The organism is Actinomyces sp. zg296, from assembly GCF_009829695.1.
Classification (GTDB): domain Bacteria; phylum Actinomycetota; class Actinomycetes; order Actinomycetales; family Actinomycetaceae; genus Actinomyces; species Actinomyces marmotae.
In genome coordinates, this window is the sequence record NZ_VWPG01000002.1 from 230,458 (window position 1) to 345,800 (window position 115,343).

The window sequence follows — 115,343 nt, forward strand, 5'->3', positions numbered from 1 at the left end:
CGACCACCAGGTGGGGCGCGCTTTGAGCTGAGAGCGCGACCGGAGGATCGAGTCGGGGGCGGCCGCGCGACTCGGCTAGGCTCTGGGGGTGAAGTTTCTCAACGGGCTGGCCCCGTCCTTCGACCTGACCTACGACGACGTCTTCATGGCGCCCTCGCGCTCCTCCGTGGGCTCGCGCATGGGCGTGGACCTCGCCACCGACGACGGAACCGGCACGACGATCCCGCTCGTCGTGGCCAATATGACGGCCGTCGCCGGCAAGCGCATGGCTGAGACCGTGGCCCGTCGCGGCGGGCTGACGATCATCCCTCAGGACATCCCCGTCGACGTCGTCATGGACACGGTCGCTCAGGTCAAAGCCTCCCACCTCGTCTACGACACCCCCGTCACCGTCAAGCCCCACCACACCTGCGGCTACGTTATGGGCCTGATCCCCAAGCGCTCCCACGGCGCCGCCATCGTCGTCGACCCGGGGACCGACCGGCCCGTGGGCATCGTGGACCTCTCCGACGCCTCGGGCGTGGATCGCTTCACCCAGGTGCGCGCCGTCATGTCCACCGAGCTCGTCACCCTGCCCGAGGGCATCGACGCCCGAGAGGCCTTCGACCGCCTCAAGGCCGCCCGCCGCCGCATGGCGCCCGTGGTTGACGCCGAGGGCCGCCTCGTCGGCGTCCTCACCCGCGCCGGCGCCGTGCGCTCCACGATCTACCGCCCCGCCGTCGACGCCGAGGGCCGCCTGCGCATCGGCGCCGCCATCGGCATGAACGGGGACCCCGCCGGGCGCGCCGTCGAGCTCGTCGAGGCCGGGGTGGACGTCATCGTCGTCGACACCGCCCACGGCCATCAGGACCGGATGCTCGACGCCGTCGCCTCCGTGCGATCCGCCCTGCCCGCAGGGGCGCCGATCGCCGCCGGGAACGTCGTGACCGCCGCCGGCGTGCGCGATCTCGCCGAGGCCGGCGCCTCCATCATCAAGGTCGGGGTCGGCCCGGGCGCCATGTGCACCACCCGCATGCAGACCGGTGTGGGCCGGCCCCAGTTCTCCGCCGTCCTGGAGTGCTCACAGGCCGCCCACGACCTCGGCGCCTCCGTCTGGGCCGACGGCGGCGTGCGCCACCCCCGCGACGTCGCCCTCGCGCTCGCGGCCGGGGCCTCCAACGTCATGATCGGCTCCTGGTTCGCCGGAACCCACGAGTCCCCGGGCGACGCCCAGATCGACGCCGATGGGCGCGCCTACAAGGAGTCCTTCGGCATGGCCTCCATGCGCGCGGTCCTTGGGCGCACCGAGGGGGAGAACGCCTTCGACCGGGCCCGCAAGGCCCTGTTTGAGGAGGGCATTAGCGGCGGGCGCATGTACATCGATCCGGCCCGCCCTGGCGTCGAGGACCTCATCGACCAGATCATCTCCGGCGTGCGCTCCTCCTTCACCTACGCGGGCGCCGCCTCTATCGCCGAGTTCCGCGAGCGGGCGATCGTCGGCCTTCAGTCCGCCTCCGGCTACCGTGAGGGCGCCCCCGTTCCCGTCTCCTGGTGAGCGCGCGGGCGGTTCTCACAGCGGAACCGCCCGCCGACCGGCGCGAAGCGCAGTGGATTGAGAACGTCGCGAATGCTCAGAGCGCTCGCCCGGCCCCGGCCTCCAGGGCCTGGAGGAGGTCCCAGGTGAGATCCGCGGCGTCCTCGATGCCCACGCTCAGGCGCAGGAGGCGGTCGGACAGCCCGTAGGCGGCCCGCCGCTCCGGCGGGACATCGGCGTGGGTCTGCGCGCTCGGGTTGGTCACGAGGGACTCCACGCCGCCGAGGGACTCGGCGAAGGTGAAGACCCTCAGCGCGGCGAGCATCGCCGCGATGTCCACGCCCTCGGCCACCTCGAAGGACACCATCCCGCTGCGTCCCGGGTAGAGCACCCGATCCACCAGGGGGCTCGGCTCAAGGGCCGCGACAACGGCCCGCGCGTTGGCCTCATGGCGGTCCATGCGCACCCCCAGCGTCTTCAGGCCCCGCAGCAGCAGGAAGCAGTCGAAGGGGGACAGCGTCGCGCCGGTCGTGTTGAGCCGGTACTGGACGCGCTCTCCCGCCGCCTCATCGGCGACGACGATCGCTCCGGCCATGACGTCGTTGTGTCCGCTCAAGTACTTCGTCGCCGAGTACAGGACGATGTCGGCGCCCAGTTCCAGCGGTCGGCACAGGTACGGGGTGAGGAAGGTGTTGTCGACGGCGAGCAGCGCCCCCGCGCTGTGGGCCAGCCGGGCCGCGGCGGCCAGGTCGATGAGCGCCATCATCGGATTGGTCGGCGATTCCACCAGGACGAGCGAGGCGGGCCGGTCCGGCCCCAGGGCCTCGCGCAGGCCCTCGTCCCCCAGGACGAAGTCGACCTCGTAGGCGCCCTCGGAGGCGAGTACCTCCAGGAGCCGGTAGCTGCCGCCGTAGAGGTCCTCCAGGGCTACGATCCTCGATCCCGCCGGCACCAGGGAGCGGATCGCCAGCTCGATCGCGGCCATCCCCGAGGACAGTGCGAAGCCGGCCGCGCCGCCGTCGAGCCGGGCCAGGGCGTCCTGGACGACGTCGCGGGTGGGGGAGGCGGTGCGCGTGTAGTCGTAGCCGGTGGACTCGCCCAGGCCGGGGTGCCCGAAGGCCGTGGACAGGTGGATCGGCGTCGTGATCGCGCCGGTGAGCGGGTCAGTGCGGGTGCCCGCCTGCGCGAGCAGCGTGCCGATCCGCAGGGAGGGGCCGGTCCCGCGGGGACAGGCGGTGGTGGCGTCCCACGTGGGGTGGCGGTGCACCGGCGAGGCGCGGACGGGGGAGCGGGGCGTGTCGGGGATTCTGGTGCGGTCGGTGCGGTCGGTGCTGGGGGTGCTGGTCATGGTGGGTCCTGGGGGGCGCTGGTGCGGGGGGCGGGGGTGAACGCGTCCGGCCCCGGCGGGCAGGAGCGGAGTCGACGAGCGCCGCGAGCAGAGACGACCTCGGACTCTGACCGTGATTGGGGTACAGCGACGGCTGGCGCTGTCAGCGCATCAGCATTCGACGCATGCCGTGAGCGTGCAGACGCTGGGCGCGGGGCATGATCATCGAGGTGGTCATGGGAGGGACGGTAGCGTCATCACCGGCCGGCCGGTCAAGCACCGCCCGGTATCTGGGCCGGGCCTGATCCGCGGCGACACCGCGCTATCCGCCGCATTCCATCACACAGTGTTCACACAGCGCGGTACTCTCGCCCTGGTCAGGGGCATTCAGGGGGGTCTTGGGCCGGCTCCCCGCCCCGTTCCATCGTTGAGTCCTCTCGCTCCGCAAAGGAGAAGCTTGTGCGATTCCCGCTCTCCGCGCGCCTGCGCACCGCCATGGGAGCCGCCACGCTCTCGCTGCTGCTCATCATCCCCCAGGCGCTCCTGGACCAGGCCTCTGGGGCGCCTGCCGCGCCTGCCGCGCCCCCAGCCCCCGCCGCGCCCGCCGCGCCCCCGATCCTCCAGCGGGCCGTCGATGAGGCGGCGGGCCAGGCGCAGGCCGGCACCGCCGAGCGGGTCCGGGTTGTCGTCATGCTCAAGGACCAGCCCTCCTCGCCGTCGTCGGCGGCGGAGTCGGCCAACCTCGCCGCGCAGGACCCCCTCATCGCCGCCTGGAGCGGTGCCTACGACCTGCAGGTCGATGACCGATTCGGCTACCTCATCAACGGCATGACCGCCACCATGCCCGCGGACAGGATCGCCGCGCTCGCCCTTGAGCCCGCCGTGGCCTCGGTGCGCAAGGAGCGCGTCTACTACCCGAGCGAGTACTCGGCGCGCGATGAGGAGGGCGTGCCCGCGGCCCTGGCCAGCCACGGCGCGGACGGCACCGGCACGGTCATTTCCATCGTCGACACCGGCGTGGACCCCTCCCACCCCGACCTGCGCCTCGATGACTGCGGCGCCGCCAAGATCAAGGAGGCCAACCCCTCCGGGGGGCGGTTCACCTGCAAGGTCCCCAACGGGTACAACTACGCCGACGAGTCCTTCGAGATCCGCGACCTCACCGGCTCCCAGCACGGCCAGCACGTGGCCGGCATCGCCGCCGCCAATGGCTCGCAGGGAAGCGAGCCGGACTTCGCCACCTCGGGGCGCATCGACGGCGTCGCCCCCAACGCCCAGCTGCTGGCCATGAAGGTCGTCTCCAATGATCCCGCCAAGGCGGGAAAGGCCCTTGACGGGGACATCATCGCCGCGATCGAGGACTCGGTGAAGATGGGCGCCGACGTCATCAATATCTCCCTGGGCGGCCCCAATGGCGTGCCGGACTCCTCCGACGGCGCCAGGGCGGCCATCGAACAGGCCCGCCAGGCGGGGGTCCTCACCGTCGCCGCCGCCGGCAACGACGGCCTCAACTTCTCCACCGCGCAGGGGCCGGATGACGCGCTGGGCCGCTTCGACGACGGGACCGTGGCCAGCCCCGGCGTCCAGGGATCGGCTCTTACCGTCGCCTCCCTGAACAACTCCCAGTTCACGATCCCCAGCGGGTCCCTCGGCGAGGGCGACTCCGCCATCCCCTTCGGCTACGCGCGGCTCGGCGGCGCCGCGCCGAGCACGGCGTCGCGGGTGGTCGATGCGGGGCTCGGGCGAGCCCAGGACTACGCGGCAGGGGCCGACCTCTCCGGCGCCATCGTGCTGGTCGAGCACGGGGAGAACCCCTTCACGGACAAGCTCGCCAACGCGCAGGCCCACGGGGCCGCGGGTGTTCTCCTCTTCAACCCCCGGGCGGGCCAGGGGCAGCCCATCAACCCGGCCGGCGCCGAGGCCTACCCCCTGTTCTCCGCGATCATCCCACCCGGCCGGGCGCAGGCGATCCGCCAGGCCCTCGCCGAGGACCCGGGCCAGAGGATCCGCTTCGACGGGCCGCCGACGTCGGCCCCCTACCCGGGAGGCATGGCCCCCTCGCCTTTCTCCTCCTGGGGCGCCACCCAGAACCTCGATTTCGAGCCGGATATCGCCGGCATCGGCGGCGGCGTCTACTCCACGGTCGGCTCCGCCGGCTACGCCACCATGGAGGGCACCTCGATGGCGGCGCCGAATGTCGCGGCCATGGGGGCGCTCCTGCTCCACGACCTGGCCGCGCGCTTCCCGCAGACCCAGGGCGCCGAGAGGATCGACCTGGCCAGGACCCTGCTGATGAACACGGCCCGGGTCCCCTCGGCGGCCGACGGCTCGCCGGCCGCTCCGCGCCAGGTGGGCGCCGGGATGGCGCGGATTGACAAGGCCCTGGCCTCGCCCGTCAGCGCCACCGTCGACGGCGCCCCGTCGGTGGCGCTGCGCGAGGTGAGCGCGCCCAGGGCCTTCACCGTCACCCTGACGAATCATTCCGGTGCCGACGCCTCCTACGCGCTGCCCGCCCAGGAGGTGCTCACGGAAGGCAACTCCGCTGGCGCGCAGACCACGGTGTCCGTGTCCGCCACTGAGAGCCTGACGCCGTCGAGCACCGAGGTGACCGTGCCCGCGGGCGGCACGGCCACCGTGGACCTCACCCTCGTCCCGGACACCGCCTCCTCCCACTTCATCGAGGGCTGGGTCCGCCTCACCTCCACCACCGGCGCGCCCGACCTCGTCGTCCCCTACATGGGATTCGTGGGCGACTGGAACGCCGAGCCCATCATCCAGCCCGAGGGCCAGGCCTGGGGCATCGCCGGTGGCGCCACGGATACCACCGGGCTCATCAGCAGGGTTGGCGCCTACACGGTGCCCGTCGCGGGGGCCGACGGCCAGCGCCGCGCGCTGTCGCCCAATGGCGACGGCAAGATGGACGCCGCCCTGCCCTCGCTCGTCATGATGCGCAACGCGCGGGACATCCACTACGAGGTCCTCGACTCGGCGGGCAACCGGGTCGTTGATCTGGGCGATGAGCAGAACGTCCAGCGCTTGACGGGCCGGTACTTCGCCGACCCCGCCTACAGCGGCAGCCTCGGCCACGTGGGAGCGGCCTTTGACGGCACCGCCTGGAACGCCCAGGCGGGCGCCTTCCAGGCGCTGCCCGACGGCCAGTACACCTACCGGGTCTCCGCGCGCCTCAGCGAGGACTACGGCTGGCAGAGCCTCGACCTCCCCCTGACGATCGACACCACCGCGCCCACCGTCACGATCCTGGGGAAGAGCGAGTCCTCGGTGCGCTTCACCGTGGAGGACTCCGGCTCCGGGATCATGGGCGAGCCCATGGTGGTCCTCGCTGACGGCACGACCGCGCCCGTGGCCGAGCAGGCGGACGGCTCCTGGACGGCCACGCTCGCCGGCACCACGCCGTACGTGACGATCAGCGCGATCGACGCCGGCTTCAACGTCACCGAGAAGCACGCGATCTACGCCTCCTCGGGGATGTTCGTCGCCGTCGATGGCCATCTGGGCGTCGCCAGCGTCATCCTCGGCGCCGACGAGACCCGAGACATCCCCATCACCGGCTTCGTCACCCCTGACATCACGCGGGTGACCGTCGACGGCGCCGACGCCCCCCTCACGGGCGGCGAGTTCGCCGCCACCCTGACCGGCGACCACCCCGCCGGCACGGTCATGGTGCGCGGCCACGGCGCTGACGGGGCCCTCATCAACGAGTTCGCCGTCGTCGTCATCCGCGACACGATCCCGCCCACCGTCACCCTCACCGGGGGCGTCGACGAGGCCGGGCAGGTGATCGCCAGCGCCGACGGCGCGATCAGCCTGACCGGCACCGTCTCGGACGACCGCGCCGAGCCGGCGGATATGACCCTGACCATCAACGGCCGGGGCGTGACGATCAAGGAGGACGGCACCTTCAGCCTCGCCACGACCCTCGACCCCTCCACGACCTCCCTCGGCATCGCGCTCAACGATGGCGCCAACACCTCCGCGCTCACCGTCCCGATCGCCGGCCGGGCGCGGGCGCCCGAGGCCGCCGCCATCACACTGACCAACGGCGAGTGCTACCGGAGCATGATCTGCGAGGCCTCCTCCAGCTCGCCCGATCGCGGAGCCGACGGCGCCTTCACCCTGCGCGGCACGACCAGCGGGGGCGTGGCGAGCCTCCAGTTCACACGCGGCTCGCGCGCGGGGGATGACGGCGGGATCGGTGAGAACGCGCCCATCGCGGTGACCGTGGCGGCGGACGGCTCCTTCACCGCGCCCGTGCCCGCGCCGTCGGGCCTCACCCAGTACCGGGTGGTGGGCCGCGATGCGGCGGGAACGATCCTCACCGAGGGCGTCGTCAGCCTGTACGTGGATGTCACGCCTCCGTCAGCCGACTTCACCGAGCCGCCTCTCCACGGCGGTGAGCTCTACACCAACCAGGACTCGGTGGCCTTCAAGGGCACCGTTTCCGATGACCAGTGGGGCTACAGCCTGCGCCTCAACAATGAGATCGCGGCGGGCTTCTTCCGCAGAGACAACCCCGGCGCGAACGTGAATAAGCGGGGCTTCTCCGAGTCCCTCGCCGTCAAGGACGGTGACACGCTGTACGTCGGGGCGGTGGACAGGCTGGGCAACTCGCTTGAGGCCCGCATCCCCGTTCATGTGGACAAGGAGGACCCCGGTGCTGCCCTCGACGCCAAGGACGGCGAGGTCATCCGCGACAAGCGCGAGCTGACGGCCACCGCCACCGACCCCCATATGGCTGGCCTGTCGGTGAGCGTGGACGGCAAGGCGGTGGACTCGGTGTCCACCTCCCGCGCCAAGCGGCGCACCGACGTCGAGGGCGTCCTCGCACCAGTGGGCCGCGCGGCGGCCGGCGACGGCGCGGCCGGCGGTGCTGGTGCCGGCGGCGCAGCCGAGAGCGGCGACGGCGGCGCGGTCCCTGGGGGACCGGGCGGGCTCGTTGCCGAGCAGACCGGCTCGGTGGACGCGGGTGCCCTCAGCATCGCCGTGCCCACGGCCGACATGGCGGCCGGGACTCACGTCATCACCATGACCGCCACGGATCTCGCCGGCAATACGACCACGCTGTCCAGGGCCGTGGTCGTGGATGCCGACGCCGTCATCAACGGGCCGGACTCGGCCACGGTGACCGTCGAGCCCGGGGGCCTTGCCGATCAGCCCGCCGTGGCCGCGAAGGTCCTCGCGCTCTACTCCGTGACCGACGACGGCTCGGCCACGGCCGCCGGTGACACTGCGCTGTCGCTGGCGCCGAGCACCGTGCTCGCGCCGGGGGGCAACACCGTGACCCTCGTGGCCACGGACGCCGCCGGCCGGATCGTGACCCGCCAGGTCGCCATCACGATCTGCTCCCCGGAGCGGCCCTCGCCCGGGGGCGACGGTGGGAGCGGCGGTGCGGGCGGCGGTGGGGGCGGCGGCTCCGCTGGGACGGATGGTGCGGCTGGCGGCTCCGGGAGCACTGGAGCGCGAGGGGCCGCGGAGGCTCCGCGCACCCAGGCTGGCCAGGCCGGCCAGGCCGGCCAGGACGCGCGTCCCAGCCAGGCCAACCGGCCCAGCCAGGACGCGCGGCCGACCCGGCCCAGCCAGCCCGGTGAGCTGCCCGCCGCGCCTCCCCGGCCGGGTCAGGAGGTCGATGCCGGGGGCCAGCCCTCCGGGCGCCCCCCGATGAACGCGGGTGCCATGGCCGGCACCGGCGCCAACGCGACGGCTGTGCTGGGCTTGGCGGCCGGGGCAATCCTCACCGGGGGCGCGGTTATGTGGCGCCGCCGTCGGAGCGCGGAGCCGTCGAACGCTGCCGCTGACTGAGCCTCGGGAGCGCTGAGCGCTCACGGAGCGGGTGTCGTGAGCGGAGATCCGCTCTCGCGTTGAGCGCCTTCAGGGTGAGGACGTCGAACTCCCTGATCAGTTGCTCCCCCAGCTCGGTCATTCCCTGGTCTTCATCCATCGCGGACCCGACGGCGCCGAGTGCCGCCTAGGACTCGGCGCTCAGAGTGAGGGCACTCTCACCTGGCTCGCCACCGCCGGTCCGGCCGTCCAGGCCTTGCGTCGGGGCGGTGTGCTCGTCGTCGATGAGCTCGATGTGAGCCTCCACCCCCATCTCGCCGCCGCGCTCATTGAGATGTTCCAGGAGCCGGATCTCAATACGACCGGCGCCCAGATCATCGCCACCACGCATGGCGCATCGCTGCTGGGTAACACGCCGACTCCCAGGCTCGAGGCCGCTGAGGCGTGGTTCTGCGAGAAGGATGATGACGGCTCCTCAATCATCTACTCGCTTGCTGATTTCACGGATCTTCGCCGGGCCAGCAACAAGAAGAATCGCCCGGTCCACGGCGTCGTCTCAGTCCCCTGCTTCGAGGTGTGGCTCACCGCGCACTACTGTCAGGTCCGCAACTACGAGGACCAGCATGACGCTCAGGACCACTACGCGCAGATCGCTCCGGTGCGCGGGGGTGAGGAGAAGTCCCTTCCCAAGGACTTCCCGTGGGATGCCGTGGCGGACGCGGCCCAACGATGCCGGCTCGCGGGCGCCCTTGAGCCGGGGCTGGACACGCAGGGTCCCTGTCCTTCAACGACCATGCCTCACCTCATGCGCGCCCTCGGCCTCCTCTGAGAGGAACCGGTTTCGCTCCTATTTTCGACCGGTCTCGCTCTTGATTTCGACCGGTCTCGGCGGGTGGGGTGGATCACAGGGGCGGGGCATGGGAGGGTGATCCCATGAAGGACGCGAAGGGGCGTCGGCGCACCGCGCCCAGTGCCCACCACGAGGCACCGGTCAAGCACGAGGTCCCCGGGGCGGGCGAGTCCCGCGCCTACTGGCTCGACGCCACCACCCTCGCCTGGCCCACGAGCCTCCTGCCCGCCGGCGTGCTCCCATCCGAGTTGGGGTCGAGCGCCCGCCCGCCGGTCTCCTTCGACCTCATCGCCAGCCCGCGCGGTGGCACCGCGGTCGTGGAGGGCCTGCTCACCCTCGGCGACGGCGCCCTCGTCGTTCCACTCGTCGTCGCCGGGATCATCGACGAGGTCCTTCCCGGGGCGCTCGCCACGCACCCGCCACTCGCCGGATATCTGGCTCTGAGCACGCAGGATGCCATCGCCGGGCCCCGATTGCCCGTCGACGCCGTGGAGGCGGCGCTTACCGGTCAACTGACGATCGTGCAGCGCACAGTGGACTCCGACGCCGTCGGCCACTGGATCACCGCTTGCACCGGCGTTCAGATCTGGCCGATCCTCGACCTCCTCCACGGCGGCGCCGCCAACCGCGACGGCTCCGCTCCCCTCGGCCCGACGTGGGGTGGCGACGGCCCTCGCCAGGAAGGGGAGGGCCCCGCCTTCGCCCTCTGGGCGCCTACCGCCGTCGAGGTCGCCCTGCTGAGCTGGGCCACCGGGGACCCCACCGGCTCGGTCCCCCTCGTCGACGGCGAGCCCCTGCGGTCCCCTGCCCGGCGCCTGTCGGACGGGCGCTGGGAGGTGCCCGCGAGCCCCCGCATCAGCACGGGGGATCAGTACCTGTGGGAGGTCCGGGTCTACGTCCCCGCCACCGGGCGCATCGAGACGAACCTCGTCACCGACCCGTACTCCACCGCCCTGACGATGGACTCGCGCCGCAGTGTCGCCGTCGACCTCGCCGATCCCGCGCTCGCCCCCGCCGCCTGGGCGAACCAGGCCGCCCCCGCCGCGGGAAGCGAGCTCGGGGGAGATGCCGCCCGGGCCATCTACGAACTCCACGTGCGTGACTTCTCCGCCGCGGACCCGACCTGCCCGGCCGAGTCGCGCGGGACCTACGCCGCCTTCACCGTTGACAGCGCGGGAACCCGCAGCCTGCGCGAGCTCTCCGAGGCCGGCATCGACACGCTCCACCTCATGCCGACCTTCGATATCGCCTCCATCCCGGAGGACCGGGCCGCCCAGGCCGTTCCCGACATCCCCGACGGCGCCCACCCGGCCTCGCGCCGCCCCCAGGCGGCGATCGCCGCCGTCGCCGACGACGACGCCTACAACTGGGGCTACGACCCCTACCACTGGGGCGTCCCCGAGGGCTCCTACGCGCGCGCCGGGCACCAGGATGGCGGGGCCCGGATCATCGAGATGCGAGAGATGATCGGCGCCCTGCACGCCATGGGCCTCCAGGTGGTGCTCGACCAGGTGTACAACCACACCGCGGCCAGCGGGCAGGACTCGCGCTCCGTGCTGGACCGGATCGTGCCCGGCTACTACCACCGCCTCGACGCCACCGGAGCCATCGAGGACTCCACGTGCGCGAACAACATCGCCACCGAGCGGTCCATGGCGGAGCGCCTCATGATCGACATGTGCGTGCGCTGGGCGCGCGACTACCGGGCGGATGGCTTCCGATTCGACCTCATGGGGCACCACTCCGCGGCCACGATGCGCGGCGTGCGCGAGGCCCTGCGCGCGGAGGCGTCCGAGGTGATCGGCCACGACCCCTTCCTCTACGGGGAGGGATGGAACTTCGGGGAGGTGCGGGACAACAGGCTCTTCGTCCAGGCCGTGCAGGGCCGCTTGACGGGTACCGGGATCGGCTGCTTCAACGACCGCCTGCGCGATGCCCTGCGCGGTGGGAGCGTCGCCGATCCGGAGCCGAGGGAGATCCAGGGGCTTGGGACGGGCTTGGCGCAGGCGCCCTCGCCCTTCGACACTCGTGGTGCGGATGTCCGGCAGGCGGATCTCGTCTGGCGCGGCGATCTCATCCGTATCGCCCTGGCGGGCAACCTGCGCGACGTGGCGCTGCACTCCGGCCATGGCCGCTGGGTGCGGGGCGACGAGCTGCGCTACGGCGCGGATCCGGCCGCATTCGCCTCCGAGCCCGTGGAGTCCATCAACTATGTGGACGCCCATGATGACGAGACTCTTTTCGACATCCTCGCCTACAAGCTCGACCCGGACGAGCCGATGGAGGCCCGCGCGCGCATGGCGGCGCTGTGCCTGGGCGTGGTCGCACTCGGGCAGTCGCCGGCGTTCTGGGCGGCCGGCGCGGAGATGCTGCGCTCGAAGTCCCTGGACCGCGATTCCTACAACTCCGGGGACCATTTCAACGCCCTCGACTGGTCATGCGCGGACAACGGTTGGGGACGGGGCCTGCCCCCTGCCGAGCGCAACTTCGACCGGTGGCTCATGCAATCCGTGCTCCTCACCCGCCCCGGGCTGCGGCCCACCGCCGAGCGCATCGCTGCGACCCGCGCCCAGTGCCTCGACTTCCTGCGCCTGCGGCGATCCACCCCGTTGCTGGCGCTGGGCAGCGCCGAACTCATCCGGGAGCGGGTCTCCTTCCCGGTCACAGGCGATCCTGGCGTCATCGTCATGGTGATCGACGACGGCGCCGGGCCCGCTGATCTCGACCCGACCCTCGACGGCGTCGCCGTGGTCATCAACGCGCGAGCCCAGGAATCAGTGGTGCGCCCGGGCTCCATGATGGGGCGCAGATTCCTCCTCAGTCCGATTCAGGCCGGGGGCGCGGACGGCGTCGTCAAGGGCACCGCCTTCAATCCGACCACGGGCGAGTTGCGCGTCCCAGCGCGCACGGTGGCGGTGCTCATCGAGCCCTGAGCGAGTCGGTGGGACTTCCTGCGCGCACCCGCTTATCCGCGGCGTCACCGCGTTACCAGGGGGCGCGGGCGAGTCTCGCGCGGGGATGACGTGGGGGATGAGAACGAAGGAATGCCGAGAAACAGCCCGGGCCCGTCTCGAAGAGACGGGCCCGGGCTCCGCACAGGAAGGTGAACGAATATGGGGAGCGTTAACTCAGCAGAGCCAGCCCCAGAAGTGAGCGCAACGGATGTGCCAGTAGTACGGGACTGCTTCGGTCTTGGCCTGGTCGAACTGGGAGTTCGCCTCAGCGGCCGAGGCGGCCGGGGCGACCGCGGTCAGAAGAGAAGCAGCGAGGAGTGCGCCTGCCAGGGTGCGACGACGAGTCACGATTGATCTCCTAGGTTGGGGTCAGGGAGCCTCTGTGTTGACTCCAGTCTTACGGGTTCATGGGACACCGCCATCGCCCCTAGGGTCAAGGGTTCTCATTCTTTTGTAGGACTGATTTGTCTCGGGAAGGTCTCAGGAGGATCCGAGGCAGGACCTAAGGGCAGGGTGAGTGTGAGGGTCCAGTGGTGGTCGGTGGTGGTGTGGGTGAGGGTTCCGTCGAGGGCTTGGGCGCGTTCGTGTAGTCCGATGAGTCCGAGTCCTGAGGTTAGGGCGGGGTGGGTGTGGCGGTGGTGGTCGGCGATGGGGTTGGTGGCTAGGAGGGTGGCTTGGTTGGGGGTGGCGCCGATGATGATGGTGCAGGGGGCGTCTTTGGCGGCGTATTTGGTCATGTTGGCGACGGTTTCGTCGAGGGCGCGGGTCAGGGTGGTGGTGATGGTGGGGGGGAGGTGGGTGAGTTCGCCGTCGGTGGTGATGGTGGCGTGTAGGCCGGCGTTGGCTAGGGTGGTGCGGGCGTTGGTCATGGCTTGGGTGAGGCTGGGGATGGGTGCGGTGGGGGTGGGGGTGTCCTGGCGTAGGAGGCGCAGCATGGTGCGCAGGTCGGTTACCGACCGATGACCCATCGCCGCGATCTCGTCCAGGAGCGCGGCGATGGGCGGCTCGTCCTGCGCCAGGGGGCGAGCGGCCTGGACCCGCATGACCATCTGGGTGTTGGCGCGGGCGAGGGTGTCGTGCAGGTCCCGCGCGATCGCGGTCCGCTGCGCTCCCAGGGCGGCGAGGCGCTCCGCCTCCATCCGCTCCGTCTGCGCGCGGAAGTAGAGCAGGGCCATTCCCACGCTCGCCGAGCCGCTGAGAAGGACCGGTGCCTGGAGGATCGCGTAGGCGCCGGCGCCACCGGCCTGCGCGCGGAGGGTGACGTCGACGCAGGAGGCCGCCAGGATGAGGCCCGTCTGCCGGAAGCGCCTGACGGGGACGAGGAGTGCGGGGCTGAGGAATCCCGCTGTCTCAAGTGGGGCCGCGATGAGCAGGTGGGGCGCGGCGGCGATCCCCGCGGCCAGGGTGATCGGGACTCCCCAGGGGAAGCGATCGATGAGAAGGAGGCAGGCGATCGCGAGAAGGCTCGTGGTGATCGCGAGGGCTTGGAGGTAGTTGAAGAAGGGGCCTGATTGCAGGAGTACGAACGTGATCGTGACGGTCAGTCGGAGGACTTCCCGGGTCCGGTGCTGATGCGGATCCAGCAGGTGTAGGAACCTCATGAGAAGCCGTTCGAGAGGCCCCTGCGATGCGCCTCCACGACGATCTCCAGCCTGCTCGCGACCTTCATCTTCCGCATGATCGCGGAGACGTGGGTCTTCACTGTGGTCTCGGCGACGTTGAGGCGGCGGGCGATCTGATAGTTGGACCGCGCCTGGCACAGGAGCTCGAGGACCTCCTTCTCCCGCTCGGAGAGGTCGAGTTCCTCGGCGGCGTTCGTCTTCGGGGGCTGGCCGGAGATGTAGCGGTCCAGGATCCTGCTTGTGGGGCCCGGCGAGAGCACCTTGCCGCCCTCGTGGATCGTGCGGATCGCGGTGATCAGCTCGGCCGGGGGCGTCGTCTTGAGGAGGAACCCGGAGGCTCCCGCGGCCAGCGCGCCGTCGAGGAAGGTGTCGTCGTCGAAGGTCGTCAGGATGAGCACGCTCGTGGCCGGCGAGATCTCCCGCACGCGCCGGGTGGCCGTCACCCCGTCGAGGACGGGCATCTGCACATCCATGAGGACCACGTCGACGGTGCGCTCGTGGACGATGCTCACCGCGTCCGCGCCGTTCTCCGCCATCGCCACCACCTCGATGCCGGGCGCGTCCCGCAGGGCGCTGGCGATGGCGTCACGCACGATCGGGTCGTCGTCGACGACGATGATGCGGATCTCACGGTCAGTGGCTGAGGGGGGCATGGCTCGTCTCCAGGGTAAGGGGGAGGGTGAGTGTGAGGGTCCAGTGGTGGTCGGTGGTGGTGTGGGTGAGGGTTCCGTCGAGGGCTTGGGCGCGTTCGTGTAGTCCGATGAGTCCGAGTCCTGAGGTTAGGGCGGGGTGGGTGTGGCGGTGGTGGTCGGCGATGGGGTTGGTGGCTAGGAGGGTGGCTTGGTTGGGGGTGGCGCCGATGATGATGGTGCAGGGGGCGTCTTTGGCGGCGTATTTGGTCATGTTGGCGACGGTTTCGTCGAGGGCGCGGGTCAGGGTGGTGGTGATGGTGGGGGGGAGGTGGGTGAGTTCGCCGTCGGTGGTGATGGTGGCGTGTAGGCCGGCGTTGGCCAGGGTGGTGCGGGCGTTGGTCATGGCTTGGGTGAGGCTGGGGATGGGTGCGGTGGGGGTGGGGGTGTCCTGGCGTAGGAGGCGCAGCATGGTGCGCAGGTCGGTTACCGACCGATGACCCATCGTCATGACGTCCTCCAAGGCGCTCGCCACGCGCTGACTGCGTGGGCGATGACCCAGCGCCTGCTGGGCGAGGAGCACCATCTGGGTGTTGGCGCGGGCGAGGGTGTCGTGCAGGTCCCGCGCGATCGTCATGCGCTGCGCGCCCAGAGCCGCCTCCCGGAGCCTCTTCTCCCGCGCCACCATCTCGCGGGAGTAGCGCAGGATGAAGCCGATATTGGATCCCGAGGCGATCAGGATCAGCTCAACCACGGGCAAGTCAGCCAGCGGGCTGCCGATCCTCAGCGCCGCCAGCCATCCGATGGGGAAGCAGAGGAAGAGCGAGGCCGCCTGACGAACCCTGCCGTCGACGACGAGCAGGGGGAACATGATGATGTCCGCCAGGAGCGCCGCCGTGAAGAATGACCTAGCCACGAGCGGGACGGTGACTGCTATCAGGACGCAGGTGACCGTCCAGGGGAATCGGCGGCACAGCACTGGCGCGGGCACCGACAGCAGTGAGAGCGTCGTGAACAGGTCCGCGCCATTCGCGCTGAGGTCGGCGCCGGCCAGAAGCGCCAGAAGGGCGGTGAGGATCCCGCGGACCGTCAACTGCAGCCGGGACGCCCGAGGCCGCACCCGCCACGAGGGGCGGGGCGCGGGAAGCGTCCCTAGGGATACGGATGCGGGGCTCACACGGCGAGGCTAGCCCACCTTCCTGGGTGAAAGGTGGAGTCGTCAGCATCCGCGGTGATGCGTCCGCGCCCCTTCGCAAGGGCTGCGCACTCCCGGGTGCCGGCCCTCGCCGTCGGCGGGGCGTGATCCGCCTTTGGGAGGAGCGGGATCGCGCGGAAGGCAGGATTCCGCGCCGCCGAGCGAGGAGCGATGATGGTCCCTGGCCGATGGCAGCGGGTGACCGCCCCGCCGGTCGGCATTCGCGGCCCGCGCCTATCGCGACCGCGAGTGAATGAGCCCTGAAACATATGATCGACTGGCGAGCGCCTGACGGCAACAGCCACGATGCGGCCCGAGAGGATTGAGTCCATGACCGCTGCCCTCGGCGCCTTCGCGACGCGCGATGGCCATGCCGCCGCGGTGAGCGCTCGGGGCATCAAGCAGTCCTTCCGCGGGCGGGAGATCCTCCGCGACGTCGACCTCGTGGCGGAGCCCGGGTCTTTCCACGGGCTGATCGGCCCGAGCGGAGCGGGCAAGACCGCGCTTCTGAAGGTCCTCTACGGCGCGCGGCGGGCCCAGGCCGGCGAGGTCTCCCTTCTCGGCCGCGCCCCCGGCGGCCGCGACCGCGCGCTCCTGGCGCGGGTCGGCGTGCAGGCCACGGCGTCGTCCTTCTTCTCGCATGCCACCGTGTGGGAGCACCTGAGCACGGTGGCGGCGCTCCTGGGGGCGTCTCAGGCCCGCGCCCACCAGTTCCTCGATCAGATGGGCCTGGGCAGGCTGCGTGACTGGCGCGTGGAGCTGCTCCCGGTGGGTGCCCGGCGAATGCTGGCCCTCGCCTCCGCGATGGTGCACCACCCGGAGGTCCTCTTCCTCGACGAGCCCATGGCCGATCTGGACCGCTCGGAGCGGGCCGATCTCCTGGATGCGCTGGATGAGGCCCGCGGCGAGGGGACCACCGTGATCTGCGCCGCCCGCCTGCTCGGAGAGTTGGGGACCCTGTGTGACTGCGTCTCCGTCCTCGATGATGGCCGAGTGGTCGCCGTCGGGCCGGCCTCCTCCTTCGTCGCCGACTCGAACCGGTCCCTGACGCCGCCGCTCGGGCGGGCCGCCATGGCTGCTCGGTCCCGGGGCCGCGTCACCGCGCTCGACCCGATGCCCGCCGTCCTGGGCAACAAGGAGGCGCTGGCATGAGTTCCTACAAGGCGCTGACCCGCTCCCTCGCCCGGACCTACCTGCGCGATCCCGTCGCTCTCATCTTCTCCCTCGTGCTGCCGCCCGTGCTGCTCGTCGGCCTCGCGCTCGCCGTGAGCGAGCAGACCGTGGCGGCCTCCGCTTCGATGCTCGACGTGATCGGGCCCGGCGTCGTGGCCTTCGGCGCGGCCTGCAACGGGATGCTCTCCGGCGCCCGCAGCGTGGCCGACTGGCGGGAATCGGGCCTGGGGACGCTCTTGCGCTGCGCGCCGGTGCGGGTGCCCACGCTGCTGTCCGCCGCGCTCAGCGTGGCGATCGCGGTGACCCTGGTGCAGGCGCTTATCCTCGCCGCCGTCGGACTCGGCATGGGCGCCGGGATGACTGCCACGGCATGGATCCCCCTCGCTTTGGTCCCGGCCGTCCTGGGGACCCTGCTGTTCTGCTCGATCGGCGTCGTCGTGGGGGTCCTGGTGCCATCGACCGCCGTGGCCACCGCCGTCGTTCTGGCGATCGTGGCTCCCATGACGGCCTTCTCGGCTGTGGCGGCGATGACCGACTCCCTCCCCGGGGTCCAGGCCCTTTCCACATTCCTTCCCACCACCTACCTGCTGGATGGGCTGCGCTGGCCGCTGACGAGCGTCGGCGATGCCACCCACGCCCTGTTCGGCTGGTCCATACTCGCCGCTGGCGGCGCTTCTCTCTTCGGGGTCGCCACGTGGTGCATGCGCTGGGAGTAAGCGGATTTGTGCGAGGGCCAAGCGCCCCGCCGAAACCACGCGCATGGTGAAGGCGCCTCCGCCCATCTCGGGCGGGGGCGCCTTCGCCTGTTCGCGCGGGGGGTGGTGGGGGTTCATGTCGTACCGAGCCCGCAGGAATTGCCTTCGCCTGTTCGCGCGGGGGGTGGTGGGCGGAGATCACCGATCGCTGATCACCGGTGACCCGCTGGTTGTGGGGTACTGGCGGGTGGCCGACGGTCCTCCGGTCGCCGGCTTGTCGGCTGCCGGGGGCCGACCACCGAGCCCGGGTCTTCCCAACGTCGCGCCTTCGCCCCCGGGATACCGTCTCACCTCGAAGAAACCGCCTCACCCCGGCGTTACGCGCTCATTCTCGTAATTTGAGGGCGCAACGCCGGGCCGAGGCGGTATCTGCGGGCCGAGGCGGTACCTGTGGGCCGAGGGCGCGTGAGAGCTCAGCGCAGGGGGACGATGCCGCCATTGGCGAGGATCCTCAGAAACCTCTCGGGTCGCATGAGGTCATCCCATGTCCATCGGATCACTTTGAGACCGGTGACGACCTCAATGCGATTCTCCCTCTGACGCTCGTCGAGCAGGGCCCGCTCGGAGGCCACGCCGCTGACCTCGCGCCGGTACTTGCCCGCGCCGTCGAACTCTCCGACGCGCCTCAGTTCCGGCCAGGCGAAATCCACGCGGGCGACGAATCTCCCATCGCGGTCGTAGTAGGAGACCTGCAGATCGGGAATGGGTAGGTGCTGCTCGATGACAACGGCACGGGACAGGCTCTCACCCACGGATTCTGAGCGCGCGTCACCGTGCTTGAGGCAGAGGCGCGCCCGTGAGTTGCCTTGGCGCCCTGGTTGGGTTTCAACGATGTCGAGCAGCTCCTCGGGCGTGGCGAGCCTTTCGCGCAGAACATGGTCGAGAGTGACGAGCCCGGATTGGAAGGAACGGTGGCGCATGAGGTCAACCGCGGTATGCGCCGGATCGGTCACCGGCAGGCCGTGCGCCACGACGATGGGGGTGTCCTCCGGGGCAGTGGACACATGCGCCAGTGGCGTGTTGTCCCCGTGGCGGCCACCGGGGAGAACGAACTGAAGGCGGTTCGGCAGGGGGCCGATCATGGGGATGCCTAGGACGACAGCGGCGGATTCGCGGGCGAGGACTCCGGTGCGCCGTCCGCGTGGCGCGTGCGCGTTGGCGAGGATCCTCACCAGGTGTCGTTTGGCGTTGGGCAGGGACTCCCATTCCTTTCGCGGCGTGTAGACGCCAGGCCGTAGGCGGTAGAGCTCCGCGCGCGGTCCCTGGCTGCGCCGGAAAAGGGTGGAATGGGGGCCGCCCGCAGGGTCCTCGTCCGCGAGGAGCAGGTGGACGGGGCTGGTCAGTGGTACTTGCGGGCCGGTGGTACTGGAGAGGATCGCGCTCATGGATACGACGGTCCCAGGAGAATCGCGCTCCTACCGGGCTCTCTCCACAGGGGCGAGCGAGGGATATGCCTCGGAGGCGGTGTGGTTCTCGGGACGGAGATACCGCCTCGCCCCCCAGATACCGTCTCACCTCGAAGATACCGCCTCGCCCCGGCGTTACGCGCTCATTCTCGTAGTTTGAGGGCGCAACGCCGGGCTGAGGCGGTATGTGTGGGCTGAGGCGGTACCTGCGGGCTGAGGCGGTATGTGTGGGTTGGGACGGTACGTGTGGGCTGAGGCGGTACCTGTGGGCTGAGAGGGCGAGCGTGGGCGGAGCCGACATGTGTTCGGGCCTTGTCCCAGAAGGTGCGCAGCCGCCCGCGGTCCACTCCCGCTCAGGCCCTCTGGCCCCGGTGGACGGCTTCAAGCATGAGGGTGGCGACGTCGGCGACGCGCACATCCGCCCCCTCGCTGGCGACGCCGTCGGAGAGCATCGTGGTGCAGAAGGGGCAGGCGGTGGCGATGACCTGCGCGCCCGTGCCGATGGCCTCGCGCGAGCGCTCCACAGCGATGCGCGTCCCGATGGACTCCTCCATGAATGCCCTCGCCCCGCCGCCGCCGCAGCAGAAGGCCTCCTCGCGGTGGCGGGGCATCTCGACGGCGGTCGCGCCCGTGGCCTCCAAGAGCTCGCGCGGCGGGGAGTACACGCGGTTGTGCCTCCCCAGGTAGCAGGCGTCGTGGTAGGTGACAGTAGGAGCGGTGCTGGGGGCGGCGTTGGGGGCGGAACTGGGGTCGATGGGTGAGGCGCCATTGCCCGGGGCGCCGCCGGCGCTGTCCGCGGCTCCGCTCCCAGGGTCTCCGCTCCCAGGCGTGGGCGGGGCCGGCCTCAGGCGCCCTTCGCGCACGAGCCGGTTGAGCAACTGGGTGTGGTGCAGGACCTCGTACTGGCCGCCGACCTGCGGGTACTCGCGGGCCAGGGTGTTGAAGCAATGCGCGCAGGTGACCACGATGCGCGTCGCCCCGGCCTCGCTGAGAGTCTCGACGTTCTGGGCGGCGAGCATCTGGAAGAGGATCTCGTTGCCGGCGCGGCGGGCGGGGTCACCGGTGCAGGACTCGGCGTCGCCGAGCACCGCGAAGCTCACCCCCGCGATGTGCAGGAGCTCGGCGACGGCGCGGGTGGTCTTCTTCGCGCGGTCCTCGAAGGCCCCGGCGCAGCCCACCCAGAAGAGGTAGTCGACGTCGGCCGCGGACTCCACGTCGTCCCCGATGACGGGCACGTCGAAGTCGAGCCCCTTGGCCCAGTCCATGCGCTTGCGGGCCGCCAGGCCCCAGGGGTTGCCCTTGGACTCGAGCTTGCGGAACATGCCGCCGAGTTCCTTGGGGAAGGCGGACTCCATGAGGACCTGCTGGCGACGCACGTCCACCACGTGGTCGAGGTGCTCGATGTCCACGGGGCACTGCTCCACGCAGGCGCCGCAGGTGGTGCAGGCCCACAGGACGTCGGCGGGGATGACGTCGCCCGCCAGGGGGGCGGGCCGGGTGGCGACGCCGCTCTCGGTGGGCGCGGCCTTGGCGGCCAGCAGCGCGCCGAGGACATCGCCGGTGTGGGCCGAGCCCGGGGCGAGCCCGGCGCTGCCGGTGGGGCTGGAGACGCCCCGGGCGGGCAGGGCGTCGTCGTCGACCTCCTCGGGGGCGACCCCGAGCTCGGCGGCGGCGCGCAGGTAGGGCGCGGCGGCGGCCGCGTGATCGCGCAGGGCCAGGGTGAAGAGCTTGGGGGACAGGGGCTTGCCGGTGTTCCAGGCGGGGCAGAGGTCCTGGCAGCGGCCGCACTCAGTGCAGGTGGAGAAGTCGAGCAGGCCCTTCCAGGTGAACTCCTCGATGCGTCCCACGCCCAGGCGCACCTCGGGGCCCTCGCCCTCGTCGGCGGCCTCCATGGCGGCGTCGAGGTCGTCCATCGTCTCCGCAGTGAGGGGGCGGCCGTCGGGCAGGGCGATCGGGGTGAGCGGCCCGAGGGCCTTGGAGCCGTCCACCTCGCGGCGCACGTAGATGTTAATGAAGGCGAGGAAGCGGTGCCAGGCCACGCCCATGGAGGGCTGGCGGCCGACGACGACGAACCACGTCATGGAGACCACCACCTTGATGGTGGCCACGATGGTGATCGCGGCGGCCAGGCCCGTGAACCCCAGGGGCTCGAGCGCGGGGCCGGCCCAGGCGGTGAGTGGGAATCGCGTCCAGGTGGCCAGGGCGCGCTCCGCGGCGTCGGGGGAGGCGGCCAGGCGGGCGTGCTCCAGCATCCGCAGCGCGAGGACGCAGGCGACGACGGCGGCGATGATCGCCTCCACGAAATGCGCCTGGCTGGTGGTGGAGCCGGCGAAGCGGGAGGTACGGGGGCGCGCGCCCCCCTCTGAGTCGGCGGCGTAGGGCGGTTCGGCCGCGCCGCGGCGGGTGAGGCGCCGGCGCACGGCCACGAGATGGATGATGCCGGCCAGGCTCAGCCAGGCGATGATGTCGACGACCCACCCCCACCAGGCGGCGTGCCCGAGGAGCGGCAGGGTGAAGGCCGCGCCGCCGAGCACCTGCCCGTACCCGGTGACGAGGGTGAGGAAGAGCAGCGGGAAGCTGATCATGACCAGCCAGTGGGCGGCCCGGATCCAGGGGCGTCTCCGGAAGGCCCGGTGGTTGAGCGCGGAGGAAAGGGAGAGCCAGGCGCGGCGACCGATGGGGCGCAGGCGCTCGCGGGGAACGGGGCGGCCGACCCGCAGTCGCCGAGCGATCGTCAGGCAGGCGCGGCCGAAGACGGTCACGCCGACGATGGTCGACACGAGCACGACGGCGGCGCAGACGGCCTGGAGAACCTCGAGCGATGTCACGGGCCCCAGCCTACGTGCGCGGCGGCTACCCACCCGTCATCAGGACCGGCTGGTGAGCCCGCCCATGACCGCGTAGGCGGCCTGCGGGCCGGCGACCGAGGCCGGATTGAGATGCATGGCCATCGCGTTCCACCCCGGCCCTTGGGGGAGGCTGCTGGCGTGAGCGCGCGCCGTCGGATCGGTGAGCAACTCGGGGCGGGGGCCGCCGCACTCAGCGGAGGTGATGGCCTCGTGGACGCGCCGCTCGGCGTCGGGCGGGGATGCGTCAGGACGGGGGAGACGGGGGCGCGTCCTTGAGGTGGAGCGGTTATGGCGCTCCGATTCGTCGTCGGTGATCAGGGATCAGCCGGCTCGCAGCCCACGGTTCCACGCCCTGCGACGCGCGGGAATGGGGGCTCTCTCAGGAGGTGAGGGGGTTGTGGCCGCGACCGCCGTACCAGGCGGCCGCCTTGCGCAGGGCGAGCTCGCGGGTCACGGCCAGCGCGGCCCCGGAGAGGGCGGCGAAGGCGACGACCTCCATGAGCCGGTACTCCAGGAGCTGGGACTCGTCGTTGGGGGTGGGCTTGCCGGTGACGGCCTTCCAGACGGTGCCCAGCGCCTTGTCGGCGACGAAGCCGGCGGCCAGGGTGGCGACGGCGGCGGTCGCCTTCCAGGCGAAGTCAACGGTGGTCTTGCCGGGCATGACGGGGCTCCTTTGGTCGGCGGGCGATGCGATAGGACGATCATGCCCCATCCGTGGTCCAGGGCCGTCGAACTTGCGCCCTCACCCCCGAGATACCGTCTCAGCCCGGCGTTGCGCCCTCATTCTCGCAGTTTGAGGGCGCAACGCCGGGCCGAGACGGTTTCTGTGGGCTGGGACGGTTTCTGTGGGCTGGGACGGTTTCTGTGGGCTGGGACGGTATCTGTGGGCTGGGACGGTATCTGTGGGCTGGGACGGTTTCTGTGGGCCGAGGGCGCGGCAAGACGTCCGGGGCGTAGCGGGACCGCATGACCTGCGCCCGGCTATGCTGGGGCCACTACGACAGGGGAGCGCCGAATCCCGCCGCCGATGGCGGGGGCGGGCGCTGAGAGTGCGGGGAACCGCAGACCCTCGAACCTGCTCCGGTTCGCACCGGCGAAGGAAGTCGAGTTCTCCCCGCGCGTCACCGGGCGCGTGGGCCCTCCAGGCACCTGACCAGGAGGCACCATGACCGTTACGACCACCCTGACCAGCCCCAGTTCACCGACCATCCCCAGCTCCCCGCGCCGCGCGGCTCCCGCGCCAGCCCTCACCCGCCGCGCCCTGCTTGCCGGCTCGGCGGCCGCCGCCCTCGCCCTGGCAGCCTGCGGCAAGAAGGACGGCGACGACGCCAAGTCGATCACCGTCCTCACCCACGACGACTTCAACCTCCCCGAGGACCTCCTCGCCGCCTTCCAGAAGGACTCCGGCCTGACGGTGTCCATCTCGAAGTCCGGCAGTGGTGGCGAGCTGGCCAACCAGCTCGTCCTGACCAAGGACGCGCCGCTGGGAGACGCCTTCTTCGGCATCGACAACTCGTTCATCTCCCGCTTGGTCGCGGGCGGCGTCGTCGATCCTGCCTCCACCCTCACCCTGCCCTCCGGCGCCGAGGACTACCGCGTCGACGGCGCCGCCGCCATCGCCCCCATCGACTTCGGCGAAGTCGCCCTCAACTACGACGTCGCCTACTTCGCCGATCACGGCCTCACCCCACCCGCCTCTTTCGAGGACCTCGCCAAGCCGGAGAACAAGGGGCTCGCCGTCCTCATCAACCCCTCCACCTCCACCACCGGCCTGTGCTTCCTGCTGGCCACCATCGCGCATTTCGGGGAGGACGGCTTCGCCGACTACTGGAAGCGGCTCGTGGTGAACGGGGCCAAGATCGTCGAGGGCTGGACCGCCGCTTACAGCGTCGACTTCTCCGCGGGCGAGGGCAAGGGCGCCTACCCGATCGTCCTGTCCTACTCCTCCTCGCCCGCCGCCACCGTCAGCGCCGATGGGACGACCTCGACCACCGCCTCCGTCCCGGCCACCGCCTTCCGGCAGGTCGAGTACGCGGGCGTCCTGTCCGGCGCCAAGAACCCCGCAGGCGCCAAGGCCTTCATCGAATGGCTCCTCACCAAGGACGTTCAGACGGCGATCCCCGACTCCATGTACATGTACCCCGTCAGCGCCGAGGCGACGCTCAGCCCCGCCATGACGACCTTCGGCGCCCTCTCGGCCTCCCCGCTCACCCTCGATGCCGCCAAGATCGCCGACAAGCGCGAGGCCTGGCTCGCCACCTGGACCGAGGCCGTCGGCCAGTGAGCGCTCTCGCCCCCCGGGGCCCCTCGCGCGCCCCGGGGGAGGTGATCGGTTGGGCGGCGGCGGTCGCGGTGCCGCTCGCCTTCCTCGGGGTGCTGTTCTTCTGGCCGGTCGCCACGCTTATGGGTCGCGGCCTCGCCCCCGACGGCGCCCTCGACCTGACCGGCTTCGCCGAGGTCCTCACGGCCCCGCGCACCTGGCGGATCCTCACCCAGACCCTCACCCAGGCGACGGCCGCCACCGCGATCTGCGTGGTCCTGGGCGTGCCCGGAGCGCTCGTCCTCTACCGGCGCTCCTTCCCGGGGCGCGACCTCCTGCGCGGGATCGTCATCGTGCCCTTTGTGCTGCCCAGTGTCGTCGTCGGCGTCGCCTTCCACGCGCTGGTCACCAAGGGCGGGCCGCTGGGAGGCCTCGGCCTAGACGGGACGCTCACCGCCGTCGTCGCCGCGCTGGTCTTCTTCAACTACGGGCTCGTCGTGCGCACCGTGGGCACCATGTGGTCCCGGCTCGACCCCCGCGCCGTCGAGGCCGCCCGCGCGCTCGGCGCCTCGCCGTGGCGGGCCTGGCGCACCGTCACCCTGCCGAGCCTGGCTCCCGCGATCGCGTCGGCCGCCTCGCTCACGTTCCTGTTCTGCGCCACCGCCTACGGGGTCGTGCTGGTCCTGGGTGGAGTGGGGATCGGCACCATCGAGACCGAGATCTACGTCCAGACCGCCCAGTACCTGAACCTGCGCGCGGCCGCCGTCCTGTCCGTCGTCCAGCTCCTCGTCATCGCCGCGGCCCTCTGGGGGTCCGAGCGCGCCCGCGCCGCCTCCGACGCCCGGCTCCGCCTGCGACTGGACGTGCCCGCCACCCCGCTGCGCCGCGCCGACGCCCCCGCGATCGCGCTCACCGCCGCCACCATCGGAGGGCTCCTGGCCGCCCCTGTGCTCGTGCTCGCGGTCCGCTCCCTGCGCCGGGGCGGACGGTGGACCCTGACGAACTACACGGACCTGGGCACGCGCGGCCAGGGCAATGCCCTGCTCGTCACCGTCTGGGAGGCCGCCGCCAACTCCTTGCACGTGGCCGTCGTGGCGGCCGCGATCGCGCTCGCGGTGGGCGGCGCGGTGAGCCTCGTGGTCTCGCGCGCCCCCCGCGGCCGCGCCCTGGCCCGCGCCGTCTCGCTCCTCGACGCCGCCTTCATGCTCCCGCTGGGCGTGTCCGCCGTGACTGTCGGCTTCGGCTTCCTCATCACCTTGGCCCCCACGGGCCTGACGGCGTCATGGTGGATCCTGCCGCTCGCCCAGGCGGTCGTGGCCGTGCCGCTCGTGGTGCGCACCCTCCTGCCGGCCCTGCGCGCCATCGATCCCCGGCAGCGCGAGGCCGCTGCCGCCCTCGGCGCCGGTCCAGGGCGTGCCCTGCTCACCGTCGATGGCCCTCACCTGGCGCGCGCCGGGGGTCTCGCCGCCGGATTCGCCCTGGCCACGAGTCTGGGGGAATTCGGGGCGACGTCGTTCCTCGCCCGCCCCGCCGAGCCGACCCTTCCTGTGGTGCTCTACCGCCTCATCGGCCGCCCCGGCGCGCAGAACCAGGGGATGGGCTTGGCCGCCGGTGTCATTCTGGCCGTCGGCACCGCCGCCCTCATGCTCGGCTGCGAGTGGCTGCAAAACCGCTGGGCGCGCCGCGAAGGCTCGCGCCTTGAGCCCGGTACCCCCACGACCAGCAGGGAGGCCTCATGAGGGACGGACTGAGCATCGATGGGCTGCGGGTGGTCTACCCCGGGGGCCGGGGCGCCGGGCCGGTGGTGGCCGTCGACGGCGTCGGCCTGGGGATCCCCTCAGGGCGGATCACCGCGCTCCTGGGGGCCTCCGGGTCGGGCAAGTCCTCGTTGCTGCGCGCCGTGGCGGGCCTGGAGCCCGTCGCGGCCGGCACCATCCGCTGGGACGGGCGCGACGTCGTCGCCACCCCGGTGCATAAGCGCGGATTCGGGCTCATGTTCCAGGAGGGCCAACTCTTCCCCTTCCGGGACGTCGCCGGGAACGTCGGCTACGGGTTGACGGGCATGACCCGGGCCCAGCGGGCCCGCCGCGTCGCTGAGATGCTTGAGCTCGTTGGCCTGCCCGGCTATGCGGCGCGGCCCATCACCACCCTGTCCGGCGGGCAGGCGCAGCGCGTCGCCCTGGCTCGCGCCCTCGCGCCCCGGCCCCGGCTCCTGCTGCTCGATGAGCCGCTGTCCGCGCTCGACCGCGCTCTGCGCGAGCAGCTCGCCGGTGACCTGCGCGCCATCCTCACCGAGCAGGGAACCACCGCCCTCTACGTCACCCACGACCAGGATGAGGCGATGACCGTCGCGGATGAGGTCGGCGTCATGGAGGCCGGCCGGCTCTCGCGCCTGGCCGCCCCTGAGGCGCTGTGGGCCGATCCGGGCAGCGCGGGCGTCGCGGCCTTCCTCGGCTTCAGCCCGATCCTCGTGCGCGAGGAGGCAGAGGCCCTGGGCTGGGGGAGTCTTCTCGACGCTGGCCGGCCGGGCGCGCGGGCGGGCGGCGGGGCCGGCGTCGGGCTGGCGCTCGCCCCGGGGGCGCTGAGCATCGTCGGCCCGCAGGAGGGCGCCCCGGGAGCCGATGGCACTGGGGGGCGCGGCTGCGCGGAGCTGCCGGGGGCGAGCGGGACGGTGCTCGCCAGGAGGGTGCGCCGGGGCGGGGTTGAGGTGGATGTCTCCCTCGATGTCCCTGGTGGGCGGGCCGTTGTCGCTGCTGGGGTGAGCGGGGGCGACGGGGCGGCGAACGGGGTCGGAGAGAGGGCCCGCCTGGGCCTGGATCCATCCCGCACCGCCATCATCGAGTTCTGATCGTGTCCTCCCGGTCGGGGTGTCGACTTGACGCGAGCGAATGCCCGACTGGTCACATCCCGGCCCGAACAGCGGCATTCCCCGACGCCCTCCCGATACGCTCCCTACGAGGGGCCTGATGGTGCGCGATCCCGGGCGGGGCCCCGTCGTCAATCGGCAGCACGATTCGCGCAGGAGGGAGGGGCTCAGGTGACGTTCCCCCTGGTGCGCGCGCATGACCTCTCTCGAGTGACGGGCCGCCACGCCGGGCCTCCCGCTCCGTGGCGCGGATCACAGTGCGGGCGCCGAGGCCGGTCATCTGTGATCAAAACGCAATCGGAGTATCCTCTGCCCCATCGGTCACGGGAGTATCACGAAGGAGGGCTGATCGGCGCCCCTGCACCCGGTCTTTCGGCGTATCGTCAGATGCCCGAGGGCCCTCCGATCCTCTCGTCTCGGCCCGGGCGTCCCGGTGGGTTCCCGTCCTCTCCGGCCCTCCGGGCGCATCCCGCGCCGCCCCCGGCGCCGGGATAACGGGGCCGGATCCCCACCCGCCATGACCTCCCGTCGGCTTCCCGAGCCGCCCTGACCGCCATCGGAAGGACCATCATGACAACCCGCGAGGACATCACCGCCAGACTGGCCCATACGGCCGGCCTGGAGCACACGCCGGCTGTGTCCGCCCTGACGGCCGAGGCCGTCACCTGGGCGGACGCGCTTGGCGCCGAGGTCCTCCAGGTCTCCTCCCGGGTCGCCCTCACCCGCGAGTACTTCCTGGGCAACGAGCAGTGGCGGGCCCTGGACCCGCTCAACTGGAGCCTCGCCCGGTTCTCCCAGCGGCCCGAGCTGTTCAGCTCCGAGGCGTTGCGCACTCTGACCTGGGACTGCACGTGGGCGGTGGCGGTCGCCGCGAGCAATCCCGCGGTCTCGGTGGAGCAACTGCGGCTCCTCACGCGCAAGGTCGAGGCCTTCCACTCCTCCCAGGGCGGCGCGATGCGGGGCATCTACGGGCAGCGCTCCAAGGTCGCCTCCCTCCTGGGCCACGAGGATGAGGCCGCCAAGGCCCTCGCGCAGTGGCGGAGCGCCGAGCCCGAGGAGGACCCGGCCCGCGACATCTACCAGCCCCTCCTCGAAATCGACTGGGCCACTCGCAACGAGGAGTGGGACCTCGCGGTGTCCACCGCCGCCCCGATCCTCAGCGGGGACGTGGGCATGAGGCCGATGCGCGAGACCGTCCGCGCCGCCTCCCTCCTGGCCCTCCTGGCCTCGGGCCGCCCGGCGGCGGCCTGGAACGCCCATCTGCATGCTTACCGGGCCCAGGAGTCCAGCCCGGGCAGCCTGCGCTCGATCGCCCTGCACTGGCAGTACCTCGCCCTGTCCGGCAAGCCCGACCGCGCGCTCACCCTCCTGCGCCGCCACCTCAGCTGGCTCCCGACGGCGGAGTCCGGCGAGGTCCTCCTGGCGGCCCTGCGCGGAGCGGCCCTCGTGCTGCGCGAGGCCGAGGCCGCTGGATGGGGCAACGAGATCCTCGGTGCCGACGCGCCGGTACAGGCCACCTGGTGCCCCGACCCGGGCATCCCGGCGGTCGTGCGCATCGCCCAGGCGCGCGTCGACATGGAGGCCTGGGCCCGCCGCCTGGCCGGCCTCTACGACCGCCGCAACGGCAACCGCACCGTCTCCGAGCAGCTCGATCGCGACCTGGCCCGTCCCGTCATCGGCGACGGCGGGATCGCCCTGCCCCCGGCCGACTCCGAGCATCCCAGCGCCGAGCCCCTCGACGAGCATCCGCCCCTGAGCGCCCGCGTCTCGCGCCTCGCCGGCCTGCTCGACCCCGACGACCAGCGCAGCCGTCGTGAGAACGACGCCTGGACCGCCACCTTCGCCAGCCAGTCCGGCGCGGCCGGTATTGACGCGGCCTCCCTCAAGGGGGAGGCGCGGGCCGCCGCGATGTCCCCCGCCACCCCACCCGACGGGCAGGCGAGCATCGGCGCGAAGGAGACCGGGGGTGCCATGGGCTCGGCCGGAACGGTGAGCGCCGCCGGTTCCGAGGGTGCTGCCGGTTCCGAGGGCGCCGCCAGCGCGCTCTCCGCCGCCTCCGCCCAGGTCGCGCCGTCGTCCGCGCCGTCGGCCGTCTCGGCGCAGATGCCCCAGGAGACGCCAGCATCCCAGCCGGGCCGGGAGAGCATCGCCGGGCCGACGGACATGACTCCCGCCACCCCCGTCAGGGGCCATGCCCGCATCCCCGCGGGCGGACCGGGCGGACCGGGCGGCGGCGTGCTCATGCCCGATTCTGTGCCGACCGCGCCCACCAGCGGTGATGCGCGCCCTCCCTCCATGACCGCTCACGTATTGGTCGAGGATGTTCCGACTGCTCCGCACCAGCCAGTGGCCGTCTCGGCGAGCCCGGCTGCTCCCACCAGCCCCGCGGCCCTCTCCCCTGAGGTGGCGCGCCCGGACGGAATCGCCGCCCTGGCCCCGGCCTTCAGCGGCCCGGTCCGCCGCTCGATCGTGCAGCGGGTCGCCAGCGAGTTCTTCACCGAGGAGATCGGCCCCGTCGAGGGGGCCGCCGATCGCGCCGGCGCTTCGTCCTACTCGGCCGCCTCGCCCGTCGCATACGGGTACGTGGCCGCGCCGCAGCCGGGCCTTGTCCCGCCCCCGCCGCCACCGGTCTCCCCGGCGCCCGCCCCGGCCCTGGCCACTCCCGCCATCCTGGCCGACGTCGCCGATTTCGCCGATTCGAGGACCCCGAGCACCCCGGCGGACGCCATGAGCCCCGAGCCCCTGGCCGCCGGTAGCGCCGGGACTCCGTCAGTTCCGAGGATCGTCTCCGCGCCCGCGGCCCAGTCCGCCCCGGTCCTGCGCTCCGCGCCCAGCGCCGCTCCCGCGCCGCCCGCCCCCGCGCCGCCCGCCCTGGTGGCGCCGTCGGGCCCCTCGGCTCCCTCGACCACCGCCTCCCCCGCGTCGATCTCAGACACGCTGGTGACTGGTCGGCTCCTGCCGCCCGCCCCCCCGGCGTCCCCGGCGCGTGGCCCGCTTCCCGCGCCGATCGCGGAGCCCGTCTCCGGCGCGGGCGGCGTCGGCAGCGCGCCCCACGCGCCGAGCGCCCCCGGCTCCCCGGTGGCCGCCAGTGCCCCGGGCACCCCTGGCGCCGCCGCGGCCCCGACCGCCCAGCCCGAGCAACTCGTGCCCGCCATCCCGTCCGGCGCGGGGAGCCGCCGCAAGCCCGAGCCGATGATGGAGGACATCCCCGCCCCCGACCTCGAGGGTCCCTACCCCGAGCTCGAGATCAAGCCTGTCATGCCCGTCTACGGTCCCAAGGACGCCGTCCTGCGCTACTCGCGCTCGCTGGCCAGGCTCGGCGCGGACCTGGATGGGTTCGTCGTCGCCGACCGCGTGGCCGCCGGCGGGGTCCTCGAGGCCGACTGGCCGGGTCCCGCCAACCTGCAGATCGAGACCGCCTTCCTGCGCGCCCACGCCAAGCGCCTCCTGCGCGACCACCAGGGCGCCATCCGTGAGCGCCACCGCATGCGCTCCTCCATCGGGGCGCGCGACGGCGAGCTCGGCTTCCTGCGCCTGGACATCCTCAGCCTGTGCGACGAGTTCGCGGCCGACGCCCAGGACACCCCCGAGGGCGAGAGCCTCGACGCCGTCCGCGCCGCCGCCCTGTCCGAACGCGCCCATCACTACCTGGAGGCCCTGTGGGGGCTCGTCCAGGACTCCCTGGAGCGCCTCGGCGCGCTGGAGCGCGCCGGCAAGCGCGACAGCGCCGTCCAGGGCACCGAGCACCGTCGCCTCGTCCAGATGGGCAACACCGCCGCCGATCTCGCCCGCGTCCTCTCAGCGCTGTCCGACCCCGATGGCGCCGATGCCGCCATCGCGCTCTTCGAGTGGATCCTCGATGCCGTCCCCGAGGGGTTCCACGGCGACCATCCCGCTGACGACCTCGACCTCCTGCGGGCCCGGCGCCTCAACGAGGCCGGCTTCCCGCATCGCGCCAGCGCGCTGGCCGACGCTGTCCTGCGCCGTCACGACCGCGCTCCCGTGCTCGCCGCCGTGAACGCCCGCACGATCCTCGCCGAGACCACCGCCGCCGATCACGCCACCAACGTCTCGCTGGAGCAGCGGCGCCAGGCGGCCGACGCCCTCACCGCCCTCAAGGCCCCCGTGAGCGGCCCACTGGCCACGGTCTCACTGGGCCGCGCCCTGGCGCGGGACGGCCGTACCGCCGAGGCCGTCGAGGCCTTCTCCACGGCCCTGTCAGAACTGGGCGCCGTCGACGCCACCGGCGTCGAGCTCTACATCCGGGGCCTGCTCGCCTCCGCGCAATCCGACATGGGGCAGAACCGGGGAGTCGTCGACAACGCCACCGCCGCCGCCCGGCTCCTCGTGCGCGACGGCCACGTGGGCAGGGCCATCGAGCAGCTGACCATCGCCGCGAGGGCCGCCGCCGACCTCGGCGACAACGCCACCGCCGCCGACCTGCATCGTCAGATCGCCGACCTCCATGGCACCGGCACCGAGGACGGCAAGCGCCACCGCTCCCGCTGCCTTCGCCAGGCCGCCCGCGCCATCGTCGACGCGCCCAGCCGGGACGAGGCCGTCGAGCATCTTGACGAGGCGCGCGTCCTCATGGAGGAGTCGCGCGAGTTGCTCGTGGAGTCCTTCTCCGGGAAGGATCGGGCCTGGGAGCGCGGCGCCTGGCACAACGCCTACGCGTTCATCCTGGGGCGCGCCGGCCATGACTCGGAGGTCGTTCCGTACTGCGAGGCCGCCGTCGAGGGATTCATGGCCAAGGACGACCGCCAGGCCGCGGCGGAGCCGCTGACCCGCATGATCCGCGCGCTCATCGAGCTCGATGAGCGCGATCAGGCGCGCCGCGCCTGCGACCGCCTCCGCGAGCTCCTGGCCGATCCGCGATGGGAGGGCAGTGACGCGCTGGCCTTCGTCGATGAGGTGGCCCCGGGGCTGGCCTAGTGGGTGACGCGGTCGCCGGCGGGGCGGGGGAGCGTGGGCAGGGCCACCGATGAGCGAGGCGGACACGGCGCGGACCGCATGACAGGGCCCGCGAACTGGAGGACCATGGTCCCTGTGGGGGTGTCGCCGCCCCCCACCGCGCACCGAGCACAGGGAGTTCTCATGGCCATCGCCACCTCGCACCGCTTCTCCTCCGACGATCTGCCCGTAGAGGCGGGCCGCTACCGGCTTGTCGCCTCGCCGTCATGCCCCTGGTCGCGCAGGGTCCTCATCGCCCGGCGCGTGCTGGGCCTGACCGAGGCCCTCCCGCTGTCCATGTGCTACGGCCGGGGGGAGGACGGCTTCTGGGAGCTCACCGGCCCCGATGGCGAGCCCGGTACCGATGCCGTCCTGGGCGCCCGCTCCCTGGCCGAGGTTTACGCCGCCACCCCCGGTTACACCCCGCCACCCACTGTCCCGGCCCTCGTGGACACCACCACCGGGCAGGTCGTGTCCGACGACTCCGGCACGCTCCTGTTCGACCTCGCCACAGCCTGGTGGGACCTGCGCGGGGCCGGCGCCCCCGACCTCTACCCCTTGAACCGCCGCAACTCCACTGACGCCTGGGACGAGTGGATCGGCAAGCACATCAACCGCGGCCACGGAGTCGCCACCCACTCCAAGGATGAGGCCAAGGCGGCCGCGGCCGCGCAGGGCGTGCTCGTGGCCTTCGACGTTGTCGACACGATGCTCGCGCGCGCCACCCGCATGCACCCCTCCCGCGAGGGCGGCATGACACTGGTGGATCTGCCGCCGCTGTCCTCGATCGTGTCCATCGGCCAGTTCCTGTGCGGCACCGAGCCCACCGGTTCCGACATCCGCCTGTTCACCACCGTCCAGGCCTACGAGTACGGCGGCCGCCAGTCCTACCCGGGCAGCGAGGCGCCCCAGATCAGCTTCTGGCCGGCCCTGTCGCGCTGGTTCCGCGCCCTGGAGCAGCGCCCCGGCTGGGTCAGCTCCGACGAGCGCGGCGCCCTGGGGCTGTAAGGCGAGGGGCGACCACTCTCCGGCAGCAGCGCTCATCGGGCAGGTCTTCACGGCCTGGCGCGACCGCGAAACAGCGCACCGGGAGGCTCGGTCGCGCGGAAAGCGCGCCGTCCGGTTCCCTCCGGGACGAGGACTGCACGCTCATCCGCGGATGATGCCGTCAAGATCCGCAGAATTTCAACGTTTCTCGTGCTGGGGCGTCAGTTGTGCATCTCTCCCATGTGCAAACGAGCCCGGCGTGCACATGGGAGAGATGCGCTGAGTGCGGGTTCTCATGGAAAAGCCTGGAATCATGCGGATCGTTCGTTGAACTGGGAGAGGTGAGCGTGCAAGGCGCCCTGCGATGCGGAGGTAGGGCGGCGGTCGTGGTGCGCCCAACCGTGTCCCGGCGCTCCTCCGCCCCCATCACTCATCTGCTCAGGACGGGGTTGTACAGCAGGCGGTTGGGGGTGGTCGGGCACTCGTCGCCCACCATCATGGGCGCGATGAGGCGGTCCGCCCGCAGGTCCTCCAGCCGCTCCACCACGCGCTCGCGCAGGCTCCACGGGTCGATCGTGTTGAGGTAGATCTTCGTGCCGCCCTCGAAGCCCGCCAGCGTGGAGACCCTCCACTTCAGTGTTACATGCCACGGCATGGGCTGATCGACGTCGATCGGCTTGTGGTGCCACTCCTCATTGCTCGGCACGTCCGCCCCTGTGGCGGCGTGCAGGGCGTGCAGGAGATCGGCTACGGCATCGACCTCCTCCCGGCTCATCCGCCACGGCTCGCAGATCGCCGACGTTGAGTACACCTCCAGCGTGGGGTAGCGGTGCCCGAAGCCCGCGAAGGCCACCGCGTGCTCATTCGACGCCACGAGCAGCCCCTGGTAGGCGGCGTAATCCACTGCCATCTCGTTGTACAGGTTCGGGTTGGCCCGCACTTTCTCCAGCTCCAACTGGGCGGAGACTCCGCGCTCATCGATGGCCACGAGCTGCTTGTGCAGGTGATCGAAGGAGGCGCCGGCAGGCCGCAGCCAGTTCTGGAAGACCGCCACGTAGCGCACCCACCGGTTCGTCTCGTACAGGTCGTGCGCCGCGGCAACCGCCAGTCGGATGTAGGCGCGGTGCTCGGTGACGCTGAGCGTTCCCGAGCCCGCCAGGCCGGCTGAGTCGACCGCGTCGTCGGTGAAGTGCCGGCGCCCCACGATGATGTCGTGCCCGCCGGCGAAGAAGGAGGCCAGGTAGGCGCGGCGCTCCGCGGGCCCCCAGGTCTCCCACACTGCGGGCTCCGTCCCGGAGGCGCGCAGTTTGGCGCGGGCGATGGATGCCGCGTGCTCGGCTCCGGCCGGATCGGCGAGATAGGCCTCCATGCGCTCGCGGGCGGCGTCGGGGATCTCGAAGCCGTGGTTGGCGCGCCAGTAGTCGAAGGAGACGATCTCGAAGAGGTTGGGGATGCGCCGGAACTCCGCCGTCGTCGTGGCCAACTCTGAGGCTGGGACGCCGTCGATCCGTTCGAAGCCCCCGCCGGCCCCGATGACGACGCGCGACTTCTCCGGCGGGGTCTCCAGGTAGCGGCCCGAGCAGAAGGCGCAGGCGCGCTCGCGCTCCCCGGGCGCCAGCGGATGGCGCTCGGCGACGGGATGGGCGATGGGCCGGTTCCCGCGCCCGGGCACGGTCCACACCTCCGTGCCGGTGAAGGGGCTGATCTGCTTGACAGTCCCGTCGGCCATGCGGGTGAGCGGCTCGGCTGCGGGGGAGTACGGCATGAGCATGGCCCCATTCTGACCCGTCCGTCCGCCCCCGGAGCGGGAACGATGAGGGGAAGCGGTCTGCCCGGCGGCTCCGGATGCTCAGCGGTTGCCGTCGGCTGTGGCCACGATGATCGTCAGGGCCGCCAGGCTGTCCGTCATGGCGCGCAGGGGCTCGCCCGGGGCGTTCTCGTCGGTGATCTCCTTGATCCGCCGGTATAACCCGCTCCAGCTCAGGCCCGTGCGCTCGCTGGGAAGCACCGCCCTGCCCAGGCCCAGCCCCTTGAGGATCGACAGTAGAACCTGATCGGCTGCCGTGGCGGGCCGATCCCCGGCGAGGACCGCGATGAGGCGGTCCACGATCCCGGCCCCCGGTTCGGGGGCGGGGCCGGCCGCCCCATGCTCGGCGGGCCCGGCCGCCCCATGCTCGGCGATGACGCCCTTCACGGAGCGCTCCCCGCGCCCGATGGCGGAGGAGAACCGAATGCCCTCCCCGGCGGGGAGTTGGGAGAGGACGTGGTCGAGGATGGGGTTGTTGGTCGGCGCGTTGTCGATGACGCGCATCATGGGATCCCGGCCCGGGGTGAGATCGAGTCTGCCAGCGAGGAGGAGGTCGGCGAGCACCGCGCCGCGCAGCCCGTAGATGCCGCGCAGGGCCCAGTCCCCGCAGCGCCCGCTGTTCCCGCTCAGGATCGAGAGCAGCTGTTCAGAGATCAGCATGCCCACACGTTATGACGAATTCCTCGGGGCCTCCTCATCCTCCCGACGGAATCTCAGGGCGCGCTCACCGCGCTCCACGCGCATCACTCAAGTCGCGGCGGCGGCGCTCCGAGTGCGGGCGCTGATGACGCCGACGGCGCTGCTGATCGAGGCGATCGCCTCCTTGATCGCGCCGGTGACCGGGGCCTGCTCCGCGATCTCCTTGATGCGCTGGGCGAGTCCGGAGCGGCGCAGGCCCGTGCGCTCAGCCCTCAGGATCCTCCAGGCCGCATCGGTGGACTGAAGTAGCGTCAGGAGCGCGCTGTCCTGGGCGTCCGGGGCGCGGGTCCCCGCGATCTCGCCGTAGAGCCGCTCCCGCAACTCGGCCTCCGGGCGGGGGTCGTGGGTGGGGAAGGCGGGAACGGCCGACGGCGCGGCGCCCGCTGGTGCCGCGGGCTCCACGGGCTCCGCGGGCTCCACGGCGGCGCCGGGCGTGGCGCCGGTGCTCTTGGTCAGGACTCCGGCCTTGACGAGGGAGGTCCCGGCGGCGTCGTGGGGGCGCAGGTCGTCCCAGGTGAGCGCGGAGGAGATGCGCTTGCCGTTCTTGGCCGACAGGACGGCCAGGGCGTCGTCGAGCACGGGATGGCCCGTGGGCGTGGCGTCCACGATGCGCATCCGTGGGCGGCGCGCGGTGCGGGCGGTGTCGGCCTCAATCCGGCCGGCCAGCATGAGGTCGGACAGGAGGGCCCCGCGCAGCATGAGGTCGTTGTCGCTCGACCAGCCTTCGGGCCTCCCCGAGTCCTCGGTGAGCAGTAGGAGCAGCGACTCGACGATCAGCACGGACTCAGGCTAGGGGCGGGCCATCGCGGCGTGCCTCGGCCGATCAGCCGATCCGTCCTCCTACCACCGGACGACGTGGGGCAACGCGGGTGGGGAGGGCGCGGGCGCGCACCGCTCGCTGAGGTGATGCGCGCCGCCCTTGAGTCCCTGGAGACCGAGGTCTGGGATAGCGCGGCCGGAGGCGCCTCCACGCCGGGAGCCCTGCGGCGGCGCGATGGCGTCGCAGCCGTGGGATCCGGGAACCACAGGCGCCGAGGCGCCCGGGCGCGGTCCGATTCTGTGGAGGAGCGCGCCCAAAGGGCCCTCGATGGGCTCACCCTCGGAGAGTGGGCATGGTGCCCGCGGGGCCAAGCGCCCCCGATCCCGAGGAGATCCCCATGAAAAACGCCCTTCTCACCCTCCACCGCGCCTGGGGCCTGGCCCATCCCGGCGCCGAGCACGCCCTGCTGACCGGGCCCATCGCCGCTGCCCTGGAGCGCGCCGAGGCCGCATCGCGCACCATCCCCGACGGTGGGGCGGACCCGGCGGGGGAGGCCGGCATGGCCACCGCCGAATACGCCATCGGCACTCTCGCCGCGGCCGCCTTCGCCGGGTTGCTGCTGGCGATCATGCGCTCAGGGAGCTTGAGGGGCGTGCTGCAGTCCCTCATCGAGTCGGCGCTGTCGGTCGGATGAGCGCCGCGCAGCCGCTGCCGCGCGCCCGCAGGCCGCCCGCGCCCCGGGGCGAGTCCGGCATGGCGACGGCGGAGCTCGCGGTCGCCATGCCCGCCGTCGTCATCGTCCTTCTCCTGGCCCTCTCTGCGCTCGCGGCGGGCGCCGCGCAGATGCGCATGACCGACGCCGCCCGCGTGGGCGCGCGCCAAGCGGCCATCGGCGCCGATCCGCTGGCTGGCGCGAGCGCCGTTGCCCCCACCGGGTCCTCCATAGCGGTGGGGGCCGCGGGGGACCTCACCTGCGTGAGCATCAGCCGCGCCGCTCCCGGGCCCCTCGGGCGCGCGGGGCTCACGTTGCGGGCGCGGGCCTGCGCCTTCACCGAGCCGGGCGGTGATGGGCCGTGAGGCGCGGCTGTGGCCGGAATCCCGGGGTGGGGCGGCTGGCCAGGCCGGGCCCGTCGAGGCGCTGGGGGAGGACCTTGACGGGTGAGCGGGGTGAGGGGACGGTCCTCATGGCTGGCGTCATCGAGGTGATCCTGGCGATCACCCTGGGCCTGAGCGGGCTCATGCGCGCGGAGGGGGCGGCCGGCCGGGCGCGGACCGCCGCTGATATGGCCGTGTTGGCCGGGGCGACCGCCCTGAACTCGATCGTCGCGCCGGGCGATCCCTGCGCCGCGGCGCAGCGCCTCGCCTCCGCCAATGGCGCGACTCTCGACTCCTGCCGGGTTGAGGGTGAGGACGTCATCGTCGGAGTCTCGGTGGATGTGACGGTCCTCGGGGTGCCCCGTCAGGCGCGCGCCCATGCCCGAGCCGGTCCCGTCGACGCCACCCTCGCCCCATAGCCCCGCCCTATAACCGAGACCGGTCGAAAACAGCCGCGAGACCGGTCGAAAACAGGACCGAGACCGGTTCTCGGGCCAGAGGAACGGCACACGGGTCGGACTACGAGCCGCGGCGTGAAGAATCCGCGGGTAGGGCCATGACCGCTGGTCAGACCGCTGCGTCGCGGCCCGACTCGGCGCCCTTGCGCGGGCCCTCAGTCGGAGACCAGCTCCCGGCCGGCGAACTGGGCGGCGTGCAGTCGGGCGTAGGCCCCACCGCGCTCCAGCAACTTGGCGTGACGGCCCTGCTCCACGATGTCGCCATGCTCCATAACGAGGATCGTGTCGGCGTCGCGGATCGTGGACAGGCGGTGCGCGATGACGAAGCTCGTCCGGCCCTCGCGCAGCCGGTTCATCGCCCGTTGGACCAGCAGCTCCGTGCGGGTGTCCACCGAGCTCGTGGCCTCATCGAGGATGAGGACAGCGGGGTTGGCGATGAAAGCGCGTGCGATCGTCAGCAACTGGCGCTCACCAGCGGAGATGTTCGCGGCGTCCTCCTCCAGGGGCGTGTCGTAGCCCTGCGGGAGGGCCTTGATGATGTGGTCGACGAAGCACGCCTCGGCGGCCGCCTCCACGTCCTCGTCCGATGCCCCGGGCCGCCCGTAGCGGATGTTCTCGCGGATCGTCCCCTCGAACAGCCACGGGTCCTGCAGCACCATCCCCGTCCGACGGCGCGCCTCATGGCGCGTCATCGACGCGATGTCCCGGCCGTCCAGGGTGATGCGGCCCCCGTCGAGCTCGTAGAAGCGCATGAGCAGGTTGACCAGGGTGGTCTTCCCGGCGCCCGTCGGCCCGACGATCGCCACGGTGTGGCCGGGCTCCACGCGCAGGGAGAGGTCTCGGATGAGCTCGGTGTCAGGCGAGTAGGAGAAGCGGGCGTGCTCCACCTCGATGACGCCGGCGTGGACCGCGCCCCCGACCGCGCCGTCGGGGCCCCGGTCCTCGCCGTCCGCCACGGCGTCCTCGGCCTGCCCGGCCTGCCCGGCCTCGGCGTCCGGGATCTCCTCCTCGGCGTCGAGCAGCTCGAAGATGCGCTCGGCCGAGGCTGTGCCGGACTGCACCGAGGTGGCCATCCCGCCGAGTTCGCCCAGCGGCTGGGAGAACTGCTGGGAATACTGGATGAAGGCCTGCACGCTGCCCAGGCTCAGCGACCCCGAGGCCACCATGATCCCGCCGACCACCGCGATCGCCACATAGGAGACATTCGAGATGACCAGCATGAGCGGCATCATGATGCCGGAGAGGAACTGCGCGCGCAGCGCCGATCGGTAGAGCGCGTCGTTCTCCTCGGCGAAAGCGTCCCGCACCGTCTGCGTGCGCCCATACACCCGCACGAGGGCGTGCCCGGAGAAGGACTCCTCCACGCGCGTGTTGATGCGGCCCGTGCGCGCCCACTGGTGGGTGAAGGCCTTCTGGGAGCGCGGCCCGATGATGCCGAACACCCCGCCCATGAGCGGGATGATGACGAGCGCCACCAGCGCCAGCTTCCAGGAGATCGACAACATCATCCCCATGACGCCGATCACCGTGAGGAGCGAGGTCAGCGCCCTGGACAGCGACTGCTGGAGGGTGTTGGTGACATTGTCGACGTCGTTGGTGACGCGGGAGAGCATCTCGCCGCGCTGCATCTGGTCGAAGTAGGACAGCGGAAGGCGGTGGATCTTGGTCTCCACCTGCTCGCGCAGCCGGAACATGGCGGTCACGGTGATGCGGTTGAGCAGGAGGCCCTGCAGCCACATCAGGAGAGCGGAGGCCACGTACAGCACGAGGACGGTGGCGAGGATCGTGCTGAGGCGGTCGAAGTCGATGCCCTGGCCCGGCCGCAGGTCCATCGCGGCGGCCATGTTCGCCATATCGGTTTCGCCCGCCGCGCGCAGGCCCTCGACCACCTCGGCCTTCGTGGCGCCCGGGGGCAGGCGCGAGGAGATGACGCCCTCGAAGATGACGTTCGTGGCGTTGCCCAGCACCTTGGGCGCGGCCACGGACAGGACGATCCCGGCGACGCTCGCCACCGTGATGATCGCCAGCGTCCCCTTGAAGGGTGACAGCAGGCCGATCATGCGGCGGAAGGAGGGCCAGAAGGCCTGTGCCCTGCCCGGGGGCGGGCCGGAGTGCCAGTCATCGGAGGAGGCCTGTGCCGCGGCGGCGAGCCTGAGGTCCTCCTCGCTCAACTCGTCGGCGCCCGTCGCGCGGGCGCGGTCTGCCCGCTCGTCGCTCTTGTCGCGGCTCATGCGGCCACCTCCTGTCCGAGCTGGGAGGAGACGATCTCCTGGTACACCTCACAGGTGGCCAGCAGTTCCTCATGGGTGCCGGTGCCGACGAGCCGTCCGCCGTCGAGCACGAGGATCTGATCGGCGTCGGTGACGGTGGTGATCCTCTGGGCGACAACGATCTTCGTGACCCCCGCCGTGGCGGGCGCGAGGGCCGCGCGCAGGCGGGCGTCAGTGGACACGTCGAGCGCGGAGAAGGAGTCGTCGAAGATGAGGATGTCCGGGCGCCGCACGAGGGCGCGGGCGATGGCCAGGCGCTGGCGCTGCCCGCCGGAGACGTTCGTGCCTCCCTGGGCGATGGACGCCTCCAGCCCGCCGTCCATCTCCTCCACGAAGTCGCGGGCCTGGGCGACCTCCAGGGCGGCCCACAGCTCGTCGTCGGTGGCCTCCTCGCGGCCGAGCCGCAGGTTTGTGGCGACCGTGCCGGCGAAGAGGAAGGGCTTCTGGGGGACCAGGCCGAGGGTGGCCCACAGGGCCTCGGGCTCAGCGCGGCGCACGTCCACGCCGCCCATGAGCACCGCCCCGTCGGTGGCGTCGACGAGCCGGGCCAGGAGCGCCACGAGCGTGGACTTGCCCGAGCCGGTGGAGCCGACGATCGCCGTCGTCGACCCGGGGGTGACGCGGAAGGAGACACCGGTGAGAACAGCCGCCTCGGCGCCGGGGTAGGCGAAGGTGACGTCGCGCAACTCCACGCCGCCGGGCTCCGGGAAGGCGGTGACGGCACCCTCCGCGACGGTCAGCGACGGGTCGACGGCCAGGACCTCACTGATGCGCTCGGCGCACACGGCCGCGCGCGGGATCATCATCGTCATGAAGGAGGCCAGGACGATCCCCATCAGGATCTGCATGAGGTAGGCCATGAAGGCGATGAGGGTGCCGACCTCCACCTCCCCCGAGCCCACGCTATGCCCGCCGTACCAGATGACGCCGACGATCGTGACATCCAGGACAAGCATGACCAGCGGGAACAGGGTGACGAAGAGGCGGCCCACGCGCTCGCCCACCCATGCCATGTCATGGTTGACGATGGCGAAGCGCTCGGTCTCGGCCCCCTCGCGCACGAAGGCGCGCACCACCCGGATGCCGGTGAGTTGCTCGCGCAGGACCCGGTTGATGCCGTCGAGCCGGTCCTGGTAGGAGCGGAAGAGCGGCACCATGCGCCGCACGATGAGGCCGACGATCACCAGCAGGACCGGCACGCTCACGGCGATGAGCCAGGCGAGCCCCGGGGCGCGCGTGACCGCCATGATGATGCCGCCCACCGCCATGATCGGCGCCATGACGAGCATGGTGCAGCCCATGAGGACGAGCATCTGGACCTGCTGGACATCATTGGTGTTGCGGGTGATGAGGGAGCCGGCGCCGAAGGAGGTGACCTCCCGCTCGGAGAAGGAGCCGACCCGGTGGAAGATCTTGGCGCGCAGGTCCCGCCCCAGGCCCATAGCTGATCGCGCCGCCAGGTAGGTGGCGAGCATGGTGCAGGCGCCCTGGGCGGCGCTCACGGCGAGCATGATTCCCCCGGTGCGCCAGATGAAGCCGGTGTCGCCGGCGGCCACGCCGCGATTGATGATGTCCGCGTTGAGGGTCGGCAAGTAGAGCGACGCCATGACCTGCGCGAACTCGAGGACCAGCACGCAGGTCAGGAGCCCGTAGTAGGGGCGCAAGTGCGTCCGCAGCAGTTGTATCAGCACGTGAGCGAGCCTAGACCCCTGACACCGTGTCAGGGCAAGGGGCCGCCTAGGCCCAGCTGGGGGGCGAATGGCACGCTCACAAGAGCGCTCGGGGTAGTTCGTCGTTGGAATGACGCGGATTGCGATGAGGCGCGAAATCTCCCGTGTGCATTCGAGAGGAGAATGCACACGGGAGTCTCCGTTGGAGACAAACTCCAACGTGATTGCAACGAAAAGTCAGGGTGTGGGTAAGGCTGAGCGTGCCGACCGCGCGGCCCGGGCGAGCAGGCGCAGCAGGGCGATGGCGCCGGCCTTGTCCAGGGGCTCGTTGTTGTTGCCGCATTTGGGGGACTGGATGCAACTGGGGCAGCCGGTGGCGCAGCGGCACTGGGTGATGACGTCGAGCGTGGCCTCCAGCCAGCGCGCCCCGGCGCGGTGCCCGCGCTCCGCGAAGCCCGCGCCCCCGGCGGCGCCATCATGGACGAAAACGGTGGGGCGCATGGTCTGGGGGTGCAGGGCGGTGGACAGCCCGCCGATGTCCCAGCGGTCGCAGGTGGCCAGAAGGGGGAGGATGCCGATGGAGGCGTGCTCGGCGGCGTGCAGGGCACCGGGCAGCCGAGCCGGGGTGACGCCGGCGGCCTCGCAGGTCTCGAGAGGGATCGTCCACCAGACGGCGGCGGTGGGCAGGACGCGCTCGGGCATGTCCAGCGGGTGCTGGGAGACCACGTCCATGTGGGGCAGGGCGAGTTTGTTGTAGCCGGTGACTTGGCTGGTGACCTCCACGCTTCCGAGGCTCCAGGTGAGGCCGTCACCCCAGGCCTCGGCGTGCCGCTCGGCGAGGATGCGCACGCTGGAGCGCTCACGGGCCCGGGTCCGGTAACCCACGACCAGGCGCGGGGTGACGATGGCGGCCTCCTCGGTGAGCTCCTCGACGACGTAGGCGCGCCCCTGGTGCATGTAGACGGCGCCGGCATGGAGGGAGGAGTCGGCGCTGGCGCCAGGCGCGGTGCCGATGACGGTGCCGGAGGTGGACTCGACGATGGGGATCTCGGGCGGGCCGTCTCCGCGCAGGTTGGTGAGGTCCTGGGGGCGCCCGGGCAGGGCGGCGTTCCAGAACCAGCCGGTAGGGCGCCGCCGCAGGGCCCCGCGTTCGGCGAGGTCGGCCAGGAGGCTCTCATCGGGCAGGCCGAAGAGGTCGAGGTCGGCCTCGCGAAGGGGGAACTCGGAGGCGGCCGCGCACAGGTGCGGGGCGAGGACGTAGGGGTTGGTGGGGTCGAAGACGGTGGCCTCGGGGGCGGTGAGGACGTCCTCGGGGTGATGGACGAGGTAGGCGTCGAGGGGGTTGTCGGAGGCGATGAGGACGGCGACGCCGGGACTGCCCGCGCGTCCGGCGCGCCCGGCCTGCTGGCCCAGTGAGACGCGGGTGCCGGGCCATCCGGCGATGAGGACGGCGTCTAGACCGGTCACGTCGATGCCCAGTTCGAGGGCGTTCGTGGTGGCCAGGGCGCGCAAGCGGCCCTGGCGCAGGTCCGTTTCCAGGGCGCGGCGCTCCTCAGGCAGGTAGCCGCCCCGGTAGGCGGCGACGGCGTCGGCCAAGCCGGCCAGTGGTGGGCCGGAGCGGGTGAGGATGCGGCGCGCGTGCTCGGCGACGATCTCCGCGGAGCGGCGCGAGCGCACGAAGACGAGGGCCTGGGCTCCGGCGCTGAGAAGGTCGACGAGGACCTCGGATGCTTCGGCGGTTGCCGAGCGGCGCGGAGAGGGTGGGTTCGGGGCGCCGGGGGTGTCGGCGGTGCCCGGGTCGGGGGCGGCTGTGGAATCGGCGGGGCCAACGCCCCACGGATCGATGAGGGCGGGCTGCCAGAGAGCCAGTGCGCGCTCCCCGGCGGGGGCTCCGTCATCCGTGATGGCGACGACGTCGGCGGGTGGGGCCCCGATGAGGCGCGCGGCGGTGAGGGCGGGCTCGGCGGCGGTGGCCGAGGCGGCGAGGACCGTGGGGCCCGGGGAGTCCGGGCTCAGGCGGCGGGCGAGGCGCAGGAGGCGGCGCAGGACGAGGGCGACATGTGCCCCGATGACGCCCCGATAGGCGTGGCACTCGTCGACGATGATGTAGCGCAGCGAGCGCAGGAGGCGGGCCCAGCGCTCATGGCCGGGCAGGAGGGAGAAATGGAGGAAGTCGGGGTTGGTCAGGACGATGTCGGCGTGGGCGCGGGCCCAGTCGCGCTCGGGCAGGGGAGTGTCCCCGTCGCAGGTGCTGGAGCGCAGGGTGAGGCGCGGCGCACCCGCGACACCTGCCTGGACGGCCTCGATGCGGGCGGAGAGGCGGTCGAGGGCGGCGGCCTGGTCGGCGGCGAGGGCCTTGGTGGGGGCGAGGTAGAGGGCTGTGGGGCGGCGGCCGTGAGCGGAGATGCGGTGGCTGGTCCCCTCCGCGTGAGCGGCGCGCTGGGCGCTGAGGATGTCGGAGACGGCGGGGAGCCAGGCGGCCAGTGACTTCCCAGAGCCAGTGCCGGTGGCGATGACGGTGTGGTGGCCGGCGTGGAGAGAGTTGGCGGCCTGGGCCTGGTGAGTCCAGGGCCGAGGGATGCCGGAGGCGGCCAGGGCGGCGACGAGGGCCGGGTCGGCCCAGGACGGCCAGTCGGCATGGCGGGCCGGCCGGGCGGGCGTGCGCTCGAGGTGGACCAGTCTGCCGTCGCGCGCGCCGATGGTCTCCAGCAGCGCGGTGAGGTCGCGCGCGGGTGGAGGCGCGGCCGGTATGGGCGCTGCGGGTGGCTCAGGACTCACCGCACCAGTGTGCCGTAGGCCGATGAGCGCGGTGAGACGGCCGTTCCTGCCCGGCAGCGGTGTCGACGTGCGATGGGCTTGGGTGTCGGGGCGCCCGGGTGGCGAGGTTTGAGGATTGCTCGGCTGATCGAGGGGCGTATCGCCCCGCAGGCATCTCGGCACCGGTCTTTGACCTGCAACAATGCAGGACATGACGGACCGTCAGGAAAAGGAATCCTCAAACCGCGCCACATCGACCGACACGCCGTCCGGATTTGTGGCGCACGCCTCAATCTGTGCATCTCACATCGGTTGCTGACCGCTTCTCCCCGCTGCTGGGTTCCCCTGCCATCTCACTGAAAAGTCAATGACTATCGGCGTGAGAGGCGCTACCTCATAGCCGGATGAAACCACAAGATGTTGTGGTCGATGGGGGCAATATGCCCATATATCGGGTTGCATGGATGTGATTCGGGGGTAGGGTCGGCCGCGTGGCAGCCGCGCGAGGCTCGCGAGCGTCATCGCAGACAGCACAGACGAGGGAGAGAGCAGTGCCCGCACAGTCCGAGAACCAGTCCGCCCACCTTACCGAGCCCCTCGCGGCCCGTCCCGAGCTCGTGGCCCAAGGCGCCGCCGACTCCGCTGTGGCAGGAGGCGATCGTCCCGTCGTCGACGCCGTGGCCACCATCACCGAGTACCTGGACCGCTCCGACTGGCGCGTCAACGCCAACGCCAACCAGGGCTACTCGCTGGGCGGGATGATCCTCAACACCTCCGGGAAGATCATCGCCAACTACTGGCTGAGCCAGATCTACTCCCGCGAGGCCGGCCAGGCCCACCGTGAGGGTGACCTGCACATCCACGACCTCGACATGTTCGCCGGGTACTGCGCCGGCTGGTCGCTCAAGTCCCTCCTCCAGCAGGGCTTCAATGGCATCCCCGGCAAGATCGCCTGCAACCCGCCGCGCCACTTCTCCTCCGCCGTCGGGCAGATCGTCAACTTCCTGGGCACCCTGCAGAACGAGTGGGCCGGCGCCCAGGCGTTCTCCTCCTTCGACACCTACATGGCCCCCTTCGTCCGCCTCGATTCCATGACCTACGAGGAGGTCCGACAGGGGATGCAGGAGCTCATCTTCAACCTCAACGTGCCATCGCGCTGGGGCACGCAGACGCCCTTCACCAATCTCACCTTCGACTGGACCTGCCCCGCCGACCTCGCCGATGAGCGCCCCCTGGTCGGCGACGCGCTCTGCGACTTCACCTACGGCGACCTCGCCGAGGAGATGGGCATGATCAACCGCGCCTTCATGGAGGTCATGACCGATGGTGACGCCGACGGGCGCGTCTTCACCTTCCCCATCCCCACCTATAACATCACCAAGGACTTCGACTGGGAGTCGGATAACGCCGAGCGGCTGTTCGCCATGACCGCGAAGTACGGCCTGCCCTACTTCCAGAACTTCATCAACTCCGAGCTCGACCCCGGCATGATCCGCTCCATGTGCTGCCGCCTCCAGCTCGACCTGCGCGAGTTGCTCAAGCGCGGCAACGGTCTGTTCGGGTCTGCCGAGCAGACCGGAAGCGTCGGCGTCGTCACCATCAACATGGCGCGGCTGGGCTACCTCCACGCCGGTGACGAGGCGGGCCTGGTCGCCGCCCTCGACCACCTCATGGAGCTGGGCCGCGACACCCTCGAGCTCAAGCGCGCCGTCATCCAGCACCACATCGACACCGGCCTGTTCCCCTTCACCAAGCGCTGGCTGGGCACCCTCGACAACCACTTCTCCACCATCGGCGTCAACGGCATGAACGAGATGGTCCGCAACTTCACGGCCAACGCCTACGACATCACCGATCTGCGCGGCCACGCCATGTGCGCGCGGATCCTCGACCACGTGCGCGAGCGCATGGTGGAGTTCCAGGAGGCCACCGGGCACCTCTACAACCTCGAGGCCACCCCCGCCGAGGGCACCACCTACCGCTTCGCCAAGGAGGATCTGCGCCGCTTCCCGGACATCCTCCAGGCCGGCACCCCCACCAACCCCTACTACACGAACTCCTCGCAGTTGCCGGTGGGTTACACGGACGACCCCTTCGCCGCCCAGGAGATGCAGGAGGAGCTGCAGACCAAGTACACCGGCGGCACCGTCCTGCACCTGTACATGAACGAGCGCGTCTCCTCGGCCGCGGCCTGCAAGGAGCTCGTGCGCCGCTCGCTCACGGCGTTCCGCACCCCGTACATCACCATCACTCCCACCTTCTCCATCTGCCCGGTCCACGGCTACTTGCCCGGCGAGCACGCCACCTGTGAGAAGTGCTCCGCCCTCCACCCCGACGCCGAGCCCACCGAGTGCGAGGTCTGGACCCGCGTCATGGGTTACTTCCGGCCCGTGCGCTCCTTCAACATCGGCAAGAAGGGCGAGTACGCCGAGCGCCGGATGTTCACCGAGGGCGCCGCCGCCGGGCACGGCCCCGTAGCCTCCCGGCTGACCGCGGTGAGCGCGTGAGGGCCCGCGAGGGCGGGCGCGTGGGATGAGGGCCGCTCGGCTGCCATCCGCGCCGCTCGTCCCTCGCGTCGCTCCCGCCAGCCCCGCCACGCCTTCGGGGCGCTCATCCCACCTGCCCTCGTTCGGCGACGGAAGTAGTTCCCTCATGCCTTGCGCCAGCACTCCCGATGGTCCTTCCCCGCGGCCCGCCGGTCCCGCTGATTCCCTGGTGATCGCGGGGCTGGTGCCCATGAGCACTGTCGACTGGCCGGACCGCCTCGTGGCCACAGTGTTCTGCCAGGGCTGCCCCTGGAACTGCTTCTACTGCCACAACCGCGACCTCATCGACACCCGTGCCCCGGGCACTGTCGCCTGGCAGGAGGTCCGTGACCTGCTCAGCCGGCGGCGGGGGCTGCTCGACGGCGTCGTCTTCACCGGCGGCGAGGCGCTGCGCCAGGACGCCTTGGCCGACGCCGCCCGCGAGGTCAGGGGCATGGGCTTCGGCGTGGGCCTGCACACGGCCGGCATGTATCCGCGCCGCCTGCGGGATCTGGTGGGCGATGGGCTCGTCGACTGGGTGGGCTTGGACGTCAAGGCCCTGCCCGGCCACTACGAGCAGGTGGTGGGCCGGCCGAACGCCGCGCGCAAGGCGTGGGACTCGCTTGAGGTGCTGCTCGCCTCCGGCGCGGATCTGGAGGTGCGCACCACCGTTGTGCCCGGGGATGTCACAGCCGACGACGCCGTCGAGGTCGCCCGCCGCGTCCACGGCGCCGGGGCGCGGGTCTACGCCCTCCAGCAGGCGCGCGGGGAGGGGACGAGCGGGGCCTTCGACGTAGTCGCCTCCGGCTGGGACGCTCAGTGCGAGCGCATGGCGGAGGCCATCGAGGCCCTGGGCTGGGAGCGCTTCACCTACCGGCCGGCCTGAGGCGCGGGATCGAGTATCAGTCGTCCGGCCCGCCGGTGAGGATGCGCAGCAGCATGATGGTCGCGGATGCGGCGACCAGGTCCTTCGACAGTCTCAGGTGTGGTGTCGAGGGGCGCCGCTCGTTCCTCGCCCCCACGGTACGGTCTCAAACCGCGAGGATGAGGGCGCAAGGCCGGGCTGAGACGGTTTCTCGGGGCTGAGGGCGCAGCGCGGGGGCGTGAGGGACTGTTCCGTCCCGCTCGCGGTCCGGTGGCGTGGGAGAGGGATTCGACCCCGGTATGTCTCGGCGATGGCAAGGAGCGGTCGCGGCGCGGCTACAGCGATCTCGGGCGGGACACGCCTGATCTCGGGCGGGAAACGGAGTGTCTCAGGGGCGGCAAGACCCGGTATCGCCTGGGAAACAATGGTCTCGGTGCTCTTAAGGACCGATCTCGTTTGGAGGTCTGAAATGTCATATCTGACAACGTTTCAGTGTCATCGAGGCGCGGAAGCGCCCGCGCGGGAGGCTGAACCCCCAGTTCAGAGGCAAAAACTCTGAAGATCTTCCTCTCGGGATGTAACGATTGGTAGGGTACTTGCAGAGCCGCGGCGCTCCACATAGTCTTTGGGTCGTCGCGGGGCACCCCGAACCCCGCACGATGTCACGAACACGGAGAAGCGAAAGGATGGTGAACACAGGAAGGTGATGGCGAGTTGGATCACATGGGGGATCCGCCAAGTCAATCGCACACCTCCGCTCGCTCCTCGAGTACCCGCGCAGCCCGATTCCTATCCCAGGATCTTGTCCCTGGTCCCTGACCCTGATCTCCCTGGATCCTGGTCCCTGTAGGAATCAGCGGCACGCGCGCCGTGACATGAGCCGCGTCCCCTGAAGATGCGCACCGACCCGATGGCCGACCCTGAGGATCTCTGATTGGTCATCGGTTCGGACCGAGCCCCGGTCCTGTCGCCCTGAACGGCAGGACCGGGGCTCGGCGCTTCCCGCCCGGCATTCCCCTGGCGCCCGCGAGCCCCACTCCGCGAGCCCCACTCCGCGCGCCCCGGGCGCGCCCCAACGGTCGCCGCCAGCGGGTTCCCAGTTATCGCGAAGAGCGCCCTGACAGTTGCCCAGTCGATGGCGAAGCGGCTCATAGGGGAGGCGATGAACCGCAGCGGCGGGGCGTAGATGCGGGCCGAGTCGGCGATGGGCCGGAAGTGGCTGACCTCCTGGCACGTAGACGGTGGTGATCTCCACCTCCTCCGCGGCCATCCCGGGCTCCGGGGCGCGCAGCAGGGCACTGGGTTCGTACTCGCGCGGCCCCGGGCGCCGCTGCGGCCAGTTGAGCGCCCCGGCGGGGTGGCCGCGCAGCCCGGTCTGGGTGTCGCCGAGCGCCCGGCGGGTCGTGCTCTGGAACAGCAGGGCGGGCGCCGTGATCCCGGGGCGCCGAGGCGGCTGCGCAGCGGTACCGGGCTGGTGAGGTGGCGCACGCCGAGCGTTATGCGCCGCGTCCGGCGCGCCCGGGTCGCAACGGCGGCGACATCGGCGGGCCTGTGCTGTCTATCGGCTTCGGTGCGGACCTCGTCGGCCCCCGGTCGCGCGGGTGGGGGCCCCGTTCCCTACTATCCCCTCACCGGGGCGTCGGCCCTTGGCCGCGCGGGCGGTGGGGCAGTTGCGTCGATTGCGCGTGAGGCGACGTGCTCCCTCCCCGGTCGCGTGGGCGGGGGTGCGGCCTGATCCCACCGACTACGCGTACCCGAACTCCCTCCCCGGTCGCGCGGGTGGGGCGTGGTAGGTCATGCCGTTGTGGGTGAGGGCGCCGGTCTCGTGGAAGCCGTGGTGAGCGCCGTTGATGGCGAGGGCGGAGACGCTGGCCGAGGCGATGTCGCTGAGCTTGGTGGTGATGCTGAGGCCCAACTGGCTGGAGGCGGGGGCGCGGCGCACGGCCGTGGCGTCGGAGACGGCGATGTCCAAGGAGACGCGTGGGAGGCGGAGGAAGGCGGTGCGTGGGAGGCGGTGCCCGGGTTACTGGCGCCGGGGCCTCCTCGGCGCGGGCGATAGTGGTGCTATGTGTGCTGGTCATGGCGGGAAGCCCGACCAGCGGGCTTGAGACCCCATTGGCCGGCGTTGCGCGCCCCTGTGAGAGGGTTCTGGGCGATTCGGCACGCTCGGGTGGGGGCGCGCGTGGTGAATCGTTGAAATGGCGTGGTGGGGCGCGCGGGTGCCGGGCCTCGAATGTGCAATCACGAGCCCCATGCACATTCGAGGCGGCGCCAGTCGTGGGCCTCGACGTGTTCGCAACGGAAAGTCGGTGTGAGCATGGCCCTGAGCGTGCCGTCCCCACTGGCCGGGGCGGTAGTGCGCTTCACGCGGGCGGGGGCCCGGCGGGGCCCTCCGAGCGCCCTGGTGGAGTTGCTCCCAGCAAGCGACTCCGACCTCGAGTCGCCGGGCCGGGCTCGCGCGCGAGGGCATTGGCGAGGCGCCTTGGCGCGCCTTCGGTCCTGCCGGCCGCGCCGAGCAGGCCGGGCCCTCATCGCGCCCTCATGTCGTTATAGGGCTCGGTGAGACCACCGTTGGAGGTTCCGCGCGACGCGGGCGATGGTGGTGTCTGGGTGGCCGACGTGAGCGTCCTGCTGACGCGGGCTACTTCATGGTGGCGGCGGCGGAGCCGGTCAGGGGGTTGCCGTCCTTGCTGGTGATGAGGCAGCTGATGGTTCGGTCGCCCTGCGCCCAGTTCTGCGCGCTCGGGTAGAAGGCGTGAGGGCGGTAGGTGGTGGAGGAGTCCCGGTCGATGCCGACGTAACTCTTGAAGGCGGAGTTGCAGGAACTGCGGAGCACCTCGGGCCACTCGCTGGTGGTGGGATAGGAGGGGTACGTGGCGTCCTTGAGGACGACGGTGTGGTAGGCCTCGTTCATATGCGGGCTGTCGCAGGAGACGAGCTCGATGTCTTCGACCTCGTTCGGATTATTTCCGAGATCGTTGAAGCAATCGCCGACCCGGAGCTTGGTGTGGTTGACGACTCCCAGCCTCCCGCTGCCGGAGCCCGGCTTGCTGGTGCTGCCGCCACCAGCTTTCTTGGTGGCGCGGACGGCGGGGATGCCTAGCCGAGGGCTCTCCTGTGCGTTGGGCGTCGCCTGCGCGGGAGGGGGCGCCTGTGTGGTGGGCGCTTCCTGCGTGGTGGGCGGCGGAGTGCCGATGGTGGTGGCAGGGGCGTCTCCGCAGGCGGCGAGCCCGGCGGTGAGCAGGAAGGCGGCGGGGATGATGAGGGCGTGTGTGGTCTTTTTCATGACAGAAGCATGACAAGCGCTGACCAACTATTCCATGGGCTGCGATGCCCATGCGCATGTCACTCCAGTGTGCCGACAAGCGCGGACACCTGCCCGGCTCCCGGGTGGCGCTCGGGGGTCGGCGTGAGGGATGAGCAGAAGAACCGGCGCCGCGATTGATCGACGGCTCCGGTCCTTGTGGCGGAGGATGGGGGATTCGAACCCCCGAGGGCTTGCACCCAACACGCTTTCCAAGCGTGCGCCATAGGCCACTAGGCGAATCCTCCAGGCGCTCCACGCGGCCAGCGGCCACGTGCAACGGAAGGCGAATATACCGACCACTCCGGATCGGCGCCACTCGGCCTGGTCCTGGCGCCGGTGGGATCGGTCACGCGCATCGTCAAGGGCTCGGGGGCGGACTCCTCCGGCAGTCGGGTCTGGCGAGCGTCCGTAGCGGCGGTCCTGTGGGCGCCGGGGGGTGGCCCGCGGTCGAGGCGCGCTCGTCTCGCCGCGGCGATCCGACACCACAGCCCGGCATGGGAGCGGGGGAGTTGGGGGCGACGGGGCGGGGCGACGTCGGGTATGGTGTTCCCCGGCCCCTCGTGCGGCGTCATCCAGCGAATCCCCCAGGACCGGAAGGTAGCAAGGGTAAGCGGGCTCTGGCGGGTGCACGGGGGGTCCTCACGTGCCGGGCGCGGTGGCCGGCAGGAATGGCGCGGTGATTGAGCGGTGCGTCGCGCACCGAGCGGTGCCGTTCGCTCCGACTGGTGCGTCCTGCCCGCGCCTGTGGGTGCCGATGGCACCGGCGGGCGCCGATGGCGCCTGTGGGCATGGATGCGGCGCTGCTCGGCACCGCTCGTCCCTGATCGCTCCATTCGCCTCGCGCGGTGTCAGCCCTCCCGTTTAGAGTCGGAGGGTGACCACCGCGCTCTACCGCCGCTACCGCCCGGACGCCTTCCAGGACGTCATCGGGCAGGACCACGTGACCGCCCCCCTCATGGCGGCCCTGCGCGGCGACCGCGTCACCCATGCCTACCTCTTCTCCGGCCCGCGCGGCTGCGGCAAGACCACCTCTGCCCGCATCCTCGCCCGCTGCCTCAACTGCGAGCAGGCCCCCACCGACACCCCTTGCGGGGTCTGCCCCTCCTGTCGCGACCTGGCCACCGGCGGCCCCGGCAGCCTCGACGTTGTCGAGATCGACGCCGCGTCCCACAACGGCGTCGACGACGCCCGCGACCTGCGCGAGCGCGCCGCCTTCGCCCCCGCCCGGGACCGCTACAAGATCTTCATTCTCGACGAGGCCCACATGGTCACCCCCCAGGGCTTCAACGCCCTGCTCAAGCTCGTCGAGGAGCCCCCGGCGCACGTGAAGTTCATCTTCGCCACCACCGAGCCGGAGAAGGTCATCGGCACCATCCGCTCGCGCACCCACCACTACCCCTTCCGCCTCGTCCCCCCGGACATCCTGGAGGCCTACCTCGCGCACCTGTGCGACGCCGAGGGAGTGCGCGTCGGCCCGGGCGTCTACCCGCTCGTCGTGCGGGCCGGAGGCGGCTCCGTGCGCGACACCCTGTCCGTCATGGACCAGCTCATCGGCGGCGCCATCGACGGCGCTGTCGACTACGAGCGCGCCGTCGCCCTCCTGGGGTACACGGACGTCACCCTCCTGGACAGTTGCGTGGATGCCATCGCCGGGGCCGACGGCGCGGGTGTCTTCCGCGTCGTGGACCGGGTGATCGCCTCCGGGCACGACCCGCGCAGGTTCGTCGAGGACCTCCTCCAGCGGCTGCGCGACCTACTCGTCATCGCCCTGGCCGGCCCCGAGGCAGGGCCCGCGCTGGGCTCCCTGCCTGCGGACCAGTTGGCGCGCATGGAGGTCCAGGCCCGCACCGTCGGCGCCGCCGGCCTCTCCCGCGCGGCCGACCTCACGGCCCAGGCCCTCGGCCAGATGGTCGGCGCCACCTCTCCGAGGCTCCAGCTCGAGCTCCTCATGGCGCGCCTGCTCATCCCATCCCAGCGCGCTGGTGCGGCGGAGGGCCCGACGGCGCGCACGGGCACCGCTGGAACGCCTGGGCTACCAGGGCGGCCGGGCCAGCCGGGCGGCGCACCCGGTGGGGCGGCACAGGCCCCCCAGGCCGGCTCAGGCCGGGAGCTGGCCGCCCAGATCGCGCAGCGCGCGGCCTCAGCGGTCCAGGGGCCATCGGCGCCCTCCGCTCCCGGTGCGCCTGCCGCGCCAGCTGCGCCCGCCCAGAGCGTCGCCCAACCCGCGGCTGCGCACGAGCCGGAGCCCGCCCGGCCGATCGCCATCGACTGGGAGGCCCCGGCAGCGCCCGGCAGGGGCGCAGGTGCGCCAGCCGCCCCCGCGGCTTCCGCCGCCTCCCAGGCGGCGAGCGCGCCCATGGCGCCCTCGGCCGCGGAGCCATCGGCTCCTATCGATGGCTGGGGTGAGGCGGCCCGGCCCGGAGCGCCGTCCGCCCCCTCCGACGCATCCCACCCAGTCGCGCCATCGGCTCCCGCCGCGCCAGCCGGCCCCGGCGCCGCTGATGCCGAGATGCTGCGCGCGCGCTGGGAGGAAGTGCTCGACGCGGCGAAGCGCTCGCGCCGCGCCACGTGGGCGCTCGTCGGCCCCAACGCCCAGCCGGGGCCCATCAGTGGTGGCACCCTCACGCTCCTGTTCTCCGCGCCCGGTCTCGTCGGCGCCTTCGATAACGGTGGGCACGGTCCCATCCTCGCCGCTGCCATCCACCAGGCCCTCGGCCTCGAACTCCAGGTGAGCGCCGTTGTCGCCGGCGGTGATGGGGCGGGCCCAGCAGGCCCGGCCGGGCAGGGCGGTGGGCCCAGCCGAGGCCCCGGTGGCCCGGGAGGCCCCGGGGGCCCGGGAGGCCCGGACCGCGCCTCGGCGCCGCGCGGTCCGCGCGGCGCCCAGAGCGCCCCCGCCGCTCCGGCTGGGCGCCCCAGCCGACAGGCCGCCCCCACCGCCTGGGATGAGCCCGCCCCCTTCGGGCCGGAACCCCCGATGGGCGAGGCCCCCGAGCCCCCGAGGGGCCTCAACCCCGAATCCAGCGCTCCCGGCCGGGGCGGAGCGCCGAGCAGCCCGAGCGGGAGTGCGCCGTCACCGGGGGAGCCCAGCGCCCCCGCGCCGCCGTCCGCGCCCGTCCCGCCCGCCCGCGCCGTCGGCGACGACGGGTGGGGCGAGGTTGCTATCCCCGGTGGCGCACTCGCGGCCGCCAAGTCTGAGCCGGTGTCACCAGCCGCCGCGCCGCGGGCGGAGTCGCCCGCTTCCGCTCCGCGGCCCTCGGCCGCCCCCGTGGGCCGCGCCTGGGACGCTCCCCCGCCCGAGGCCCCCGCGGAGCCCGCCGCCGTCCCGACCCCGGACTCCCCCTCCCTTGAGGACGACGCCCCGCTGGCCACCGTCCACCGCCTCCACGCCCTGCCCGAGATCCCGCGCCCGACGGTCAGTTGGGACGGCCCCTCCTCCTTCTCCGACGGCGTGCCCATCCCCGACGAGCCCGCGGACGAGGGCGCCGCCCCCGAGGACGCGGACACCTGGACGCCCGCTCCCAGCGTCTCCGCTGCCGTTGCCGCCGCGCGTGCCGCCGCCCGCGGCCAGGCCCTGCCCGGCCAGAACCGGTCGGGGCAGGCGGGCGCCGCCGCGGGCACCAGTGCGCTGGGCGCCCCCGGAGGCGCCGGCGCGCCGGCCGTCTCCCCGGAGGACGACACCCCCAGCGAGGATGATGAGGACGCCGAGGAGGCCGGCGTCGTGGGCCTCGAGGTCGTCAAGCGGCTTCTGGGCGCCACCGTCCTGGAAGAGGTCACTGTCACTCAGGAAGGACGCTGAGGCGTGCCCGCTGTCTACGAAGGCGCCGTCCAGGACCTCATCGACGAGTTCGGCGAGCTTCCCGGCGTCGGTCCCAAATCTGCCCAGCGCATGGCCTTCCACATCCTGGCCGCCGACTCGGCCTCGGTCGAGCGGCTCATCGACGCCCTGCGAGCCGTTAAGGCGCGCGTGCGATTCTGCGCCACCTGCGGCAACATCGCCGAATCCGAGCAGTGCGCGATCTGCCGCGACCCCCGCCGCGACGGCCGAGTGATCTGCGTGGTCGAGGAGCCCAAGGACGTCGTCGCCATCGAGCGCACCCGCGAGTACCGGGGCCTCTACCACGTGCTCGGCGGCGCCATCGACCCCATCAGTGGGGTGGGCCCGGATGACCTGCGCGTGCGCGAGCTCTTCGCCCGCCTGGGCTCCGGGGAGGTCGAGGAGGTCATCCTGGCCACGGATCCCGACGTCGTCGGGGAGGCCACCGCCGCCTATCTCACCCGGATGCTGCGCACCATGGACGTACCCGTCTCCCGACTCGCCTCGGGCCTGCCCGTGGGATCCGACCTGGAGTACGCCGACGAGGTCACGCTCGGTCGCGCCTTCGAGGGCCGTCGCCGCGTCGAGTGACCCCATCCCGCCACTCTCATCCGCTCCCGCATCGCCGGCGACGACGGCAGCGCCGGGGGCACGGCCTCCTCCCACCCCGGTCCCACCATGGGGGACGTAACCGGCCGGTCATCGGACCGGCCGTATGCTGGCCTCACGCCACGCCGTCGTGGGCCGAGCCGAGGGGCCCCGCGGGCCCTGGCCACGCCCAGCCGTAGCGGCGCGGCCCCGAGGTGAGGAGAACCCGATGGCCCTGGTCGTCCAGAAGTACGGCGGATCATCCGTCGCTGACATCGAGGCGATTCGACGCGTCGCCAAGCGTGTCGTCGCCACGCGCGAGGCCGGCAACACGGTGGTGGTGGTCGTCTCCGCCATGGGCGACACCACTGACGAGCTCCTCGACCAGGCCGCCGCCCTGACCGCCACGCCCCCGGCGCGCGAGATGGACATCCTGCTGTCCGCCGGCGAGCGCATCTCCATGGCGCTGCTGGCCATGGCCATCGACGAGCTCGGCGTGCCCGCGCGCGCTTACACCGGCGCCCAGGCCGGCGTGCTCACCGACTCCAAGTACGGGCGGGCCTCCATCGTCGGCGTCCTCCCCGAGCGCGTCGCCCGCGCCATCCAGACCGGAGCCATCGCCATCGTGGCCGGTTTCCAGGGCATCAATGAGGTCGAGGATGTCACCACGCTGGGCCGCGGCGGCTCGGACACCACCGCCGTCGCGCTGGCCGCCGCCCTCAACGCCGACGTCTGCGAGATCTACACCGATGTGGACGGCCTGTTCACCGCCGACCCCCGGATCGTCCCCACGGCCCGGCGCGTCGAGTCGCTCTCCAGTGAGGAGACTCTTGAGCTCGCCGCCCACGGCGCCAAGATCCTCCACCTGCGCGCCGTCGAGTACGCCCGCCGCTTCGGAGTGCCCCTTCATGTGCGCTCCTCCTTCTCGGACAAGACCGGAACCTGGATCTACGACGGCACCCGCCCCGGCGCCTTCGTGCCGCCGGCCGCCGCCGAGCGCCTCAACGAGGTCGTCGCCGCGGACATTGAGTCAGCCGACGCCGCCGGCGCAGCCGACGCCGCGGAGCGCCAGCCCCGCCCCGCGCCCAGCGCGGCCGAGGCCCCGATCCTCGACGGCCTGTCGGGCCGCGTGGTCGCCCCCGAGGGCACCGGGGCCCCCTCATCGGCCAGCGTCGACGCCGCCCACCGCCACGCCATCACCACCCGGGCCGAGGCCCGGCCCCGCCCGTCCGCCAAGGAGGACCACGTGGAAGCCCCCGTCATCTCTGGGATCGCGCACGACCGCAGCCAGGACAAGATCACCCTGGTCGGCGTGCCCGACGTCCCCGGCGCCGCCGCCCGAATCTTCGCTATCGTGGCCGGAACCGACGCCAACATCGACATGATCGTCCAGGACGTCTCCGCCGAGGGCACGGGCCTGACGAACATCTCCTTCACCTGCCCCGACGGAGACTCCGCCGCCGCCCGCGAGGCCCTGGAGACCGCCAAGGAGGAGCTCGGCTTCCGATCCCTGCACTTCAACCCGGATATCGGCAAGCTCTCCCTGGTCGGCGCCGGTATGCGATCCAACCCCGGCGTCTCCGCCCGCCTGTTCAACGCCCTGTCCGAGACGGGGGTCAACATCCACATGATCTCCACCTCTGAGATCCGCATCTCCGTGGTGGTGGATGACGCCGTCCTCGACGACGCCGTCCGAGCAGTTCACACCGCCTTCGGCCTCGACGCCGATGCCGCGGAAGCAGTCGTCTACGGAGGGACCGGCCGATGAGCGCCCCAGTCAACGAGTACATTGGATCGGGTGACGGGGTCGTCGTCGCCGTCGTGGGGGCCACCGGCCAGGTGGGGCGCGTCATGCGCGCCATGCTGGAGGAGCGCGACTTCCCGGCCCGCGCCATCCGTTTCTTCTCCTCGGCCCGCAGCGCGGGGACGATCGTGGAGTTCCGCGGCAAGAGGGTCGAGGTCGAGGACGTCGCCACCGCGGATCTGGCGGGGATCGACGTCGCCATCTTCTCCGCCGGCGGGGCCGCCAGCCGCGAGCACGCCCCCCGCTTCGCCGCGGCCGGCGCTGTCGTCGTCGACAACTCCTCAGCCTGGAGGAAGGACCCCGAGGTGCCGCTCGTGGTCTCCGAGGTCAACCCGCACGCGCTGGCAACCCGCCCCAAGGGCATCATCGCCAACCCCAACTGCACCACCATGGCCGCCATGCCGGCCCTTAAGGTGCTTCACGAGGAGGCCGGTCTCAAGAGGCTCATCGTGTCCACCTACCAGGCCGTCTCCGGCTCCGGGCGCGCGGGTGTCGCCGAGCTGGCGGGCCAGGTGCGCGCCGTCGTCGACCAGGACCTGGAGGGCCTGGCCCTTGATGGGCGCGCCGTGGACTTCCCGGAGCCGGGCGTGTACGTGGACACCATCGCCTTCAACGCCGTGGCATGGGCTGGCGGTGACGCGGGCGACGGCTCCGGCGAGACTGATGAGGAGCAGAAGCTGCGCAACGAGTCTCGCAAGATCCTGGAGATCCCGGACCTGCTGGTCTCTGGCACCTGCGTGCGCATCCCCGTGTTCTCAGGGCACGGGCTGAGCGTCAACGCGGAGTTTGAGCGGGAGATCAGCGTGGAGCGGGCCCGTGAGTTGCTTGAGGCCGCGCCCTGTGTCACTTACGAGGACGTCCCCAGCCCCCTCAAGGGGGCGGGCCGCGATGGCACCTTCGTGGGCCGCCTGCGCGCTGACCAGGCCTTCGAGCCCGGCCATGGCCTCCAGTTCTTCGTCGTGGGGGACAACCTGCGCAAGGGCGCCGCCCTCAACGCCGTCGAGCTCGCCGAGCTGGTCGCCGCGGAGCTGCGGGCCTGAGCCAGCGGGGTGAAGTGGCGAGGTTTGAGGATTGCTCGGGCCCCTGAGGGCCGATGCTCCTGGCCCGTGGGCAGCCATAGGCCTCTGACCAGCGAAAATAAACGATCTCGCGTGGTGTCAGAAAAAGGAATCCTCAAACCTCGCCAATCTCATTGACCGCGGCCAGGGCGGGCGCTCGCAGCGGCCAGCGCCGCGGCGGGGGCGGCGGCCGCGATGGCCTCGATCTCCGGCGCGCCGTGCGCGGCGGAGAGGAACCAGGCCTCGAAGACGCTGGGCGGCAGCGCCACCCCGGCGTCGAGGAAGGCATGGAAGAACGGTGGGAAGCGGTGTGCCTCCTGGGCCTGCGCCTGCGCGAAGTCCCGCACCCCGCGCTCGGCCGCATCCGCGCCCAGCATGATCGAGAACAGCGAGCCGGAGCGCTGGACCCGGTGCGCCACGCCCTCAGCGGTCAGCGCCTCGGAGACCACCGCCTGGATCCGCGCGGAGGCGGAGGCCACGGAGGTGTAGACGGCGTCGTCGGCCAGTCGCAGGGTCGCGATCCCGGCCGCCGTCGCCAGCGGATTCCCCGAGAGGGTCCCGGCCTGGTAGACGGGCCCGATCGGGGCCAGCAGATCCATGACATCCGCGCGCCCGCCAACGGCGGCCAGCGGCATCCCCCCGCCGATCACCTTCCCGAAGGTCAGCAGGTCCGGCACCCAGGCGGCCCGCTCCCGCCAGTCGGCCCCGGGCCACGATGGCGCGGCCGCGACCCCCGCGCCGCCATCCGGGAGATCGGTGGACCAGCCGTCGATCGCCTCCAGGCCCCAGAAGCCGGCGGGCCCCACCCGGAAGCCGGTGAGGACCTCGTCGGCGATCATGAGCGCGCCGTTGGCGGCGGTCAGGCGGCGGATTTCCTCATTGAACCCGGGAGCGGGCGGGACGATCCCCATGTTCGCCGGGGCCGGCTCCACGATGACCGCGGCGATCTCGCTCCCGCGCTCGGCGAAGCACTCCTGGAGGGCGGCGATGTCGTTGTACGGCAGGACGATCGTCAGCGCCGTGATCCCCGCCGGCACGCCCGCGCTGCCCGGCAGCCCGCCCGTGGCCACGCCCGAGCCCGCCGCCGCCAGGAGGCCGTCGCTGTGCCCGTGGTAGCAGCCGGCGAACTTGACGACGGTGTCGCGGCCCGTGGCGCCGCGCGCCAGGCGGATCGCCGTCATCGTCGCCTCGGTTCCGGTGGACACGAAGCGCACGCGCTCCGCCGCGGGGACGCGCTCGCGCACGAGCCCGGCCAGGATGGTCTCGGATTCGGTGGGCGCGCCGAAGGACAGGCCGCGCGCGGCGGCCTCCTGGACGGCGGCCACCACCTCGGGATGGGCGTGACCCAGGAGCGCCGGCCCCCAGGAGCCCACGAGGTCCACGAGGTCGCGGCCCTCGGCGTCGCGCACGCGGGCCCCGCTGGCCGAGGCGATGAAGCGCGGCGCACCCCCCACCGAGCCAAAGGCGCGCACGGGGGAGTCCACGCCGCCGGGGATGATGGCGCGGGCGGCCTCGAACAGGGCCGCGCTCGTCGGGCTGGCTGCGGTGCTGGCGCTGTTGGCCGTGGTGTCGGGCATTGCGGGCCTCCTGGCGTGCGGATTTTGAGGACGATCCTAGTTGCTCGGCCCTGCGGTTGGCAGGGCGGGGGAGCGCGCGACGCGGAGAGCTGGGGCGGAGTCGATTCACCGGCCTGCCGCGCCCGGGCCCCGCAGGCCCTCGGCGATCTCACGGGCCCAGTAGGTCAGCACAGTGTCCGCGCCGGCCCGCATGATCCCCAGCACCGACTCGGCGATGACGCGCTCGCGGTCGATCCAGCCGTGCCGGGCCGCCGCCTCCACCATCGCGAACTCGCCGCTGACCTGGTAGGCCGCCACCGGCACCGGGCTCGCCGCCGCCACGTCGGCCAGCACATCGAGGTAGGGGCCGGCGGGTTTGACCATGACGATGTCCGCCCCCTCGGCGACGTCGAGCATCGCCTCGCGCAGGCCCTCACGGCGGTTGGCCGGGTCCTGCTGGTAGGTGCGCCGGTCACCGGTCAGCGTGGAGCCCACCGCCTCCCGGAACGGCCCGAAGTAGGCCGAGGCGTACTTCGCCGAGTAGGCCAGGATCGCGACGTCGTCGTGCCCGGTGGCGTCCAGGGCTGCCCGGATCGCCGCGACCTGCCCATCCATCATCCCCGACGGGGAGACCATGTGCGCCCCGGCCTCCGCCTGCGCCACGGCCATCGCCTGGTAGCAGGCCAGCGTGGAGTCGTTGTCCACCTCGCCGGCGCGCGGATCGCCCTCGGGGCGCAGCAGGCCGCAGTGCCCGTGGCTCGTGAACTCATCGAGGCAGGTGTCCGCGCACACGACGAGCGCGTCGCCCACCTCCTCGCGCACCGCCGCCACGCCCCGGTTGAGGATGCCCTCGGTCGCCCAGGCGCCGGACCCGGTCTCATCGCGGCGCTCGGGCACCCCGAACAGGTCGATCGCCCCGACCCCCGCGGCCGCGCAGGCCGCCGCCTCGCGCCGCAGCGAGTCGAGGGTGTGCTGGACGACGCCGGGCATCGCCTCGATGGGCCGCGGCTCATCAATGCCCTCGCGCACGAACAGCGGCTGAATGAGGCGGGCCGGGTCGATGCGCGTCTGGGCCACGAGCGCGCGCATCGCCGCCGTCGCGCGCAGCCGCCTGGGCCGGATGACGGGCCGCTCCGGCGCGGGCACCCCCCTGCTGGTCAGGACGCCGGCGGCCGGTGAGGTCGAGGGGTCGAGCGGGTTCGGCAGGATTGGCTGGGTCATGAGGTCTCCTCAGGAGTCGGCGCGTGGTGCGGGCGGGTGGGCCGCGGGCCCGTGATGATCGAGATGGCGGCGCTGACGGCGCTCAGGACGCCGCGCGGCGTGGGGGAGTCGGCGACGGCGTCCGGGCCGAGCCCGAGCCGGAACGCCTCGGCCGCGGTCGAGGGCCCGAGGGCGACGACGGCGGTGCGGCGCCCCACGCCCGCGGGCCGTGCGGGTGGCGGGCCCAGGAGCTCGTGCAGCGCCCGGGCGCCCGAGCCCGCGAGCAGGACGACGGCGTCGAAGCCGCCCCGTGCCGGGCCTGCGGGGGAGCCCCAGGCCCGGGCGAGACCGGGCGGCAGGGAGTCGGCCGGGGCCGTCCGCGTCGAGTAGGCGGGTACGGCCTCCACCAGCCATCCGGCCTTTCGAAGGCCGTCGGCGAGCGCAGGATCGGCGATCGCCGAGGCCGGGAGCAGCAGGCGCCCGCGCCCCTCCGGGCGCGCCGCGCCGCCCGCGTCCCGCTCGCCCTCCCCGAGCGCGCCGGAGCCCTGTGGCCCTCCCGCCAGGAGGGGCTCTCGCAGGAGGCCCGCCGCGCCGCCGTCGGCGACGACATCCGCCCGCCGGCCGATCGCCTCCTCCAATGCCCTGGCAGTGCCCGGGCCGACCGCGGCGAAGCGCGTCGAGGCGGGTGCGCCCGCCAGGCTCATCGCCGCCAGCGCCCGCGCGCTCGTGACCACCACCCAGGCGTAGGCGCCGGAGGTCAGGCGCTCCTGCGCCCGCGCCATCGCCTCAAAGTCCCCCGGGACGGTCTCGGTCAGCGCCACCGCGACGACCTCCGCCCCCGCCTCCTCCAGCGCGGCGGCGATGCGGTCGCCCGCCGCCCGCCGGGTCAGGAGCACCCGCGCCCCGGCCAGCGGGCCGGCCGCCCCGGCAGGGCGCAGGTCGTGCCTCACTGCCCCGCCTCAGACCGATGCGGCTTCGTCGCGCGAAGATCGGCGATGCCCCCCGCGCCTTGTGCCAGCAGCTCGGAGGCAACGCGGTGGCCCAGGGCCTCGGCGTCACCCAGGTCGGTGGTCCGCAGGCGCGAGCGCACCGTCTCCGTTCCCCTGACTGAGATGACCGCGGCGTCGAGGATCAGGCCCCTCTCGTCCGCCCGGGCGAGCGCGCCCACCGGCGCCGCGCAGCCCGCCTCCAGGCCCCCCATCACGGCCCGCTCGGCGACCGCCTCGGCCCGCGTCGCAGCATGATCGAGGGTGGTGAGCAAGGACGTGAGGAGTGGGTCGGCGTCGATGCGCGCCTCCACGGCGAGGGCGCCCTGCGCGGCCGCGGGCAGCATGACGTCCTCGTCGAAGGCCTCGGTGACGTGCGCCGTCAGGCCCAGGCGGTTCAGTCCCGCTATCGCCAGGACCACGCCGTCCAGGTCGGGCTGGCGCGCCCCGAGCGGCCCATCGGGCCACACCCCGGCCCCCAGGACCCGCGACAGGCGTGTCGGCACATTCCCCCGGATATCGACGATCCGGAGATCTGGGCGGCGCAGGAGGAGCTGGGCCGCCCGGCGCGGAGAGCCCGTTCCCACCCGCGCCCCGCGCGGCAGGTCGTCCAGGCCCCAGCCGTTGCGGGCGCACAGGGCGTCGAACGGGTCCTCCCTGCGGGGCACCGCCCAGACGCGCAATCCGTCCACGGGCGCTGTCGGCAGGTCCTTGAAGGAGTGGACGGCCAGGTCGCAATGGCCGTCGAGCAACGCCATGCGCAGCGCGGCGGCGAAGGCCCCCACCCCGCCCAGCCTCGCCAGGGAGGAGGGGTCGACATCGCCCTGGGTGCGCACCGGCACGAGCTCGACCCCCACTCGCTTCCCGGCGGCCGCCGCGGCCTCTTCCAGAGCGCGGGCAATCATCCCTGACTGAGCTGTGGCCAGGGCGGATGCGCGAGTGCCCAGGCGGATCGTCCTCGATGCGGGCATAGCGGATGTCATCAATCCTCCTCTTGTCCTCCGGGCTCGGCGCTCTGAGCGCCGGCCGGCCCGACCATCCCCGCCGCGCGCTCGCGGGCATGGGCGATGACGGCCGCGATCCCCGTGCCCGCCACCCAAGCGCCCGTGACGCTCAGGCGCGGCAGGCCCGCGACGGCCTCCTCCAGGAGTGCGGTGCGCCGCCGGTAGTCGGGCATCGCAGGTGGAAGTGTCCCATCCCAGCGGACGAGGCGATGGTCCAACACATCACCGAGATCGATTCGCGCGCCGGTTAGGGCGGCGATGTCGTCGAGAGCCCCGGCCAGGGCGGGCTCGGGCCGCGGCCCGCCCGGCCGCCCGTAGGACAGCCGTAGCGCGGACACGCCCTCGCCGTGACGGTCGCGCAGCCCCTGGGCGATCCACGGCCATTTCGCGTCCAGGTGGGACAGGGCCTTCGGCGCCACGGGGCAGGGGGCCGAGGATGGGGGCGCCGGCGCGACGAGCAGCCCCGAGCCCACCGGCGCCCCGGCGAGCCCCGGCGCGCGGGCGACGATCGTCAACCGCGCGATCGGCGCGCCGGAGGGGATGGGGATGCTGAGGGCGTCGGGGTCGAGGCCCGGCGCCCCGGCGAGGAGTCGCAGCGCGGCGGGGGCCGAGCAGGCCAGGACGACGCGGCGCGCCCGGACCTCGCGGGGCGCCCCCACGGCGATGGGCTCGTCCGACGGCGTCGCCCCGCGCCCCGTGGGGGCCAGCGCCACGCGCCAAGGGCCCCGCCCGCCCGCGCCGGTGATCCCGGTGCCGTCCTCCAGGCGCATCCCCTGGGCGCCCCAGCGGGTGAGCACCGTCCCGCCCGCGGACTCGATCGCCGCGCGCAGGGCGGCGGTGAGCCGGTGCATCCCGCCGACGACGCAGACCTCGCCGCTGCGCTGCCCCGCCGGGCGGGAGCGCCGCTCCTCCAGCCGCGCACGGATCGCCGCCTGGAGCGAGCCGAGGCGGATGACATCAGCGCGCAGACCCGGCATGACGACGTCGGCGTCGAGCACGGCGGGATCGCTCGCGTGGATGCCGGCGACGATGGGGCGCACCAGCCGATCGAGGACGGCCTCGCCCATGCGGGCGCGCACAAGCGAGGCGAGGTCGCGCGGGTCGCTGGGGGAGGCGCCGACGCCGGCGGCGAGTTCGCCGTCGCGGGCGGCGCGGCGGGCCCCCGCCTCGCCGAGAATCGCGATGGTGTCGTCGGACAGCGGGTCGGCGGGGATGCCGAGGATCGCCTCGCGCGGGAAGGGGTGGAGGGCCCAGCCGCCCGGGGAGTGCCCCCCGGCGCCATCGTCGGCCACCGCCGGGCCCGACCCGGCCATGGGGGGCAGGAAGAGCCCCGGGCGCCCGCGGTGGGCGGTGGCTTCCAGTCCGAGGGCGTCGAGCATGGTGGTCACGGCCCCGCCCCGCAGGACGACGCTCTCGGCGCCCAGGTCCATCGCCACGCCGCCGATCTCACCGCCCGCGATGAGACCACCGGTGTACCCGCGCGCCTCCACGAGCAGTGGGCGCAGCCCCGCGCGGGTGAGCTCCCAGGCCGCGGTCAGCCCCGCGACGCCCCCGCCGACGACGAGCGCGTCCACCTCCGACGGCGGTGAGGCCGGGGATGGGCGCCCTCCGCGGGCCCCTGCCGCGCTCACGCGCGATCACCCCCGGTGTCGGGCGCCGGGGCCCCGGGCGCGCCGACCCGGCCGTCCCAGCCCGCGAGGGCCGTGCCCTCCCATTCCTCGTCGCCGTGGGCGCGGGCCACGATGCGGGTGAGCACGTCCGGGTCAGTCGTCGGTGGGACGCCGTGGCCGAGGTTGAGCACATGCCCCGGTGCGGCGCGTCCCGCCTCCAGGCAGGCGTCCACGGCGGGCCCGAGCACCGCCCAGGGGGCGGCGAGCAGCGCCGGGTCGAGGTTGCCCTGCACCGGGCACGCCCCCTCGCCCCCGAGCTCGCCGATCGCCCAGGCCAGATCCGTGCGGTCGTCCACGCCGACGGCGTCGGCCCCCGCGGCGCGCATGTCCGCCAGGATGCGGGCGGTGCCCGTGCCGAAGTGGATGAGAGGCACGTGCCCGCCCGTCGTGGGGGAGATGGCCCGACCCGCGATCTCCAGCGCGCGCGCCGAGTGGGGGGCGACGCGCTCGCGGTAGTCCTTAGGGCTGAGGGCCCCGGCCCAGGAGTCGAAGAGCTGGGCGGCGCTGGCCCCGGCGCGGATCTGCAGGGCGATGAACTCGCCCGTGATCCGCGCGCACCAGTCCAGCAGCGCGTCCCAGGAGGCGGGGTCGGAGTGCATGAGCGTGCGCGCGGCCAGGTGGTCGCGGCTTGGCCGCCCCTCCACGAGGTAGGCGGCCAGGGTGAAGGGCGCCCCGCCGAAGCCGATGAGCGGCGTCCACCCCCAGGCGCCGCGCGAGTGGGCGAGGCCCGCCAGCGCCCGCTCCGGCATTCCGCTCGTGGCGCCCGGCCTGCCCGGGGCCCCGAGTTCGGTGACGACGGCGCGCGCGGCCTCCTCGATGGCCGCCAGGCCGCCGGGGCCGTTGGGGGCCTCTCCCAGGGAGCGGGCGGTGAGCTCGGCGACGTCGGCGGGCGTGCGGATCGGGTTCTCGACGACGGGTCCCACCCCCGGCTCGATCCGCACCCCGGCTCCGGCCAGGGCGAGGGGGACCATGATGTCGGAGAACAGGATCGCGGCGTCGACGCCGTGGCGCCGCACGGGCTGGAGGGTCGCCTCAGCCGCGGTGGCGGGGTCGAGGCAGGCCCCCAGCATCCCCGTCATGCCCGCACCCTGCGCCCCGCGCTCGCGCAGTGCCCGGTACTCGGGCAGGGAGCGGCCGGCCTGGCGCATGAACCACACGGGAGGGCGGACGGGGCGCGCGCCTCCCAGCGCCGCGAGGAGCGGGGGGAGGGCGTCGGCGTCATCGCGGACGGCTGAATTAAAACAGGTCAATGTTGTGGAAATGGGGGCCTCCGGTGGGATGTGACGCGGTGCGCTGATGGTGGATCGCCCGGCTGAGGGCTGCCTTGCCATGGTCCATGACATTGGTCGTACCCCCTTCCGGGAAGGGCGGTTTGCTGGTGCGATATCGCGGGAAATAGGAGATGACACGATGTCACAACTAGTTCCTGACGTGCTGACATGACGATTTCCGCCTGTTTTTAAGCCGATGATCCCGATGCGCTACTGGCGCGCGCGGGACCGGTGCTTCAATTCAAGCACTGTGACGATCCATCTCCTCTCGGCCGACCACTTCTCCCAGGGCCTCGACGTTGTCGCCCGCCTGGGGGTCAATCCTCGGCGCCTCGGTCCCGACATCCTCGCCGCCGTCCCGGGCCTGCGGGGCGTGCTCGTCCTGGCTACCTGCAATCGCCTCGCGGTCCTGCTCGATGAGCCGGACGGCGCCGTCGTCCCTCCCGGCGGGCTGGGAGGGCCCTCGCCCGCTGTGCGCGAGGCGAGCGCCCTGCTGGAGCGGCGCGCGGGCATGGCTGAGGGCTCCGCCGGGCTCAGCGCCGTCCGCGGCGTCGACGCCTACCGCGAGCTCATCGCCACGGCGGCGGGCCTGCGCTCGATGGTCGTCGGCGAGCGCGAGATCGCCGGTCAGCTGCGCCGCTCCCTCGTCCGGGCCACGGAGGAGGGGACCGCCTCCGCCGAGCTGTGCCGGCTCGTCGAGCGCGCCTCGGCGGCCTCCCGCCGCGTCGCCCGGGAGACGGCCCTGGCGGGGGCGGGCCGCAGCCTCGTCGCCGTCGGCCTCGGCCTGGCCGCCCGGCACATGCCGGCCCTGGAGGGGGCGAGCGTCGTTGTCATCGGGACCGGGGCCTACGCGGGCGCCACCGTCGCCGCGCTGCGCGACAGGGGCGTGCGCGACATTGCCGTCCACTCCCACTCCGCCCACCAGGCCGCCCCGCCGGATCAAGCGGCCCAGCGGGCCCGGGGGCCGCAGCCGGTCAGCGCCGCCAGGCCCGACCGCGCCACCGCCTTCGCCCGCAAGCGGGGCCTGGCCGTCGTCGGCCCCCACGAGCTCCCCGACCGCCTCGCGGGCGTCGATCTCGTCATCACCTGCCGCGGCCTGGGCGGCCCCGTCATCACTCGCGGGCTCATCGACGACGCCCTGGCTCGCCGCCGAGCCGCCCGTGAGCGGGCCTCGCAGGAGGCCGTCCACCCGCTCGTCATCCTCGACCTCGCGCTCAGCCGCGACGTCGACCCCGGCGTCGCCGACGCCCCCGGTGCGCTCCTGGTCGACCTGCCCCGCATCCGCCAGGCCGTGCCCGCCGCCCAGACGGCCCAGGTGGAGGCCGCCGAGGCGATCGTCGCCGAGGAGGCGGCCGCCCTCGACCGGCTCATGGGAGGGCGCCGCATGGATCCTGTCATCCGAGCGCTGCGAGGGCGCGCTGAGCAGATGGTGGCGCGGGAGGCGGCCCGCCTGCGCCCCGACGACGGGCAGGTGGGCCTCGACGACGCGGTGCGCGCCCTGGAGCGCTTGGCCGCCGCCCTCATGCACGCCCCCAGCCAGGCCGCTCGCGCCGCGGGGGAGGCCGGTCTCACCGAGGACTACCTCGCCGCCCTCCCCATGGTCCTGGGGACTATCGGCGGCTCCGACTCGCCCGCGCCGATCCCCGCTCAGGAGGTGCGATGAGCGACCCCCTCGCCCCCTACGACGCCGTCCTCCTCCTGTCCTACGGCGGCCCCCAGGGCCCTGACGACGTCCTGCCCTTCATGCGCAACGCCACCGCTGGCCGGGGCGTGCCCGACTCGCGCCTCGCGGAGGTCTCGGTCCACTACCAGCGCTTCGGGGGCGCCTCACCGATCAACGCCCGCAACGCCGAGCTCCTGGAGGCCCTGCGCGCCGAGCTCGCCGCGCGCGGCTCGCGCCTGCCGGTGGCCATCGGCAACCGCAACTGGCACCCGTTCGTCTCCGAGGCCCTGCGCGGGCTCGCCGACGCCGGGGCGCGCCGCGTCCTGGCCCTGACCACCGCCGCCTACGGCTCCTACTCCGGGTGCCGCCAGTACCGCGAGGACCTGGCCGGCGCGCTGGCCCTGCTCGCCGACGGCTCCGACGGCGCCACGGGCCAGGGCCCCCAGGCGGACGCCGCCGCGCGCGTGGGGGGCGCCGGGGGCGGGCCGGTCGAAATGGTGGTCGACAAGACCCGGCCCTTCTACAACACCCCGGGCATGCTCCAGGCCAGCGCCGACGCCATTGTCGCCGCCTATGACGAGCTCGCCGCCCAGGGGATCCCTGCTGAAGCCGTCCACCTCATCCTCGTCACCCACTCGATCCCGGTGGCCATGGAGCGCGGCTCCGCGCCCGATGCGGCCGAGGCGCCGGGCGCCACGCCCCCGGCGCCCGGCTCGCCTCCCGTCCGTGAGCCGGGCGTCGCGGCGGACCTGTCCACGGAGATCAGCTACGTCGAGCAGCACCTGGGGCTGGCGCGCGTCCTGCTGCCGATCGTCGCCCAGCGCCTGGGCCTGGACTCGCCGCCCGCCCTCGACCTGGCGTTCTGCTCGCGCTCCGGCCCGCCGCAGGCCCGCTGGCTCGAGCCCGACATCAACGACCGCATCACGGCCCTGGCCCAGGCACCCGAGCCCCCCGGCGGCATCGTCGTCGCGCCCATCGGCTTTATCGCCGACCACATGGAGGTCGTCTTCGACCTGGACACCGAGGCCCGCGAGACCGCCGAGGCCCTGGCCATGCCCTATGCGAGGGCTGCCACCGCGGGCACGCACCCGGCCCTGGTGGCCTCGCTGGCCGACCTGCTGGCCGAGAGGGCCGCCGTCGCCCGGGGCGAGAGCGTCGTCCCGACCAGCACGACGGGCGCCGGCCCCTTCCACACCGTGTGCCCCGACCCCTGCTGCCGCCCCGGCGGCGATCACCTCCATACCCATGACCCCCATCACGCCGCCCGCCGATCCGAGGAGGACACATGACCACCGCGCCTGACCACGCCGCCCCCGGCATCCACCGTTTCGAGGACGAGGAGCGCCGCCCCCACCGCGACCCCCGCGACGCCGTCGACGTGGATTTCGACGCCATCAATGACCGCAACCACTACGCCCTGTGGGCCGTCCTGCGACTCGCCTCGCCGCTGCCCGCCGATGACGCTGAGCGCGCCCGGATCGTGGCCGAGTCGGCGGACTTCGTCGAGGCCACGGGCGTGACCACCCGGGGCTGGTACGACGTCGCCGGATTCCGCTCCGACGCCGACCTACTCATCTGGTGGCTCGACGACGACCCCGTCAAGCTCCAGGACGCCTACCACCGGCTGCGCGCCTCGGCCCTCGGCCGCCACCTGGAGCCGGTCTGGTCCTGCATGGGCCTGCACACCCCCGCCGAGTTCAACCGCCGCCACGTCCCCGCCTGCTTCGCGGGCACGGCCCCGCGCGACTGGTGCATGGTCTACCCCTTCGTGCGGTCCTACAACTGGTACCTCCTTCCCGATGAGGAGCGCAGCCGCATCATGGCCGCCCATGGCCGCAACGGCTTCTCCAAGTACCCCGACGTCAAGGGCTCGACGCTCGCCGCCTTCGGCATGAGCGACTACGAGTGGATCCTCGGCTTCGAGGCCGACACCCTCGACCGCCTCGAGGGCGTCATCCACCACCAGCGCTATACGGAGGCCCGCCTCCACGTGCGCGTCGACACCCCCTTCTACACGGGCCGCCGCCTCGACCCGCAGGCCTGGGCCGACCTCCAGCCCCGGGACTGAGCACGGGCCCCGGAATATAAGCCGGGGGCATCTGTTGTCCCGAGCAGCCGCCGTCGATCCGAAAGGCAAACCCATGGCTCTGACCACCATCACTGGCAAGGAGTTCAACGCGACCGTGCGAGGCGAGGGCATCACCATCGTTGACTTCTGGGCCTCCTGGTGCGGCCCCTGCATGCGCTTCGCCCCCGTCTTCGAGAAGGCCGCCGAGGCCAACCCGGACATCACCTTCGCCAAGATCAACACCGAGGAGGAGCCCGAGCTCGCCGGAGCCCTGGGCATCTCCTCCATCCCGACCCTCATGGCCTTCCGCGACGACGTCCTCGTCTACCGCGAGCCCGGAGCGCTGCCCGCCAAGGCCCTCGACGCCCTCATCGCGCAGATCCGCGACCTCGACATGGACGCCCTCAAGGCCGAGATCGCCAAGGAGCGGGCCGGGGCGCGGGCCGGGGAGGGCGCCGCTGATGGCGAGCAGGCCTGAGCCCAGGCTTATACGAATTACCTTTTAGAACCAACTGAGAGTAAGGTGTTACCCATGAGCACGAAGACCGTCACCTCCGCCCCCGTCCGCATGTCCTTCACCGCCTCCGAGACCCTGAGCGGTCACCTCCAGGCCTCCCTGGTGGATGTCACCGCCCTCAGCCTGGTGGCCAAGCAGATCCACTGGAACGTCGTCGGCCCCAACTTCCGCGACCTCCACCTCAACCTCGACGAGGTTGTCGAGATCGCCCGGTCCGCCTCCGACGCCCTCGCCGAGCGCATGCGCGCCATCAACGTGGTGCCCGACGCCCGCCCCGGGACCATCGCCCGCAACACGACCGTCCCCGAGGCCCCCGTCTCCCAGGTCATCACCAACGAGGCCGTGGACTACATCGTCTCGGCCATCGACGCCGTCGTGAAGACCCTGCGCTCCGTCCACGCCGAAGTCGACGCCGAGGACGTGATCTCCAGCGGCATCCTGGAGGACTACACCCAGCAGCTCGAGCAGCAGGGCTGGTTCCTGTCCGCCCAGAACTACACCGCCTGATCCCGCCAGCGCGGCCGCGGGGCCGGATGGGGCTGACCCGTCCGGCCCCGCGCCGTACCCTGGCGCCATGACGAATCCGTCCACGCCGCCCGCAGCGACCGATCCCGGGCTGATCCGGCCGCGCACCGCCGCCGAGGGGCGCATCGCGATCCTCACCCAGTACTTCGCCACCGACGCCGTCAGCCATGGCGACGTCGCCTCCTTCCCGCCGCCATCGGCCCTAGACGAGCTCCCCTTCGCCGAGCGCAGGCGCCTGCTCGACGGGCTGCTCACCATTCGCCCGCCCCGCCCCATCGGTGACGAGGACATGCGCGACGAGCTCGATGACATGCTCGCCGCCGAGTCCCGTGAGCGCGCCGCCGCGGCCGGCGACCCCGACGCCCTCGACCTCCCCGTCCTGGCCGCCACCCACGGCGTGCCCGGCGCCCTGGGTGAGCGCGTGGTGCTGTGGGAGGGGGACCTCACCACCCTGCGCGCGGGAGCCATCGTCAACGCCGCCAACGAGCGGATGCTCGGCTGCCGCGCGCCGGGCCACGCCTGCATTGACAACGTCATTCACGCCGTCGCCGGTCCGGGGCTGCGCGCCGAGTGCGCCGAGTACATGGCGGGACGGGCTGAGCGGGACGAGGGGCTCGAGCCCGTGGGGCGCGCGGTCATCACCGGCGGCTACCACCTGCCCGCCGAGCACGTCATCCACACGGTGGGGCCCGTCGTCGACGACGGGGTGGTGGCGCCGCGCCATCGCACCCGCCTCGCGAGCTGCTACCGGGCGATCCTCGACGCCGCCCAGGAGGCGGGCCTGGATTCGGTGGGCCTGTGCTCGGTGTCCACAGGCGCCTTCGGCTACCCCAAGGAGGAGGCGGCCCCCCTCGTGCTCGCGACCATTGAGGCCTGGCTCGCCGAGCACCCCGAATCCGAGACGCGGATCATTATCTGCGCCTTCTCCACGGAGGATCGCGCCGCCTACGAGAGCGCGCTCGCGGCCTAGGGCGGATGGGGGGAGGCTGCCCCGCAGGTACGGTCTGGTCCCGCGGATGCCGTCTGGCCCTGTAGATACGGTGTGGCCCCGCAGATACCGTCTCACCCCGGCGTTGCGCCCTCAAACTGCGAGAATGAGGGCGCAACGCCGGGCTGAGACGGTATCTGTGGGCTGAGGCGGTAAGGCCGGGCTGAGACGGTATCCGCGGGTCGAGTTGGCCTGGGGGTCTGATCTGGCCTGGCGGATACCGTCTGACCTGGTGGTTTGGTCTGGTCCTGCGGTAGCTTCCTCGCCCGTGAATGCTGTCTGGCCCTGGGGTCGTCCGGCCTGGAGGTGCCTGGCCTCGGAGATTCCGTCTAGCCCTATGAGTCCGATCTGGCCTAGCGGATACCGTCTCGCCCCGCAGGTACCGTCTGGGCCCGCAGGTACGGTCTGGCCCCGCAGGTACGGTCTGGCCCCGCAGATACCGTCTCGGCCCGGTGTTGCGCCCTCATTCTCGCAGTTTGAGGGCGCAACGCCGGGCTGAGGCGGTATCTGTGGGCTGAGGCGGTAAGGCCGGGCTGAGGCGGTATCTGTGGGCTGAGGCGGTATCTGTGGGCTGAGGCGGTATCTGTGGGCTGAGACGGTAACTCCGGGGTGGGGGAGCGAATCGGGCGCCCGGCGGGAGCGCTCGCTTGGCCTCGCTCAGTCGGCGGCGGGCATGAGGACCCAGGCGACGGCGTAGGCCAGCCATATGGGGCCGGGCAGGAGGGCCAGGGCGAGCGTGGCCAGGCGCACGAGGGTGGGGCTCACGCCCATGTCCTCCGCGATTCCGCCGCAGACTCCGGCCAGGAGCCGGTTGCGCGAACGGTGGGGCAGTGAGGACCGCCAGGACTCGGTGCGCGCAGAGAAGGACCCCTGTGCGTAAGTGGTGCCACTGGCGGAACTGGGTCCCGAGCACGGGTTGGCCCCGGAGCTGTAAGGGGCGGAGCGGGTGCCAGCGGTGGGGGCGGAGCGGGCGGTGGTGGTCTGGGAGGCGGAGGGGAAGTCGTTCGTGCTCATGGCTCAAGCCTGCCCGGCGGCCGCCCCCCAGGGTATCGGGGGCCACCCTGATCGGTCCCTGAACCTCCCCTGACCGAGCGGGGCCGGGGTGGGTGCGCTCTCGTTCTCGCGGGCATGGGCGGGGTCTCCCCGGCTGGGCGGAGGCCGCCGGAGGGAGGCCGGCAGGTGGATGGATGGGGTCGACCGGAAGTGGTGGGCGGATGGTGCCGGCCGGAGGCGGTGGGGGGAGGCCGCTGGGTGGATGGTGCTGGCCGGAGGCGGTGGGCGGAGGCCGCCAGGCGGCGCCGGCCGGAGGCCGCCGGGGAGCCTCTTGAATGCGCCTGAACGGTCGTATAATATATTGGTCATGCGTTCAGCGCCGAATCGCAAAGAGGATTCTCGCCAGCAGGATCTCACGGCGATCGCCCGCATCCGCACCGCTGCCTTGGCTCGCTTCGCCGCCGACGGCTTCAGCGTGGGCCTGCGCGCGATCGCCGCCGACGCCGGGGTGACCGCCGGTCTCATCACCCACCACTTCGGCTCCAAGGAGGGCCTTCGCCGGGCCTGCGACGCCGAGGTCCTGCGGCAGATGGATGAGGCCAAGCGGGACTCCGTCATCATGGGCGGCCCCGCCGACCTCCTCACCCAGCTCACCCAGGTGGAGGAGTACCTGCCCGCCTGCGCCTACGCGCTGCGCTCGCTGGTCGACGGCGGCGAGCTGGCGCGCGCCCTTATGGAGTCCTTCGTCGCCGAGACCGCCGCCCTCCTGGCCGACGGCGTCGCCTCCGGCGCCATCGCACCGAGCCCGGATGATGCCGCCCGCGCCCGCTACCTCGTCTACGCCGAGGCCGGGGCCCTCCTGCTCTACCTGAACTACGAGGCCCCCGACCCCGGCGACATCCAGGCGGCCGTGCGCGACTACTACGCGCGCTACACGCCCATCTCCGTCGCCCTCTACAGCCGGCCGCTCTTCACCGACCCCAGCATGTTCACCGCCTATCTCGACAGCGCCAACCCTCCCAACGACACCAGCCAGGAGGACGCATGACCCCCTCAGCCGCCACCGACCGCGCCCCGGTGCCGGTCGTCGAGGTGATCGGATTGGTCAAGGCCTTCGGGCGCGGCCCGCGCGCCACCCGCGCCCTCGATGGGCTCGACCTGAGCGTCGCGCCCGGCCAGGTGCTGGGCTTCCTCGGGCCCAACGGAGCCGGCAAGTCCACCACGCTGCGAGTCCTGCTCGGAATGCTCCGCGCCGACTCCGGCACCGCCCGGCTCTTCGGGGCCGACCCCTGGGGCGCCGTCGCCGAGCACGAGCACCTGGCCTATGTGCCCGGAGACGTCGCCCTCTGGCCCGGCCTCACCGGCGGGCAGACGCTCGACGCGCTGGCGTCCTTGCGCGCCCGCGGCCCCAGCCGGGGGCGCCGCGCCGAGCTCATCGAGCGCTTCGACCTCGACCCGACCAAGAAGGTCCGCGCCTACTCCAAGGGCAATCGCCAGAAGGTTGCCCTCATCGCCGCCCTGGAGACCGACGTCGACCTCCTCATCCTCGACGAGCCCACCTCCGGGCTCGACCCCCTCATGGAGGAGGTCTTCCGCCAGTGCGTCGCCGAGGCCGCCGCTCGCGGCACCGCCGTCCTGCTCTCCAGCCACATCCTGTCCGAGGTGGAGAGCCTGGCCGACTCCGTGACGATCATACGCGCGGGCCGCACCGTCGAGTCAGGGAGCCTGGAGCGCATCCGCGCCCTGGCCCGCTCCCGGATCAGCGCCGTCGTCACGCATGACCCCCGGGGGCTGGCCGACGGCCGGCCCTCCGCCTCGCTGGCCCCGGGCGTCCATGACCTCGTCGTCGCCGGCGTCGAGGGCGCCTGGCAGTTGAGCATGTCCGTCGACGCCGATCACGTCGGGGAGGTCATGGGGCGCCTGGTCGCGCTCGGGCTGCGCTCGGTCACCGCCGCCCCGCCGAGCCTGGAGGAGATCTTCCTCCACCACTACTCGGCCGACGACACCGGCCCCTCGACCGGCGGTCAGGAGGGCTGAGCCATGGCTCCAGTGATCTCGCCGCTGACCCGCCTCACCCTGCGGCGCGACCGCCGCCCGGCGATCGGCTGGACCCTCGGCGTCGCGCTCCTGACCGCCTACGCCGCGCTCGCGCTGACCGCTGTCTATGACACCGCTGAGGAGCGCCGCGCCTTCGCCGTGGCCTTCTCCAGCCCCATGGCCGCCATGTTCACTGGACCGGGCTATGGGCTCGACGCCGCCGATCCCTCCCTCGGCGCGATCCTCGCCACCGAGGCGCTCGGCTACCTCGGGCTCATCGCGGTCCTCGCCGGGCTGCTCATGTCCATCGCCCGCACGAGGGCCGATGAGGAGACCGGCCCCGGCGAGCTCCTGCGCGCCGCCCCCGTGGGCCGATCCGAGGCGGCGCGCGCCGCCCTGGCCTCCGCCGTGGTGGTCGGCTCCCTTATGGGGGCGGTCGTCTGCGCGATCACCATCGCCGTGGGCCTGGCGCCCCTCGACGCGCTCGCCGTCGGGCTTGGCCTGGCCGCGAGCACCGTCGCGGGAGCCGGCGGCGGGCTGGTGGTAGGGGCGCTCGCGGGCTCCACGAGGGCCGCCAGGGGCCTGGGGGCCCTCCTCGTCGTCGGCTGGTTCCAGCTGCGTGGGCTCGGGGACTCCAGTGCGAACGCCGGCTGGCTGTCCTGGACGACGCCGATCGGCCTCATCCAGCAGGCGCGCCCCTGGGCGGGACTGCGGTGGGGGCCCCTCGTCCTGCTGGCGGCCGGCGCCGCCGTGCTCTGCGCCATCGGCCGTGCCCTCCACGCCCGCCGCGAGATGGGGGCGGGGGTCGCGGCGCTGCCCGCCGTCCGGGGAGTGCGGCGCCCGGGGCCCCGGGGCACCCTGGCCCTGCGCGCGTCCGCGGCGACGCGGGGATGGTGGCTCGTGGGCGGGGTTGTCTTCGCCCTCGTCTATGGGGCGTTCGCCCCTCAGGTGGAGTCGAGCCTGGCCGCCATGTTCGAGGACAACCCGGCGCTGCGGGCCTTCGTGGGCGGGCAGTTGACGGCGCAGGCCTATCTGGCGCTCATCGTCACCTATGGCGGGATCCTCCTGGCTGCGTGCGCCGTTGCCCTGGCCTCCGCCGCGGCGGGGGAGGAAGCCGCGGGCCGGGCGGTCGTGATCCTCGCCGAGCCCATCACCCGGGGGCGCTGGCTCCTGGGCCATGCCGCGGTCGTGGTGGTGGGGGTGGTCTCGATGGGGGTGGCGATCGCCGTTGGCCTGGTGGCCTCGGCGGTCATCCCGCTCGCCGCCCAGGGGAGCGGGGCGGCGGCTGAGCCGTGGGCGCTTGCGGCGGGCGTCGCGGCGGGGTGCGCGTCCGCCCTCCCGGCGGCGCTGCTGTTCGGCGCACTCACCCTGGTCGCGCAGGCGCTCGTCCCCCGAGCGAGCCGGACGATGGGTTGGGGAGTGCTTGTCCTCGCTACGTGCGTGACCGTGCTGGGACGGGCTCTCAAGGCCCCGCAGTGGCTGCTCGACCTCTCACCCTTCACGCACCGCCCGTCGCTTCCGACGGCGAGCGTCGGGCGCGCGGAGGGGAGCGGCGAGGCGTGGGGCGCCATCCTTGGGGCGTCGCAGTCATGGGTCGGGCCCGGCGCGTGCCTGGTGGTGGCAGGAATTTTCCTCTCCCTGGCGGCCGTCTCCCTGCGCCACCGCGACCTCGCGGGGTGAGCGGTGACGGATTCTCCGGGGGCGGGCTACCGGCTTAGCGCGGGCGCTACCGCGCTAAGCGCCGCGCTTTAAGGATCACGACGCTGACGGCGCCTGCTCGGGGGCCGCGGCCCCTGACTGGTCGGCCTGCTGGGCCTGCTGGGCGGCCTTCTCTGCTTTCTTGGCGGCTCGGCGGGCTCGGTCCCGCTCCCTGCGCCGGGCCAGGGCGGCCTGGCGCTTCTCCCACTGAGCCGCCCCGGCGGCCATCCACTCCGGGATGAACTCCGGATCACGCGGATGACGCCCCAATTCCACATAGCACGAATGCGGCTTCGGGCGCTCAGGACCCTGCCCGTCATCGAAGACAGGCTCCCTCATCCAGTCCACCTCACCGCGCAGCACCCACTCACCGGCCACCATCCAGAAATGACCGCACGTCCACGCCCCACGACCAGGCAAAGCCTGCCAATCACGCAGCCTCCCAAACCCGTAACCTATATCGGAAGGGGTCCAAATCGCCTCTTTTGTTCCGTTGACCGTCAGCCAATCCACGATATCTACCATGCGCCCGATCCCAACCATTTCACACTCAAAGCGCTCAAACCCGGGTATCGCCTGAGCCCATTCGCGCACGGCGACCTCAAGGCCCTCGAAATCATCATATCGAACACTTGCCATTTTGCCTCCTAAGCGTCTTTATTTGAGTTCACCCGCCTTTGAGTGACTCATTTGGATAGGATTTTCTCTTCGGCATATTGGCGAAATCTCTCCATCTGACACCGAATTCTTTTGGTACTCGGGACGCGGGGTCCAGGCCCTCCAGGGAACCAGTGGGCGAGGTGATATCAGGATCAGCGTAGTGGACCTCGACACGTATGTCCCTGTAATTGCCCGGATCATCGCGGACCTTCTGCTCGAACTTATAGAACGTGTCGACGCCCTTGACCGGAAGGTTGACGTCCCTGTGCATGGGCACCACGTTGATCGCCTCCGGCGGCCCCCCGAAGCCATGAGCGGCCAGATGCCCGCCATTGAAGCCCTCACCACCCAGGTGCCCGATCTGGGCCTGCAGCCTCTTCGAGCGCCTGCGCCACCTAGCCACCTCAAACCCATCAGCCTCCACCAGCACCGTGCGCCCCGCCCCATCAGTCGTGTAATGGAACGTCCCATCCACCGTGTACGTCACATTCGGCAAAGGATCATTCAAGTCCTTGTTCATCGGATTGGCCCGCTCGCCCCACACGTGGAACCGCTCCACCGCCGAGAACAACTCCGCATGCCTGATCTGCCCAGACGCGTCAGTGTAGTAATCACCCCTGCCCTCCACATGGTAGACCGCGTTGGGCTCGAGCTCCACACCACGCCCGAACGGCTGACGAGGCCCAGGCATGAGACCATCACCAGCCAACACCTCTACCCGCCGACGCGACCTCGCGGGGCGAGTCGCAGGTGGGGCGCCCCCGGCTCTTGGTCGCACGGGGTCCTGAGCGGCGGGTAGCGTTGCCCCGTCCCTGACATGACTCTTGTAGAGGAGAAGGCATCATCGGAGCGCGAATGACGGAATATCCGAGCCCCGGCGGCGCTGACGCGCGGAGCCAGGCGATCAGCGACGTCGAGAACTTGCTCGCCGGTTACATGCGCGATGCCGGCGCGGCGCAGCTCAGCCTCAGCGTCGAGGCCGTGGGGCCGCGGTTCAGCACCCACTCCGCGGTTCTCATCGATGGCGCCTGGCACGCTGACGAGATTCCACCCCATGTCATCCAGGCGGTGGTCGGCCTGCGCACCGTGATGGCCGATCCCTCGCGTGGCGCGTGGACCTGCGCGCGACTGACGCTCGCCGCCCCGGATCACCGGTTGGACATGGAGGTCGACTACAACCGCGCTCCGGCTCTTGAGCCGCCGGTGACACCCGCCGACGTCGCCGAGGAGCTGCGACGATTCCCCCGCGAGGCGACGGCGATGCCGGAGTGGATGCGGTCCGGGATGGTTGTCGCGGGCGCGCCGGGAGCGCCCGGAGCTATCGGCATGGCGGCGCCAGGGGCGCCGACGATGGCAGCGGCCAGGCCCCGCCCGCCGCGGGCCGGCGCGCTCTGGCGCTGGGCGTGGAGGACATTCGCACGCCATCCGCTGATGGCGGCGATCCCGCTGATCGGCGGGGTGGTGATGGTCAACGCTCCGCGGCTCGCCAACGCCGTCCTCACTGGTGACGCCGCCGCTATCGTCAGCGTCCTCTCCGTGTTCGTCATCATCGCCCTGACGATCACGCTGTGCGACTGGGCGGCGCTGCGGGCCGCCTGCCCCGGTGACCCGAGGTGGGCGAGGAGGATCCTTCCTCTTCAGCCCGTGCGGACCGCGCTGCTCGCGATCCTTCTCGTCCCCGGGTACGTCGTCGCGTTCGTCGTCGGCCTCGCGCCGGTGTTCATCGCCCTGTTCTTCTTCCAGGCGGCGCCCGTGGCGTGCATGGAGGGGCGAGGCGGGATGTGGTCCTCACTGAGGATCTCCTCGCGCGCCATGCGGGACGCGGGAGGCGTGGCCGCCCTGTGCGTCGCCCTGTGGATGCTCACCTGGATCCTCGGCGTTACGATCATCGTCCCGCTCCTACTCATGCCGGTGGCCAGCCTCATGACGGTGGGCCTTTACCTGACGATGACCGGGCGTCCTATCGCCTAGCCCCGGGCAGGTCCGGGTCGGGCTCCCAGCGCCCATCGGCTCCGCGATGCCACGGCCAGTCCTTGGGCGGGGGCATCTGGCGACCGTTGAGCGAGACGATTCCACCGCTCATGATGGCGGCATCCTGGACGATATCCAGGTACGGGTCGAAAAGTTCTCCGGTGCCCACTGCGCACACGGTGAGGATAACCGGCCGCCATTCCGGCGGCAGAACGACGTCGTGCAGCCGCAGGACCTCGCGCGGGTCGGAGACGACGAAGGGGCGTGGCACGTGGAGCGCCGGCGTGAACGCGTCGGCATCGTCGAAGAGCATGACGGCGCTGCCGTCCTCCTCACGACGGATCGTGGCGTGCTCGAACCGCGCCATGGCGACGCCGAGGATGAGGGTGATGTCGGGGACATCCGGGGTGATGATCGTGGCGATCCTGGGCACGTTCGGCTCCTGCTCGGTGAGTCGGTTCGGGGCGCGACGCGGTTACGCGCCTGACGCGGGGTTGGTTCTCCGGGATTCAGGGCCGCCGGGCGGGGCGCTCTCGGCCTGGTCGGAGTGCCCGAGCACGCGGGCGACCGTCGTGGTTCCCTCCTCATCGAGCGTCTTGATGAGCTGGATGAGGGGCGCCCAGTCGCCTGGCGCCGCAGCGGTGAGAGGCACGACGAGGTTGAGGCGCTTGCCCACGCCCTCCACGGTGCCGCCGTGCCGTTCGGCGACGGCGGACGGGTTGACGTCGAGCTGTTTGAGCCCCGCCCGGCCGACGAGGATGGCGACCGGAGAGGCGGGAACGCGCGCGGAGGTCGGCAGGGAGGTATCCGGGAACCCCTTGGTGCGGGTGACGAGGACGAACTGCGGCCGGGTCTCCTGGGAGAGCGCGCGCAGCAGGGCCAGGGCCCGGGGCTCGTGCTCGGAGGCGCCCCTGCCCGGCACGGCGATGGCTAGCTCCACGTACTCCTCGATCCCCAGGTGGGTCCGGTTCACGCTCATCGTCCCGGTAGCGGTGAATCCCTCGCCGTGGAGGGCGATGGTGAGGTCGATGGCGGGCATCTTCCGGCGGGCGAGCGAGGTGATCCCCGCTCGGTCCCAGGCAGCGCCAGCGGGTTCGTAGCGGCCCCAGGAGAAGCTGACCTCACCGGCCGGGGCGAAGGCCTCGGCGATGAGCTCGACGCTCCGGCCCACCATCGCGGAGGCCTTGGCAGGATGGTAGAGCGAGGCGGAGACGTAGAGCACGTCGACCAGGGGCCGGCGAATGAGGTGCCGCGGGGAGATGGACGGGGCGTTCGTGGGGCCCTGGGTGAGGAAGTCCGCGACGCGGGGGGCCCATAGGCCGCCTCGCATGAGCCGGTAGCCGCCGCCGTCCCTGATGAGTGATAGGGCGCCCGCTATCTCAGTGAGGCGGTCGAAGGCGGGGGTGATGCGGGCCGAGTCGCTCAGAATGAGCACGGGCACCCTGCCGCTGGTCCGGCGGACGGCGCTGAGGAAGTCGCTCAGGCCCTCGTCGAAGCCGACGACCGCGCTGTCGAGGAACGTGACGGCACCGGTGTCGCCGCTCTGGGCGTCGTAGTAGTGGTGGGCGGCGCGGACGGCCATGGATGCTCCTCGCTGGCAGTGCCATGGGTGTGGCACGGGTCGTGGTGTGGGCGCCCCGAAGGCGTGATTCAGGGACGGTGCGCGCGTTCACCATGCTAGTGGTGACGTACCCCCGGTGGCGCGGACAACTCTTCTGGGCGAGCCTGGTTGACGTGACCTCCCTGTGACACGCGATGATAGGGCCCGTGCATGCGCCGGGGCGCGCCCCTCCCCGATCTCCCTGATCAACGAGGGCGGCGGTTCCAGCGCGAGCAACATGGTCGGCAAGGCCTGCGAGGGCCGTGGGGCTCTGAGGACACTGAGAGGACGGCGAGATATGCGGGTAGTGCCCACTGGGGCAGGACGAGGGAGCGCGCCGCTGGCGCGCGATGAGCGAGAGGATGTCTGAGATGGGCTCATGGGACATCAATCCGGCATTGGTCTCCTCGATCATCAAGTCAGTCCAGACGACGGTCGAGGGGGATCTCGCCACCGCCCTGAAGGATATCGGCACCCAAGGGAATACCGCGATCACGTCATGCACCCAGCCGTCCCCGCTATCAAGCAGTGGCGATGCGCCACTGGTGGCCTCGGCGATTGGAACGTTCTTCGAGAACCGCAAGAGTCAGTTGGAGGGACTGGGCACGCGCGTCTCCGCTGCGGTCAAAGGAACGGTGAGTGCTGTCACCTCTTATGTCAACCAGGATGAATCGGGCGCGTTGGAGTACCAGCGCTCGGCGGCGGGTACCGCCTGAGCGCCTAGCCGGAGGCCTCCGCCGCCTCAGCGGCTCAACGACACGACCCACTCTTATATCCGGCCCGGCCGAGCGCCTCGCTCCGGCGGGACCCTGAATGTCTGCGAGAAAATCCCATGGCACAGACCCCCTTCGACGAGACCAAAATCCCCTGCCTGTCCTTCGATATCGCATCAGTGGAGACCGCCGCGTCCACGATGAAGACGAAAGCGGGAGACCTGCGCGCCGCAGGGCAGACGATCCAGACCACATGGTCCGGACTTTCCGGCTGCTACTCGGCCCCGGAGCAGGAGACCCTGTACGCCGCGATGGATCCGGTGAAGAACAACTCGGACGATCTCGCCAGGGATCTGGAATCCCTGGCCGGAGCGCTGACCACCTTCGCCTCCACCGTGTCAGGCATCAAGGCCCGGGCTCGGACTCTCCAGGCCGATGGGATCGCTTTCAAGGCGAAGATCGCGGGGGATGACAAGTGGGATCACGATCAGGATAAGGTTAACGAGAACAATGCGCTGATTGAACGGGCCAACAAGATCAGGGCGGATCTGTGGGTCGCTGAAGTGGAGTGCGCGAACACGATTCGCGCCTTGGACGACCTTGAGGCCTTCCACACGGACCCCACCAGTGACAACGACCCGCTCGGTTACGGCTACAGCGAGATTCCCGCTGGGACGGAGGGTCTGCCGTGGGGATCACCGGTGGGACGCAAGGATGACTGCCCCAAGGCCGCCGGGGTGCAGGTAAAACGATTCGTGTGGGATGGCGTGGTGTGCGAGGGCCTGGGTGGCACGCTGCGCGGTCTGGGCAATCTGGTGGGTGTTGACTACAGCGCTCAGGATGGGTGGAGCTGGTCCGGGGAGACGGCTTCGAACACCTGGAAGGGCCTTGGGAGTCTTGTCGGGCTCTCCGAGGATGAGAATGGCGGTTATGGCTGGCATGGCTTCGACGCTGCCTGGAGCACGGCCCGGGACTCTTGGGGCGGGGCCGTGAAGGGGCTTGTCTGCGCGGATCAGTGGGGTGATGACCCGGCGCGCGCGGCGGGGGGCGCCGCCTTCAACCTTGCGACCTTTATCGTCGGCGCGGGGGCTGGGGCGAGCAAGGCCGGCAAGCTCGGGGCCTCGGGCTCGAAGCTGGCGCGCGCTGGGCAGGTCGCGGTGACGGCCGATCGCGTGCTGACGTTCCTGGATCCCGTGGGCGCTGGGCTTGGGAAGCTGGTCGAGGTTCCTACCGGCTTCGTGGTGGGCAAGGCTAAGGCGGCGCTGAAGCTGGACTTCGATCTCAATGATGTGATCGGCAGGTGGACCGGTGCCGATGTGGGCTCTGGGATTGATACGCCGCGCGTGGATGCGGATGTCCCTGGTGGCGGCTCGGCCGGCGGGTCCGGCATGGGTGCGCCCGAGGTGGGCCGGGACGTGCTGAAGGGGGAGAACCTCGATGTCGCGCGGGGTGGGACACACCTGGAGTCGGCGGCGGATTCGCCGGGGGGCTCCCGCGCCGCTGAGGGCTCCCCCGGTGGGGGCGCCGGTGATGGCGCCGGGTCGTCTCGTGGGGGCGATGGGGCTGGCGCGGGCGGCGCTGGTGCGGGCGCCCGGGGCGAGGTCGACGGCGCTCACGAGGGCCCGGGCGGTCGGGATGGCGCCGACGCCGCTCACGGGGCTGAGACTGACCTGGCCCATGGCGGGGCCGATGCCGGCCACAGTGGTGAGGCAGGTGGGGCCCGGGATGGCGGCGATGGTGCTCATGAGCGTAACGGCTCCGGTGGCCATCACGACAGCCAGGCCGAGGCCGGCCATCAGAGGGCCGATGCTGAGGCCGGTCACAAGACTGAGGCTGAGAGGGCCGATGATGCTCATGAGCGTGACGGCTCCGGTGGTCATCACGACGGCCGGGCTGAGGCTGATCGGACCCATGACGGGGCCGATGCCGACGCTGGCCACGGGGCTGAGGCTGACAGAGCCCGGGATGGCGGCGATGGTGCTCATGAGCGTGACGGCTCCGGTGGCCATCACGACAGCCAGGCCGAGGCCGGCCATCAGGGGCCCGATGCTGAGGCCGGTCACAAGACTGAGGCTGATCGGTCCGCTGATGGGGCTGGTGGGCCTGGCCATGAGGGCGCTGATGGCGCGCATGGGGGCGAGGGCACCGATGGGGAGCTTGAGCCGGGCAGTCCTGAGGCGATCAGGCGGCACCTGGAGCAGCGGCGGGCGGCCGGTGACGCTGATGAGTTCAATCGGGCTCATCGGCCCGAGTTGCCCGAGGGCGTTGAGCGTCGGCGGGTGGAGGTGTTGGCTGGTGATGGTCTCATGCCTGGGCCTCGTCAGCCGTTCGGGCGTGGTGTGGAGTTGGAGCCCAACGCGGTCTACCATGTGGAGGGCAGGGGTGATTACTACACTGACGCGTCTGGGCAGATCAGGCATGCGGAGTTGTTCTCGGCGGTGGAGCGGTTCCACGTGTGGGGCGAGCGGGCCAATCCGATGAACAAGGACTTGAATGATCCTTTGCCGAATGTGACGTACACGGTGGATGGGACGTTCCATTACACGACTGATGGGGCGGGGCGCACGGTGCTGGTGGAGGCTGATGGGTTTGAGGTGGCTAGGTGGCGCAGGCGCTCGAAGAGGCTGCAGGCCCAGATCGGGCACCTGGGTGGTGAGGGCTTCAATGGCGGGCATCTGGCCGCTCATGGCTTCGGGGGGCCGCCGGAGGCGATCAACGTGGTGCCCATGCACAGGGATGTCAACCTTCCGGTCAAGGACGTGGACACGTTCTACGCCTTCGAGCAGGATGTGAGGAAGAATCCGCATGACTACAGGGACATACGCGTCGAGGTGCACTACGCCGATCCTGATATCACCTCGCCCACCGGCTCCCTGGAGGGCCTGGACCCCGCGTCCCGAGTACCAGAAGAATTCATAGTAAAATGGACGGACCGAAATGGCGGCGCTAGAGAGGCGCCATACAAAAATAGCGCTATCGACGATGCCGCCCCAAGATAGGAGGGATGACTAAAATGGTGTCATCGATTGCCGGGCAGGTGACTGGCGATCTCGAATCCTCTATCCGAGAATGGGCTCAGGCGATTCCCGGGTTCGAGCGCTTTGATCGCGAAACAGTCGGGCTCGGACGCTCGGGCAGAAGTATAAATTGGCTAGTGGTGGACGGTCGGAGGAAATCGGTTCACCTTCCTTCGGATATTACATTCAAATTTACGAACCTTCGTGACGCCCAGGCGTTGCCTGGTCGTGGGGCGTGGACGTGCGCTCATTTCTGGATGGTGGCCGGTGAGTGGGTGCTGCGCAGCGAGTTGGACTGGATGAGAGAGCCGCTCTTCGATGACGGCCATGGCCCTGAGCGCCCGGGGCCGCACGCCTGTCACGTGGAGCTGGGGCTCTATCCGCGTGATCCGGAGTTCATCCCGGAGTGGATGGCCGCCGGGGCTGCCCAATGGGAGAAGCGCGAGGCCGCCCTGGCCCGGCGTAGGGAGCGGGACCGGGCCCGCCGAGCCGCCAAGAAAGCAGAGAAGGCCGCCCAGCAGGCCCAGCAGGCCGACCAGTCAGGGGCCGCGCCCGCCGAGCAGGCGCCGCCGGCGTGAGCCCGCGCCCCCGGGGGCGTGCCCGCACTCCCGGGCGCGTGCGCGCCCCTCCGCCGCTTGGCGGCAGCCAGGTGCCCTCTGCTGGCCACGATGGCCGCGACCAGCAGAGGGCGCCCTATGATTTGGGCGGATGTCTACGCGGGTACCTGGCTGGTTATGAGTTCGGGGGGCCGCCGGAGGCGATCAATGTGGTGCCCATGCACAGGGATGTCAATCTTCCGGTCAAGGGCGTCGACACGTTCTACGCCTTCGAGCAGAAGGTCCGCGATGATCCGGGCAATTACAGGGATATACGTGTCGAGGTCCACTACGCTGATCCTGATATCACCTCGCCCACTGGTTCCCTGGAGGGCCTGGACCCCGCGTCCCGAGCGCCAAAGAGATTCGATGTCTTCTGGACCGATAGACAGGGAGTGGGTGGAAGGAAAAATTATCCGAATGAGGCACTTCCTGATGGTGGTTCGCGATGAAGATCTGTGGAGAGGAGAGGTGGTGCGCCCGTGGTGAGGTGTGATGATTTTGAGGGCCTTGAGGCTGCGATCCGTGAGTGGGTCCAAGGGGTGCCGGGGTTCGAGCGGTTCGACTCTGAGATGGTCGGGCTCGGCCGTGTTGTCAGCGGTAGGGACTGGTTGACGGTGGATGGTGAGAGGAGGTCTGTCAGGCTTCCGCTCGGTTTAGGTGGTGGGCTTGGGAGTTTGCGTGATTGGCAGGCTTTGCCTGGTCGTGGGGCGTGGACGTGTGGTCATTTCTGGATGGTGGCCGGTGAGTGGGTGCTGCGCGGTGAGGTGGACTGGATGAGGGAGCCTGTCTTCGATGACGGTGATGGCCCTGAGCGCCCGGGGCCGCATTCGTGCTATGTGGAATTGGGGCGTCATCCGCGTGATCCGGAGTTCATCCCGGAGTGGATGGCCGCGGGGGCGGCTCAGTGGGAGAAGCGTGAGGCCGCCCTGGCCCGGCGCAGGGAGCGAGACCGAGCCCGCCGAGCCGCCAAGAAAGCAGAGAAGGCCGCCCAGCAGGCCCAGCAGGCCGACCAGTCAGGGGCCGCGGCCCCCGAGCAGTCAGGGGCCGCGCCCGCCGAGCAGGTGCCGCCGGCATAACCCCACGCGCCCCCGAGAGCGTGCCCACACTCCCAGGCGCGGCCACGCCCCTCCGCCGCTTGGCGGCAGCCAGGTGCCCTCTGCTGGCCACGATGGCCGCGACCAGCAGAGGGCGCCCTATGATTTGGGCGGATGTCTACGCGGGTACCTGGCTGGTTATGAGTTCGGGGGGCCGCCGGAGGCGATCAACGTGGTGCCCATGCACAGGGATGTCAATCTTCCGGTCAAGGGCGTCGACACGTTCTACGCCTTCGAGCAGAAGGTCCGCGAGGATCCGGGCAATTACAGGGATATACGCGTCGAGGTGCGCTACGCTGACCCCGGCGCCGCCTCGCCCACTGGTTCCCTGGAGGGCCTGGACCCCGCATCCCGAGTACCAGAAGAATTCCATGTCTCCTGGACTGATAGGCGTAGCGCGGGCAGGGAGAAAGTTTATCCGAATGAGGCTATTGCTGAAAGTGGTGCGCAATAATGATGATTAGCGGATTTAATGCCGTTCCAGGAAAGAGAAGCGATGATTTTGAGGGCCTTGAGGCTGCGATCCGTGAGTGGGTCCAGCAGGTGCCGGGGTTCGAGCGCTTCGACACAGAAATGTCCGGGATCGGTCGCGCTATCAGCGTCAGGGGCTGGTTGACGGTGGATGGTGAGAGGAGGTCTGTCAGGCTTCCGCTCGGTATCGGGCCCGGTCTTGGGAGGCTGCGTGATTGGCAGGCTTTGCCTGGTCGTGGGGCGTGGACGTGCGGTCATTTCTGGATGGTGGCTGGTGAGTGGGTGCTGCGCGGTGAGGTGGACTGGATGAGGGAGCCTGTCTTCGATGACGGTGATGGCCCTGAGCGCCCGGGGCCGCACTCGTGCTATGTGGAGTTGGGGCGTCATCCGCGTGATCCGGAGTTCATCCCGGAGTGGATGGCCGCCGGGGCGGCTCAGTGGGAGAAGCGCGAGGCCGCCCTGGCCCGGCGCAGGGAGCGGGACCGGGCCCGCCGGGCCGCCAAGAAGGCAGAGCAAGCAGAGAAGGCCGCCCAGCAGGCCCAGCAGGCCGACCAGTCAGGGGCCGCGGCCCCCGAGCAGGCGCCGTCAAACCCCATGACTCGGGAATGAGCCGCGTGGTCGTGGAATGAGGCGGTGTAGGGGGCGAATTCTATCCGCTTGGCCCCCACACCGCCTCCAAGTCCCCGAGGAATCCGAAAGATCCGCAGTACCGGCTGTCAAACGGCTCGCATGCCGTCGTGGTGCTCCGGGGCGTGCCTCCCGGGCACAGGGGCGGGCGATGCCTCAGCCGCCGATCTCCTGGACCGCGGCGGCGGCCGCCTTCAACGCCGCGGACGCGGTGTCGTCATTGGACTGCATTGACGAGCGCAGCGTCGTGATGATCGTCTTCACCTCGGATGCCGCGGTCTTCCAATTCTGCTCCTTCGCGTGATACTCCTCCGACACCCCATCGGCCTGGTACTGCGCCATCGCAGCCCTCACGTCGGCATCGCGCTGATCGATCAACGACTCCAGTCGGGACGCCACCGACTCAAAATTCGACTGAGCCTCACTGGACGCTCCCATGTCAAAAGACCGCTGCTCAACATTGTTCGCCATCTCAAACTCCTCCAGTGCTCGACGATCGACTCAGGCCCTCGGCCCGAACGTCGCCCCATCAAAATTCGCTCCCGACTCGGCCTGCCTGGTTGACTCGACCATATCGGCCACGCCCTTCGTGAATGCCGAGTCCATCCCCTTGATGCCGCCCAGTACCGACGCCAGCGCTCCGTTCAGATCGTTGGCCACCTGGTCCGTCCGCCCCTTGAACGAGTCGAACGCCGCTCGGGCGGCCCCATTGAACCGCCCTTCCAGCGGCTCAGCCGCCGCCACCAATTTCTTGACCAGACTTCCCAGGTCGTCGTGAGACGTCGACGTCTTCTTCGTCAACTCCGACAGCGCTGACTCGGCCATATCGAACTTCATACCAAGGACCTCCATCCTCCGGGACTCGAAGCGCTCAGGGCCAGCGGGCAACCCGCCCGCCAACCAGATCACAAAACCGCAACACGCAACGGCAACCGCACCTTAGCAGACCCTCCCACCAGGCACGAGGCTCCACCACCGCGCGCCCCACCCCATGGCATCCCACTCATCCCACCGCGAACCCCGACGCCCCCATGCCCAACCCCCGCCGGGACAATCCCCACACCAACGTGGGACAACGGATATGCCACACACCCACCCCCATCGCTACAGTGACGACAGCCCTGCCACCGGCCCGCCACCCCAGGAAGGACCCCCATGACACCCCAAACCGAGGCACGCACCCACCCCGCCTCGGACAGCCGACCATGGGTTCCCGCCGACCTCGTCGCCGTGCTCGCCGCCGACACCATCGACGTCGTCCTCGTCATCGTCCCACTGGCGGTGGGTCTCGCCCTGCCAGGGCCAGCCTGGTTCCGACTTGTCCTCATCATCATGTGTCCCCTCGCCCTTCTTCACCTCCTCGACTACCACGGTCGGCACGGGAGGTGGGCAGGAGGGGCGCTTCTCGGGCTCCGCACGGTCGACGAGGAAGCCGGGCTCCCCACGGGAACGCCACGCGGTCTTATCGCGCAGGCGGCGCTGGGGCAAGCCGTCGGGGCAACGACCATTGACACGCGCCGCGGCCCCGATCCAACTCGCGGCCCCCTCGGCGAAGCGCCCAGGATCGAGGCCCCAGCCCCTAGGCGCCCCCGACGCTCCTCTGGCCGGGATCAGGTCAGCCTCAAACCGGGACGCTTCTCAAACGATGGGTCTGCGCTCGATGAAAGACGCCACCTGCCCGCATCCCCTCAGCGCGAGATGCCCCCATCTCCGTTCAGACGCCCCCGGGCCGAGGCCCAGCCCTATGCGCCCTCCGCCACCCAGGTCGTGCCCCAGGAGGCCGCATGGGCCACGCCGCCACCCAGGCCACCGCGTCCCTCTGACGTCCCGCCCCCACCGCCCCCGCATCCCAGCCTTCCCTCGGCGGCGCCCATTCCGTCGCCGCGGTACGCGCTCCGTCTGCGCTCCGCCCACGGGTGGACATGGCTCCTGTCCTCGCCCACGATCATCGGTGGGGCGACGCGGCAGATCCCAGCGCTCGCCCCGCACGGAACCGTGGACATCCCAGGAACGGGATCTGCTCTTTCCGACAACCACGCGCATCTTGAGCTCCTTGACGGCTCTCTCTACCTGGCTGATCTTGGCTCGGCCAGCGGCACTCGGATCATCGGTCTCGACGGCGCCATCCAGCAATGCGCCCCCTCGACGCGATACCGTGTCCCCCTTCCCTGCACGATCGAGTTGGGTGCGGTGAGGCTGTCCGCCGAGTTGGAGAGGCTTCCCGCATGATCCGAGCCACGCGCGCGGCACTCACAGGAGGTGAGCGGCATGCCACGTGACAACGACTCCGCCATCCTGGAATCCGCGAAGGTCCACCATGCCCGGCTGCGGATCGCCTTGCTGCGCGGGCGATCCTCAATGACGGTCCGACGCACGGTCCCCGCGATGATCGGCTCGCTGGTGGTCGCCGCGCTCATCAGCGCCGGCTGCGTCGGCTACGGCTATCTCTCCACGCACCTGGACTCGATCCGCCACCCATCCGGGACGCGTGGCGCCCCCACGAGCGAGGCGACCCCGTACACGACCCCGAAGCCCGCGCAGGCCCCTGCCACCCGGAACACTGCCCCGGACGCTGTTTCAGACCCAGACTCCTCGGAACAGGTGAGCGACCAGTGATGCCCTACACCCGACTGACCCTCGTCACCGAGCGCTCTCGCGCGGAGGCGGTCCTGCCGTCGGATGAGCCGATGGGCATCCAGATGCCCATGCTCATGGATCTGCTCGGGCTGACCGTCGGGAACCACATCCCCTCCGTCAGCCTCGTCAGACCCGATGGCGCACTGGTCGATCTCGAACTCGACCTCGCCGCGCAATCCGTTTTCGACGGCGAGATCATCAGAGTCGTCGCCGATGACCAGGCCCCCGCGCCCATGCAGGTCGCCGACATCTCGAACGGGCTGGCTGAGGCCACCGACACTCACCCGGATCGATGGTCCGAGCGCGACCGCATGCGCTTGGTCGGCTCGGTCACCGCGATCGCCCTCGCGTCAGCGATTTGGCCATGGGCCTTCGACACCGCCAGTGCCTCCTCGGCCTGGGTCGCCCTCGTGCCGGGCGCCCTGGCCATGGCCGCCGAGTCGATCGTCGCGGCCGCGTCCAACAGACACCGCGCCGTCGTCGGCACCTTGGGAGGACTCCTCGCTTGCGGCCTCCTCCTGCCGGGTGCCTGGGCGGCTCATGCCGCTGGCGCCACCATCGCCTCGGTCGTCGTCCTCCTCGTGTGCGCGGGCGCGCACTGCCTGGGCCAGCATCGCATCGGCTGGGCGTCAGGGACGCTCCTCGGGCTCGGGCTCGTCGGAATATGGGCCGCCCTCGACAGGGTCGCGGCATCCAGCGAGATTGCCCACGGCGCCATGGGACTGATATGCCTCATTGTCCTGGGAGTCCTGCCATGGTCGGCACTGACGTCCTCGGGGATCTCCCGCCTCGATGACGATGCCATGGCCGGCCGCCTGACCGACCGCCATCGCCTCCACCGGAGCATCAGGCACGCCCACGACCACCTTCTCAGCGCGGTCCTCGTCACCACGATCGGCCTGGGCGCGTCCGCCTCCGCCCTCGCCACGTACACCGACCCATGGGCGATCGCTCTGACCCTGTGCCTGAGCCTGACAGTGCTCCTGCGCTCGCGCGCCTTCCCCCTGACCGCCGAGGTAGCCGCCCTGTGGCTGGCCGCGCTGATGCCCGCGCTCGTCTTGTCCACGCGCATTCCCGAGATCTCCAGGCCATGGGCGATCGGCGCGGCCGCCATCCTCATCACGACCACCAGCCTGATGAATCCAGCAGCGCGTGATCGCATCCGCCTGAGGCGGATCGGGGACAGGGTCGAGACGCTGGCGACGGTTGCCACTTTTCCCCTGCTATGCGGACTGTCCGGCCTCTACTCGCATCTACTGGCGGCGCTCGCATGATGGCGCGGGCGCGGCGCACGGCAGGAGGACCTCTCGGGGAGCTGCGACGATGGGGCACGCTCATCAGTGGGGGAGCGGGCCATCGATCGCGCGCGATCGAGACATCGCGGGCCATTCGCAGGCCACTGCCGCTCACAGGCCGCATCCTCGTCGTGCCCACGGCCCCGGGCGCTGGGGCGACGACCATCGCACTGCTGCTGTCCTCCCTAATAGCGCGGGAGAGGCGCCGCCCAGGCCTGCTCATCAGCGCTTCGTCCGGCCCCCGCTCCGCCGCCGACCTCCTCCCATACTCCGCCAGCGCCGCGGAGATGCCCGCGGCGCGCGCTCCAAGGACAGTCGCCCAGGCCATCGAGGCCCTCGGGAACAGTCCCGACGGCCTCCTGTCCTGCCTTCGCCTGCCCGAGGGCTCGGACAACCCCGATGCGCTCATGCGCTCCTGGACCCGCGCCCAGCATGACTACCTGCGCTTCTTCGACACAGCCGTCACCGAGACCGGCAACGCCGGCGCCCTCGGCCCCGCGCTTCTCGATCTCCATCGGCGCCATCACAGCACCATCCTCGTCTCCCCTGCCCAGCGCGCCAGCATGGATAGGGGGCGCGATCTGGCCGCTCGTCTGCTTGGTGAGGCCCGGGGCAAGCGCGGCGCGCTCCTGCACGTCGTCGTCGCCACCAGGCCCGGCTACCCCCTGGTGCCCGAGCCCGGGGCGGGGGAGAGCCTCGTGCCCTTCGACCATTCCCTCGCCGGGGGTGGCGGCTCAGCCTCGGCGCCCGGCCTCCTCGACCCACTGACCTCCCGCGTCATCGCCGATGTCGCCGCCACATCGATCAGCGGTTGCATCGCCGCTCTTTCGCGGCGCTCCCGCCGAGCGCTCGCGAGCGAGCGAGGCCTCGGCGGGAGCGACCAACTCCTGCCATCCATCGGGAAGGTATCCCCATGATCGAGGTCGTTCACAGGCCCGGGCGCGTTGTCGCCCCCGTTGAGCCACCGGAAGCGGCCCTCCTGCCGATCCCGCCCCAGTTGACCGATACTGGCGTGGGCCAGCCGTTCCCCTTCCAGATGCTTCTGCCCCTGGCCGGTGCGGGCTCATCCATGCTCATGATGACCGTCATGCGGGGAAACCCGATCTTCGCGATGCTCGGCGCTGTGGTCATGGTCGTCACCATGCTCGGGATGGGGGCGATGATGATCTCCCGCCGCTCCGGGCAGGGGCGGCAGCGTCGAGAGCGCAGGGATCACTACCTTGACGAGCTCTCCTCCACTGACAGCCAGGCCGCCGCGCGATCGGCGCAGTACCGCGAGGACCTCTTCCAGACCCAGCCCGATCCCTCAGCGCTGGTCATCATGGCGCGAGCCCCGGAAAGGCGCTGGGAGCGGCGCTTGTCGGACAGTGACTTCCTCCACCTGCGCCTGGGCATCGCCGACCTGCCCGTCCCCATGGTGCGTATCCCCGGTGGCGGGGCACCTCCTCAGATCGATCCGCTGCTCATGACCGAGGCGCAGGCCGTGCTGCGCCGCCACAGCGTGCAACGCGGCCTGCCGGCAGCGCTTGACCTCGACTGCGCCGGTGACGTCTCGATCATCGGACCGAGGGACTCCACCGCGGCCATCGCCCGTGCCCTACTCGCACAGGCCGCTGTTCTGCACGCCCCCGAGGACCTGCTGGTCGCCCTCGCCCACGAGCCGGAGCGGGCCAGTGCCTGGGACTGCGCCGCACGACTGCCGCACCTGCGCGTGACCGGGGCCTTCGACGGCCCGATAGCCCTGCGCCGCGTCGCCCCGGACCACCAGGAACTCGAGCGCCTGCTACGGCCGGACATCGCCGCCGCGACGAAGGCAGTGGGATCGCGCGGATCGTGGATCCGTACCGGGTTCCACGGCCCTCGCCTCCTGGTGGTCTCCGAGCTCAACGGCCCGGCGCGGGCACTGAGCATCCCCGACCAATCGCTCACCCCCGGCGATATCGGCATCACCACCCTCCACCTCGTCGAGGACCGCCTCGACGAGCCCTCCTCGCCCTCCTGGCGCCTGACCGTCACCGACGACGGCGTCCTCGTGGAGGACCTGCGCGCCCAACAGCGGTCCAGCGCTCCCATGGATCCGTCGGCCCCCGATACGGCCCAGCCCTTCCTCTGCGAGCCCGACGCCGTCGGCCCGGCCCTCATGGAAGGACTCGCGCGCGCCCTCGCGCCGCACTCGCTGGGAGCGGCGGCCCACCGCCACGAGTCAGAGGCCGCCACCACGTCGCTCAGCGACCTCCTCGGCGTGGCGGACCCCCGGCACGTCGACACTCACGCGTCGTGGGCCAAGCGCCCGCTACGGGACTTCCTGCGCGTGCCCATCGGCTCCGACGACGACGGCAAGCTCGTGCTCCTCGACATTAAGGAGTCCGCCCAACTGGGCGTTGGCCCTCACGGCCTGTGCATCGGCGCCACCGGCTCGGGGAAGTCCGAGCTCCTGCGCACGCTTATCGCAGTCCTGGCCACCACGCACTCACCTGACGACCTCTCGATGATCCTCGTGGACTACAAGGGCGGCGCGGCCTTCGCCCCGTTCGCCACCATGCCGCACGTCGTCGGGCTCATGGACAACCTGGCTGATGATGCCGGCCTGACCGAGAGGGCCCGCTCCTCGATCGCCGGTGAGGTGCTCCGCCGCCAGGAGCAGCTGCGCGACGCCGGCAACTCCCCCGACATCGGCCACTACCGCCATCTGCGCGAGTCGAACCAGGGCATGGCGCCCATGCCGCACCTCTTCGTCATCATCGACGAGTTCGGCGAGCTCTTGACCGCTAACCCGGACTTCATCGACCTCCTCCTGACGATCGGGCGCATCGGCCGGTCGATCGGCGTCCACCTCCTGCTCGCCAGCCAGCGGATCGAGGCGGGAAAGCTCCGCGGACTGGACACGTACCTGTCCTATCGGCTCTGCCTGCGCACCTTCACCGAGTCGGAGTCCGCTACCGTGATCGGCAACGGCGACGCCTTCCACCTCCCCTCGGCTCCCGGCTACGGCTACCTCAAGGTGGATACCTCCATCTACACCCGCTTCCGCTCCGGCTTCGTCTCCGGCCCGCTCGACGAGCTCGACGATGTCCCAGAGCCGGAGGAGATCACCGAGCGCCGCCCGCTCCTCCTCCCGGTGTACAACGAACTGGAGGCAGGCAGCGAGGGCGAGGCCGGCGCGGATATCGGCGAGCCCCTCCCGGAGACCCGCACCATCCGCGCCACCGTGGTGGACTCGATCGTCAACCAGCTCTCCCGGGCCGCGCCGGCCAACACACCGGTCTGGCTCGAACCACTGCCTCGTCAGCTCTCCCTGACCGGCATGTACGGCGGCGAGCTCAGCCGCAGGCCGGGGCAGCCGCCCCGCGCCCCCGACGGGCTGTGGGATCCTCCGGGCCTGACCGTGCCCATCGGCCTCGTCGACGACCCCGCCCACCAGCGCCAGGACATCTGGGACCTCGACCTGACCGTCGGCGGCGGACACATCGCCCTCATGGGCGCGCCCCAGAGCGGCCGAACGAACTTCCTCATGACCTTGGCGACGTCGGCAGCGCTCGCGCTGCCGCCCTCGCGCCTCTCCTTCTACGGCATCGACGCCACAGGCGGCGGGCTGAGCCGCCTGAGCCACCTGCCCAACGTCGGGGGCATCGCCACCCGCGGTGATCGTGAGCGGATGCGACGCGTGCTCGACGAGATCGTCGCCATGCTCGACCAACGCGAGCGGATCATCGCGGCCAACCGCATCGACTCCCTGGAGATGATGCGGTTGGAGCACCGGCAGGGGCGGGTCGACGGCCTGGCCAGCGCCGACGTCGTCCTGCTCATTGATGGTATCGGCCTCATCCGCGCCGACTTCCCCGAGTTGGAGGACGGCATCGACGAGCTGATAAGGCGCGGCGGAGGCCTAGGAGTCCACATCGTGACCACCCTCGCCCGCGCCAATGATCTCAAGATGGCTCAGCAGCCGCTCTTCGGCACCCGACTCGAACTGCGGCTCAACGACCCCGCTGACTCCCTCATCGCGCGCAAACTCTCCCAGACCCTCGCCCCCGATGCCCCCGGCAGAGTGCTGCGCCCCGACAAGCTCTTCGGCCACCTGGCCCTGCCCATCGAGCGCATCGAGGAGGACCGGGGCGTCGGTGCTGCTCTTGACGGGCTCGCCGAGGAGATGAACGCCTCCTGGACCGGCTCCCGTCCCATGGCGGTGCGCCAGCTCCCGGACGTCATCGACCCCGCCACCCTGCCCGACGACGTCGAGTGCCCCGACCAGGTCCCCTTGGGGATCTTCCAGGACACTATGTCCCCCCTGCAATTGGACCTGGGCGGCGCGGACCCCCACCTGCTCGTGTTCGGCGATGCCCGCTGCGGGAAGTCCACTGTTCTGCGCGGCATCGTCGAGGGGCTCGTGGCACGCTCAACCCCCGAAGAGCTCGTGTTGGGCGTCTACGATGTGCGACGCGACGTCGCCCGAGCCTGCCCGGAGCCCTACCTCGGGGGCCATGCGACCTCGTCGACCACCGCGGGCGGCCTCTCCGCTGCCATCGCCACCGAACTCGACCGCCGCGCCGCCCTGATAGCTGAGGGCAAGGAGGCCGATGGGCCGCGCATCGTCCTCGTCATCGATGACTACGACATCCTCTCCTCCGGAGGGACCAACATCCTGTCACCCATCGTCCCCCACCTGCCCTCGGCCAGGGACCTGCGGCTCAACGTCATTGTCGCCCGTCCCACCGCTGGCGCCTCGCACGCCATGTACGATCCCGTCCTCCTGGCGCTGCGGGACAATGGCGGAACCGGATTCCTCATGGATGGCGACCGCCTTGAGGGCGTCCTCCTGGGAGGCGTCCGTCCGGCTCGCATGCCCCCCGGCCGGGGGAACTGGGTCCAGCGCGGCAGGCGCCCGCGTATCGCGCAGGCCGCCTATTTCGCGCCGGAGGCCTGACAATGCCAGACCGCGGCTTCGCCGGGGGCGCACTGGATCCCCGACCGGCGATGGTGTCGCTGCGCGATTGCCGATACCGTAGACGACTATCAGCGCTGAACTCACGACACCCAAGAATGGAGACCGAAGATGGGGATGGACATGATGGGCGGAATGGGGCCCATGGGCGGTGGCCTTGAGGCCCAGTCGCGGGCCATCGGCAGCCTCCAGGGAAGCCTCGCCGCGTACATGGAGCAGGTCGGCGCCACCGCGGCCGGTATCGAGATCGAGACCGTCGGCCTTCGCGCGTCCGTCCAGACCACCGCCATCATCAACGGGGCCCAGCAGGCTAACGTCATCCCCGGCGAGATCGTCCAAGAGGCGGTGCAGCTGCGCGTGGCCATGGCCCACCCCCGCGGCGGAACATGGACCTGGGCGCACCTGACCATGACCGCTCCGGACTACCGCCTGAAGGTCAATGTCGACTACGACCGCAAGCCAGATCTCGACCCGCCCGTGAGCGCCAAGGATTGCGCCGACGAGCTCTCCCACTTCCCCCGGGACCCCGGCACCACCCCCGATTGGATGCGCCCGGCGCGGTGACTGACGGCGCGGCGTCACCGGTGCCCGGCGCGGCGTCAAGGCCCAGGCCTCCCCGACGCGCGTGCCGGGGAGGGCCGGTAGTTTCGGCTGCGTCGGACTACCTGCCGGGCCGAGCACGAGATGGCGAAGCGCGATAACGCGGAGGAAGCATGAACACGATCCCCCTTGCGAGCCACAACCTGTCGAGCGTGGGCCTGACCTGGGAGTCGATCCTGGCCACGGTCGTCTACGCCCTTCTCGGCGTCGTCCTGCTCATGGCCTTCACCTGGGCCGTCAACAAGGCCTTCGGGCTCAACCTACGCCGCGAGCTCCTCGAGGACCAGAATGTCGGTCTCGGCGTCGCCCTCGCCGGCACGGCCATCGCCGTCGCCATCATCGTCTCGGCGACCATCACCGGCTGAGCAGCCGCCTCAAGCGCCTCGACGACGGCGCCCGCCACCCCATCCACGGGGCGGCGGGCGCCGTCGGCTTGCTTCTCGCGGTTCACCGCGGGGCGACCAGCGCGGGACCCTACTTCCTGGGAGCGGTGACCCGCCCCGGCCGCAGGCGGCCCGAGCGGTCCTGGGAGCCGGAGGAGCCTGACCTGCCTCGGCTCGACTGGCTCTCCTGCGCGAACTGACGAAGGCCCCACTGGGGGCGGGCGCCGTCGGCCTGGGACCAGGAGGAGGCGGATCCGGCTCCTGCGGCCGCCCCCGCTCGTCTTGCGGAGGCCTGCCCACGGGCGCCGGGCTGGCCCGGGCCGCGCCTGGCCGGGGCGGAGGGCTCATCGGCTCCGGTCGCCGGGGTGGAGGCGGCGGGCGCGGAGGCCGCCGTGGCCGAGGACACTGACACGGTCATGGACGAGGGGGAGGAAGCTGACAGCCTCACCGTGGGGGTGGAGGTCGCCGATCCTTGCGTCGTGCGCCCCGGGGCGTGGACGGGGCGCCGCGAGGAGGCTCCCGGTGCCGACGGCGTCGGCGAGGACGCGCGGTCGGGAATCCTCGCCTCAGTGGGCGGGATCTGGGCGGTGCTGCGGTGCGACGAGGTGCTGGCCGCCTTGTGGGAGGGGGCCGCGGCGGAGGGGGCGCTGCCGGCTGATCCGCGCCCGTGCGTCCCGTGGTCGGTCGGCTTGGGCCGGTTGATGCGCTGCTGGTAGGCGGCGGGTTCGACTGCGATGGGCTGCTCGATCGGGGTGATCGGGCCGGTCTGCGCCCGCTGCGCCGACGAGGCGCTGGCCGCCGAGCGCCACGCGTGCGCCGTCGGCTCCTCACGCAGATCGTAGAGGGACAGGTCCTGGCCCGCATGGTGCAGCACCTCCGAGATCGGGGTGAGCATGGCCAGGCGGAAAGCGGGATCGGCCGTCCCCGTGCTCATCGAGGCCCAGGTCTCCTCCGGGCTCAAGGGCTCGCTGGCGGTGTCCAGGTCGCGGCGGATCGCCTGCACGAGGCACACCTGGAGGCGCGCGTAGGCCATGATCGCCGGCTCAGTCCACCGCGTGCGGGGCCGCTGGCCGCGGATGATCGAGAAGTTCCGCAGCGAGCGCAGGATCGCCTCCGAGCCCATGAGCACCGTCACCGAGCGCAACCGGCTCAGCGCCTCCTCGGCGGCGTCGGAGGTCCGCACGGGCCGGCCGGTTCCGATATGCGTGTTCTCGGAGGCGATCTCCCGCAGGAAGCCGCGGTAAGCATCCGCCTTCTCACTCATCAGCCGCTCGCTGGGGGCCGCGTGGTGCTGCTCGTCCGTGTCCGCTGCCCTGGCGGCGCCCAGCCGTCGCAACTGCTCTTCGATGCGGGACAGCACCTCCGGCGGCACGCCCCCACCCTGGCCTGACGATGCCGCGCGGGCGACGGCCTCCGACCTAGCCGCCTGGGCCTCCGATCGCGCCTGGGCCGCCACTTGGACGGAGCGCCACGTGAGGAAGCCGACGATGAGGATCAGGACGATCTGCAGGGCAGGCAGGACAACGGTGGCGAGCATGCTCACTATTGTTGCCTGATCGTGTCCTTTGGCGCAGCCGTTCGAGCAGGGACGGTTCTCACGCTGAGGTCTTCAAGGCCCTGCGCTCGCACGGAAAGTGGCGAGGTTTGAGGATTCCTTTTCCTGACGCCATGTCGCGCTATGGGTTTATGCAGGTCAGAGGCGTGGGGTGAAGGGCGGCTGCGCCCCAGAAGGATGCTGATGCCCGAGCAATCCTCAAACCGCGCCATTTTGAATCCGGAGGCGCCCGCTCAGCCCCGGATCAGCGGAAGGCAGGGGCGCGAGGGGCGGTCGAATGCGGCGGGGGCGGGTTTGGCGAGCCAGGCCTGGGCGGCGCGGATGCGGCGCCGAGCCGAGCCCATGAGGGGCTCGGGCAGCGAGTCCGGCGCGAACCAGCCGACCTCCGTCGACTCGTCATCGGCCACTCTCGCGGGCCCCGCCCCGGCCACGGGCCGCGCCACGAAGTCGATGTCCATAAAGACGCAGCGATCGCCGTTGGGGAAGGTTTTCGGAGCACTCGCCCCCACATGCGTCAGACCCAGCAACTCGATCGCCACCCCGGTCTCCTCCAGGCACTCGCGGACCGCCGCCGCGCCCGGCTGCTCGCCCGGCTCGGGAATCCCCGAGACCACAGACCACTGACCGTTGTCAGCGCGCCGCCCGAGCAGCAGCCGCCCGTGCCCGGCGACGACGACCACGCTGACTCCCGGCAGCCACAGTTGGTCGTGGCCGATTCTCTCGCGCAGGGCCAGGATGAATTCCGGTGTCGCCATGGGGCGAGTCTAAGAGTGGGAGGCGCCCTGCTCGCCAGCCCTTGCCGCGAGGCCGCGCCTGGGCGCGGTGACCCCCAGCACGACCAGGAACACCAGTGCGTCCACCACCGCCATGGTCGATGACGTCGCCAGGTCCCAGCGCAGCGCCACCCAGAAGCCGAGCAGCGCGGAGGCCGCCGCGATCCCCAGGCTCATCAGGATCGCCCCGAATAGGGAGCGCGACACGAGCAGGGCGGTCGCCGGGGGGATCGTCATCAGCGCCACGACGAGGATCGCGCCCGCGGCGTCGAAGGCGACGACGACGGTGATCGCCACCAGCGTCATCAGGCCCAGGTCGGTGCGCCGCACCGGCAGGCCCAGGGTCCGGGCCGACACGGGGTCGAAGGTGGAGATCTTGAGAGTGGGGTAGCACAGGGCGATATAGGCCGCTGTGATCGCGAAGACGGCGGCCAGGCGCCACATCATCCGCGGGCCCAGGTCGATGCTGCCGTTGGCCACGAGGATGTGCTCGGGAGTCAGGGCCATGAGGTTGAGGTCCCCGGTCAGGACGGTGTCCTCGCTGATGTGCACCTGGGAGAGAGTGGTGGACAGCAGCAGCACGCCGATGGCGAAGAGGGCGGGGAAGATCAGGCCCTGGTCGGCGTCCCCGGTCACCAGCCCGGAGGCGCGCAGTCGCTCGGCGCCCAGCACCACGACCAGTCCCATGAGGGAGGCCGCCACCACCATGAGCGGGGATCGCGTGGAGCCGGAGATGATCGCGCCGACGACGATGCCGGGCAGCACGGCGTGGGACATGGCCTCCACGAGCATCGACTGGCGGCGCAGCACGAGGAGAGTGCCAGGAAGAGCGCAGGTGAGCGCCGTGGTGACGGCCAGGACGGCGACGGAGACGATGAAGGGCATCAGCGCGCCCCCGCCGGCATCGTCGGGGCGCTCGCGACCGGTCCCGGAGCCCCGACCGGGACGGCGGGGCTTGCCTCAGCGGAGCCGGCCTCAGCGGGGCCGGGCCCTTCGATCCGATGGGCCTCGGCGGTGATCCGGGCCAGCAGCTCACGGCGCTGCGCGCGCAGGCGGGCCCGACGACGCAGGATCGAGCGCTCCGGCGCACCCAGTAGGGAGGCGATGAGGAAGACCGACAGGACCAGGACAACCACCGGCCCGGTCGGCACGCGGCCGAGATTGACCGCCAGCACCGATCCGATCGCCCCGGAGGCCCCACCGATCAATCCGGACAGCCCCACCATCGACCACAGGTGGTGCGTCCACTGGCGCGCGGCCGCCGCCGGCATGATCGCGAAGGCCACCATGAGGATGAGCCCGACGGCCTTGATGCCGATGACGATCGCGACGGTGGCGGTGCCCAGCAGCAGCGGGGAGAGGAGCCGCGGGGAGAAGCCCATCGCCCGGCAGGCGATGGGGTCGAAGGTGAGCAGTGCCAGCTCTTTCCAGCACGCCGCCACCACGATGAGCGAGGCCGCGCCGAAGGCCACGATGGTGACCAGGTCCGCCCGGGTGAGGGTGGCGGCGTTGCCGAACATGTAGGAGGTGATCCCGCCCCGCTCGGGCAGGGAGGAGTGGACGATGATCCGCATGAGCACGATCCCGCCGCCGTAGAACAGCGCCAGGCAGATCGTCATCGCGGCATCGAGCCCCACGGGCGAGCGCGCCGCGATCCAGTTGGCGAGCAGCACTGCGCAGGTGGAGGCGATGATCGAGCCGATGGTCAGCACGAGCATGGAGCGCCCCCCGATGCCCAGGACGGCGGTGGCGATGATGAAGGAGCCCGCCACGCCCAGGGTGGCGGCGTGCCCGATGATGTCGGAGACGAGAGACTGCTTGTGCAGGTACAGGAACGCGCCGAGCACCCCCGCGGTCAGGCCCACGATCGAGGTTCCCAGCAGCATCATGCGGAAGGTGTAGGAGGCCAGGAGCGCTCCGGGCCCGACGATGCCGGGAAGCAGCGCGCCGGCCTCGGCCAGGGGCGCCGTCGGCAGTGCGGTCAGGGCGAGGACGGCGCTCATCACTGCCGCCCTTCGCCCATGAGGGCTTCATCGGTCAGCCCGTAGGCGCGGTGCAGCGTGGTCTGGGTGAAGGCCTGCTCGAGGGGCCCCGCGGCCACGAGCAGGCCGTCGGACAGGAGGATCGCGTGGGTGCAGAAGCGCCTCACCGTCGACAGGTCGTGATGGACGACGACGATCGTGCGCCCCTCGTCCCGCAGTGAGCGCAGGACCCCCATGATGGCCTGCTCGGAGGCGACGTCGACTCCCGCGAAGGGCTCGTCCAGCAGGTAGAGGTCGGGCTCCTGGGCCAGGGTGCGGGCCATGAAGACGCGCTGCTTCTGGCCGCCGGAGAGCTGGGAGATCTGACGGTCCGCGAGGTCGGGGATGCCGACCCTCTCCAGGGCCTCCAGTGCCGTGGCCCGCTCGGAGGCCCCCGGGCGGCGCCACCAGCCGAGCCTGGCGTAGGTGCCCATGGTGACGACGTCGCGCACCGTGGTGGGGAAGTCCCAGTCGACCTCCGCGGTCTGGGGCATGTAGGCCACCCGGCTGCGGGACCGGGACAGTTCCTCGCCGAAGAAGCGTACGGAGCCGGCCAGGGAGGGGATGAGGCCCATGGCGGCCTTGAGGAGGGTGGATTTTCCCGCGCCGTTGGGGCCGAGCACGGCGGTGACGGCGCCAGCGGGGATCGTCAGGCTCACGTCCTTGACGACCGGGCGGGCGTGGTAGGCCACCGAGAGGTGCTCGACGGCGCAGGGAGGGTGCGGATCGTGCGTCACAGGCGTTCCTCGTCAGCGGGGCCCGCCACGGCGGCCCCCGGCCTCGGGTGGGCGCTCAGGCGGCAGTGCCGGCCAGTGCGGAGGAGATGGTCTCGGCGTTGTAGGCGAATACCCCCAGGTAGGTGTCCACTGGGGCGGACTCGCCGAGGGAGTCGGCGTACAGGGGCTTGTCGGAGACCTCGACGCTCCCGCCCTTGGCGGCCACCGCCTCCTTGACGTGGGTGATCGCCTCGGGGTTCTTTAGGTTGTCCTGGAAGATGACTTTGATCTTCTTGTCGGCGATGAGGGTGGCGAGCTCCTCGATGTCGGTGGCGCTCAACTCGGACTCGGAGGAGACGAAGTCGGTGGCGTGGATCTCGATGCCGTAGGTCTTGCCGAGGTAGTTGAAGGCGTCGTGGCCGGTAATCAGGACGCGGTTCTCCGGGGGGATCGCGTCGAAGAGCTTCTTGGCGGCCTCCTTGGCCTCGTCGATCTTCTTGTTGTAGGTCTCGGCGTTGGCCTTGTAGGTCTCGGCGTTGGCCGAGTCGATCTCGGCGATCTTGCGCGCGCAGGCGGTCACCACGTGCTTCCAGTTGTCGGGGGAGTTCCACACGTGGGGGTCGTGGCCCTCGACGACGCCGTCCTCCTCCCAGGGCAGCAGCATGTCCTCGGGGATCGACTCGGCGGCGGGCACCTGCTTGGCGCCGAGCCCATCGAGCTGGTCCAGCATCTTGTGCTCCATGTCGTGGCTGGTCCACAGGACGACGTCGGCGCTCTCGATGGCCTGGGTGTCCTTGGTGGTCAACTCCTGGGTGTGGGGGTCGCCCCCGGGGCCGACGAGCACGGTGATGGTGGCGTCGGGGGCGATGTTCCTGGCGGCGTCGCCCAGGTAGCCGGTGGTTGCCACGATGCTCAGGGACTTCCCCGCGCCGGAGCCGCCGTCCTTCTTCTTATCGGTGGCGCAGGCGGACAGGGTGCCCGCTGAGAGGGCGGCCAGGGAGATGATGGCGCTGCGGCGGGTGAGACGCATGGCTCCTCCGGGGAGATTAGGGGTGTGATAAGGCGTGCCTAATTACTTTAAAGAATGGTAAGCGTTAGTGGCAAGCCCGGTGGCGATCATTCTCACCGGCGCGTTGATGACCGGGCCTAGGGCTCAGCGCGGGCGGGACATCGCCACCGCGCGGGCCCTGTCCGCCCAGGCGCCGTCGAGGCCGGGGTGCGCCACGTCCTCGCCGACCCACTCCAGGCCGGCGGCCCGCACGGCCCGCTCCAGGAGCCAGTCGGCCACGGCCGGGTTCTTCGGCAGCAGCGAGCCGTGCAGATAGGTGCCGATGACGTGGTGGGCCAGCGCCCCCTCGGTGCCGTCCTGGCCGTTGTTGCCATCGCCCGAGCGCACTCGGCCGAAAGGAGCCTGGCCGGGGGCCAGGGTGGTCAGGCCGGAGTGGTTCTCGTAGCCGACAATGTCGCCGAAGATCTCGCTGGTGGTGGTGATGTTGCCGATCAGGCGCCCGTGACCGGCGACGGTCTCGGCGTCGAACACGGAGATGCCGGGGATCTCGCTGCCCTGCGCGGTCAGGAAGCGGTGGCCGAAGAGCTGGTAGAGGCCGCAGATGACGAGCATGGGCACTCCGTCCGCGGCCCAGGCGCGCAACTCGGCCGAGCGCGCCTGGAGATCCGCGGTGATGCGCTCCTGGCCGGAGTCCTGGCCGCCGCCGCCCACCACGAGGTGGACGCCGTCGGGCAGCTCGTCGCCGGGGTCGTAGGAGAGGACCTCGACGTCGTAGCCGCGCCACTGGGCCCTGCGGGCCAGCACGAGGGTGTTGCCCCAGTCCCCGTAGATGTTCATGTCCCGGGGGTAGAGTTGCAGGACGCGCAGGGCGCCGGCGCTCGCGCCGCCCGCCTCCCCGGAGTGCTCGTAGAGTTGGGCGCTCACTTCATGACCTCCTCGACCTCGGTCAGTTCGCCCAGGCGGGCGCGCAGCGCGAGCATCGCCGTGTAGGTGGTGAAGACGCGCATGGGCCGGCCCGTGCGGCGCGAGTCCTCCCGCAGGGCGTCCAGGGCCCGGCCCAGGTCCGGCTCCACGGCCCCCACATCCACCTCGTCGTAGCGCAGTCGCAGGGCCATGTCCCAGGCGCGCGTGCCCGTGACCACGGCCACGCCCGCCTGCCTCAGGCCGGAGAAGTCCACGTCCCACAGCCAGGACATGTCCCGGCCGTCGGCGTACTCATCGTTGACCGCCACCATCACCGACTCGGGGCCGGGCGCCGTGGCCGCGGTGAGCAGGCCCATGCGGAAGCCCGCCGGGTTCTTCACCAGGGAGAGTTGGACCTCCCGGCCGTCGAGGCTGAGGACCTCACCGCGGCCGAAGGCGGCCCGCACTCGCCCGAGCGAGCTCAGCAGGCCCGGTAGGGCGGCGTCGGCGCGATCCCCCAGGGCCTCAAGGGCGACGGCCAGGGCGGCGCAGGCGTTGAGCTGGTTGTGGATGCCGGGGATCGTGAAGCGCACCTCGTGGGCGGTCCCGTCCACGAGGACGGTGGCGTCCTGGCCGCTCAGTGACTCCAGGACCACGCGGGGGCTCACATGGCGGGCGGCGGTGGCGTCGGCGGCGCCGGCGCGCAGCTCGTCGTCGGACAGGAACAGGGAGCGCAGCCCGGGGCCGGCGCCGAAGGCGGACACGGGGGCGGCCAGGCCCTCGGTGAAGGCGGGCGCGCCCAGGCGCGGGTCGTCGGCGTTGGTGACGACGGCGCCCGTGGTGGCCAGGGCGACCTTGCGCAGCAGGGAGGCGGTGTAGTCAATCTCCCCGAAGCGGTCGAGCTGGTCGCGCATGACATTGAGCAGCAGGCAGGCGCGCGGTTTGACGAGCTGGACGAAGCGGACGGCGTGGGCCTCATCGAGCTCGAGCACGGCCACATCGGCGCGCAGGCGGCCGACGGCGTCGACGTCGTGGAGGAGGGAGGCGAGCACCCCGCGCACGAAGTTCGAGCCGGTGCGGTTCGTGACGACCCTCAGCCCCTGCTCGGCGAGCAGCTGGACGACCATCTTCGTCGTCGTCGTCTTGCCGTTGGTCCCGGTCACGACGACGACGCCCATGGGCAGCTGGCCGAGCGCGCGGGCGAGGAAGCCGGGATCGGCCTTCTCCATGACGAGCCCGGGGAAGGCCGTTCCGCCGCTACCGCCACCGCGCAGGCGGGCCGCGACGCGGGCCGCGCGGCCCAGGGCGACCGTCAGGCCGGAGCGCGGGGATGCTGAAGAGGTCATGAGCGCGAGTCTATCCAGCGCCCGGAGCCGCGGCGGACCGTTCCCCCGGCTCAGGGGCGAGGCGGGGCGATGACCGAGAGCGCCCCGGGAATGACCTCGATGTCGAGGGCTCGGGTGGTGCCGGCGATATCGCCGTCGAGCTCGAAGGGCACGGGCTCATTGGCGCGGATGGACACGCGCGACGCCTGCGCGAGCGTGAGCCCCGACGGGACCCGGCCCGCGAGCATCATCGCGCCCATGCGCGCCCAGTCGACGACCCGGTCCGGGCGGGCCAGCAGGAGGTCCACCCGGCCGTCGGTGGGGGTGGCGTGAGGGAGGATCGTCATGCCGCCGGTGATCGTGCCGACGTTGCCCAGCAGCGCCATGACCATGTCGTGCTCCTCGGGGGCGGCGCCGTCCAGGGCGATGGCGGCGCGGAAGGGCCGCGGGCTGGCGTGCTGCATCGCGGCGACGGCGTAGGCCCCGGCGCGGATGACCCTCTTGAGCTCGTCCTTCGTGTCCGCCATGATCTGGGCGTCCAGGCCCAGGCCCGCCATGACGGCGAAGATCTCCTCGCCGTCATCCCACGTGGCGCGCACGAGGTCAATGGCGGTGGGGCTGCCCGACAGGGCCAGGCGCAGGGCGGCGTCGGTGTCCAGGGGGATGAGGAGGTTGCGGGCGAGCAGGTTGCCGGTGCCCGAGGGGAGGAGCGCCATCGGCATGCCGGTGCCCGCCAGCTCCCCGGCCACCGCCCTCACCGTCCCGTCCCCGCCGGCCACGAGCACGAGATCCACCCCGTGCTCGAGCGCCTGGCGCGCCATCGCGCGGCCGGGGTCCTCCGGCGTCGTCTCCAGCCACTGGGTGGGCAGCCAGCCGGCGGCCAGGACCTCGGCCTCGATGCGGCGGCGCAGGAGGGATAGGTCGAAGAACTTCGTGGGGTTGTAGATGACGGCGGCGCGCTTGTCGACGCTGCGCGTGGGAAGGCCCAGGCGCGCCCAGGAGGACAGGATCGTGTCGACACCGCCCAGGGCAAGGCTCGTATTGGTGACCGCCGCCCCCCACAGGATCCCCCCGATCTGGTCGGAGGCGCTCGCTATCCCCATCGCCCACTGGCTGTAGCAGGAGGCGATGATGGCGGCGATGCCCGCCAGCCACCACACCGCCATGTCCGAGGTGGGCCGCCGGTGGGCGCGTGTGAGCACGAGCAGCATCGAGGAGGCGATGGTCACAGCCGCGATCTGGGCGTTCGGGTACGCGCCGCCCACGACGGACAGAGAGTCGAGCAGATGCGAGTGGGGCTGCCTGATACCCAGCGAGGTGGAGATGAGCCAGTGGACCGGGATCCCGGCCGCGGCCATGAGGAGGGCCAGGGCCAGGCGGCGCATCCGCTCCTTGAAGGACCACAGCGCGAGGCCGACGATGGCCGCCGTGATGAGGGCGGGATGGGTCAGGAGCGCGTAGGCCTCGGCGATCTGGGCCCCCGCTGAGCGGGGAAGCAGGGGGGAGGACCGTGTGAAGGCCGTGTCGAGATGAGCCGTGCGGCCCGTGACCACCAGCAGGGTCCAGATGGCGAAAGCGAGCATCAGCATGACGGCGAGCACGCGTTCCATCGCCCGCCCGGCGACCTCCCGGCGGGCGCGGGCGTCGGCTGACCGGGGGGATTCCGGCGTCGCGGCGCGGGCGCTGCTCGTCGTGCTCATCGGGCTCCTTCCAAGGCAAGGCTAGCCCTCGCCCGGTGGTGCGTGCCGACGCCGACTGAGACCCGGCCCCAGCGCTCGGCGACGCCGACTGAGACCCGGCCCCAGCGCTCGGCGGACCGTGGGACTGGCGGGTGCGGGCGTCGGCCGTTGGGCCGGCGGGTGCGGGCGTCGGCCGTTGGGCCGGCGTCGGCGCCATGAGACTCGACACTGGTGGGGCTGCCGATACTGGCGATTCTGCTGGCGTGGATGCTGCCGGGCTGTTGAGAGCACCGCTGGGCCGTCTGCGGCGTCGGTGGGCTGTCTGCGGCGTCAGTGGGCCGCCCGAAGCATCGCGGGGAGCGCTGCTTTGGGCGGCGCACCGCCGCTCTGAACGGCCCACCGCTGCCCTGGACGCGCCCAGTACTGCCCTGAAGCCCAGCGCTGCTTTGCGGCCCGCCGTTGCTTTGGACGGGGCACCGCTGGGCCGTCTGCGGCATCGGTGGGCTGTCTGCGGCACCGCTGGGCCACCCGAAGCATCGCGGGGAGCGCTGCTTTGGGCGGCGCACCGCCGCTCTGAACGGCCCACCGCTGCCCTGGACGCGCCCAGCGGGCTCATGCGCTCACCGCCGACGATGGCGGCCCCGGCCTTTCCGTCGTCATCCCCTCCCGAGCGGTGCCGCGGAATCGCCGTCGAGGCCAGTGGGAGCGACCGGCAGGCCCACGGAAGCGGTGACGGGGTCGGGGGCGTCGATGAAGCTGGAAGCACCGGCCCTGTCGCCGCCCACTCTGCCCGCCTCAGCGGCCTGGAACCGGCCGAGCCCCCGGGCTCCCAAGCAAAAACCCACGTCATGGAAGGACCGCGACGTGGGCTTGGACGTGGGTTTGAGTGTGAGGTCGATGGCCAGGAACTCAGCCGACGATCCCTTCAACCTTGGGGATCTCACGAACGGACTCGCGGATCTCCTCGTGGTCGGGGTGGCGGGATTTGAACCCACGACCTCTTCGTCCCGAACGAAGCGCGCTACCAAACTGCGCCACACCCCGTGTGTGTGCAGCGGCAACTATAGCCGGGCCGCCCGCGTCGAGGGAAATTACCTTCGGCCGCCCGTCCGGTGTCGTCCATCACGGGGAGGGCGCAGTCGGGGACGCCCGCCCCTTGTCCGCGCCCGCGCCACGCGGTTGACTGACCCCATGACCAGCGCGGACCTCGCTCCAGATCCCCTCCCACTCGCGCGCCGAACGGTCCTCATCACCGGGGTCAGCCGCCGCGCCGGCATCGGCCACGCCATCGCATGCCGCGCCGCCGCTCAGGGGGCCAGCGTCGTGGCCCACCACTACTCGCCCCACGACGCCGCTCAGGCCTGGGGGGCCGACGACATCGACGCCGTCATGGCCCCCATCGCCTCCCATCTCTCCGACGGCGCTCGCCTCACCCCCGTCGGCGCCGACCTCGCCGCCTCCGGCCAGCCCGCTCGCGTCGTCGCCGCCGCGGCCGAAGCGGCCGCCGACGTCGGCCACCCGTTGACCGCCCTCGTGTGCAACCAGGCCATGAGCGAGCCCGACGCCCCCCTGCTCGACATCACCGAGGACGTCCTCGACCGGCATTGGGCCGTCGACGCCCGCGCTTCGATCCTTCTCGCTCAGGCCTTCGCCCGCGCCGTCGTCGGGGAGCGGGCCGGAGGAGCGGATGAGGAGCCCCCCGCTCCCGCCATCGTCTTCCTGACCTCCGGCCAGGCGCAGGGGCCCTTACCCGGTGAGATCGCCTACGGCGCGGCCAAGGCCGCCATCGCCGGCATCACGCTGACCATCGCCGACGAGCTCGCCGATCACGCAATCCGCGTCAACACCGTCAACCCCGGCCCGGTCGACACCGGGTACCTCACCGCCGATGCCCTCGAGTCCGTCCGCGGCATGTTCCCCTTCGGGCGGTTCGGGGAGCCCGACGACGCCGCCCGACTCATCACCTGGCTGCTGGCCGACGACGCCCGCTGGATCACCGGCCAGGTCATTAACTCCGAGGGCGGCTTCGCCCGCTGGCGCTCCTAGGCGCTCCACCTGGAACTGGGCGAACTCGTCCGCCCGATCCCTCAGTGTGGTCCTCAGTGCGGTCCTCAGCGCGCCGGGACGAGGGTGAGCAGTGTCGCCTCCGGGCGGCAGGCCACGCGCACGGGCGTGAAGGGGCTCGTGCCCAGCCCCGCGCTGACATGCAGGTACATGTCCCCCGCCGCGCTCGGATCCCCGATGCGCCCCGGCCACTGCGACAGGCGCTGGGTGACTCTGCGCCGGTCCAGGTCGCAGTTCGTCACGAGCGCGCCAAAACCGGGGAGGCAGAGCTGGCCGCCATGGGTGTGGCCCGCCAGGGCGAGGGCGACGCCGTCACCCGCCATCTGGTTCAGCACTCGCAGGTAGGGGGCGTGCGCGAGTCCCAGGCGCAGCGCCCGCCCCGAGCGGTCGAGGATCGGCGGGAGGAGGGCGGCTGAGGCCGCGCCGTCGGCGCCATCATCCGGGACGGGGTAGGAGTCCCGCTCGGCGTGAGGATCATCGACGCCGACCAGGTCCACTCGCCGCCCGCGTACCGTGAGGGCCCCCCGCGCGTTCGTCAGGTCCGCCCAGCCGCCGGAGGCTTGCAACTCGATGACCTCCCGCCAGGGCAGCTCCACGAGGCGCTCGCGCGCCCCCTCGGCGTCTGCCGTTCGCGGGTCGCGGCGCAGGTAGCGGGTCGGCGGTTTGAACACGGAGGAGTAGTAGTCGTGGTCCCCCAGGACGAAGGCCCCCGGCAGTTCCACGAAGGGCTCCAGCGCCCGCCGCAGCGGCTCGAGTCCCGAGGCGAAGGACAGGTGGTCGCCCGTGGAGATGACGACGTCGGGGTGCTCGGCGGCCAGATCCCGCACCCAGGCGACGCGAGCCTCTGTGCGGTCGGTCAGGTGCAGATCGGTCAGGTGGAGGATCGTGATCGGCTCCTCGCCGTCGGCCAGGACGGGCACGGAGCAGCGCCGCAGCACCGGCAGGCGCGCTTCGAGGAGCGCGTAGCCCAGGGCTCCAGCGCCGAGAGCGGCGAGGGAGCCCAGGGCGCGGGCGGCGCCAAGGCGCCGTGAGCGGGAGGAGGATCGGCGCGGCAGCGCGGTCACAGCAGTCGTCATGTCGAAGGGCCCCCGGGGTTGTGAGTGCTCGCCAGTGGTCAGCCGTTGCCGCCGGCCGGGCCGGTCGCTACGGCGCCTCCGGAGCCCGCGGGGCTCAGGCTGGTCGTGAACTCCTTGCGGCTGGCCGCCGTGGGCGCGGAGCCCGGGAGCTGCCCGGCGGGGAGGTCGGCGTCGGCCTGCGCGACCGTCCCGGGCTGATCGGCGGTCGCCGCCTGGGGCGCCTGGGCCGTCTGGGCCCCGGCGTCACCCGTGAGGCCGGGGAGCTGGCCGGACGTGTTCTTGGCGTTGCCGCCCGAGGGCTGCGCGGGCTGTCCAGCGCCCAGGCTCACCTGGGTGAAGGGCTCGGCGCCCGTCCCCGCCAGCGAGGTGTCCATGAACTGCTTCCACATGGGCGCGGGAGCGTCCGAGCCGTACATGGTGGCGTAGTAGCGCCCGCCGATGTACTGGCCGTTCATCGGCTTGGTGCCCTCGGAGTGGCCCATCCACACGGCGGTGGACAGCTGCGGGGTGAAGCCCACGAACCAGGCGTTGTCCATCTCCTCCGTGGTGCCCGTCTTGCCCGCGGCCGGCCGCCCCGCCAGGCCGTGGTTCTTGGCGGTTCCCTGGCCCCCGAACACATGCGTGAGGGTCAGGGCGACCCTGTCCGCGGCGGTCTGGTCCATGACCTGCGAGCAGTCCGCGCTCGGCACGGCCATCTCGGTGCCGCTGTGGTCGGTCACCTTGTTGATGGCGATCGGCTTGCAGTAGACGCCGTGCGCCGCGAAAGTCGCGTAGGCGTTGGCCATGTTGAGCGGGGGGACGTTCATGGTGCCCAGGGTGATCGAGGGCCGGGGGTCGATGGGGTTGCCATCGGCCTTGGTCATGCCCATCTTGGCGGCCAGGCTCGTCACCGCGCAGATGTCCATCTGCTGGATCATCTTGGCGTAGGCGACGTTGATCGACATCGCCGTGGACTGCACCACCGAGTGCGTGCCGCCCTCGCCCGGGTTGGCGTTGCCGACCTTCCACTGCTCCACGAAGGTGTCTTCGCTGCAGGAGATGTTCCAGTTGGCGGCGGGGAACGTGGTGGGGTCGGTGTTCATCGTCTCGTACCCGGACCTGCCCATCTGGTACCACTGGGCGAGCACGAACGGCTTGAACGAGGAGCCCGGCTGGAAACCGTTGTTCTCGATGCCGCCGTGCTTGTAATCAGCGGAATAGGAGATCTGGGAGACCGAGGGGTCGGAACTGTCCGTCCCGTAGGAGGTGTTCTGGGCCATCGCCTGGATCTTGCCCGTCCCGGGCTCGACGGCGACGATGGCGCCCTTGACGTTCGAGGGATCCCCGATGGGGACGTAGTTGGCGATCGTGTCGTCCGCGGCCTTCTGCTTGCGCAGGTCCAGGGTGGTGGTGATCTGCAGGCCCCCGCGCAGCAGGAGCTGGTTGCGCTCGGTGGCCGTCTTGCCGAAGAGCTCGGAGTTCTGGATCTCGCCGACGACGTAGTCGCAGAAGTAGGCCGCGGACCCCGCCGAGGCGCACCCGCCGACGTGGTTGGTCACGTTCAGGATGTCGCTGACCTGGGTCGCCACGGCCTCGTCGTACTGGGCCTGGTCGATGAACTCGTTGTCCAGCATCTTCTGGAGGACCCAGTTCATGCGGTCCTTGGCCAGATCGGGGTAGGACACCGGGTCGTAGGCGCCCGGCGCGTTGGTCAGGCCGGCCAGCAGCGCCGCCTCGGCGATGGTCATCTCCTTGGCCGAATGACTGAAGTAGTGCTGCGCGCTGGCCTCCACCCCATAGGTGGAGGGGCTGAAGGCGGCGATGTTGAGGTACCCCTCCAGGATCTGGTTCTTGGCGTCGGGCAGGGTCTTCTCCAGGGTCAGGGCGTACTTGATCTCCCTGAGCTTGCGTGCCGTCGTGGGCTCTGTGGCCGCGCGGATCTTCGCGGGGTCGCCGCTGCGGATGCCGGCCTCCACTAGGACGTTGCGCACGTACTGCTGGGTGAGGGTGGAGGCGCCCTGGCGATCGGCGCCCGCGGCGTTGGAGGCCAGCGCGCGCAGCATTCCGGTGGGGTCGACGCCCTCGTGCTGGTAGAAGCGCTGGTCCTCAACAGCGATGACCGCGTTCCGCACGTTCTTGCTGATGTCCTTGAGCGGCACGACGATCCTGTTCTCCGCGTAGAACTGGGCGATCTCCGTGCCGTCGGCTGCCCGCAGGACCGAGACCTGGCTCGGCTCAAGCACCTTGAAGTCATCGGGCAGGTCCTCGAAGAACTCCCGTGATGCCTTCGAGATCACGCTCGCCGCCCCCACGAAGGGCACGGCGAAGCCCGAGACGAGCAGGCCGCCGACGGTGGACATGACGATGAAGGCGAGGAGGGCGGACAGGAGTTGCTGTGAGTCGAGGGTGCGGGCAGAGGTCTTCGACATGGCCCCAGACTACGTGCTCAGTGGATTCCATGCAGCGCAGGGTGGCGGGGGTCGCACCCGGCGGCCCGGCTCCTGCCCGAGTGCTGGATGACCGGCTCCGCGACGGCGCGCCCTCCCCAGGCCGCGCCCAGGCGGCTATCGGTCAGCATTCAGGCGAGTCTGTACAACGGCGCGGGTCGGAGCGGATTTGGTGGAATGGGCCCGACTGCCTTACCGTCGGAGTGTGTGACGGGTCTGACAACGATGCTGGACCTGACCGCTGGAGATGGGATGAGAATGATCGACCAGACCTGGGCGGCGCGCGCGGCCTGCGCGGATGCGGAGCCTGACCAGCTCTTCGGAAAGGGCGCGGAGCAGCGAGACGCGCGGACCTTGTGCTTCACCTGCCCTGTGAGGATGGAGTGCCTTGCCGAGGCCCTCGACTCCGAGTCGTCCTTCGGGGTGTGGGGCGGTCTGACCGAGCGTGAGAGACGCGCTCTGCTGCGGCGCTTCCCCGAGGTTGAGGACTGGGGCGAGTGGCTGCGCCGGGAGGACGACGAGCTCGTCGCAGAGATCCACGCCCGCCGGGCCCCCAGGATCCTGGCGCGAGCGCGCTGAGCGCCCCGTCGGCCAGCGCTTCCCGCCAGTCCCGCCGACTCGTAGGCTTGGCGACATGACTACTTGGGAATACGCCACCGTCCCCCTGCTCACCCACGCCACCAAGGCGATCCTCGACCAGTGGGGCGCCGACGGCTGGGAGCTTGTGCAGGTCATCCCTGGCCCCACCGGCTCGGAGAACCTGGTCGCCTATATGAAGCGCCCCCGGGCCTGAACCGCCGGGGCGCCTCGGCGCCCGAGAGCGCCAGCGGAGTCGGCGCCCGAGCCGCCGGGCGGGCGCCGGGCGGGCTCACGGCCGAGGGGCCGACTCGCGCAGAGCCAGCCCCTCGGCCGTTCGTCGTGGGTTGATAGGCGCCAAGGCGCGGGCCCGCCCAGCGGGCGCGGCGGGGCCTCAGCGGGCGCGGCGGCGCAGGCGATCGACGTCGAGCAGCGTGACGGCCCGGCCCTCCAGGCGGATCCAGCCGCGTGAGACGAACTCGGCCAGCGACTTGTTGACGGTCTCGCGGGAGGCACCGACCAGTTGGGCGAGCTCCTCCTGGGTGAGGTCGTGTGGGACGTGCACGCCGTCGTCGGTGGGTGAGCCGAAGCGGTCGGCGAGGTCGAGGAGGGCCTTGGCCACGCGCCCGGGCACGTCGGAGAAGACGAGGTCCGCCAGGGCGACGTTCGTGCGGCGCAGGCGCTGGGCGAGCGCCCGCAGCATGTCCTTGGCCAGGGCCGGGTGGGTCTCGATGAAGCTCATGAGCTGGTTGTGCTCCAGGGCCAGCAGCTCGGTGGGGGCAACGGCGGTGGCCGTGGTGGAGCGGGGGCCCGGGTCGAACAGGGTGAGTTCGCCGACGACCTCGCCGGGGCCGAGGACGGCCAGGAGGTTCTCGCGCCCGTCCATCGAGGCGTGGCCGAGCTTGATCTTCCCACTGAGCAGGATGTAGAGCCGGTCACCGGGGTCGCCCTCGTTGAAGAGGGTCTCGCCGCGGCGCAGGGCGGTCTGCGCCATCATGGCCCTCAGCTCGTCCTGCTCCTCCTGATTCATGCCCTCGAAAAGTGGGATTCTGGAAATCATGCTGTCTTCCACGAAGATCCTCCAGTGCTATCGGTGCGGTGGTACTCGGGCTCGCAACGGCGTCCGATCCCTGCCGGGGGGCTCCCGGAGGTAACTTGGCGAGCGCTGGCGCCTATCCTGCCATGCCTTGTGACATGAGGCACGCAGTCGCGGGTTGTAGTCTCGCAACAGTTGGCGACCAATGCAACGCCGCTCGATTCGGAGGGGATGGATGAGGGAATCGCTCGCGGCGCGGGCCCGGGCTGTTGATGATGAACTCGCGGTGCTCTATCCGGGCGCGCATTGCGCGCTGGATCATGACGGGCCCTATCAGTTGCTGGTGGCCACGGTCCTATCGGCGCAGACCACGGATGCGCGGGTCAATACGGTGACCCCGGAGCTCTTCGCACGCCTGCCTGACGCCGTCGCGTTGGCGGACGCCGATCCGGAGGCGTTGGAGGAGATCATCCGCCCCCTGGGGATGCAGCGCACCCGGGCGGCGCGGCTCATCGGCCTGGGCCAGGAGCTGGCCGATCGCTTCGACGGCGTCGTCCCGCCTGATCGCGAGGCGCTCACCTCGTTGCCGGGGGTGGGTCGCAAGACAGCGCACGTGGTGCTGGGCAACGCCTTCGGCGTCCCCGCGATCACGGTGGACACCCATGTGGGTCGGCTGGCGCGGCGCCTGGGGTGGACCGAGCGGGCCGACCCGTTGCGGGTCGAGCGCGATATTGCGGCGCTGTGGGAGCCCGAGCGCTGGACCGATGGCTGTCACCGGCTCATCGAG

The 115,343-nt window shown here is 71.5% G+C and carries 89 protein-coding genes, 2 tRNA genes and 1 other RNA gene (1 of these 92 running past the window's edge); 48 read left to right on the top strand and 44 right to left on the bottom strand.

Annotation, left to right across the window (positions count from 1 at the left end):
• Positions 1 to 88: 88 nt before the first annotated feature.
• On the top strand, positions 89 to 1,534 hold the full coding sequence (locus GVV76_RS01350) for a GuaB1 family IMP dehydrogenase-related protein (protein WP_159624397.1): 1,446 nt from the start codon (positions 89 to 91) through the stop codon (positions 1,532 to 1,534).
• 76 nt (positions 1,535 to 1,610) lie between these two features.
• On the opposite strand, the gene GVV76_RS01355 is transcribed toward GVV76_RS01350, so the two are convergent.
• Entirely contained in the window at positions 1,611 to 2,861 is a 1,251-nt protein-coding gene (locus tag GVV76_RS01355; protein WP_159624399.1) for a PLP-dependent transferase, read from the bottom strand.
• 438 nt (positions 2,862 to 3,299) lie between these two features.
• Here GVV76_RS01355 and GVV76_RS01360 point away from each other — a divergent pair, with 438 nt between their 5' ends.
• The 3 genes from GVV76_RS01360 (at position 3,300) to GVV76_RS01370 (ending at position 12,419) form a co-directional block, all read left to right on the top strand.
• Positions 3,300 to 8,657 (top strand): S8 family serine peptidase, encoded by a 5,358-nt coding sequence (locus tag GVV76_RS01360; protein WP_159624401.1) that lies wholly within the window; start codon positions 3,300 to 3,302, stop codon positions 8,655 to 8,657.
• 100 nt (positions 8,658 to 8,757) lie between these two features.
• Entirely contained in the window at positions 8,758 to 9,465 is a 708-nt protein-coding gene (locus GVV76_RS10645) for an AAA family ATPase (protein ID WP_236263142.1), read from the top strand.
• A 104-nt stretch (positions 9,466 to 9,569) separates the two neighbouring features.
• On the top strand, positions 9,570 to 12,419 hold the full coding sequence (locus GVV76_RS01370; RefSeq protein WP_159624404.1) for an alpha-1,6-glucosidase domain-containing protein: 2,850 nt from the start codon (positions 9,570 to 9,572) through the stop codon (positions 12,417 to 12,419).
• A gap of 195 nt (positions 12,420 to 12,614) precedes the next feature.
• On the opposite strand, the gene GVV76_RS01375 is transcribed toward GVV76_RS01370, so the two are convergent.
• The 4 genes from GVV76_RS01375 to GVV76_RS01390 form a co-directional block, all read right to left on the bottom strand.
• The gene (locus GVV76_RS01375) at positions 12,615 to 12,788 is read right to left on the bottom strand and encodes a hypothetical protein (protein WP_159624406.1); all 174 of its coding nucleotides are present in this window, start codon (positions 12,786 to 12,788) and stop codon (positions 12,615 to 12,617) included.
• Positions 12,789 to 12,883: 95 nt separating this feature from the next.
• Complete coding sequence (locus GVV76_RS10535) at positions 12,884 to 14,041, bottom strand: sensor histidine kinase (RefSeq protein ID WP_159624408.1); 1,158 nt, start codon at positions 14,039 to 14,041, stop codon at positions 12,884 to 12,886.
• Positions 14,038 to 14,715 carry a response regulator transcription factor gene (locus tag GVV76_RS01385; RefSeq protein ID WP_159624410.1) on the bottom strand — a complete coding sequence of 226 codons (678 nt, stop codon included), beginning with the start codon at positions 14,713 to 14,715 and terminating at the stop codon, positions 14,038 to 14,040. Before GVV76_RS01385 ends, GVV76_RS10535 begins: the two co-directional genes overlap by 4 nt.
• Positions 14,696 to 15,868 (bottom strand): sensor histidine kinase, encoded by a 1,173-nt coding sequence (locus GVV76_RS01390; RefSeq protein ID WP_159624412.1) that lies wholly within the window; start codon positions 15,866 to 15,868, stop codon positions 14,696 to 14,698. The genes GVV76_RS01385 and GVV76_RS01390 overlap by 20 nt, the downstream gene beginning before the upstream one ends.
• Positions 15,869 to 16,216: 348 nt before the next feature.
• Between GVV76_RS01390 and GVV76_RS01395 the strand changes: the two genes are divergently transcribed.
• On the top strand, positions 16,217 to 17,038 hold the full coding sequence (locus GVV76_RS01395) for an ATP-binding cassette domain-containing protein (RefSeq protein WP_159624414.1): 822 nt from the start codon (positions 16,217 to 16,219) through the stop codon (positions 17,036 to 17,038).
• Positions 17,035 to 17,775 carry an ABC transporter permease gene (locus GVV76_RS01400; protein ID WP_159624416.1) on the top strand — a complete coding sequence of 247 codons (741 nt, stop codon included), beginning with the start codon at positions 17,035 to 17,037 and terminating at the stop codon, positions 17,773 to 17,775. The genes GVV76_RS01395 and GVV76_RS01400 overlap by 4 nt, the downstream gene beginning before the upstream one ends.
• A 452-nt stretch (positions 17,776 to 18,227) precedes the next feature.
• Here GVV76_RS01400 and GVV76_RS01405 read toward each other — a convergent pair whose 3' ends face one another.
• The 3 genes from GVV76_RS01405 to GVV76_RS01415 form a co-directional block, all read right to left on the bottom strand.
• On the bottom strand, positions 18,228 to 19,199 hold the full coding sequence (locus GVV76_RS01405; RefSeq protein WP_159624418.1) for a hypothetical protein: 972 nt from the start codon (positions 19,197 to 19,199) through the stop codon (positions 18,228 to 18,230).
• A 374-nt stretch (positions 19,200 to 19,573) separates the two neighbouring features.
• Positions 19,574 to 22,048: a (Fe-S)-binding protein gene (locus GVV76_RS01410; protein ID WP_159624420.1), complete on the bottom strand. Its 2,475-nt coding sequence runs from the start codon at positions 22,046 to 22,048 to the stop codon at positions 19,574 to 19,576.
• Between the two features lie 400 nt (positions 22,049 to 22,448).
• Positions 22,449 to 22,730, bottom strand: a complete 282-nt coding sequence (locus GVV76_RS01415) for a DUF4235 domain-containing protein (RefSeq protein ID WP_159624422.1) — start codon at positions 22,728 to 22,730, stop codon at positions 22,449 to 22,451.
• 504 nt (positions 22,731 to 23,234) lie between these two features.
• On the opposite strand from GVV76_RS01415, the gene GVV76_RS01420 reads away from it, so the two are divergent.
• The 5 genes from GVV76_RS01420 (at position 23,235) to GVV76_RS01440 (ending at position 33,156) form a co-directional block, all read left to right on the top strand.
• Positions 23,235 to 24,353, top strand: a complete 1,119-nt coding sequence (locus GVV76_RS01420) for a thiamine ABC transporter substrate-binding protein (RefSeq protein ID WP_201292167.1) — start codon at positions 23,235 to 23,237, stop codon at positions 24,351 to 24,353.
• A complete protein-coding gene (locus GVV76_RS01425; RefSeq protein WP_236263143.1) occupies positions 24,350 to 26,068 on the top strand; it encodes an ABC transporter permease in 1,719 nt (572 codons plus the stop codon). Before GVV76_RS01420 ends, GVV76_RS01425 begins: the two co-directional genes overlap by 4 nt.
• Positions 26,065 to 27,177 carry an ABC transporter ATP-binding protein gene (locus tag GVV76_RS01430; protein WP_159624424.1) on the top strand — a complete coding sequence of 371 codons (1,113 nt, stop codon included), beginning with the start codon at positions 26,065 to 26,067 and terminating at the stop codon, positions 27,175 to 27,177. The genes GVV76_RS01425 and GVV76_RS01430 overlap by 4 nt, the downstream gene beginning before the upstream one ends.
• A gap of 588 nt (positions 27,178 to 27,765) precedes the next feature.
• On the top strand, positions 27,766 to 32,130 hold the full coding sequence (locus tag GVV76_RS01435) for a hypothetical protein (RefSeq protein WP_159624426.1): 4,365 nt from the start codon (positions 27,766 to 27,768) through the stop codon (positions 32,128 to 32,130).
• 162 nt (positions 32,131 to 32,292) lie between these two features.
• Positions 32,293 to 33,156 carry a glutathione transferase gene (locus GVV76_RS01440; protein ID WP_159624428.1) on the top strand — a complete coding sequence of 288 codons (864 nt, stop codon included), beginning with the start codon at positions 32,293 to 32,295 and terminating at the stop codon, positions 33,154 to 33,156.
• Positions 33,157 to 33,565: 409 nt separating this feature from the next.
• Here GVV76_RS01440 and GVV76_RS01445 read toward each other — a convergent pair whose 3' ends face one another.
• The 3 genes from GVV76_RS01445 to GVV76_RS01455 form a co-directional block, all read right to left on the bottom strand.
• Positions 33,566 to 34,906: a DUF4921 family protein gene (locus GVV76_RS01445; RefSeq protein ID WP_159624430.1), complete on the bottom strand. Its 1,341-nt coding sequence runs from the start codon at positions 34,904 to 34,906 to the stop codon at positions 33,566 to 33,568.
• A gap of 78 nt (positions 34,907 to 34,984) precedes the next feature.
• Complete coding sequence (locus GVV76_RS01450) at positions 34,985 to 35,602, bottom strand: GOLPH3/VPS74 family protein (protein WP_159624432.1); 618 nt, start codon at positions 35,600 to 35,602, stop codon at positions 34,985 to 34,987.
• 87 nt (positions 35,603 to 35,689) lie between these two features.
• Entirely contained in the window at positions 35,690 to 36,421 is a 732-nt protein-coding gene (locus GVV76_RS01455; RefSeq protein ID WP_159624434.1) for a GOLPH3/VPS74 family protein, read from the bottom strand.
• 377 nt (positions 36,422 to 36,798) lie between these two features.
• Here GVV76_RS01455 and GVV76_RS01460 point away from each other — a divergent pair, with 377 nt between their 5' ends.
• From GVV76_RS01460 to GVV76_RS01470, 3 genes are read left to right on the top strand one after another with little or no spacing between them, the layout of a single operon-like run.
• The gene (locus GVV76_RS01460; protein WP_201288267.1) at positions 36,799 to 37,095 is read left to right on the top strand and encodes a DUF4244 domain-containing protein; all 297 of its coding nucleotides are present in this window, start codon (positions 36,799 to 36,801) and stop codon (positions 37,093 to 37,095) included.
• A complete protein-coding gene (locus GVV76_RS01465; protein ID WP_159524547.1) occupies positions 37,092 to 37,478 on the top strand; it encodes a TadE family type IV pilus minor pilin in 387 nt (128 codons plus the stop codon). The genes GVV76_RS01460 and GVV76_RS01465 overlap by 4 nt, the downstream gene beginning before the upstream one ends.
• Before the next feature lie 26 nt (positions 37,479 to 37,504).
• Positions 37,505 to 37,915, top strand: a complete 411-nt coding sequence (locus GVV76_RS01470) for an Rv3654c family TadE-like protein (RefSeq protein ID WP_328703554.1) — start codon at positions 37,505 to 37,507, stop codon at positions 37,913 to 37,915.
• Between the two features lie 194 nt (positions 37,916 to 38,109).
• Here GVV76_RS01470 and GVV76_RS01475 read toward each other — a convergent pair whose 3' ends face one another.
• The 3 genes from GVV76_RS01475 to GVV76_RS01485 form a co-directional block, all read right to left on the bottom strand.
• A complete protein-coding gene (locus GVV76_RS01475; RefSeq protein ID WP_159624438.1) occupies positions 38,110 to 40,185 on the bottom strand; it encodes an ABC transporter ATP-binding protein in 2,076 nt (691 codons plus the stop codon).
• Complete coding sequence (locus GVV76_RS01480) at positions 40,182 to 41,915, bottom strand: ABC transporter ATP-binding protein (protein ID WP_159624440.1); 1,734 nt, start codon at positions 41,913 to 41,915, stop codon at positions 40,182 to 40,184. Before GVV76_RS01480 ends, GVV76_RS01475 begins: the two co-directional genes overlap by 4 nt.
• A 216-nt stretch (positions 41,916 to 42,131) precedes the next feature.
• On the bottom strand, positions 42,132 to 44,672 hold the full coding sequence (locus GVV76_RS01485; RefSeq protein ID WP_236263145.1) for a DEAD/DEAH box helicase: 2,541 nt from the start codon (positions 44,670 to 44,672) through the stop codon (positions 42,132 to 42,134).
• 530 nt (positions 44,673 to 45,202) lie between these two features.
• On the opposite strand from GVV76_RS01485, the gene GVV76_RS01490 reads away from it, so the two are divergent.
• Both GVV76_RS01490 and GVV76_RS01495 read left to right on the top strand, forming a co-directional pair.
• Positions 45,203 to 47,158: a ribonucleoside triphosphate reductase gene (locus tag GVV76_RS01490; protein ID WP_159624442.1), complete on the top strand. Its 1,956-nt coding sequence runs from the start codon at positions 45,203 to 45,205 to the stop codon at positions 47,156 to 47,158.
• A gap of 145 nt (positions 47,159 to 47,303) precedes the next feature.
• A complete protein-coding gene (locus GVV76_RS01495; protein WP_159524543.1) occupies positions 47,304 to 48,062 on the top strand; it encodes an anaerobic ribonucleoside-triphosphate reductase activating protein in 759 nt (252 codons plus the stop codon).
• Between the two features lie 1,723 nt (positions 48,063 to 49,785).
• Here GVV76_RS01495 and GVV76_RS01500 read toward each other — a convergent pair.
• The 3 genes from GVV76_RS01500 to GVV76_RS01510 form a co-directional block, all read right to left on the bottom strand.
• Positions 49,786 to 50,013, bottom strand: coding sequence for a hypothetical protein (locus GVV76_RS01500; protein WP_159624444.1), 228 nt, complete (start codon positions 50,011 to 50,013; stop codon positions 49,786 to 49,788).
• Between the two features lie 669 nt (positions 50,014 to 50,682).
• A complete protein-coding gene (locus tag GVV76_RS01505) occupies positions 50,683 to 51,327 on the bottom strand; it encodes a septum formation family protein (protein ID WP_159624446.1) in 645 nt (214 codons plus the stop codon).
• A gap of 178 nt (positions 51,328 to 51,505) precedes the next feature.
• Positions 51,506 to 51,593 (bottom strand) — tRNA-Ser (locus GVV76_RS01510).
• Positions 51,594 to 51,897: 304 nt separating this feature from the next.
• On the opposite strand from GVV76_RS01510, the gene ffs reads away from it, so the two are divergent.
• The 5 genes from ffs to GVV76_RS01535 all read left to right on the top strand — a co-directional run bounded on the left by ffs (position 51,898) and on the right by GVV76_RS01535 (position 58,594).
• Positions 51,898 to 51,992: signal recognition particle sRNA small type (ffs, locus tag GVV76_RS01515), an RNA gene on the top strand.
• Between the two features lie 230 nt (positions 51,993 to 52,222).
• Positions 52,223 to 55,144 (top strand): DNA polymerase III subunit gamma and tau, encoded by a 2,922-nt coding sequence (locus tag GVV76_RS01520; protein WP_159624448.1) that lies wholly within the window; start codon positions 52,223 to 52,225, stop codon positions 55,142 to 55,144.
• Between the two features lie 3 nt (positions 55,145 to 55,147).
• Positions 55,148 to 55,753 carry a recombination mediator RecR gene (gene recR, locus GVV76_RS01525; protein WP_159524629.1) on the top strand — a complete coding sequence of 202 codons (606 nt, stop codon included), beginning with the start codon at positions 55,148 to 55,150 and terminating at the stop codon, positions 55,751 to 55,753.
• A 226-nt stretch (positions 55,754 to 55,979) separates the two neighbouring features.
• Positions 55,980 to 57,518 carry an aspartate kinase gene (locus GVV76_RS01530; RefSeq protein WP_159624451.1) on the top strand — a complete coding sequence of 513 codons (1,539 nt, stop codon included), beginning with the start codon at positions 55,980 to 55,982 and terminating at the stop codon, positions 57,516 to 57,518.
• Positions 57,515 to 58,594, top strand: coding sequence for an aspartate-semialdehyde dehydrogenase (locus tag GVV76_RS01535; RefSeq protein ID WP_159624453.1), 1,080 nt, complete (start codon positions 57,515 to 57,517; stop codon positions 58,592 to 58,594). Before GVV76_RS01530 ends, GVV76_RS01535 begins: the two co-directional genes overlap by 4 nt.
• Positions 58,595 to 58,743: 149 nt before the next feature.
• On the opposite strand, the gene hemL is transcribed toward GVV76_RS01535, so the two are convergent.
• The 6 genes from hemL to GVV76_RS01565 form a co-directional block, all read right to left on the bottom strand.
• Entirely contained in the window at positions 58,744 to 60,189 is a 1,446-nt protein-coding gene (gene hemL, locus GVV76_RS01540) for a glutamate-1-semialdehyde 2,1-aminomutase (protein ID WP_159624455.1), read from the bottom strand.
• A gap of 105 nt (positions 60,190 to 60,294) precedes the next feature.
• Positions 60,295 to 61,389 (bottom strand): porphobilinogen synthase, encoded by a 1,095-nt coding sequence (gene hemB / locus GVV76_RS01545; RefSeq protein WP_159624457.1) that lies wholly within the window; start codon positions 61,387 to 61,389, stop codon positions 60,295 to 60,297.
• Positions 61,386 to 62,318: a uroporphyrinogen-III synthase gene (locus GVV76_RS01550; RefSeq protein WP_159624459.1), complete on the bottom strand. Its 933-nt coding sequence runs from the start codon at positions 62,316 to 62,318 to the stop codon at positions 61,386 to 61,388. Before GVV76_RS01550 ends, hemB begins: the two co-directional genes overlap by 4 nt.
• The gene (hemC, locus tag GVV76_RS01555) at positions 62,315 to 63,337 is read right to left on the bottom strand and encodes a hydroxymethylbilane synthase (RefSeq protein WP_159624461.1); all 1,023 of its coding nucleotides are present in this window, start codon (positions 63,335 to 63,337) and stop codon (positions 62,315 to 62,317) included. Before hemC ends, GVV76_RS01550 begins: the two co-directional genes overlap by 4 nt.
• Positions 63,337 to 64,989, bottom strand: coding sequence for a protoporphyrinogen/coproporphyrinogen oxidase (locus GVV76_RS01560; protein WP_159624463.1), 1,653 nt, complete (start codon positions 64,987 to 64,989; stop codon positions 63,337 to 63,339). Before GVV76_RS01560 ends, hemC begins: the two co-directional genes overlap by 1 nt.
• Positions 64,986 to 66,278 carry a uroporphyrinogen decarboxylase gene (locus GVV76_RS01565; RefSeq protein WP_236263146.1) on the bottom strand — a complete coding sequence of 431 codons (1,293 nt, stop codon included), beginning with the start codon at positions 66,276 to 66,278 and terminating at the stop codon, positions 64,986 to 64,988. The genes GVV76_RS01560 and GVV76_RS01565 overlap by 4 nt, the downstream gene beginning before the upstream one ends.
• A 271-nt stretch (positions 66,279 to 66,549) precedes the next feature.
• Here GVV76_RS01565 and GVV76_RS01570 point away from each other — a divergent pair, with 271 nt between their 5' ends.
• The 6 genes from GVV76_RS01570 to GVV76_RS01595 all read left to right on the top strand — a co-directional run bounded on the left by GVV76_RS01570 (position 66,550) and on the right by GVV76_RS01595 (position 72,042).
• A complete protein-coding gene (locus GVV76_RS01570; protein WP_201292168.1) occupies positions 66,550 to 67,962 on the top strand; it encodes a glutamyl-tRNA reductase in 1,413 nt (470 codons plus the stop codon).
• Positions 67,959 to 69,251 (top strand): ferrochelatase, encoded by a 1,293-nt coding sequence (locus GVV76_RS10680; RefSeq protein ID WP_159624470.1) that lies wholly within the window; start codon positions 67,959 to 67,961, stop codon positions 69,249 to 69,251. The genes GVV76_RS01570 and GVV76_RS10680 overlap by 4 nt, the downstream gene beginning before the upstream one ends.
• Entirely contained in the window at positions 69,248 to 70,030 is a 783-nt protein-coding gene (hemQ, locus tag GVV76_RS01580) for a hydrogen peroxide-dependent heme synthase (RefSeq protein ID WP_159522638.1), read from the top strand. Before GVV76_RS10680 ends, hemQ begins: the two co-directional genes overlap by 4 nt.
• A 73-nt stretch (positions 70,031 to 70,103) precedes the next feature.
• Entirely contained in the window at positions 70,104 to 70,508 is a 405-nt protein-coding gene (locus GVV76_RS01585; protein ID WP_159624472.1) for a thioredoxin family protein, read from the top strand.
• Between the two features lie 54 nt (positions 70,509 to 70,562).
• Positions 70,563 to 71,054 (top strand): Dps family protein, encoded by a 492-nt coding sequence (locus GVV76_RS01590; protein WP_159522642.1) that lies wholly within the window; start codon positions 70,563 to 70,565, stop codon positions 71,052 to 71,054.
• A gap of 67 nt (positions 71,055 to 71,121) precedes the next feature.
• On the top strand, positions 71,122 to 72,042 hold the full coding sequence (locus GVV76_RS01595; RefSeq protein WP_159624474.1) for a macro domain-containing protein: 921 nt from the start codon (positions 71,122 to 71,124) through the stop codon (positions 72,040 to 72,042).
• 675 nt (positions 72,043 to 72,717) lie between these two features.
• On the opposite strand, the gene GVV76_RS01600 is transcribed toward GVV76_RS01595, so the two are convergent.
• Positions 72,718 to 73,074 (bottom strand): PspC domain-containing protein, encoded by a 357-nt coding sequence (locus tag GVV76_RS01600; protein WP_159624476.1) that lies wholly within the window; start codon positions 73,072 to 73,074, stop codon positions 72,718 to 72,720.
• A gap of 346 nt (positions 73,075 to 73,420) precedes the next feature.
• Here GVV76_RS01600 and GVV76_RS01605 point away from each other — a divergent pair, with 346 nt between their 5' ends.
• From GVV76_RS01605 to GVV76_RS01615, 3 genes are read left to right on the top strand one after another with little or no spacing between them, the layout of a single operon-like run.
• Complete coding sequence (locus GVV76_RS01605; RefSeq protein WP_201292169.1) at positions 73,421 to 74,101, top strand: TetR/AcrR family transcriptional regulator; 681 nt, start codon at positions 73,421 to 73,423, stop codon at positions 74,099 to 74,101.
• The gene (locus tag GVV76_RS01610; RefSeq protein ID WP_159624478.1) at positions 74,098 to 75,090 is read left to right on the top strand and encodes an ABC transporter ATP-binding protein; all 993 of its coding nucleotides are present in this window, start codon (positions 74,098 to 74,100) and stop codon (positions 75,088 to 75,090) included. The genes GVV76_RS01605 and GVV76_RS01610 overlap by 4 nt, the downstream gene beginning before the upstream one ends.
• 3 nt (positions 75,091 to 75,093) lie before the next feature.
• Complete coding sequence (locus GVV76_RS01615; protein WP_236263147.1) at positions 75,094 to 76,770, top strand: hypothetical protein; 1,677 nt, start codon at positions 75,094 to 75,096, stop codon at positions 76,768 to 76,770.
• 75 nt (positions 76,771 to 76,845) lie between these two features.
• Here GVV76_RS01615 and GVV76_RS10290 read toward each other — a convergent pair whose 3' ends face one another.
• Positions 76,846 to 77,427: a hypothetical protein gene (locus GVV76_RS10290; protein ID WP_236263148.1), complete on the bottom strand. Its 582-nt coding sequence runs from the start codon at positions 77,425 to 77,427 to the stop codon at positions 76,846 to 76,848.
• 28 nt (positions 77,428 to 77,455) lie between these two features.
• Positions 77,456 to 78,106, bottom strand: coding sequence for a DNA/RNA non-specific endonuclease (locus GVV76_RS01625; protein ID WP_159624480.1), 651 nt, complete (start codon positions 78,104 to 78,106; stop codon positions 77,456 to 77,458).
• A 197-nt stretch (positions 78,107 to 78,303) separates the two neighbouring features.
• On the opposite strand from GVV76_RS01625, the gene GVV76_RS01630 reads away from it, so the two are divergent.
• Positions 78,304 to 79,419 (top strand): hypothetical protein, encoded by a 1,116-nt coding sequence (locus GVV76_RS01630; protein ID WP_159624482.1) that lies wholly within the window; start codon positions 78,304 to 78,306, stop codon positions 79,417 to 79,419.
• Here GVV76_RS01630 and GVV76_RS01635 read toward each other — a convergent pair.
• Positions 79,409 to 79,852, bottom strand: coding sequence for a hypothetical protein (locus GVV76_RS01635; RefSeq protein ID WP_159624484.1), 444 nt, complete (start codon positions 79,850 to 79,852; stop codon positions 79,409 to 79,411). The genes GVV76_RS01630 and GVV76_RS01635 overlap by 11 nt on opposite strands.
• Positions 79,853 to 79,894: 42 nt before the next feature.
• Positions 79,895 to 81,001 carry a DUF6177 family protein gene (locus GVV76_RS01640; protein ID WP_159624486.1) on the bottom strand — a complete coding sequence of 369 codons (1,107 nt, stop codon included), beginning with the start codon at positions 80,999 to 81,001 and terminating at the stop codon, positions 79,895 to 79,897.
• Between the two features lie 389 nt (positions 81,002 to 81,390).
• On the opposite strand from GVV76_RS01640, the gene GVV76_RS01645 reads away from it, so the two are divergent.
• The 6 genes from GVV76_RS01645 to GVV76_RS01675 all read left to right on the top strand — a co-directional run bounded on the left by GVV76_RS01645 (position 81,391) and on the right by GVV76_RS01675 (position 87,522).
• Positions 81,391 to 81,735: a DUF6507 family protein gene (locus GVV76_RS01645; protein ID WP_159624488.1), complete on the top strand. Its 345-nt coding sequence runs from the start codon at positions 81,391 to 81,393 to the stop codon at positions 81,733 to 81,735.
• Positions 81,736 to 81,851: 116 nt separating this feature from the next.
• Positions 81,852 to 84,731, top strand: a complete 2,880-nt coding sequence (locus GVV76_RS01650; RefSeq protein WP_159624490.1) for a DNA/RNA non-specific endonuclease — start codon at positions 81,852 to 81,854, stop codon at positions 84,729 to 84,731.
• A 5-nt stretch (positions 84,732 to 84,736) separates the two neighbouring features.
• Complete coding sequence (locus GVV76_RS10295) at positions 84,737 to 85,327, top strand: hypothetical protein (protein ID WP_236263149.1); 591 nt, start codon at positions 84,737 to 84,739, stop codon at positions 85,325 to 85,327.
• A gap of 71 nt (positions 85,328 to 85,398) precedes the next feature.
• On the top strand, positions 85,399 to 85,797 hold the full coding sequence (locus GVV76_RS01660) for a DNA/RNA non-specific endonuclease (RefSeq protein ID WP_159624492.1): 399 nt from the start codon (positions 85,399 to 85,401) through the stop codon (positions 85,795 to 85,797).
• Between the two features lie 324 nt (positions 85,798 to 86,121).
• Complete coding sequence (locus tag GVV76_RS01665; protein WP_201292170.1) at positions 86,122 to 86,424, top strand: hypothetical protein; 303 nt, start codon at positions 86,122 to 86,124, stop codon at positions 86,422 to 86,424.
• 795 nt (positions 86,425 to 87,219) lie between these two features.
• On the top strand, positions 87,220 to 87,522 hold the full coding sequence (locus GVV76_RS01675; protein ID WP_201292171.1) for a hypothetical protein: 303 nt from the start codon (positions 87,220 to 87,222) through the stop codon (positions 87,520 to 87,522).
• A 174-nt stretch (positions 87,523 to 87,696) separates the two neighbouring features.
• Here the strand turns inward: GVV76_RS01675 and GVV76_RS01680 are convergent, their stop codons facing one another.
• Together GVV76_RS01680 and GVV76_RS01685 are read right to left on the bottom strand one after the other, a co-directional pair.
• Entirely contained in the window at positions 87,697 to 88,011 is a 315-nt protein-coding gene (locus GVV76_RS01680) for a pore-forming ESAT-6 family protein (RefSeq protein ID WP_159522660.1), read from the bottom strand.
• Positions 88,012 to 88,041: 30 nt separating this feature from the next.
• Entirely contained in the window at positions 88,042 to 88,377 is a 336-nt protein-coding gene (locus GVV76_RS01685) for a WXG100 family type VII secretion target (RefSeq protein ID WP_159522662.1), read from the bottom strand.
• A 1,158-nt stretch (positions 88,378 to 89,535) separates the two neighbouring features.
• Here GVV76_RS01685 and GVV76_RS01690 point away from each other — a divergent pair.
• The 7 genes from GVV76_RS01690 (at position 89,536) to GVV76_RS01720 (ending at position 97,379) form a co-directional block, all read left to right on the top strand.
• Positions 89,536 to 89,769 (top strand): FHA domain-containing protein, encoded by a 234-nt coding sequence (locus GVV76_RS01690; RefSeq protein ID WP_159624496.1) that lies wholly within the window; start codon positions 89,536 to 89,538, stop codon positions 89,767 to 89,769.
• Between the two features lie 39 nt (positions 89,770 to 89,808).
• Positions 89,809 to 90,156 carry a hypothetical protein gene (locus tag GVV76_RS01695; protein WP_159522666.1) on the top strand — a complete coding sequence of 116 codons (348 nt, stop codon included), beginning with the start codon at positions 89,809 to 89,811 and terminating at the stop codon, positions 90,154 to 90,156.
• The gene (locus GVV76_RS01700; protein WP_159624498.1) at positions 90,156 to 91,451 is read left to right on the top strand and encodes an EsaB/YukD family protein; all 1,296 of its coding nucleotides are present in this window, start codon (positions 90,156 to 90,158) and stop codon (positions 91,449 to 91,451) included. The genes GVV76_RS01695 and GVV76_RS01700 overlap by 1 nt, the downstream gene beginning before the upstream one ends.
• A gap of 152 nt (positions 91,452 to 91,603) precedes the next feature.
• On the top strand, positions 91,604 to 92,389 hold the full coding sequence (locus GVV76_RS01705) for a hypothetical protein (protein WP_159624500.1): 786 nt from the start codon (positions 91,604 to 91,606) through the stop codon (positions 92,387 to 92,389).
• Positions 92,386 to 96,396 carry a type VII secretion protein EccCa gene (gene eccCa, locus GVV76_RS01710; protein ID WP_159522672.1) on the top strand — a complete coding sequence of 1,337 codons (4,011 nt, stop codon included), beginning with the start codon at positions 92,386 to 92,388 and terminating at the stop codon, positions 96,394 to 96,396. The genes GVV76_RS01705 and eccCa overlap by 4 nt, the downstream gene beginning before the upstream one ends.
• A 129-nt stretch (positions 96,397 to 96,525) precedes the next feature.
• On the top strand, positions 96,526 to 96,978 hold the full coding sequence (locus GVV76_RS01715; protein WP_235905087.1) for a hypothetical protein: 453 nt from the start codon (positions 96,526 to 96,528) through the stop codon (positions 96,976 to 96,978).
• Between the two features lie 149 nt (positions 96,979 to 97,127).
• On the top strand, positions 97,128 to 97,379 hold the full coding sequence (locus GVV76_RS01720) for a DUF350 domain-containing protein (protein WP_159522674.1): 252 nt from the start codon (positions 97,128 to 97,130) through the stop codon (positions 97,377 to 97,379).
• Between the two features lie 109 nt (positions 97,380 to 97,488).
• Here the strand turns inward: GVV76_RS01720 and GVV76_RS01725 are convergent, their stop codons facing one another.
• The 10 genes from GVV76_RS01725 to GVV76_RS01770 form a co-directional block, all read right to left on the bottom strand.
• Positions 97,489 to 98,934: a hypothetical protein gene (locus GVV76_RS01725; RefSeq protein ID WP_159624502.1), complete on the bottom strand. Its 1,446-nt coding sequence runs from the start codon at positions 98,932 to 98,934 to the stop codon at positions 97,489 to 97,491.
• A 251-nt stretch (positions 98,935 to 99,185) separates the two neighbouring features.
• Complete coding sequence (locus tag GVV76_RS01730; RefSeq protein ID WP_159624504.1) at positions 99,186 to 99,707, bottom strand: NUDIX hydrolase; 522 nt, start codon at positions 99,705 to 99,707, stop codon at positions 99,186 to 99,188.
• Positions 99,708 to 99,716: 9 nt separating this feature from the next.
• Positions 99,717 to 100,610: a metal ABC transporter permease gene (locus GVV76_RS01735; RefSeq protein WP_159522680.1), complete on the bottom strand. Its 894-nt coding sequence runs from the start codon at positions 100,608 to 100,610 to the stop codon at positions 99,717 to 99,719.
• Positions 100,610 to 101,728, bottom strand: coding sequence for a metal ABC transporter permease (locus GVV76_RS01740; protein WP_235905096.1), 1,119 nt, complete (start codon positions 101,726 to 101,728; stop codon positions 100,610 to 100,612). Before GVV76_RS01740 ends, GVV76_RS01735 begins: the two co-directional genes overlap by 1 nt.
• Positions 101,728 to 102,483: a metal ABC transporter ATP-binding protein gene (locus GVV76_RS01745; RefSeq protein WP_159522682.1), complete on the bottom strand. Its 756-nt coding sequence runs from the start codon at positions 102,481 to 102,483 to the stop codon at positions 101,728 to 101,730. The genes GVV76_RS01740 and GVV76_RS01745 overlap by 1 nt, the downstream gene beginning before the upstream one ends.
• A gap of 55 nt (positions 102,484 to 102,538) precedes the next feature.
• On the bottom strand, positions 102,539 to 103,492 hold the full coding sequence (locus GVV76_RS01750) for a metal ABC transporter substrate-binding protein (protein ID WP_159522684.1): 954 nt from the start codon (positions 103,490 to 103,492) through the stop codon (positions 102,539 to 102,541).
• 123 nt (positions 103,493 to 103,615) lie between these two features.
• Positions 103,616 to 104,395, bottom strand: a complete 780-nt coding sequence (locus GVV76_RS01755; RefSeq protein WP_159522686.1) for a type 1 glutamine amidotransferase — start codon at positions 104,393 to 104,395, stop codon at positions 103,616 to 103,618.
• Positions 104,392 to 105,720, bottom strand: a complete 1,329-nt coding sequence (locus GVV76_RS01760) for a Mur ligase family protein (protein WP_159624506.1) — start codon at positions 105,718 to 105,720, stop codon at positions 104,392 to 104,394. The genes GVV76_RS01755 and GVV76_RS01760 overlap by 4 nt, the downstream gene beginning before the upstream one ends.
• Positions 105,721 to 105,770: 50 nt before the next feature.
• Complete coding sequence (locus GVV76_RS01765) at positions 105,771 to 107,399, bottom strand: diacylglycerol/lipid kinase family protein (RefSeq protein WP_201292172.1); 1,629 nt, start codon at positions 107,397 to 107,399, stop codon at positions 105,771 to 105,773.
• A gap of 946 nt (positions 107,400 to 108,345) precedes the next feature.
• Positions 108,346 to 108,422: transfer RNA gene (locus GVV76_RS01770), tRNA-Pro, on the bottom strand.
• A gap of 147 nt (positions 108,423 to 108,569) precedes the next feature.
• On the opposite strand from GVV76_RS01770, the gene GVV76_RS01775 reads away from it, so the two are divergent.
• Positions 108,570 to 109,424 (top strand): SDR family oxidoreductase, encoded by an 855-nt coding sequence (locus GVV76_RS01775; RefSeq protein WP_159624508.1) that lies wholly within the window; start codon positions 108,570 to 108,572, stop codon positions 109,422 to 109,424.
• 65 nt (positions 109,425 to 109,489) lie between these two features.
• On the opposite strand, the gene GVV76_RS01780 is transcribed toward GVV76_RS01775, so the two are convergent.
• From GVV76_RS01780 to GVV76_RS10540, 3 genes are read right to left on the bottom strand one after another with little or no spacing between them, the layout of a single operon-like run.
• Entirely contained in the window at positions 109,490 to 110,518 is a 1,029-nt protein-coding gene (locus GVV76_RS01780; protein WP_159624510.1) for a metallophosphoesterase, read from the bottom strand.
• Positions 110,519 to 110,556: 38 nt separating this feature from the next.
• Positions 110,557 to 112,926 (bottom strand): transglycosylase domain-containing protein, encoded by a 2,370-nt coding sequence (locus tag GVV76_RS01785; protein WP_159624513.1) that lies wholly within the window; start codon positions 112,924 to 112,926, stop codon positions 110,557 to 110,559.
• A gap of 17 nt (positions 112,927 to 112,943) precedes the next feature.
• The gene (locus tag GVV76_RS10540) at positions 112,944 to 113,075 is read right to left on the bottom strand and encodes a hypothetical protein (RefSeq protein ID WP_268891755.1); all 132 of its coding nucleotides are present in this window, start codon (positions 113,073 to 113,075) and stop codon (positions 112,944 to 112,946) included.
• 121 nt (positions 113,076 to 113,196) lie between these two features.
• On the opposite strand from GVV76_RS10540, the gene GVV76_RS01790 reads away from it, so the two are divergent.
• Together GVV76_RS01790 and GVV76_RS01795 are read left to right on the top strand one after the other, a co-directional pair.
• Positions 113,197 to 113,523, top strand: coding sequence for a WhiB family transcriptional regulator (locus GVV76_RS01790; protein WP_159522696.1), 327 nt, complete (start codon positions 113,197 to 113,199; stop codon positions 113,521 to 113,523).
• Positions 113,524 to 113,578: 55 nt separating this feature from the next.
• Complete coding sequence (locus GVV76_RS01795; RefSeq protein ID WP_095532457.1) at positions 113,579 to 113,737, top strand: DUF4177 domain-containing protein; 159 nt, start codon at positions 113,579 to 113,581, stop codon at positions 113,735 to 113,737.
• 177 nt (positions 113,738 to 113,914) lie between these two features.
• Here the strand turns inward: GVV76_RS01795 and GVV76_RS01800 are convergent, their stop codons facing one another.
• Positions 113,915 to 114,580, bottom strand: coding sequence for a Crp/Fnr family transcriptional regulator (locus tag GVV76_RS01800; RefSeq protein WP_413227734.1), 666 nt, complete (start codon positions 114,578 to 114,580; stop codon positions 113,915 to 113,917).
• 211 nt (positions 114,581 to 114,791) lie between these two features.
• On the opposite strand from GVV76_RS01800, the gene nth reads away from it, so the two are divergent.
• Positions 114,792 to 115,343, top strand: partial view of an endonuclease III gene (nth, locus tag GVV76_RS01805; RefSeq protein WP_328703512.1) — the 5' portion only. It continues 90 nt past the right edge of the window; the window shows 552 of its 642 coding nt (coding positions 1–552); the start codon lies at positions 114,792 to 114,794; the stop codon falls past the right edge of the window.

Coding starts and splice junctions, on each gene's coding strand:
- GVV76_RS01775 (WP_159624508.1), top strand. CDS start 108,570: ATGACCAGCGCGGACCTCGCTCCAGATCCCCTCCCACTCGCGCGCCGA.
- GVV76_RS01765 (WP_201292172.1), bottom strand. CDS start 107,399: ATGAGCACGACGAGCAGCGCCCGCGCCGCGACGCCGGAATCCCCCCGG.
- GVV76_RS01450 (WP_159624432.1), bottom strand. CDS start 35,602: ATGCTGATCTCTGAACAGCTGCTCTCGATCCTGAGCGGGAACAGCGGG.
- GVV76_RS01640 (WP_159624486.1), bottom strand. CDS start 81,001: ATGGCCGTCCGCGCCGCCCACCACTACTACGACGCCCAGAGCGGCGAC.
- GVV76_RS01355 (WP_159624399.1), bottom strand. CDS start 2,861: ATGACCAGCACCCCCAGCACCGACCGCACCGACCGCACCAGAATCCCC.
- GVV76_RS10290 (WP_236263148.1), bottom strand. CDS start 77,427: ATGGCAAGTGTTCGATATGATGATTTCGAGGGCCTTGAGGTCGCCGTG.
- eccCa (WP_159522672.1), top strand. CDS start 92,386: ATGATCGAGGTCGTTCACAGGCCCGGGCGCGTTGTCGCCCCCGTTGAG.
- GVV76_RS01725 (WP_159624502.1), bottom strand. CDS start 98,934: ATGCTCGCCACCGTTGTCCTGCCTGCCCTGCAGATCGTCCTGATCCTC.
- GVV76_RS01400 (WP_159624416.1), top strand. CDS start 17,035: ATGAGTTCCTACAAGGCGCTGACCCGCTCCCTCGCCCGGACCTACCTG.
- GVV76_RS01730 (WP_159624504.1), bottom strand. CDS start 99,707: ATGGCGACACCGGAATTCATCCTGGCCCTGCGCGAGAGAATCGGCCAC.
- GVV76_RS01650 (WP_159624490.1), top strand. CDS start 81,852: ATGGCACAGACCCCCTTCGACGAGACCAAAATCCCCTGCCTGTCCTTC.
- GVV76_RS01605 (WP_201292169.1), top strand. CDS start 73,421: ATGCGTTCAGCGCCGAATCGCAAAGAGGATTCTCGCCAGCAGGATCTC.
- GVV76_RS01420 (WP_201292167.1), top strand. CDS start 23,235: ATGACCGTTACGACCACCCTGACCAGCCCCAGTTCACCGACCATCCCC.
- GVV76_RS01585 (WP_159624472.1), top strand. CDS start 70,104: ATGGCTCTGACCACCATCACTGGCAAGGAGTTCAACGCGACCGTGCGA.
- GVV76_RS01740 (WP_235905096.1), bottom strand. CDS start 101,728: ATGAGCGCCGTCCTCGCCCTGACCGCACTGCCGACGGCGCCCCTGGCC.
- GVV76_RS01800 (WP_413227734.1), bottom strand. CDS start 114,580: ATGATTTCCAGAATCCCACTTTTCGAGGGCATGAATCAGGAGGAGCAG.
- GVV76_RS01790 (WP_159522696.1), top strand. CDS start 113,197: ATGAGAATGATCGACCAGACCTGGGCGGCGCGCGCGGCCTGCGCGGAT.
- GVV76_RS01505 (WP_159624446.1), bottom strand. CDS start 51,327: ATGAAAAAGACCACACACGCCCTCATCATCCCCGCCGCCTTCCTGCTC.
- GVV76_RS01600 (WP_159624476.1), bottom strand. CDS start 73,074: ATGAGCACGAACGACTTCCCCTCCGCCTCCCAGACCACCACCGCCCGC.
- GVV76_RS01780 (WP_159624510.1), bottom strand. CDS start 110,518: ATGACGACTGCTGTGACCGCGCTGCCGCGCCGATCCTCCTCCCGCTCA.
- GVV76_RS01465 (WP_159524547.1), top strand. CDS start 37,092: ATGAGCGCCGCGCAGCCGCTGCCGCGCGCCCGCAGGCCGCCCGCGCCC.
- GVV76_RS01735 (WP_159522680.1), bottom strand. CDS start 100,610: ATGCCCTTCATCGTCTCCGTCGCCGTCCTGGCCGTCACCACGGCGCTC.
- GVV76_RS01630 (WP_159624482.1), top strand. CDS start 78,304: ATGACGGAATATCCGAGCCCCGGCGGCGCTGACGCGCGGAGCCAGGCG.
- GVV76_RS01430 (WP_159624424.1), top strand. CDS start 26,065: ATGAGGGACGGACTGAGCATCGATGGGCTGCGGGTGGTCTACCCCGGG.
- GVV76_RS01610 (WP_159624478.1), top strand. CDS start 74,098: ATGACCCCCTCAGCCGCCACCGACCGCGCCCCGGTGCCGGTCGTCGAG.
- GVV76_RS01495 (WP_159524543.1), top strand. CDS start 47,304: ATGCCTTGCGCCAGCACTCCCGATGGTCCTTCCCCGCGGCCCGCCGGT.
- GVV76_RS01615 (WP_236263147.1), top strand. CDS start 75,094: ATGGCTCCAGTGATCTCGCCGCTGACCCGCCTCACCCTGCGGCGCGAC.
- GVV76_RS01675 (WP_201292171.1), top strand. CDS start 87,220: ATGAGGGAGCCTGTCTTCGATGACGGTGATGGCCCTGAGCGCCCGGGG.
- GVV76_RS10535 (WP_159624408.1), bottom strand. CDS start 14,041: ATGAGGTTCCTACACCTGCTGGATCCGCATCAGCACCGGACCCGGGAA.
- GVV76_RS01665 (WP_201292170.1), top strand. CDS start 86,122: ATGAGGGAGCCTGTCTTCGATGACGGTGATGGCCCTGAGCGCCCGGGG.
- hemL (WP_159624455.1), bottom strand. CDS start 60,189: ATGCCCGACACCACGGCCAACAGCGCCAGCACCGCAGCCAGCCCGACG.
- GVV76_RS01595 (WP_159624474.1), top strand. CDS start 71,122: ATGACGAATCCGTCCACGCCGCCCGCAGCGACCGATCCCGGGCTGATC.
- hemB (WP_159624457.1), bottom strand. CDS start 61,389: ATGACCCAGCCAATCCTGCCGAACCCGCTCGACCCCTCGACCTCACCG.
- hemC (WP_159624461.1), bottom strand. CDS start 63,337: ATGACATCCGCTATGCCCGCATCGAGGACGATCCGCCTGGGCACTCGC.
- GVV76_RS01445 (WP_159624430.1), bottom strand. CDS start 34,906: ATGCTCATGCCGTACTCCCCCGCAGCCGAGCCGCTCACCCGCATGGCC.
- GVV76_RS01590 (WP_159522642.1), top strand. CDS start 70,563: ATGAGCACGAAGACCGTCACCTCCGCCCCCGTCCGCATGTCCTTCACC.
- GVV76_RS01440 (WP_159624428.1), top strand. CDS start 32,293: ATGGCCATCGCCACCTCGCACCGCTTCTCCTCCGACGATCTGCCCGTA.
- GVV76_RS10680 (WP_159624470.1), top strand. CDS start 67,959: ATGAGCGACCCCCTCGCCCCCTACGACGCCGTCCTCCTCCTGTCCTAC.
- GVV76_RS10295 (WP_236263149.1), top strand. CDS start 84,737: ATGACTAAAATGGTGTCATCGATTGCCGGGCAGGTGACTGGCGATCTC.
- GVV76_RS10540 (WP_268891755.1), bottom strand. CDS start 113,075: ATGCTGACCGATAGCCGCCTGGGCGCGGCCTGGGGAGGGCGCGCCGTC.
- GVV76_RS01760 (WP_159624506.1), bottom strand. CDS start 105,720: ATGACCTCTTCAGCATCCCCGCGCTCCGGCCTGACGGTCGCCCTGGGC.
- GVV76_RS01460 (WP_201288267.1), top strand. CDS start 36,799: ATGAAAAACGCCCTTCTCACCCTCCACCGCGCCTGGGGCCTGGCCCAT.
- GVV76_RS01720 (WP_159522674.1), top strand. CDS start 97,128: ATGAACACGATCCCCCTTGCGAGCCACAACCTGTCGAGCGTGGGCCTG.
- hemQ (WP_159522638.1), top strand. CDS start 69,248: ATGACCACCGCGCCTGACCACGCCGCCCCCGGCATCCACCGTTTCGAG.
- GVV76_RS01385 (WP_159624410.1), bottom strand. CDS start 14,715: ATGCCCCCCTCAGCCACTGACCGTGAGATCCGCATCATCGTCGTCGAC.
- GVV76_RS01475 (WP_159624438.1), bottom strand. CDS start 40,185: ATGAGCCGCGACAAGAGCGACGAGCGGGCAGACCGCGCCCGCGCGACG.
- GVV76_RS01535 (WP_159624453.1), top strand. CDS start 57,515: ATGAGCGCCCCAGTCAACGAGTACATTGGATCGGGTGACGGGGTCGTC.
- GVV76_RS01715 (WP_235905087.1), top strand. CDS start 96,526: ATGGGGATGGACATGATGGGCGGAATGGGGCCCATGGGCGGTGGCCTT.
- GVV76_RS01750 (WP_159522684.1), bottom strand. CDS start 103,492: ATGCGTCTCACCCGCCGCAGCGCCATCATCTCCCTGGCCGCCCTCTCA.
- GVV76_RS01700 (WP_159624498.1), top strand. CDS start 90,156: ATGCCCTACACCCGACTGACCCTCGTCACCGAGCGCTCTCGCGCGGAG.
- GVV76_RS01785 (WP_159624513.1), bottom strand. CDS start 112,926: ATGTCGAAGACCTCTGCCCGCACCCTCGACTCACAGCAACTCCTGTCC.
- GVV76_RS01680 (WP_159522660.1), bottom strand. CDS start 88,011: ATGGCGAACAATGTTGAGCAGCGGTCTTTTGACATGGGAGCGTCCAGT.
- GVV76_RS01795 (WP_095532457.1), top strand. CDS start 113,579: ATGACTACTTGGGAATACGCCACCGTCCCCCTGCTCACCCACGCCACC.
- GVV76_RS01415 (WP_159624422.1), bottom strand. CDS start 22,730: ATGCCCGGCAAGACCACCGTTGACTTCGCCTGGAAGGCGACCGCCGCC.
- GVV76_RS01530 (WP_159624451.1), top strand. CDS start 55,980: ATGGCCCTGGTCGTCCAGAAGTACGGCGGATCATCCGTCGCTGACATC.
- GVV76_RS01395 (WP_159624414.1), top strand. CDS start 16,217: ATGACCGCTGCCCTCGGCGCCTTCGCGACGCGCGATGGCCATGCCGCC.
- GVV76_RS01405 (WP_159624418.1), bottom strand. CDS start 19,199: ATGAGCGCGATCCTCTCCAGTACCACCGGCCCGCAAGTACCACTGACC.
- GVV76_RS01435 (WP_159624426.1), top strand. CDS start 27,766: ATGACAACCCGCGAGGACATCACCGCCAGACTGGCCCATACGGCCGGC.
- GVV76_RS01685 (WP_159522662.1), bottom strand. CDS start 88,377: ATGAAGTTCGATATGGCCGAGTCAGCGCTGTCGGAGTTGACGAAGAAG.
- GVV76_RS01695 (WP_159522666.1), top strand. CDS start 89,809: ATGCCACGTGACAACGACTCCGCCATCCTGGAATCCGCGAAGGTCCAC.
- GVV76_RS01370 (WP_159624404.1), top strand. CDS start 9,570: ATGAAGGACGCGAAGGGGCGTCGGCGCACCGCGCCCAGTGCCCACCAC.
- GVV76_RS01645 (WP_159624488.1), top strand. CDS start 81,391: ATGGGCTCATGGGACATCAATCCGGCATTGGTCTCCTCGATCATCAAG.